This window comes from Erythrobacter sp. W302b (genome assembly GCF_046452395.1).
Taxonomy (GTDB): Bacteria; Pseudomonadota; Alphaproteobacteria; order Sphingomonadales; family Sphingomonadaceae; genus Erythrobacter.
The window spans coordinates 54,014-152,500 of the sequence record NZ_JBKFDH010000001.1 but is presented as its reverse complement, the minus strand read 5'-3'; the positions used below and the strand labels follow the sequence as shown (position 1 = coordinate 152,500).

100 protein-coding genes and 1 tRNA gene (2 of these 101 only partly in view) are annotated in these 98,487 nt (G+C 64.8%); 47 read left to right on the top strand and 54 right to left on the bottom strand.

All coding sequences use genetic code 11. The features are described from left to right. From ACLBKT_RS00800 to ACLBKT_RS00790, 3 genes are all read left to right on the top strand, one after another. Window positions 1-372: the 3' end of a retroviral-like aspartic protease family protein gene (locus ACLBKT_RS00800; RefSeq protein ID WP_410181095.1), read on the top strand. The gene continues 552 nt to the left of window position 1, outside the view; 372 of the gene's 924 nt are visible here — the last part of the coding sequence; its start codon lies beyond the left edge, outside the window; the stop codon is at window positions 370-372. A 48-nt stretch (window positions 373-420) separates the two neighbouring features. Further along, entirely contained in the window at window positions 421-2,289 is a 1,869-nt protein-coding gene (locus ACLBKT_RS00795) for an ABCB family ABC transporter ATP-binding protein/permease (RefSeq protein ID WP_410181094.1), read from the top strand. Between the two features lie 93 nt (window positions 2,290-2,382). Continuing rightward, window positions 2,383-4,335, top strand: coding sequence for a prolyl oligopeptidase family serine peptidase (locus tag ACLBKT_RS00790; RefSeq protein WP_410181093.1), 1,953 nt, complete (start codon window positions 2,383-2,385; stop codon window positions 4,333-4,335). On the opposite strand, the gene ACLBKT_RS00785 is transcribed toward ACLBKT_RS00790, so the two are convergent. The 4 genes from ACLBKT_RS00785 to ACLBKT_RS00770 all read right to left on the bottom strand — a co-directional run bounded on the left by ACLBKT_RS00785 (window position 4,336) and on the right by ACLBKT_RS00770 (window position 7,205). Next, on the bottom strand, window positions 4,336-4,704 hold the full coding sequence (locus ACLBKT_RS00785; RefSeq protein WP_410181092.1) for an ACT domain-containing protein: 369 nt from the start codon (window positions 4,702-4,704) through the stop codon (window positions 4,336-4,338). It abuts the gene before it with no gap. Continuing rightward, complete coding sequence (hslU, locus tag ACLBKT_RS00780; protein WP_410183623.1) at window positions 4,704-6,005, bottom strand: ATP-dependent protease ATPase subunit HslU; 1,302 nt, start codon at window positions 6,003-6,005, stop codon at window positions 4,704-4,706. Before hslU ends, ACLBKT_RS00785 begins: the two co-directional genes overlap by 1 nt. A gap of 90 nt (window positions 6,006-6,095) precedes the next feature. After that, window positions 6,096-6,653, bottom strand: coding sequence for an ATP-dependent protease subunit HslV (gene hslV, locus ACLBKT_RS00775; RefSeq protein WP_160759260.1), 558 nt, complete (start codon window positions 6,651-6,653; stop codon window positions 6,096-6,098). 54 nt (window positions 6,654-6,707) lie between these two features. Continuing rightward, window positions 6,708-7,205: an outer membrane protein assembly factor BamE gene (locus tag ACLBKT_RS00770; protein WP_410181091.1), complete on the bottom strand. Its 498-nt coding sequence runs from the start codon at window positions 7,203-7,205 to the stop codon at window positions 6,708-6,710. A 239-nt stretch (window positions 7,206-7,444) separates the two neighbouring features. On the opposite strand from ACLBKT_RS00770, the gene ACLBKT_RS00765 reads away from it, so the two are divergent. Together ACLBKT_RS00765 and ACLBKT_RS00760 are read left to right on the top strand one after the other, a co-directional pair. Further along, on the top strand, window positions 7,445-7,972 hold the full coding sequence (locus tag ACLBKT_RS00765) for a ubiquinol-cytochrome C chaperone family protein (protein WP_410181090.1): 528 nt from the start codon (window positions 7,445-7,447) through the stop codon (window positions 7,970-7,972). Continuing rightward, on the top strand, window positions 7,969-8,502 hold the full coding sequence (locus tag ACLBKT_RS00760) for a YceD family protein (RefSeq protein ID WP_410181089.1): 534 nt from the start codon (window positions 7,969-7,971) through the stop codon (window positions 8,500-8,502). The genes ACLBKT_RS00765 and ACLBKT_RS00760 overlap by 4 nt, the downstream gene beginning before the upstream one ends. An 80-nt stretch (window positions 8,503-8,582) precedes the next feature. Here ACLBKT_RS00760 and ssb read toward each other — a convergent pair whose 3' ends face one another. The 3 genes from ssb to ACLBKT_RS00745 all read right to left on the bottom strand — a co-directional run bounded on the left by ssb (window position 8,583) and on the right by ACLBKT_RS00745 (window position 10,526). Further along, complete coding sequence (gene ssb / locus ACLBKT_RS00755) at window positions 8,583-9,125, bottom strand: single-stranded DNA-binding protein (protein WP_410181088.1); 543 nt, start codon at window positions 9,123-9,125, stop codon at window positions 8,583-8,585. Window positions 9,126-9,289: 164 nt separating this feature from the next. After that, the gene (locus tag ACLBKT_RS00750) at window positions 9,290-9,961 is read right to left on the bottom strand and encodes a COQ9 family protein (protein WP_410181087.1); all 672 of its coding nucleotides are present in this window, start codon (window positions 9,959-9,961) and stop codon (window positions 9,290-9,292) included. A 1-nt stretch (window position 9,962) separates the two neighbouring features. Then, a complete protein-coding gene (locus ACLBKT_RS00745; protein WP_410181086.1) occupies window positions 9,963-10,526 on the bottom strand; it encodes an ankyrin repeat domain-containing protein in 564 nt (187 codons plus the stop codon). 186 nt (window positions 10,527-10,712) lie between these two features. Here ACLBKT_RS00745 and ACLBKT_RS00740 point away from each other — a divergent pair, with 186 nt between their 5' ends. From ACLBKT_RS00740 to ACLBKT_RS00715, 6 genes are read left to right on the top strand one after another with little or no spacing between them, the layout of a single operon-like run. Next, complete coding sequence (locus tag ACLBKT_RS00740) at window positions 10,713-11,318, top strand: SCO family protein (RefSeq protein WP_410181085.1); 606 nt, start codon at window positions 10,713-10,715, stop codon at window positions 11,316-11,318. After that, a complete protein-coding gene (locus ACLBKT_RS00735; RefSeq protein WP_410181084.1) occupies window positions 11,306-11,785 on the top strand; it encodes a YcgN family cysteine cluster protein in 480 nt (159 codons plus the stop codon). Before ACLBKT_RS00740 ends, ACLBKT_RS00735 begins: the two co-directional genes overlap by 13 nt. Further along, window positions 11,782-12,516 (top strand): M48 family metallopeptidase, encoded by a 735-nt coding sequence (locus ACLBKT_RS00730; protein ID WP_410181083.1) that lies wholly within the window; start codon window positions 11,782-11,784, stop codon window positions 12,514-12,516. The genes ACLBKT_RS00735 and ACLBKT_RS00730 overlap by 4 nt, the downstream gene beginning before the upstream one ends. Window positions 12,517-12,562: 46 nt before the next feature. Continuing rightward, the gene (locus tag ACLBKT_RS00725) at window positions 12,563-13,021 is read left to right on the top strand and encodes a hypothetical protein (RefSeq protein ID WP_410181082.1); all 459 of its coding nucleotides are present in this window, start codon (window positions 12,563-12,565) and stop codon (window positions 13,019-13,021) included. Between the two features lie 32 nt (window positions 13,022-13,053). Then, window positions 13,054-14,007 carry a bifunctional diaminohydroxyphosphoribosylaminopyrimidine deaminase/5-amino-6-(5-phosphoribosylamino)uracil reductase RibD gene (gene ribD, locus ACLBKT_RS00720; RefSeq protein WP_410181081.1) on the top strand — a complete coding sequence of 318 codons (954 nt, stop codon included), beginning with the start codon at window positions 13,054-13,056 and terminating at the stop codon, window positions 14,005-14,007. A gap of 10 nt (window positions 14,008-14,017) precedes the next feature. Next, window positions 14,018-14,641, top strand: a complete 624-nt coding sequence (locus ACLBKT_RS00715) for a riboflavin synthase (RefSeq protein ID WP_410181080.1) — start codon at window positions 14,018-14,020, stop codon at window positions 14,639-14,641. An 80-nt stretch (window positions 14,642-14,721) separates the two neighbouring features. Here ACLBKT_RS00715 and ACLBKT_RS00710 read toward each other — a convergent pair whose 3' ends face one another. Genes ACLBKT_RS00710 through ACLBKT_RS00700 form a run of 3 tightly spaced genes read right to left on the bottom strand, consistent with a single transcriptional unit; the run spans window position 14,722 to window position 17,326 of the window. Beyond that, window positions 14,722-15,276: a GNAT family N-acetyltransferase gene (locus tag ACLBKT_RS00710; RefSeq protein ID WP_410181079.1), complete on the bottom strand. Its 555-nt coding sequence runs from the start codon at window positions 15,274-15,276 to the stop codon at window positions 14,722-14,724. Between the two features lie 10 nt (window positions 15,277-15,286). Continuing rightward, window positions 15,287-16,462 (bottom strand): aromatic amino acid transaminase, encoded by a 1,176-nt coding sequence (locus ACLBKT_RS00705; protein ID WP_410183622.1) that lies wholly within the window; start codon window positions 16,460-16,462, stop codon window positions 15,287-15,289. A 39-nt stretch (window positions 16,463-16,501) separates the two neighbouring features. Then, complete coding sequence (locus tag ACLBKT_RS00700) at window positions 16,502-17,326, bottom strand: DUF1134 domain-containing protein (protein WP_410181078.1); 825 nt, start codon at window positions 17,324-17,326, stop codon at window positions 16,502-16,504. A 275-nt stretch (window positions 17,327-17,601) separates the two neighbouring features. Between ACLBKT_RS00700 and ACLBKT_RS00695 the strand changes: the two genes are divergently transcribed. Next, window positions 17,602-17,692, top strand: a tRNA-Ser gene (locus ACLBKT_RS00695). A gap of 182 nt (window positions 17,693-17,874) precedes the next feature. Next, window positions 17,875-19,458 carry a hypothetical protein gene (locus tag ACLBKT_RS00690; protein ID WP_410181077.1) on the top strand — a complete coding sequence of 528 codons (1,584 nt, stop codon included), beginning with the start codon at window positions 17,875-17,877 and terminating at the stop codon, window positions 19,456-19,458. Here ACLBKT_RS00690 and pseI read toward each other — a convergent pair. The 6 genes from pseI to ACLBKT_RS00660 are packed head-to-tail and all read right to left on the bottom strand — an operon-like array spanning window position 19,436 to window position 26,186. Further along, window positions 19,436-20,479, bottom strand: coding sequence for a pseudaminic acid synthase (pseI, locus tag ACLBKT_RS00685; RefSeq protein ID WP_410181076.1), 1,044 nt, complete (start codon window positions 20,477-20,479; stop codon window positions 19,436-19,438). The two genes, ACLBKT_RS00690 and pseI, sit on opposite strands and share 23 nt — an antisense overlap. Before the next feature lie 28 nt (window positions 20,480-20,507). Further along, a complete protein-coding gene (pseG, locus tag ACLBKT_RS00680; RefSeq protein WP_410181075.1) occupies window positions 20,508-22,034 on the bottom strand; it encodes a UDP-2,4-diacetamido-2,4,6-trideoxy-beta-L-altropyranose hydrolase in 1,527 nt (508 codons plus the stop codon). 4 nt (window positions 22,035-22,038) lie between these two features. Further along, window positions 22,039-22,731, bottom strand: a complete 693-nt coding sequence (gene pseF / locus ACLBKT_RS00675; protein WP_410181074.1) for a pseudaminic acid cytidylyltransferase — start codon at window positions 22,729-22,731, stop codon at window positions 22,039-22,041. After that, window positions 22,728-23,897, bottom strand: a complete 1,170-nt coding sequence (gene pseC, locus ACLBKT_RS00670; RefSeq protein WP_410181073.1) for a UDP-4-amino-4,6-dideoxy-N-acetyl-beta-L-altrosamine transaminase — start codon at window positions 23,895-23,897, stop codon at window positions 22,728-22,730. Before pseC ends, pseF begins: the two co-directional genes overlap by 4 nt. After that, entirely contained in the window at window positions 23,897-24,907 is a 1,011-nt protein-coding gene (pseB, locus tag ACLBKT_RS00665) for a UDP-N-acetylglucosamine 4,6-dehydratase (inverting) (RefSeq protein WP_410181072.1), read from the bottom strand. Before pseB ends, pseC begins: the two co-directional genes overlap by 1 nt. Beyond that, the gene (locus ACLBKT_RS00660) at window positions 24,897-26,186 is read right to left on the bottom strand and encodes a lipopolysaccharide biosynthesis protein (protein WP_410181071.1); all 1,290 of its coding nucleotides are present in this window, start codon (window positions 26,184-26,186) and stop codon (window positions 24,897-24,899) included. Before ACLBKT_RS00660 ends, pseB begins: the two co-directional genes overlap by 11 nt. A 158-nt stretch (window positions 26,187-26,344) precedes the next feature. Here ACLBKT_RS00660 and ACLBKT_RS00655 point away from each other — a divergent pair, with 158 nt between their 5' ends. Both ACLBKT_RS00655 and ACLBKT_RS00650 read left to right on the top strand, forming a co-directional pair. Beyond that, window positions 26,345-27,769, top strand: coding sequence for a hypothetical protein (locus ACLBKT_RS00655; RefSeq protein ID WP_410181070.1), 1,425 nt, complete (start codon window positions 26,345-26,347; stop codon window positions 27,767-27,769). A gap of 250 nt (window positions 27,770-28,019) precedes the next feature. After that, window positions 28,020-28,217, top strand: a complete 198-nt coding sequence (locus tag ACLBKT_RS00650) for a helix-turn-helix transcriptional regulator (RefSeq protein ID WP_410181069.1) — start codon at window positions 28,020-28,022, stop codon at window positions 28,215-28,217. Here the strand turns inward: ACLBKT_RS00650 and ACLBKT_RS00645 are convergent. Continuing rightward, complete coding sequence (locus ACLBKT_RS00645) at window positions 28,143-28,535, bottom strand: hypothetical protein (protein ID WP_410183708.1); 393 nt, start codon at window positions 28,533-28,535, stop codon at window positions 28,143-28,145. The two genes, ACLBKT_RS00650 and ACLBKT_RS00645, sit on opposite strands and share 75 nt — an antisense overlap. A gap of 189 nt (window positions 28,536-28,724) precedes the next feature. On the opposite strand from ACLBKT_RS00645, the gene ACLBKT_RS00640 reads away from it, so the two are divergent. Together ACLBKT_RS00640 and ACLBKT_RS00635 are read left to right on the top strand one after the other, a co-directional pair. Then, window positions 28,725-38,279, top strand: coding sequence for a tandem-95 repeat protein (locus ACLBKT_RS00640; protein ID WP_410181068.1), 9,555 nt, complete (start codon window positions 28,725-28,727; stop codon window positions 38,277-38,279). A gap of 24 nt (window positions 38,280-38,303) precedes the next feature. Next, complete coding sequence (locus ACLBKT_RS00635) at window positions 38,304-38,600, top strand: DUF6916 family protein (protein WP_410181067.1); 297 nt, start codon at window positions 38,304-38,306, stop codon at window positions 38,598-38,600. On the opposite strand, the gene ACLBKT_RS00630 is transcribed toward ACLBKT_RS00635, so the two are convergent. Continuing rightward, window positions 38,593-39,102 carry an N-acetyltransferase family protein gene (locus tag ACLBKT_RS00630; protein ID WP_410181066.1) on the bottom strand — a complete coding sequence of 170 codons (510 nt, stop codon included), beginning with the start codon at window positions 39,100-39,102 and terminating at the stop codon, window positions 38,593-38,595. The genes ACLBKT_RS00635 and ACLBKT_RS00630 overlap by 8 nt on opposite strands. 4 nt (window positions 39,103-39,106) lie before the next feature. After that, window positions 39,107-39,547 (bottom strand): hypothetical protein, encoded by a 441-nt coding sequence (locus ACLBKT_RS00625; RefSeq protein ID WP_410181065.1) that lies wholly within the window; start codon window positions 39,545-39,547, stop codon window positions 39,107-39,109. A gap of 199 nt (window positions 39,548-39,746) precedes the next feature. Between ACLBKT_RS00625 and ACLBKT_RS00620 the strand changes: the two genes are divergently transcribed. From ACLBKT_RS00620 to ACLBKT_RS00605, 4 genes are read left to right on the top strand one after another with little or no spacing between them, the layout of a single operon-like run. Then, window positions 39,747-40,244 carry a phage tail protein gene (locus ACLBKT_RS00620; RefSeq protein ID WP_410181064.1) on the top strand — a complete coding sequence of 166 codons (498 nt, stop codon included), beginning with the start codon at window positions 39,747-39,749 and terminating at the stop codon, window positions 40,242-40,244. A gap of 10 nt (window positions 40,245-40,254) precedes the next feature. Continuing rightward, window positions 40,255-40,758: a phage tail protein gene (locus ACLBKT_RS00615; RefSeq protein WP_410181063.1), complete on the top strand. Its 504-nt coding sequence runs from the start codon at window positions 40,255-40,257 to the stop codon at window positions 40,756-40,758. Window positions 40,759-40,773: 15 nt separating this feature from the next. Continuing rightward, entirely contained in the window at window positions 40,774-41,298 is a 525-nt protein-coding gene (locus tag ACLBKT_RS00610; protein WP_410181062.1) for a phage tail protein, read from the top strand. Further along, window positions 41,295-42,359, top strand: a complete 1,065-nt coding sequence (locus ACLBKT_RS00605; protein ID WP_410181061.1) for a TIGR03032 family protein — start codon at window positions 41,295-41,297, stop codon at window positions 42,357-42,359. Before ACLBKT_RS00610 ends, ACLBKT_RS00605 begins: the two co-directional genes overlap by 4 nt. A gap of 160 nt (window positions 42,360-42,519) precedes the next feature. Here the strand turns inward: ACLBKT_RS00605 and ACLBKT_RS00600 are convergent, their stop codons facing one another. The 5 genes from ACLBKT_RS00600 to ACLBKT_RS00580 form a co-directional block, all read right to left on the bottom strand. Beyond that, window positions 42,520-42,870 carry a cytochrome c gene (locus ACLBKT_RS00600; protein ID WP_410181060.1) on the bottom strand — a complete coding sequence of 117 codons (351 nt, stop codon included), beginning with the start codon at window positions 42,868-42,870 and terminating at the stop codon, window positions 42,520-42,522. Further along, window positions 42,867-44,090 carry a molybdopterin-dependent oxidoreductase gene (locus tag ACLBKT_RS00595; RefSeq protein ID WP_410181059.1) on the bottom strand — a complete coding sequence of 408 codons (1,224 nt, stop codon included), beginning with the start codon at window positions 44,088-44,090 and terminating at the stop codon, window positions 42,867-42,869. Before ACLBKT_RS00595 ends, ACLBKT_RS00600 begins: the two co-directional genes overlap by 4 nt. A gap of 70 nt (window positions 44,091-44,160) precedes the next feature. Continuing rightward, window positions 44,161-44,742, bottom strand: coding sequence for a Smr/MutS family protein (locus tag ACLBKT_RS00590; protein ID WP_410181058.1), 582 nt, complete (start codon window positions 44,740-44,742; stop codon window positions 44,161-44,163). Further along, window positions 44,739-45,947: a murein transglycosylase A gene (locus ACLBKT_RS00585; RefSeq protein WP_410181057.1), complete on the bottom strand. Its 1,209-nt coding sequence runs from the start codon at window positions 45,945-45,947 to the stop codon at window positions 44,739-44,741. The genes ACLBKT_RS00590 and ACLBKT_RS00585 overlap by 4 nt, the downstream gene beginning before the upstream one ends. A 36-nt stretch (window positions 45,948-45,983) precedes the next feature. Continuing rightward, complete coding sequence (locus ACLBKT_RS00580; RefSeq protein ID WP_410183621.1) at window positions 45,984-46,613, bottom strand: Tim44/TimA family putative adaptor protein; 630 nt, start codon at window positions 46,611-46,613, stop codon at window positions 45,984-45,986. A gap of 295 nt (window positions 46,614-46,908) precedes the next feature. Here ACLBKT_RS00580 and secB point away from each other — a divergent pair, with 295 nt between their 5' ends. The 4 genes from secB to ACLBKT_RS00560 all read left to right on the top strand — a co-directional run bounded on the left by secB (window position 46,909) and on the right by ACLBKT_RS00560 (window position 50,927). Continuing rightward, window positions 46,909-47,454: a protein-export chaperone SecB gene (gene secB / locus ACLBKT_RS00575; protein WP_410181056.1), complete on the top strand. Its 546-nt coding sequence runs from the start codon at window positions 46,909-46,911 to the stop codon at window positions 47,452-47,454. 29 nt (window positions 47,455-47,483) lie between these two features. Further along, on the top strand, window positions 47,484-49,103 hold the full coding sequence (murJ, locus tag ACLBKT_RS00570) for a murein biosynthesis integral membrane protein MurJ (protein WP_410181055.1): 1,620 nt from the start codon (window positions 47,484-47,486) through the stop codon (window positions 49,101-49,103). A 1-nt stretch (window position 49,104) separates the two neighbouring features. Beyond that, complete coding sequence (trpS, locus tag ACLBKT_RS00565; protein WP_410181054.1) at window positions 49,105-50,124, top strand: tryptophan--tRNA ligase; 1,020 nt, start codon at window positions 49,105-49,107, stop codon at window positions 50,122-50,124. 134 nt (window positions 50,125-50,258) lie between these two features. Next, on the top strand, window positions 50,259-50,927 hold the full coding sequence (locus ACLBKT_RS00560) for a DUF4136 domain-containing protein (RefSeq protein WP_410181053.1): 669 nt from the start codon (window positions 50,259-50,261) through the stop codon (window positions 50,925-50,927). 94 nt (window positions 50,928-51,021) lie between these two features. Here ACLBKT_RS00560 and ACLBKT_RS00555 read toward each other — a convergent pair whose 3' ends face one another. The 6 genes from ACLBKT_RS00555 to ACLBKT_RS00530 all read right to left on the bottom strand — a co-directional run bounded on the left by ACLBKT_RS00555 (window position 51,022) and on the right by ACLBKT_RS00530 (window position 57,527). Beyond that, complete coding sequence (locus ACLBKT_RS00555; RefSeq protein WP_410181052.1) at window positions 51,022-51,729, bottom strand: RBBP9/YdeN family alpha/beta hydrolase; 708 nt, start codon at window positions 51,727-51,729, stop codon at window positions 51,022-51,024. A gap of 128 nt (window positions 51,730-51,857) precedes the next feature. Then, window positions 51,858-52,316 carry a dUTP diphosphatase gene (dut, locus tag ACLBKT_RS00550; protein WP_410181051.1) on the bottom strand — a complete coding sequence of 153 codons (459 nt, stop codon included), beginning with the start codon at window positions 52,314-52,316 and terminating at the stop codon, window positions 51,858-51,860. Further along, on the bottom strand, window positions 52,313-54,007 hold the full coding sequence (locus ACLBKT_RS00545) for a bifunctional phosphopantothenoylcysteine decarboxylase/phosphopantothenate synthase (RefSeq protein ID WP_410181050.1): 1,695 nt from the start codon (window positions 54,005-54,007) through the stop codon (window positions 52,313-52,315). The genes dut and ACLBKT_RS00545 overlap by 4 nt, the downstream gene beginning before the upstream one ends. 73 nt (window positions 54,008-54,080) lie before the next feature. Further along, complete coding sequence (locus tag ACLBKT_RS00540; RefSeq protein WP_410181049.1) at window positions 54,081-55,214, bottom strand: hypothetical protein; 1,134 nt, start codon at window positions 55,212-55,214, stop codon at window positions 54,081-54,083. Beyond that, the gene (gene ubiB, locus ACLBKT_RS00535; protein WP_410181048.1) at window positions 55,211-56,767 is read right to left on the bottom strand and encodes a 2-polyprenylphenol 6-hydroxylase; all 1,557 of its coding nucleotides are present in this window, start codon (window positions 56,765-56,767) and stop codon (window positions 55,211-55,213) included. The genes ACLBKT_RS00540 and ubiB overlap by 4 nt, the downstream gene beginning before the upstream one ends. A gap of 4 nt (window positions 56,768-56,771) precedes the next feature. Next, window positions 56,772-57,527, bottom strand: coding sequence for a class I SAM-dependent methyltransferase (locus ACLBKT_RS00530; protein ID WP_410181047.1), 756 nt, complete (start codon window positions 57,525-57,527; stop codon window positions 56,772-56,774). A gap of 56 nt (window positions 57,528-57,583) precedes the next feature. On the opposite strand from ACLBKT_RS00530, the gene mutM reads away from it, so the two are divergent. The 5 genes from mutM to ACLBKT_RS00505 all read left to right on the top strand — a co-directional run bounded on the left by mutM (window position 57,584) and on the right by ACLBKT_RS00505 (window position 62,064). After that, a complete protein-coding gene (gene mutM / locus ACLBKT_RS00525; RefSeq protein ID WP_410181046.1) occupies window positions 57,584-58,399 on the top strand; it encodes a bifunctional DNA-formamidopyrimidine glycosylase/DNA-(apurinic or apyrimidinic site) lyase in 816 nt (271 codons plus the stop codon). Window positions 58,400-58,551: 152 nt separating this feature from the next. Then, on the top strand, window positions 58,552-58,812 hold the full coding sequence (gene rpsT, locus ACLBKT_RS00520; protein ID WP_410181045.1) for a 30S ribosomal protein S20: 261 nt from the start codon (window positions 58,552-58,554) through the stop codon (window positions 58,810-58,812). Between the two features lie 517 nt (window positions 58,813-59,329). Beyond that, a complete protein-coding gene (gene dnaA, locus ACLBKT_RS00515) occupies window positions 59,330-60,733 on the top strand; it encodes a chromosomal replication initiator protein DnaA (protein ID WP_410183620.1) in 1,404 nt (467 codons plus the stop codon). A 138-nt stretch (window positions 60,734-60,871) separates the two neighbouring features. Then, window positions 60,872-61,294: a DUF983 domain-containing protein gene (locus ACLBKT_RS00510; RefSeq protein WP_410181044.1), complete on the top strand. Its 423-nt coding sequence runs from the start codon at window positions 60,872-60,874 to the stop codon at window positions 61,292-61,294. After that, window positions 61,291-62,064: a HesA/MoeB/ThiF family protein gene (locus ACLBKT_RS00505; protein WP_410181043.1), complete on the top strand. Its 774-nt coding sequence runs from the start codon at window positions 61,291-61,293 to the stop codon at window positions 62,062-62,064. Before ACLBKT_RS00510 ends, ACLBKT_RS00505 begins: the two co-directional genes overlap by 4 nt. Here the strand turns inward: ACLBKT_RS00505 and ACLBKT_RS00500 are convergent. Next, entirely contained in the window at window positions 62,053-62,754 is a 702-nt protein-coding gene (locus ACLBKT_RS00500) for an NAD-dependent deacylase (protein WP_410181042.1), read from the bottom strand. The genes ACLBKT_RS00505 and ACLBKT_RS00500 overlap by 12 nt on opposite strands. A 121-nt stretch (window positions 62,755-62,875) precedes the next feature. Here ACLBKT_RS00500 and dapB point away from each other — a divergent pair, with 121 nt between their 5' ends. The 4 genes from dapB (at window position 62,876) to ACLBKT_RS00480 (ending at window position 65,988) form a co-directional block, all read left to right on the top strand. Then, window positions 62,876-63,604: a 4-hydroxy-tetrahydrodipicolinate reductase gene (gene dapB, locus ACLBKT_RS00495; protein WP_410183619.1), complete on the top strand. Its 729-nt coding sequence runs from the start codon at window positions 62,876-62,878 to the stop codon at window positions 63,602-63,604. A gap of 72 nt (window positions 63,605-63,676) precedes the next feature. After that, window positions 63,677-64,849 (top strand): M48 family metalloprotease, encoded by a 1,173-nt coding sequence (locus ACLBKT_RS00490; protein ID WP_410181041.1) that lies wholly within the window; start codon window positions 63,677-63,679, stop codon window positions 64,847-64,849. Beyond that, a complete protein-coding gene (gene nth / locus ACLBKT_RS00485; RefSeq protein WP_410181040.1) occupies window positions 64,846-65,520 on the top strand; it encodes an endonuclease III in 675 nt (224 codons plus the stop codon). The genes ACLBKT_RS00490 and nth overlap by 4 nt, the downstream gene beginning before the upstream one ends. Window positions 65,521-65,574: 54 nt before the next feature. After that, on the top strand, window positions 65,575-65,988 hold the full coding sequence (locus ACLBKT_RS00480; RefSeq protein WP_410181039.1) for a hypothetical protein: 414 nt from the start codon (window positions 65,575-65,577) through the stop codon (window positions 65,986-65,988). 16 nt (window positions 65,989-66,004) lie between these two features. Here the strand turns inward: ACLBKT_RS00480 and ACLBKT_RS00475 are convergent, their stop codons facing one another. Continuing rightward, entirely contained in the window at window positions 66,005-67,336 is a 1,332-nt protein-coding gene (locus ACLBKT_RS00475) for a dicarboxylate/amino acid:cation symporter (protein ID WP_410181038.1), read from the bottom strand. A gap of 34 nt (window positions 67,337-67,370) precedes the next feature. Beyond that, window positions 67,371-68,522 (bottom strand): succinyl-diaminopimelate desuccinylase, encoded by a 1,152-nt coding sequence (dapE, locus tag ACLBKT_RS00470; protein WP_410181037.1) that lies wholly within the window; start codon window positions 68,520-68,522, stop codon window positions 67,371-67,373. Window positions 68,523-68,551: 29 nt separating this feature from the next. Here dapE and ACLBKT_RS00465 point away from each other — a divergent pair, with 29 nt between their 5' ends. Both ACLBKT_RS00465 and ACLBKT_RS00460 read left to right on the top strand, forming a co-directional pair. Beyond that, complete coding sequence (locus tag ACLBKT_RS00465) at window positions 68,552-69,019, top strand: cupin domain-containing protein (RefSeq protein WP_410181036.1); 468 nt, start codon at window positions 68,552-68,554, stop codon at window positions 69,017-69,019. Further along, on the top strand, window positions 69,016-69,639 hold the full coding sequence (locus ACLBKT_RS00460) for a LysE family translocator (protein WP_410181035.1): 624 nt from the start codon (window positions 69,016-69,018) through the stop codon (window positions 69,637-69,639). The genes ACLBKT_RS00465 and ACLBKT_RS00460 overlap by 4 nt, the downstream gene beginning before the upstream one ends. Here the strand turns inward: ACLBKT_RS00460 and ACLBKT_RS00455 are convergent. Next, window positions 69,636-70,517 (bottom strand): S1/P1 nuclease, encoded by an 882-nt coding sequence (locus ACLBKT_RS00455; RefSeq protein ID WP_410181034.1) that lies wholly within the window; start codon window positions 70,515-70,517, stop codon window positions 69,636-69,638. The two genes, ACLBKT_RS00460 and ACLBKT_RS00455, sit on opposite strands and share 4 nt — an antisense overlap. Beyond that, window positions 70,514-71,176 carry a glutathione S-transferase family protein gene (locus tag ACLBKT_RS00450; RefSeq protein ID WP_410181033.1) on the bottom strand — a complete coding sequence of 221 codons (663 nt, stop codon included), beginning with the start codon at window positions 71,174-71,176 and terminating at the stop codon, window positions 70,514-70,516. The genes ACLBKT_RS00455 and ACLBKT_RS00450 overlap by 4 nt, the downstream gene beginning before the upstream one ends. Window positions 71,177-71,287: 111 nt before the next feature. Between ACLBKT_RS00450 and ACLBKT_RS00445 the strand changes: the two genes are divergently transcribed. After that, window positions 71,288-71,707: a VOC family protein gene (locus ACLBKT_RS00445; RefSeq protein WP_410181032.1), complete on the top strand. Its 420-nt coding sequence runs from the start codon at window positions 71,288-71,290 to the stop codon at window positions 71,705-71,707. A 426-nt stretch (window positions 71,708-72,133) separates the two neighbouring features. Here ACLBKT_RS00445 and ACLBKT_RS00440 read toward each other — a convergent pair whose 3' ends face one another. From ACLBKT_RS00440 to ACLBKT_RS00410, 7 genes are all read right to left on the bottom strand, one after another. Then, the gene (locus tag ACLBKT_RS00440) at window positions 72,134-72,586 is read right to left on the bottom strand and encodes a hypothetical protein (RefSeq protein ID WP_410181031.1); all 453 of its coding nucleotides are present in this window, start codon (window positions 72,584-72,586) and stop codon (window positions 72,134-72,136) included. Between the two features lie 120 nt (window positions 72,587-72,706). Next, the gene (gene yihA, locus ACLBKT_RS00435; RefSeq protein WP_410181030.1) at window positions 72,707-73,384 is read right to left on the bottom strand and encodes a ribosome biogenesis GTP-binding protein YihA/YsxC; all 678 of its coding nucleotides are present in this window, start codon (window positions 73,382-73,384) and stop codon (window positions 72,707-72,709) included. A 135-nt stretch (window positions 73,385-73,519) separates the two neighbouring features. Further along, window positions 73,520-75,271 carry a membrane protein insertase YidC gene (gene yidC / locus ACLBKT_RS00430; protein WP_410181029.1) on the bottom strand — a complete coding sequence of 584 codons (1,752 nt, stop codon included), beginning with the start codon at window positions 75,269-75,271 and terminating at the stop codon, window positions 73,520-73,522. An 82-nt stretch (window positions 75,272-75,353) separates the two neighbouring features. Then, complete coding sequence (gene yidD, locus ACLBKT_RS00425) at window positions 75,354-75,563, bottom strand: membrane protein insertion efficiency factor YidD (RefSeq protein WP_166546242.1); 210 nt, start codon at window positions 75,561-75,563, stop codon at window positions 75,354-75,356. Beyond that, window positions 75,560-75,946: a ribonuclease P protein component gene (rnpA, locus tag ACLBKT_RS00420; protein ID WP_410181028.1), complete on the bottom strand. Its 387-nt coding sequence runs from the start codon at window positions 75,944-75,946 to the stop codon at window positions 75,560-75,562. The genes yidD and rnpA overlap by 4 nt, the downstream gene beginning before the upstream one ends. 128 nt (window positions 75,947-76,074) lie before the next feature. Further along, the gene (rpmH, locus tag ACLBKT_RS00415) at window positions 76,075-76,209 is read right to left on the bottom strand and encodes a 50S ribosomal protein L34 (protein ID WP_138618596.1); all 135 of its coding nucleotides are present in this window, start codon (window positions 76,207-76,209) and stop codon (window positions 76,075-76,077) included. A gap of 97 nt (window positions 76,210-76,306) precedes the next feature. Continuing rightward, a complete protein-coding gene (locus ACLBKT_RS00410; protein WP_410181027.1) occupies window positions 76,307-77,320 on the bottom strand; it encodes an alpha/beta hydrolase in 1,014 nt (337 codons plus the stop codon). 185 nt (window positions 77,321-77,505) lie between these two features. Between ACLBKT_RS00410 and ACLBKT_RS00405 the strand changes: the two genes are divergently transcribed. Next, on the top strand, window positions 77,506-78,996 hold the full coding sequence (locus ACLBKT_RS00405) for a YifB family Mg chelatase-like AAA ATPase (RefSeq protein WP_410181026.1): 1,491 nt from the start codon (window positions 77,506-77,508) through the stop codon (window positions 78,994-78,996). A 48-nt stretch (window positions 78,997-79,044) separates the two neighbouring features. Next, on the top strand, window positions 79,045-79,884 hold the full coding sequence (locus ACLBKT_RS00400) for a hypothetical protein (RefSeq protein ID WP_410181025.1): 840 nt from the start codon (window positions 79,045-79,047) through the stop codon (window positions 79,882-79,884). 22 nt (window positions 79,885-79,906) lie between these two features. On the opposite strand, the gene recQ is transcribed toward ACLBKT_RS00400, so the two are convergent. Further along, the gene (gene recQ, locus ACLBKT_RS00395) at window positions 79,907-81,700 is read right to left on the bottom strand and encodes a DNA helicase RecQ (protein WP_410181024.1); all 1,794 of its coding nucleotides are present in this window, start codon (window positions 81,698-81,700) and stop codon (window positions 79,907-79,909) included. A 61-nt stretch (window positions 81,701-81,761) separates the two neighbouring features. Next, on the bottom strand, window positions 81,762-82,316 hold the full coding sequence (locus ACLBKT_RS00390; protein WP_410181023.1) for a winged helix-turn-helix transcriptional regulator: 555 nt from the start codon (window positions 82,314-82,316) through the stop codon (window positions 81,762-81,764). A 207-nt stretch (window positions 82,317-82,523) separates the two neighbouring features. On the opposite strand from ACLBKT_RS00390, the gene ACLBKT_RS00385 reads away from it, so the two are divergent. Next, window positions 82,524-82,868 (top strand): CC_3452 family protein, encoded by a 345-nt coding sequence (locus ACLBKT_RS00385; RefSeq protein WP_410181022.1) that lies wholly within the window; start codon window positions 82,524-82,526, stop codon window positions 82,866-82,868. A gap of 242 nt (window positions 82,869-83,110) precedes the next feature. On the opposite strand, the gene ACLBKT_RS00380 is transcribed toward ACLBKT_RS00385, so the two are convergent. The 3 genes from ACLBKT_RS00380 to galE all read right to left on the bottom strand — a co-directional run bounded on the left by ACLBKT_RS00380 (window position 83,111) and on the right by galE (window position 85,056). Continuing rightward, a complete protein-coding gene (locus tag ACLBKT_RS00380) occupies window positions 83,111-83,713 on the bottom strand; it encodes an HAD-IA family hydrolase (protein WP_410181021.1) in 603 nt (200 codons plus the stop codon). A gap of 102 nt (window positions 83,714-83,815) precedes the next feature. Then, window positions 83,816-83,941 carry a type B 50S ribosomal protein L36 gene (ykgO, locus tag ACLBKT_RS00375; protein WP_017666014.1) on the bottom strand — a complete coding sequence of 42 codons (126 nt, stop codon included), beginning with the start codon at window positions 83,939-83,941 and terminating at the stop codon, window positions 83,816-83,818. Between the two features lie 107 nt (window positions 83,942-84,048). Next, complete coding sequence (gene galE, locus ACLBKT_RS00370) at window positions 84,049-85,056, bottom strand: UDP-glucose 4-epimerase GalE (protein ID WP_410181020.1); 1,008 nt, start codon at window positions 85,054-85,056, stop codon at window positions 84,049-84,051. Between the two features lie 120 nt (window positions 85,057-85,176). Between galE and ACLBKT_RS00365 the strand changes: the two genes are divergently transcribed. Together ACLBKT_RS00365 and ACLBKT_RS00360 are read left to right on the top strand one after the other, a co-directional pair. Then, complete coding sequence (locus tag ACLBKT_RS00365; protein ID WP_410181019.1) at window positions 85,177-85,809, top strand: hypothetical protein; 633 nt, start codon at window positions 85,177-85,179, stop codon at window positions 85,807-85,809. Continuing rightward, window positions 85,809-86,948 (top strand): M14-type cytosolic carboxypeptidase, encoded by a 1,140-nt coding sequence (locus tag ACLBKT_RS00360; protein WP_410181018.1) that lies wholly within the window; start codon window positions 85,809-85,811, stop codon window positions 86,946-86,948. The genes ACLBKT_RS00365 and ACLBKT_RS00360 overlap by 1 nt, the downstream gene beginning before the upstream one ends. Here ACLBKT_RS00360 and ACLBKT_RS00355 read toward each other — a convergent pair. The 3 genes from ACLBKT_RS00355 to ACLBKT_RS00345 are packed head-to-tail and all read right to left on the bottom strand — an operon-like array spanning window position 86,945 to window position 88,649. After that, window positions 86,945-87,367: a cytidine deaminase gene (locus ACLBKT_RS00355; protein WP_410183618.1), complete on the bottom strand. Its 423-nt coding sequence runs from the start codon at window positions 87,365-87,367 to the stop codon at window positions 86,945-86,947. The genes ACLBKT_RS00360 and ACLBKT_RS00355 overlap by 4 nt on opposite strands. Beyond that, a complete protein-coding gene (locus ACLBKT_RS00350) occupies window positions 87,367-88,095 on the bottom strand; it encodes a glycoside hydrolase family 25 protein (RefSeq protein ID WP_410181017.1) in 729 nt (242 codons plus the stop codon). Before ACLBKT_RS00350 ends, ACLBKT_RS00355 begins: the two co-directional genes overlap by 1 nt. Before the next feature lie 20 nt (window positions 88,096-88,115). Continuing rightward, entirely contained in the window at window positions 88,116-88,649 is a 534-nt protein-coding gene (locus ACLBKT_RS00345) for a UPF0262 family protein (RefSeq protein ID WP_410181016.1), read from the bottom strand. Between the two features lie 148 nt (window positions 88,650-88,797). Between ACLBKT_RS00345 and ACLBKT_RS00340 the strand changes: the two genes are divergently transcribed. Continuing rightward, window positions 88,798-90,318, top strand: coding sequence for a replicative DNA helicase (locus tag ACLBKT_RS00340; RefSeq protein WP_410181015.1), 1,521 nt, complete (start codon window positions 88,798-88,800; stop codon window positions 90,316-90,318). 1 nt (window position 90,319) lies between these two features. Here the strand turns inward: ACLBKT_RS00340 and ACLBKT_RS00335 are convergent, their stop codons facing one another. The 3 genes from ACLBKT_RS00335 to ACLBKT_RS00325 all read right to left on the bottom strand — a co-directional run bounded on the left by ACLBKT_RS00335 (window position 90,320) and on the right by ACLBKT_RS00325 (window position 94,262). Further along, a complete protein-coding gene (locus ACLBKT_RS00335; RefSeq protein ID WP_410181014.1) occupies window positions 90,320-91,465 on the bottom strand; it encodes a diguanylate cyclase domain-containing protein in 1,146 nt (381 codons plus the stop codon). Between the two features lie 66 nt (window positions 91,466-91,531). After that, complete coding sequence (locus tag ACLBKT_RS00330) at window positions 91,532-92,887, bottom strand: sulfatase-like hydrolase/transferase (protein WP_410181013.1); 1,356 nt, start codon at window positions 92,885-92,887, stop codon at window positions 91,532-91,534. Between the two features lie 154 nt (window positions 92,888-93,041). Beyond that, window positions 93,042-94,262, bottom strand: a complete 1,221-nt coding sequence (locus tag ACLBKT_RS00325) for a phospholipase D-like domain-containing protein (RefSeq protein ID WP_410181012.1) — start codon at window positions 94,260-94,262, stop codon at window positions 93,042-93,044. Between the two features lie 228 nt (window positions 94,263-94,490). On the opposite strand from ACLBKT_RS00325, the gene ACLBKT_RS00320 reads away from it, so the two are divergent. From ACLBKT_RS00320 to ACLBKT_RS00305, 4 genes are all read left to right on the top strand, one after another. After that, window positions 94,491-95,267 carry a hypothetical protein gene (locus ACLBKT_RS00320; protein WP_410181011.1) on the top strand — a complete coding sequence of 259 codons (777 nt, stop codon included), beginning with the start codon at window positions 94,491-94,493 and terminating at the stop codon, window positions 95,265-95,267. 88 nt (window positions 95,268-95,355) lie between these two features. Further along, window positions 95,356-95,700: a DNA-directed RNA polymerase subunit omega gene (rpoZ, locus tag ACLBKT_RS00315; RefSeq protein WP_410181010.1), complete on the top strand. Its 345-nt coding sequence runs from the start codon at window positions 95,356-95,358 to the stop codon at window positions 95,698-95,700. Window positions 95,701-95,898: 198 nt separating this feature from the next. Further along, the gene (locus ACLBKT_RS00310) at window positions 95,899-96,630 is read left to right on the top strand and encodes a ParA family protein (protein WP_410181009.1); all 732 of its coding nucleotides are present in this window, start codon (window positions 95,899-95,901) and stop codon (window positions 96,628-96,630) included. Between the two features lie 65 nt (window positions 96,631-96,695). Next, window positions 96,696-97,754, top strand: a complete 1,059-nt coding sequence (locus ACLBKT_RS00305; RefSeq protein WP_410181008.1) for a DUF3667 domain-containing protein — start codon at window positions 96,696-96,698, stop codon at window positions 97,752-97,754. Between the two features lie 126 nt (window positions 97,755-97,880). Here ACLBKT_RS00305 and ftsH read toward each other — a convergent pair whose 3' ends face one another. Then, a protein-coding gene (gene ftsH, locus ACLBKT_RS00300; RefSeq protein ID WP_410181007.1) for an ATP-dependent zinc metalloprotease FtsH crosses the window boundary here: on the bottom strand, window positions 97,881-98,487 show its 3' end. It continues 1,349 nt past the right edge of the window; only the last 607 of its 1,956 coding nucleotides appear in the window; its start codon lies beyond the right edge, outside the window; it ends in the stop codon at window positions 97,881-97,883.

Sequence of the window (98,487 nt, the reverse complement as noted above, 5' to 3'; positions counted from 1 at the left end):
GATACCGGCGCGCAGGCGAGCCTTGGCAATATGGCCCTGCGCGACAAGATCCGGGCCAAGCGCGCGCAGGAGGTCGTCACGACCGACGTCAATGGAGTTGATATCGTCGGCGAGCTGGCGATTGTCCGCTCGCTCAGCATCGAAGGCCTGGCGCTGACGGACGTGCCGCTGACCTTCGCCGACACCCCGGCCTTTGATGCGCTGGGGCTGCGCGATCAGCCGGTGCTTTCGATCGGGATGCAGCATTTGGCGCTGTTCGACCGGGTCGCGATCGACTTTGGCCGGCAGCGCATTCTGTTCGATGTCCCTGCCGATGTGGCCCGGGCGATGCGGCAAGCCAAGCAATCGGCGAACTATCGCCCGCGCTACTGAATGATGCTCTCCTTGCGGTAAGCCGAAGCCGCGCCCACATCAGGGCCCATGCCGCCCGAAACCTCCGCCCCCGCCGATCCTGCCGACGCCAATAAGAAGACTCGCGCGCGCGACGTGGAGAGCTGGGCAACGCTCAAGCGCTTCCTTCCTTACCTTTGGCCCAAGGACAATCCCCGCCTCAGAATGCGGATTGCTGTTTCGATGGTGCTGGTGCTGGCGGCCAAGGGCGTCACGCTCGCCCTGCCCTTTGCCTATAAGGGTGCCGTCGATGCCATGTCGGGCACAGGCGCGGCGCGTGACGGCGCCACAGTCGCCCTCGCGCTGGTGGCCGCCTATGCGCTGGGACGGTTCACCTCGGTAGCCTTCGACAATCTCCGCAATATCGCCTTCGAGCGAGTCGGCCAGATTGCGACGCTGCATCTGGCCGAGGACGTATTCCACCGGCTCCACCGACTGTCCCTACGCTTCCACCTGGCGCGGCGCACGGGCGAGGTCACCAAGATCATCGAGCGCGGAACCAAGAGCATCGACCAGATGCTCTATTTCCTGCTGTTCAACATCGCCCCCACCATCGTCGAGCTGATCGCGGTCGGGATCATTTTCTATATCAATTTCGGCATCGAGCTGGTTCTGGCCACCGCCATCACCGTGGTCGCCTATGTCTGGGTGACGCGCGCGATCACGGAATGGCGCACCAAGCTACGGCGCGAGATGAACGAGCTGGACGGCAAGGCCCTCTACCGCGCGGTCGATTCGCTGCTGAACTACGAGACGGTGAAGTACTTCGGCGCCGAAAAGCGCGAGGAGGCGCGCTACAGTCAGGCCGCGCGCGCTTATGCCGAAGCGGCAGTGAAGTCCGAAAACTCGGTTGGGCTGCTCAATATGGCGCAATCGATCATCACCAATGCGTTGGTTGGCGCGGCGATGGCCTACACCGTGTGGGGCTGGAGCACCGGGGCGATGACCGTCGGCGATCTGGTGCTGGTCAATTCGCTGCTGATCCAGCTTTTCCGCCCTCTGGATGTACTGGGCTGGGTCTATCGCACGATCCGGCAGGGGCTCATCGACATGGCCGAGATGTTCCGCCTGATCGACACCGATATCGAGGTCAAGGACAAGCCGGGTGCGCCCGCGCTGATCATTCGCACGCCCACTGTCGCCTTCGACAATGTCACCTTTGGCTATGAGCCCGGGCGCACGATCCTCAACGGCCTGAGCTTCGAAGTGCCAGCCGGCAGCACCACCGCCATCGTAGGGCCTTCCGGCGCGGGCAAGAGCACGATCGGGCGTCTGCTGTTCCGCTTCTATGACCCGCTCTCCGGCCGGATCATGGTGGGCGGCGAGGATATCGCCACCGTCACGCAGGAAAGCGTGCGCGCGGCCATCGGAATCGTCCCGCAGGATTCGGTGCTGTTCAACGAGAACCTCGCCTATAACATCGCCTATGGCGCGGAAGGCGCGGATCAGGCGATGGTGGAACAGGCCGCTCGCGATGCGGCGCTCTCCCCGCTGATCGATCGCCTGCCCGACCGGTTCGAGACGATGGTGGGCGAACGCGGATTGAAGCTTTCGGGCGGGGAAAAGCAGCGCGTCGCCATTGCCCGCACGCTGGTGAAGAACCCGCCGATCCTGCTGCTCGATGAAGCGACAAGCGCGCTCGACACCCGGACCGAACAGGAAATCCTCGGCACGCTGCGGCGGATCGCGCAGGGCCGCACGACGATCGCGATCGCGCACCGGCTGTCGACCATTGCGGACGCGGACAACATTCTGGTGCTGGACCACGGACGGCTGGTGGAGAGCGGGGATCATGCCGGACTGCTCAAGCGCGGCGGGCTTTATGCGGAAATGTGGTCGCGTCAGGCAGCGGAACGGCGCGACGACGATGTCGACGTCGATGCCGTGGCAGCCGAATGACCGGGCAGGATTGCTAGCACGCCAGCACGCCGTTACCTCTGCTCCACTGCCCCCTGCCGCGAGCAGGGTGCTCTTGGGGAGAGACCTACGAACATGCGTCACGCTCGATTGATTGCCTTGCTGCTCGGCAGCGCCGCCCTCACCCCTGCCGCCGCGCAGGATACCGCTGCACCGCCCGCCGAAGTGCCGACCGTTCCGGTGCCCGCTGCGCTCACCGCTGAGGATATGCCGCCAATCCCGCTCGAACTGGCGGCCCGCGTCCGGCCCTATCTCGAGTCGCGCGGCGCGGGCTTTGCCGGGTGGGACCCCAACACCCGCGCGGTGCTGATCACCACGCGCTTTGCCAATGTCAGCCAGCTTCACCGGATCGCGATGCCGATGGGCGCGCGCACCCAGATCAGCTTCGAAGCTGAGCCGGTGTCGGGCTCCTACGCCCCGACCAAGGGTGACGTCATTCTCGTCACCAAGGATCGCGGCGGGGACGAATACTACCAGCTCCACACGCTCAAGGATGGTCGTCTCACACTGCTGACCGACGGCAAGAGCCGCAACCAGCCCAATGCCTGGAGCAAGGATGGCGAGTTGATCGGCTTCAGCTCGACCCGGCGCAATGGGGTGGATTCCGACCTCTATGTGATGAACCCGCGCGATCCCGCCTCGGCCCGGCTGGTGCATGAAAGCAAGGGCGGCGGCTGGGCGATCATCGCCTTTTCGCCCGACAAGACCTTCGCCTATGTTGCCGATTACAACTCGGTCCAGGACGTCGATATCTACCGGCTTGATCTCGCCAGCGGCGCGATGACACCGGTTGGCGATCCGAAGGCAGAGATCGCCTACAGCGGCATGGAGATCGCGCCCGACGGCACGCTGTGGGCGACCAGCGATGTCGGCTCCGACTTCCAGCAGCTGGGCCGCCTCGATCCGGCGTCGGGCAAGTTCACACCGGTCTCCAAGGAGAAATGGGACGTCGACAGCTTCGATGTCTCCGATGACGGCAAGACCATCGTCTATGAAGTCAACGAAGCCGGATCGGACCGGATGCGCATCCTTGACGTGGCAAGCGGCAAAGTGACCAAGGTCGACGTCCTGCCCGCAGGCCAGATCGGCGGCCTTGAAATCGCGCCATGGGGCGAGATCGGCTTTTCCTTCTCCAGCGCCAAGAGCGCGGCGGATGTGTGGTCACTCGACCCCAAAACGATGCAGCTGACCCGCTGGACCACGAGCGAGACGGGCGGGCTTGATCCTTCCCTCAATGTCGAACCCCGCATCGTGACCACCAAGAGCTTTGACGGACTTGAGGTTTCCGGCCTGCTCTATCTCCCCGACCCGACCAAGTTCCCGGGCAAGCGTCCCTTGATTGTCGATGTCCATGGCGGCCCGGAAGGGCAGAGCAAGGCCGGCTTTGTCGGGGCCGTCAACTACATCCTCAACGAGCTTGGCATCGGGGTTTTCTTGCCCAATGTGCGCGGCTCGACCGGGTTCGGGAAGACCTTCGTCAGCCTCGACAATGGCCCGTTCAAGCGTGAGGATTCGGTGAAGGACATGGCCGCGCTGATCGACGCCGTCCGCGCCGATCCGGCCGTCGACCCGGACAAGGTCGGCGTCAGCGGGGGGTCGTACGGCGGGTACATGTGCTATGCCGCCGCCGTGCAGCTAAAGGACAAGCTCGCTGCGACCCAGTGCACCGTGGCGATCAGCAACTTCGTCAGCTTTCTGGAGAACACCAACCCCTACCGACAGGACCTGCGCCGGGTGGAGTATGGTGACGAGCGCGACCCGGTGCAGCGCGCCAAACTCACCGAAATCAGCCCGCTCACCCGGGTGAACGAGATCACCAAGCCGATGTTCGTCATCACAGGCGCCAATGACCCGCGCGTGCCCAAGTCCGAGGCCGATCAGATGGTCGCCGCGATCCGCGCCAATGGCGGTGAGGTGTGGCATCTGGTGGCGGCAGACGAAGGCCACGGTTTCCGCAAGAAGGCCAATTCGGACTACGCCTTCCTGGCCGAACTGGTGTTCTGGAAGAAGCACCTGCTGGGCGAGTGATCAGCCCGGTTGTGAGAGGCGCTGGAGAAGAGCCAGCGCCTCCTCACGCCGCTGCCACGGAACGAACAGGTGATCATGGTGGTAGCCTGCGACGATATTGCAGGCGATCCCCGCCCCGGCGAGCACGCCGGAGACTGCTGCGGTCAGGCCCACGCCTTCGAGCGCGGAATGCACCATCAGCGTGATGCGCGCGAACGCACCGTCTGTATCAGCGATGATCGCCGTCAGCCCCTCGTCCTCGCGGATCAGGGCAAAGGCTTCGGCAGGGGGATCGCCCGCAAGCACCGCAAAATCCCATCGCCGCGCGTCCAGCACCGGGGCCATACCCGCCAGCATCCCCGCAAGGTCGCTGACCGGCCCTGCGCGCATCACAGGATATACTTGCTGAGGTCGGTGTTGCCCGCCAGCCCTGCGAGCCGCGACGTCACATAGGCCGCATCGATCGTGATCGTCTGGCCGGTGAGGTCTTCCGCCTCAAAGCTGATTTCCTCCAGCAGCCGCTCCATCACCGTCTGCAACCGCCGCGCACCGATATTCTCGACCGTCGCGTTCACTTGCGCCGCGATGCGGGCGATCTCGGCGATAGCGTCATCCGCAAAGTCGAGCGTCACCTGCTCGGTCCCGAGCAGCGCCTTGTATTGCGCGACCAGATTGGCGCGAGTCTCGGAGAGGATTCGCACGAAATCCGCCTCGGTCAGCGCGCGCAGCTCCACCCGGATCGGCAGGCGGCCCTGCAACTCGGGCAGCATGTCGCTGGGCTTGGCCACGTGAAACGCGCCGCTGGCGATGAACAGCACGTGGTCGGTCTTCATCGGGCCATACTTGGTGGCAACCGTGGTGCCTTCGATCAAGGGGAGCAGATCGCGCTGCACGCCCTCACGCGACACCGATCCGCCGCGCACATCGGAAACCGCGATCTTGTCGATCTCGTCGAGGAAGACGATCCCGTTGGTTTCGGCATTCAGCAGCGCCGCACGAGCGACATCGTCCTGATCGAGCCGCTTGTCCGCTTCTTCGTCCACCAGCCGATCCCATGCATCAGGCACGCGCAGCTTCTGGCGGCGGGTGGGTTTGCGGCCCAGTGCCTTGCCCATCATGTCGCTGAGGTCGATCATCCCCATCTGGCCGCCCATATTGCCCATGTCGAACGGGGCGGCGGGCGCATCGCGCACTTCGATCTCGACCTCGACATCGTTCATCGCGTTCTGGACGATCCGCTGGCGGAAGCTGGCGCGGGTCGCTTCGGAGGCATTGTCGCCCACCAGCGCGGTCAGCAGCCGCTCCATCGCGGCTTCCGACGCAGCTTCGCGCACCTTCTCGCGCCGGCGTTCCTTTTCCAGTCGGATCGCTTCCTCCACGAGATCGCGCGCGATCTGTTCGACATCGCGGCCGACATAGCCGACCTCGGTGAACTTGGTCGCCTCGACCTTGATGAACGGTGCTTCGGCCAGCTTTGCCAAGCGGCGACTGATCTCGGTCTTGCCGCAGCCCGTGGGGCCGATCATCAGGATGTTCTTCGGCGTCACCTCGTCGCGCAGATCCGCGCCGAGCCGCTGCCGCCGCCAGCGATTGCGCAGCGCCACGGCAACCGCACGCTTGGCCTCGGACTGGCCGATAATGTGTTCGTCGAGTGCGGCGACGATGGCTTTGGGGGTGAGGTTTTCGATCATAATCTTGTTCGTCATTCCGGCGAAGGCCGGAACCCAGATTCCGGCGTTGCGATGCTGGGCCCCGGCCTGCGCCGGGGTGACGGATTGCTGCTAGACCGTCTCGACCGTCAAATTACCATTGGTGAAGACGCAGATGTCAGCCGCAACGGCCATGGCCTTGCGCGCGATGGTTTCGGCATCGGCCTCGTAGTCAGCGATGGCCCGCGCGGCGGCGAGGGCGAAATTGCCACCCGATCCGATCGCGGCGATATCGCCCACCGGCTCCAGCACATCGCCGTTGCCGGTCAGTACCAGCAGCGTGTCGTGATCGGCCACGATCATCAGCGCCTCAAGATTGCGCAGATACTTGTCGGTGCGCCAATCTTTGGCGAGCTCGACACTCGCGCGCATCAGCTGGCCCGAATACTGTTCGAGCTTCTTTTCCAGCCGCTCAAACAAGGTGAAGGCATCCGCCGTCGCGCCGGCGAAGCCCGCGATCACGGAGCCGTCTCCGATCCGGCGAACCTTGCGGGCATTGGGCTTCATCACGGTGTTGCCCATCGACACCTGGCCGTCGCCCGCGATGACGGTCTTGCCGTCACGCCGCACGCCGATGATGGTGGTTCCGTGCCATTGGACGAGGCCATGGCTGGCATTATCGCTTGTCATGTCGGGGAATATGGCGCGCCTTCCGGCAGGATCAAGCGCGCAAGTGTCAAGCGATTACGGGCCGCCCGGCCCGCCGCCACCCGGCAGACCGCCACCGCCGACCTGGCCAATGTTGCCGAACAGGTCTTCAAGGAAGCCGCGCTCCCGACCGAGGGTGGGGGTCTTGTTGCCGTTGGGATCGAGGAACACGACCTGATCCACGCCGCTGCGCTTGACGGCGGTCACCTTGCCCGCTGCGTCAAAGGTGACAGCCAGAACCGAATGCTCACGGATGCGCGGGCGGTTGAACGGACGTTGGCCGGTGATGCTGGAAACGTAATACCAGGTCGGCGTGCCATACTGGCTGGTAAAGGTCGGCCGCCCGAGCGTGCCTTCAACCGATTGCTGGTTGTCGATCTGCGGCTGGATCGCGCCCGTCAGAACCGGATCGACGATGTAGCCGCGCGATTCCCGGATGGCCGTGCACGCGGGCAGCGTCGCTACGACGCCCGCCAGCAGCAACACGCTGCGCAGCCTGCGCCAGCTCAATTCCCCTGCGCTCGCCTTATTCATCTGCGCCAAACCGTCTCAATCCCGTCCTGCACTCACGCACAATCGCGCACTTGTCCCTTGGGCGAGGTGCTTTAAGGGGCTAGGCGCAAGCTTGCAACGCACCATATGGCAAAGCGGTGGCGTGCGGGCGTTGAACGGCAGTTGAACGCATCCGTGCTTCGTGCGTTGCCGTAGGGAGCGAAGGGGCCGCGCGGCCCCACGCCTGCATTGGAACACCCGCGCGAAAGGCCAAGCATCCCATGTCTTTCCTCTCCCGCCTGCTCGGCACCGCTCCTGACCCGCGCGAAAGCGTGCGGCCGCTGTGGCACCGCGTGATCGAGCTGGCGCGCGATTCCGCCTATTATACCGAGTGCGGCGTGGCCGATACGATCGCGGGCCGGTTCGACATGATCACCGCTGTGCTGAGTGCGGTGATGGTGCGGGTCGAGGCCTCGGATCTCAGGGCGGAAAGCGCGTTGCTGGCCGAATTGTTCGTGGAGGACATGGACGGGCAGTTGCGCGAGTTCGGGGTGAATGACGTTGTCGTGGGCAAGCGCATCGGCAAGCTGATGAGCGTGCTGGGCGGCCGGCTCGGGGCCTATCGCAGCGCGCTCAACGCTGGCGATCTGGACAAGCTGACCGCTGCGATCCAGCGCAATGTGACCTTCGCCGAAGGCGCCGACGAGGCCGCCAGCGCCCGCGCGGTGGCCGAGCGGGTGTTGAAGCTGTTCGAACGGCTCGGGCGGTTCTCGGATGCCGAAATGCTGAAAGCGAGCGCGATCTGGTGAGCGCGCCTTTCCCTCCTTCGGAACTCAGCCGGATGATCAAGGTCCGTCCCTTGCCGGGTGGGCCAGTGGTGATCGAAGCGACCCCGGAAGAACGCGCCGCGCTGGCGGTGCGCTTCGGGCTCGGCGCGGTGGACAGCCTGCGGGCCGAGATGCGGCTGGAGCCGAAGCCGCGGGCGATCCGGGTGACCGGGCGTTTGCGCGCAGCGATCATGCAGCCCTGCGCGATTTCGACCGAGCCTTTCCCTGTCACGATTGATGAGCCCATCGACCTCAGATTTGTCGAGGACAACGCTCGCCCCGCGGCCGAGGGTGATGAAATTGAGCTCGAAGCGGATGATTGCGACGAGATCGAATATGCTGGCGATATGTTCGATCTGGGCGAAGCGGTCGCGCAGACGCTGGGCCTCGCCATCGATCCCTACGCCGAAGGGCCGAACGCCGATGCGGCGCGGGCTGCGGCGGGGATTGTGAAGGAAGGCGAACAGGATGGGCCACTGGCGGCGATGCTGGCGGGGCTCAAGAGGGACTGAGCGCGGGATCGCGACCGCGCCCGCATGACTGATATCAACGCAGCACACGAATACCCCGCCATCCGAGCGGCAATCTCCGATCAGAACGGGATGTCGTCGTCCAGATCGTCGTAGCCACCGCCGCCGCCCGAGGGGCCGCCGCCGAAGCCGCCGCCCGATCCGCCGCTGCTGCCGCCGCCCTGATCCCAGCCGCCACCGCCGCCAGCACTGCCGCCGCCATAGCTTCCGCCGCCTGAGCGACCACCGCCGCCCATCCCGCCGCCGCCACCCTGCGGACCATCAAGCATGGTCAGCGTGCCGCCGAGGCCCTGGATCACGATTTCGGTGCTGTAGCGGTCCTGACCGTTCTGGTCCTGCCACTTGCGGGTCTGGAGCTTGCCTTCGACGAAGACCTTGCTGCCCTTCTTGAGGTAGCGCTCCACCACGCCGACGAGGCCTTCGGAAAAGATCGCGACGGTGTGCCACTCGGTCTTTTCCTTGCGTTCGCCGGTCTGGCGGTCCTTCCACTGTTCGGAGGTCGCGATGCGCAGGTTGGCGACCTTGCCGCCGTTGTTGAAGGTGCGGATTTCGGGATCGGCGCCCAGATTCCCGATCAGCATGACCTTGTTGAGCGAACCCGCCATCGAAATACCCTTCCCGTCAATGTCTTGATCCTGCGGGCGCAAGATGCGCCGCGAATCCGAGTCAGGCAATAGGCAAAGCCAGTCGCGAGTGCGACCGTCGCTTACGGGTAATCACCAGTTCGGAGCGTATTTGTCCGCCTACCGCGTCCGCTGCCTGAGGCGGGTCATCGCGCCGGGTAACGCAGACGCCCCAGAAACCGCGTCAGGCTCGGCAGTTCGCGGTCCTTGCCGACGAACTGCGCCTTCACCTTCTCGAATCTCATCACCCCGTCGATCCGCCGCTCGAGGAAGGCATGGGTATCAGCCTTGCCGTCGCTGTCGTCGTTCACGAACACGGCGAGCGTCGCCGAGTAGATCCCCGCGAGGATCGCGCGCTTGGTGTAGTGATTGTAATCGGTCGCGGTATCCCCCGCGAGCCGCCACATGATATCGGCCGAGCGCCAGCCCAGCCGCAGCGCGCGGCGCGCATTCTGCGGCTGCGCCATCACGGCGAGCGCGCGGCGCACGGCTTCATCAATATGCGCGACCGCTTCCAGCCGGAAGGCAACCAGCGTGCGGATGCGTTCGCGGATCTTGAGGGTGGCGAGGCGCTCCTGCGGCCATTCCGCCTCCATCGCCTGATCGACGCTGGTGATCCACGCTTCGATCATGTCCATCGGCTTGCTGCCCGGAAAGGCCAGCTTCACCACATCGACATCGCACCCGGCCATCTCGGCCGCGGCGACCAACGCGGTTTCGTTCCACCCGTCAAAGATCGCAGAGGCCGCGATATCGGGTGCCAGCGCCACGCGCAGTTCGTCGAGCGTGAGGTCGGCAAAATCCACTGTCTGGGTCATGTCAGAAGGAAGGCCCGTAGTTCTTTTTGGTTCCCGCCTCGGCGCGCTTTGCATCGGCATTGGCGAATTCCTGCTTGAGAAGCGAGTTGCCGCTCATCAGCTCCATATAGTCCCGCGCCGAACGGCCCGAATTGTCGTTGTGATCGGGGTCCGCACCCTTTTCCAGCAGCAGCCGCACCATCGCGACATTGCGCGCATGAACCGCCGAGATCAGCGGTGTCTCGCCCGTCTGGTCGGAGACATTGACGCTCGCCCCGCCCTTGATCAGCGCCTCGACCCCGTCGGTGAAGCTGAGCGAGGTCGCCAGCTGCAACGGTGTGATGCCCTTCTTGTTGCGGATGTTCGGATCAGCGCCGCGTTGCAGCAGGAAGCGGACCCACAGGACGTCGCTGCGGGCCACCACGATATGCAGCCCGGTATCGCCGCTGGTGATGTCACGGGCGTTGACGATCTGGGTGCCCGGCTTGCTGAGCATGTCGGTCGCCTCGTCACCCTTGCGATCCTTGACCGCTTCGAGGAACTTGTACCCTTCCGACTGGAACTGCGCCGCGGCCGGCACCGTCACAGCGGCGGCAAGCGACAGCAGGATAGCACTGGCAATCCCCCGGCGAGGCCCTAATTTGCGCAAAACATCGAAGGCCACGGTTTGATCCTTTCGCATTACCTGTCACACATCATGTGTGTGCCCGGGCGCGGGGCAGGCCCGTTGGCCTGTCATCGGCGCCCTTCGCAAGCAACCAGTTAGCAGAGCATGAACCAGATCAACAAGCCTTCCCCCATCCTTGCCATGCTGATTGCAGGCGTGCTGTCGCTTGCCGGTTGCGGCGCCGCCGCCCCCGTCGAGCAGCCGCCGCTGGCCGGCGCTGCCATCGGCGGCGACTTTGCGCTCTCCAACAGCGCTGGGCAGACGGTGCGCTGGACCGATTTCGCGGGCAAATACCGCGTGGTGTATTTCGGCTATGCTTACTGCCCCGATGTCTGCCCCACCGATATGCAACGCATCGCCCAGGGGCTGAAGGTGCTGAAGGGGCAGGACCCGGCCAAGGCCGCGATGATCACACCGCTGTTCATCACCATCGATCCCGAGCGTGACACGCAAAAGGTGGTCGGGGAATTCACCGCCGCTTTCTCGCCTGACATCATCGGCCTGACCGGCACGCCCGAACAGATCGCCGCCGCGGCCAAGGCGTTCAAGGTTTACTATGCCAAAGGTGAGCCCGTGGAAGGTGGCGGCTATCTCGTCGATCACACCAATATCACCTATCTGTTCGGCCCCGATGGCGAGCCACTGGCCACCTTGCCGACCGACAAGGACGCCGATGCCATTGCGGCGGAACTGGACCGATGGGTGAAGTGAGAGACCGCTTCTGGGAGCTGCCGCTGGGCGAGCTGTCCCGGTCCGAATGGGAAGCGCTGTGCGATGGCTGCGGACGCTGCTGCCTGCACAAGATCGAGGACGAGGACACCGGCGAAATCCTCGATACCAATATCGCCTGCCGGTTGCTCGACGCCAAGACCGCGCAATGCAGCGATTATCGCAACCGCAAGGCCTTCGTACCCGATTGCCTGCGGCTGACGCTGCGGATCGTGGAACAGGTGAGCTGGCTGCCATCAACCTGTGCCTATCGCCTGCGCGCCGATGGCCGCCCGCTGCCGGGCTGGCACTATCTCCTGTCTGGGGACCGTGACGCGGTGCGCCGCGCCGGGGTTTCGGTGGTTGGCCGGGTGGTGAGCGAGGTGGATGCCGGGCCGCTCGAACATCATATCACCGAGTGGCCTGCCCCGCGCCATTGGCCTGCCCGCGACGAGGAGGCGAGCCTGTGATCGACTGGCTCCGCGGTGCCTCAACCGAACGGACGCTCGATCCCGCGATCGACCTTGGCGGCCAGCGTCTGCCGATCGTGCTGAAGCGGCTGCACAATGCGCGGCGGCTGACCCTGCGGCTGGCGCCCGATGGCAGCGAGGTCCGCATCAGCCTGCCCGCCTGGGCGCAGGCGCGCGAGGCGATTGCCTTTGCCCATTCGCGCAAAGGCTGGCTGGCGGACCAACTCGCCAAACTGCCCGCCCGCACTGCGCCTGCGCCGGGGGGCGAGGTGCGCTATCGCGGGGCTTCGCTCAAAGTGGTGTGGGATGCCCGCGCACCGCGTCGTCCGGCAGTTGAGGAAGGCGCGCTGCGGATCGGCGGGCCCGAATCCGGGCTGGAACTGCGCATCCGCCGCTGGCTGGAGGCGGAAGCCCTGCGCCTCACCGAAGCGGATATGCACGATTACTGCGCCGCCGCCGGGCTTGATCCGGTGCCGATGGGGCTCACCCGCGCCCAGCGCCGCTGGGGCTCATGCTCGGACAAGAGCCGGATCCGCATCAATTGGCGGCTGGTGCAGGCCCCCGATTTCGTGCGCCGCTCGGTGGTCGCGCATGAAGTCGCGCATCTGGTGCACTTCGACCACAGCCCGGCCTTCCACGCACTGCTGGCCCGCATCTTCGAAGGGGAGATCGCCAGTGCCGATCGCTGGCTGAAGGAACATGGGCGCGGGCTCTACGCCAGCTTTGGCTGACGCGAAGCATTTGGCGTTCGCGCCCGCTGCCCCTATATTGCGCCTCATGTTCTCCAAGTCCTTCTCCAAGTCGCGCTTCAATCCCGCCTCCGGCTTCGCGGATTTCTGGAACGAGATCCGGCGCCCGCAGCCCTATCGCCTGCCGATTCTGGCGCTGTCGATCCTGCCGGTTGCAGGGATGTTCTATTGGGGCATGAACAGCACGGTCTATGGTGAGCCGGAGCGGCCCGAGGTGACCTATATCACCACGCTCGATCCGGCCCGCACCGATGCCGAGATCGTGGCCGAGAACCTCGCCAATCAGGAAGTGAGAGATCTGCGCGCCGCCGAAGAAGCGCGGATCGCCGAGGCGAAGCGCAACATGTACAAGGCGCTCGGCGCTGCTGCGGGCATGGATGTCGAGGCCATCGAGCGCAAGGCGGAGGCCGAACGGGCTGCCGAAGCTGCTGCTGCTGCCTCCCCTGCGCCGGCACCCGCCCCCGCCCGCGAAAGCGCCGCACAATAGCTGCGAGCCTGCTCCCGAGCGATCACGACTGGATGGCCGCCACTGCGCGGCTGGCGGCGCGTGCGCGCCCGCTCGCGCGTCCCAATCCCGGTGTGGCCGCGCTGGTGGCGCATCATGGCCGCGTGATCGCGCGGGGATGGACTCAGGCGGGCGGACGCCCTCATGCCGAGGCGATGGCATTGGCGGGCCTTGCCCCTGCTGCACTGGCCGAGGCGACTCTCTACGTCACGCTTGAGCCATGCGCGCATCAATCGGCGCGGGGACCGTCTTGCGCCGACCTGATCCTCGCAGCGCGGCCTGCGCGCGTGGTGATCGGTCAGCGCGACCCCGACCCGCGCACCGCTGGTGCGGGCATGGCGCGGTTGCAGACGGCAGGGATCGACACCCGGCTGCTGGACGACCCGGCCTCCGCCGCCAGCCTCGCCGGGTTCCTCACCCGCCAGCGCGCAGGCCGTCCGTGGGTGACGCTGAAGCTGGCGATGTCGCTTGATGGCTGCATCGCGCTTGGCGACGGGTCGAGCCAGTGGATCACCGGTGAGACCGCCCGCGCCCATGTGCACGCTCAGCGCGCGTGCCATGATGCGATCCTGATCGGTGGGGGAACGTGGCGAGCGGACAACCCCCGGCTTGATGTGCGCCTGCCGGGCCTTGAGGCGCGTTCACCCCAACGGGTGGTGTTGACCCGCGGGACCGCGCCTGACGGCGTGACCGCGATTGCCTCCCCCGAAGCCATCGCCGAGCTTGAGGGCGTGCTCCATCTCTATGTCGAAGGCGGGGCCGAGACTGCAGCTGCCTTCCTCGCCTCCGATCTCGTCGATGAATTGCACCTCTACACGGCACCGATCCTGATCGGCGATGGCCGCCGCAGTATTGGCGCGCTGGGGCTGGCAAACCTTGCCGACGCGCATGGCCGCTGGCACCTGCAACAGCACCGCCAGCTTGGCACCGACCAATTCACCGCCTATCTGCGGTCACGAAACCTATAAGGACAGCAGTATGTTCACCGGCATCGTCACCGCTATCGGCACCATCGCAGCCGCCGAACAGCGCGGCGATCTGCGCCTCAAGATCACCGCCCCGCTCGATCCCGCCCGGATCGATATCGGCGCGTCGATCGCCTGTTCGGGCGTGTGCCTCACCGTGGTGGAACGCGGCGGCACGGCGGGCGATGCGTGGTTCGATGTCGACCTGTCGGGCGAGACCGTCAGCCGCACCGTGCCCGGCATGTGGGACGCGGGAGCGCGCCTCAACCTAGAACCCTCGCTCCGACTGGGCGACGAGCTCGGCGGCCATATCGTCACCGGCCATGTCGATTCGGTTGGCGAGGTGGTCAAGGTCTCGCAAGACGGCGGCAGCTGGCGGATCGCGATCCGCGCGCGGGCGGATATGTCGCCCTTCATTGCCGAGAAGGGCTCGATCACGGTCAACGGCGTATCACTGACGGTCAACGACGTGCGCGACCGGCCCGATGGCACCTGCGATTTCCTGCTCAACATCATACCCCATACCGCAGCCGTCACGACACTCGGCACACTAGCCGAGGGCGACCGGGTCAATCTCGAGATCGACGTCTTGGCTCGCTACCTCAAGCGGATGCAGAGCCTCGCCGCAGCGCGGTAAGGCCCCAAGCGGCGGGCAAGCCCCTTCGCAGCTCCGGGCTTGTGCTGGGGCGACGCGTGCAACGAAGTCCTGGAACACCCTTACGCGACGCGTGCCAGCGGTCCCTGCGCAAAGTCCTCGCGCGTGATGACATAAGTCAGGTGAGGGATCACCTCGCCGCCTGCCATGACCCGCTCCTCGCGGCGGTCGGTCAGACGGGCGCCGATCTTTTCCAAGGCGCGCCGCGAGCGGGTGTTGGTCTCGCCAACGAGGAAGCGACATTCCGCCACGCTCCCCAGCGCATGGGCCAGCATCAGACGCTTCATCTCATGATTGTGCACCCCGCCCCAATGCGAACGCGCCAGAAAGGTCCAGCCGATCTCGACCGAACCGCCGTCGGCTTCCTCCAGCCCCTGATAGCGCGAGGAGCCGATCACCGCGCCGCTCTGCGCATCCAGCGCGATCAGCGCGCCCTGATTGGCCAAGGCATCATCGAAGAACGCCCGGAACACCGGTTCCTGCCAGCGGTCATGCGCCGGGTGCTGCTCCCAGATCAGCGGATCGGCAGCGACCGCGAACAGCGCGTCCCAATCCTCGCCGCGCAAAGGCCGCAGCCGGACATGCTCGCCCGCGAGCACCGGCTGACGGTCAAGCACGCCGCCGCCCTCAGACCGCCACCGCCGCGAGGGCAGCGATGAACTTGGGCAGGTTGCCCGGCGTCAGACCGGCGATGTTGATCCGGCCCGATGCGGCCATGTAGATGCCGTGCTCTTCGCGAAGCTGCGCGACTTCATCCTTGGTGACGGGAAGCATCGAAAACAGGCCGTTCTGGTGCGCCAGCGGGGTCAAGTCGATCCGCCCCGCCATGCCCGCCTTGGCCAGCGCATCGCGCACACCGCGCATCCGCGCGCGCATGTCGTCAAGCTCGGCCAGCCATTGTGCGGTCATGTCGGGATCGCGCAGGATGATCCGCACCGCCGCACCACCGTGATCGGGCGGCATCGACCAACCCGCACGGGCCAGCGCATTGGCGTTGGAGAACGCGGTGTCGAGCGCGCCCTGATCCTGAGCCATCACGTAGAACGCGCCCACGCGGTCACGATACTGCCCGAAGTTCTTGTCGCAGCTGTAGGCGATGAAGGCTTCCGGCACGGCAGCGAGCACGGCCCGCATCCCGGCGGCGTCTTCCTCCATCCCGTGGCCGAGGCCTTGATAGGCGGAGTCGATGATCGGGAAGGTGCCGCTGCTCGCCAACGCTTCGGCGATCATGGCCCATTGTTCGGCGGTGTAATCAATCCCGGTCGGGTTGTGGCAGCACGCGTGCAGCAGCACCGCCTCGTCCGAACCCGCGCCATTGATCGCGGCGAGCACCGCATCGAGGTTGGCCGTGCCATCCGGGTTGGCATGGTCGAAGGGCGCCAGTTCCATGCCAAGATCGGCGAGGATCTGCGCGTGGTTGGGCCAGCTTGGCACACCCATGTGCACCCGCTTCACGCCCGCCTTCAACGCCAGCGCGAGGGCCAGGCGCACTGCACCGGTGCCGCCCGGGGTCTGCATCCCGCTGATGCGTCCGCCCATCGTCGGGTCAGCGCCAAAGATATAGGGCATCAGCGCATTGACGAAGCCCATGTCACCTTCGGGGCCGAGGTAGGACTTGCTGTCCTGCGTATCGACCAGCACCTGCTCTGCCGCCTTGATCGCGGCAAACACCGGGGTCGCGCCGGTTTCCGTGCGGTATACGCCGACGCCGAGGTCAATCTTGTCCTCACGCGGGTCGGCAGCGTGGAGGCGGATCAGGGCGAGAAGGGCGTCGGGCGCCTGCGGGCTGAGTCGGTCAAGCATCATGCTGCGCGCAATGGCGCGCAACTCGCCTCATCGCAATCAGAAAGGCGACCACTTCTGTTCCTTGGAGAACTTCATGTAGCCCGCATTGACCCCGAGCCGCAGGCCCGCACCCACGCGAATGGGGATCAGCACGACATCGCCGCGCCGCAGATAGCTCGCATTAAGGCCGCCGACGAAATAGGCCTGCCCTTCCCCCGCCGGGAAGCGCTTGTAGAGGTCTTCGGTGTCATAGAGGTTGTAGACCAGCACGAAGGTATTGGCGGCATTGGCGCCGACATCAAAACCGATCGAAGGCCCGGTCCAATAGACCTGCCGCGTCCCTTCTACCTTGTGGTGCAGCGTGCCCGAGCCATAACGCGCGCCGACGATGAACGCCCCGCCCGCCTCGCGCCCGACGATATAGCCATTGGGCTCGCCCTGCTTTTGCAGCAGATCCTCGATTAGCTTGGCCAGGCCTTCCGCGCCCTTGCCGAACACGCCTTCCGCTGCGCCGATCAGATCATCTTCGCCATAGGTCTCGCCGCTTGCCTGCGCAGCGGTGGTGACGGGGGCCACGCCCTGATCCGGCACGGGGGCTGTCGCATCGGCAGGCGCCGGGGCATAGGTGCCGAACTCGCTGTCGAAAGCCGGATCGGCCGGAGCCGGGTCAACCCGTGTCGGCTGCGTATCCGGCGCGGCCAGATCGCCATCGATCCCGCCCGGGCTTGTACCATTTTGTGTGGTGTAAGCGGCGTCCGGATCAAAGGTCTCAAGATCCTGCGCGGCTGCCGGTGCCGTCAACGCCAGGGCAGCCATCGCGCCCAGCGCAAAGCCCGCGATCCGGCGACCAAGGTCTGGGAAACGGGCGGTCATCATCCTCATCATGCAGCCTTTCGCAGCGACGTGTCAGCCCCGGATTATTGCGCTTCGAGCAGAATCGCTTGCCACATCTGACGCAACCGCTCGTCGCCGGAGCGAATCGGATTTGCGACGAGCCGTTAACCACTGCGCGGCAAAGCCTGAACGCGCCCCGAACCAGCCCATCGCCCCGCCGCCAGCAGTCCGCGCAAGGGGGCGGGAGGCTTTTTTGTCCAAGCCACCTTGCCGCTGCCCGCCAGGCTGACTATAGGCCCGCCTTCACAGCCTTGCTGCTGTCCGGAGACGTGGGTGAGTGGCTGAAACCAGTTCCCTGCTAAGGAACCGTACTCTATCCGGGTACCGAGGGTTCGAATCCCTCCGTCTCCGCCACCTGCCGTGCTTAAACGGCTGCTTTCAATGAAAAATCTCCCCGCCGGGGTTGCGCTCCCATTTCTCGATGTCCTGTCAGCCCCGTGGACGGTCGGATGCACAGCCACGCTGCGACAGGCCGATGACGGACTTTGCGGCGCGAAGAGCGCTTACTGCGCGTAGCCGAGGGGACGAGGCCGGTTGTGACCCTCATGATAAGCGGAGAAAATGAAGCCGGCAGCGCGCGACAAGTCGGCTTCTGGTCTGTGGGTCTGCTCGGCCTTCTGGCCCTGCTTGCTGTTGTGGTGCCAGGCAGTCTGGCGCTGTGCTACAGCAGATTTTATCCAATCCATCACGATCTAGCCGGTATAGTCCTCTCCAGCCGTCTGGCGGCAGTTCTGGGCGATGCTTTTGATACCTACAGTCTCTATTTTCCTCCGGCCGAGCGAGCCTGGTACGGCCTTGCGGTCGGATTTAGCGAGCTTGTCGGCATCCGCCTTGATCTCGCCGCTATCCTGATAACGGCAGGGGCCGTACTGTTTTCGGCTGGCCTCGCATTCCACATCCGTCGCCAGACGGTTGGCGCATCAGGGCTGTTCCTGGTTGTCTCCTGTATCTTGCTCGCGCTCCTGCCGATCTTGTTCAAAAATATATTCGGCCTGCGCGAGCACATGGTGATTTTAGGGCTGTGGCCCTATGTGGTGCTGCGGGCCAGCGACCCTGAAGGGCACCGCGTTGGCTGGCGAACCCGCGCGGTGGTGGGCCTGTGGCTGGGTGCCGCCCTGTTGCTCAAATATTTTTACAGCCTTGTCGTGTTGCTCGTCGAACTGGCCGATGCCGGGATGCAGCGCCGTCCCGCGGCGCTGGTGCGGATCGAGAATGTGATCGCGGGGGGCATCGTCGCGCTCTACTTGTTTTTCTGGCTGGTTATCGATCCGGCCCAGCGCGCGGCCATCAGTGTGATGCTGAGCGGGATCGAGGGCAATCTCAACGAGCCTTTCATCAACCTTGTGCTGGCAGCACAGCAGCTGGTGCCGGCCCTGGTGTTCCTGATGCTCGCCCGCATCAAGCGCCTGCCTGCGCGCTCGAGCGCGCTCGGCCTGGCCATGGTTGCCGGAGCCATTGTCGCTGCGTGGATCCAGGGGCGCTGGTACAGCCATCACCTGTTTCCGATCACGATGGCTTATCTCGCGTGGGCCTGGCTTCTTGGGCGCGACCTCGGCGCGATCTGGCTGATCGCCCTTGCCCTGCTCGCTGCGCTGCCGATCCGCGGTCAGTTCCACAGCACCGCGCGCTATCAGGATGAAGTCCGCGAGGCCGATCTGGCAATGGAGCGCGCCGGCCTGTCATTGGCGGGCAAGCGGGTGGGCCTGCTCAACATGCATCCATCGCCGTTTAACCAATACTTCGCTGCGGTGGGGGCGCTGCGCTGGAATGTGACGATGAACAATGCCTATGTCGCGGCCGAACTCAAGCCGTTCGATCGGCCGGGCGTCGGCACAAGCGCACCGATCGAAGTGAAGCTCAATGTACCGGGCCGCCGACAGCTGCATGACGACATGCTTCGCTTTTGGGAAGACAGGCCGCCCGACGCGCTGATCTTGGATGAGAGCACCAGTTGGCCGCTGGAGCACATAAAAGTCCGCTGGACCGACGTCTTCGCCCAAGACTCACGCTTTAAATCGTTTCTGGCAGACTACCGCCCGGTTTTCACCCATAGCGGCAAGGCGCTGCGCTTCACCTATTACGAGCGGATCGAACCTGTCAGGCAATCAAGTCCCAACTGACCGGCGTGCCCTTTTTGATCGCGCGGTTGACCCGCTTGCCCAACAGCACATCGTAATGGCGCGGTTCCAGCCCGAAACCCGGGCGCACGGAGCGCAGGTTTGCTTCCGTGAAGACCTCGCCCTCGGCCATGTCCTGCGCCACATAGAGTGATCGGCGGAACTGCTGCGATCCTTCCTCTGCCTGCGTGCCGCCATAGGTAATCTGGCCCAGCGCCTGCCACGCCCGCTCGGTCTCCTCGCGCAGCGCAAGGAATTCTGCAGGTTCGAGGCTGAACGCGCTGTCGACTCCTCCATCTGCACGGGCCAAGGTGAAGTGTTTCTCTATCAACACCGCGCCAAGAGCGACCGCGCCCACCGCGACGCCGATCCCCATGGTGTGATCCGAAAGCCCGACCTCTACCCCGAACGTGTCGCGCATGTTGGGGATGGTGCGGATGTTTGTGTCTGCGGGGGTCGCGGGATAGGTGCTGGTGCATTTGAGGATGCAGATCTGGTCGTTCCCAACCTCTTGCGCTGCGCGGATCGCTTCACCGATCTCGACCACAGTGGCCATGCCGGTCGAGATGATGATCGGCTTGCCGGTTGCAGCGACCTTGCGGATAAGCGGCAGGTCGATGCTTTCGAAGCTGGCGATCTTGTAGGCGGGAACGTCCAGTTCCTCGAGGAAATCCACCGCAGTGAAATCGAACGGGGAGGAGAAGCAGTCGAGGCCATGTTGTCTCGCGCGCGCGATGATCGGGCCATGCCAGTCCCACGGCGTATGCGCCTCGGCATAGAGGTCGTGCAGGCGCCGCCCGTTCCATAGCGACTTTACGTCTTCGATGACGAAGCCCGGCCCGTCATGGTCGAGCGTGATCGTGTCGGCAGTGTAAGTCTGCAGCTTGATCGCATCCGCGCCGCTAGCCGCCGCTGCATCGACGATCTCCAGCGCGCGATCGAGCGAGTGGTTGTGGTTCCCGCTCATTTCGGCGATCAGATAGGGGCGCGCCGATAGGCCGATGGGGCGTCCGTTGATCTGCATGAGACTAACTCCGTTGAAGGGCCGGACATTAGCGGCGCGTCCGGTGACGGGGCAAGCGGTGCTTTTCCCATGTGCCCGGTCCGGTCGAAACGTAACCGCAGCTTTCGAACAGGGCTTGCGAGGCGCGGTTGTCTTCGAGCACGGTGGCGTCGACAATCGCCGGATCAGCCGCAGCTTCGCCGGCGAGGAGCAGGTGCGTGCCAAGGCCGAGGCCGTGAAGCGCCGGGTCGAGATAGAGCGAGACTTCCGCGCGACCGCCTACCGAAAAGTCGAACCGGATCACGCCCACTGCGCGCCCGCCAGCTTCGCCGACAAACAGCTTGCGGGCAGGGTCTTCGAGTACGGCGCCAAGCCATGCGATGTGATCGCCCCACACCAGCGGGTCAGACCCGCGAGAGACTGCGCGGATCGCCGGATCGCCACGCCAGTCGAACATGATGCGTGCATCGTCGAGCCTCGCGCGGCGGACCGTCAACCCCTGCGCAAGCAAGGCAAGAGCCACCCGCCTCGCCCCTAGTCCATCGACCAGTTCGCGTGATTTCGCGGCCAGTCCGGCGCGGCGCGGCGCGTCTGCGATGAGCCGCGCAAGTTGCTCGGCCAGCGCACCGGGTGCCGGATCGGGTGCAAACGCTGCGACCCCCGCTTCTTCGAGCAGTGGCGCGACCGACCTTTGGTTTAGCGCGACCACCATCAGCAGCGCGGGCACACCAATAAAACACCGTTCCCAGCTCGCGCCTCCGCCCGCGCCGACTTGCAGATCGTGCCGCGCGAAAAAGGCGGCAAGGTCGGGCAAATCGAGCAGGAGCGCGGTGTCGGCGCGCCGCGCAATCCGGTCGCGCAGAACCCCGAGGTGCGAATGGGCCGAGGTAGCTACCACCTCGACCGCGCCGGAAAAGCCAATCGCATCCAGTGCATCAAGCACCGCCAAGGTGTGCCCTCCGGCATCGACGCCGCCCAAGAATATGCCGATGGAACGGACCTCCGCGGAAAACGCGTAGCGCTCCGCTCCGGCATAGGCTGGCCCCAGCAAAGCATAGCGTGGTCCGCCTAGAACCCGTGCGTGCGGCGACAGGACGTCAGCGTATTTGACACGGTGGTCGTGCGCGAAGGTGTGATCGATCAGAAGATCGCAGGCAAGTTTGCGGTCGGCCAGATCATCGATATGGGCTAGCTTGCAATCCAGCGAAGCGCGCACTCCGGCATGCCACTTAGCATCGAAGGCATAGCTGTCGAGCACCACCCAATCGGGCGCGTAATCCGCCAGCGCCGCCACCGTCTCGGCAACGTCGCGGGCCCAACCAACCTGCGCCCATTCGGAATGGGGGATTTCGGGGTCTGGCGCAAAATCACTGGCGGGCGGGCCAGGCAACACGGCCAGTTCGAACCCTTCGCCCGCGATCATCCCCGCGCTGTCCACTCCGAGCGCGCGGGTGACGAAGCGGACCTCGCCCCCGGCGCTGCGCAGAGCCTGTGCCAGCGCGAGCGAGCGACGAACATGGCCGGTGCCGATCTGCACGGAGGCATCGACCCGGATAGCTACGCGGATCTGCCCCATCCGATCAGCCCTCAGCGTTCATGGCCCGGTGGAGCAATTCAGCGCGGGTCCAGTCCTCGGGCGTGTCGATATCGACCACCCGCCATTCGGGCAGGACGATCACGCGACCATTGGCGTGCACATTCGCGCCCGACAGCCAGGTCTCCGCACGACCCCAGTAAAACTGGCCGGCATCGAAGTATGCGAGTTCCAGATCCTGCGTCCGAGTGTTGACATATTCGCGATTGAAGGGGGCGACCACGCCGTCTTCGTCGCGCCTCAGTGCGCGCTGGATCGGGGAAGGGAAAGCCGTCACCGGAAAGCTGTAGCCCTCTCCGCCATGCGCATCGAGCAAAGCGAGCGCCTCGGCTAGGTCCGCGCTGCGGATGAAGGGAACGCTGGGATAGATGCAACACACATGTTCGAAGCGGAAACCGCGAGCGCGGCAGGCCTGGATCGCGTGCTGGATCACCGGCACTGTCGGTGTGATGTCGTCGGCGAGTTCGGGCGGGCGACGAAACGGGACGTCGGCGCCGCAGTCCTGGGCGATGGCGGCGATTTCGTCATTGTCGGTGGAGACAACGACCCGGGATATGGCCTCGCAGGCGAGCGCCGCCTCGATCGCGTAGGCGATCATGGGCTTCCCCGCAAATGATCGGATGTTCTTGCCCGGAATGCGTTTGCTGCCGCCGCGCGCCGGGATGACGGCAAGATTCATTCCGCCAGTGCTCCGGCCAGCCCGGCGATGACCTCGGCCTGCTGCGCATCGGTCAGCCCGGCGAACATTGGCAGGCTTATTGCTTCGCCATAATAGGCCTCCGCCGCGGGGCACAGGCCTGGAGCAAAACCTAGCGCGCGGTAATAGGGCTGAAGATAGACTGGGATGTAGTGCAGGTTGACCCCGATCCCCGCCGCACGCAGCGCGGCAAAGACCTCGCGGTGGGTGCGGGATGTGCGCCTGGGATCAATGCGCACCACGTAAAGGTGCCAAGAGGACTGGGCATCGGGGTGCTGCCAAGGGGTGGTCACCGGCAGCGTTGAGAGTGCTGCATCATAGGCCGAAGCGATCTGCCGGCGTCGGGCGATGAAGCCATGAAGGGCAGAAAGCTGGCTAAGGCCGAGCGCCGCCGCCACATCGGTCAGACGATAATTGAAGCCGAGCCGCTGCTGCTCGTAATACCACGGCGCGGCGTCAGCCTCCGTCAACAGTTCCGGATCGCGGGTTATCCCGTGGCTGCGGTCCAACCGCATCAGTTCGGCGAGGGTGTCATCATTGGTCAGCGCCATCCCGCCCTCGCCGGTGGTAATGATCTTGACGGGGTGGAAGCTGAACACGGCGATGTCGCTGAAACGGCAATTGCCGACCGGCTGGTCGCGATAACTGCCGCCAATGGCGTGGGAGGCGTCCTCGATGATGCGCACGCCATAACGACTGGCCGCAGCGTGAATTGCGGCCATGTCGCAGGACTGGCCAGCGAGGTGCACGGGGATGATCACCTTGGGCAGGGTCGCGCTGGCGGCGGCGTCCTCCAGCTTCTCGGCAAGGCGCTCTGGGCACATGTTGTAGCTGCGCGGATCGACATCGACGAAGTCGACGTCTGCCCCGCAATAAAGCGCGGCGTTGGCGCTGGCGACGAAGGTCAGCGGGCTGGTCCAGACCCGGTCGCCCGGTCCCACTCCCAGCGCCTTGCACGCAATATGGAGCGCGCTGGTGGCGCTATTGACCGCAACCGCGTGGCGTGCGCCGCAACACGCCGCAACCGCGTCCTCAAAAGCCGGGACGACCGGACCTTGGGTCAGAAAATCAGACTGCAGCACATCGACGACGGCGGCAATGTCTGCCGCGCTGATCGTCTGCCGACCGTAGGGGATGGTGCTACCCATTACGCCTGATGGCCGGGATCGACATGCTGGCGGATCAGCGTTCGCAGCTGTTCGACAGAAAGAAAATCAGGGTTAGTGCCGCTGTTATAGGCAAACCCCGGCTCGACCGGCTGGCCGCCACGGCGGGTGAGATATTCCTCGCTCAGCTGGTCGGCGGTGGTCGGCAGGATCGCGTAATAGGGCCCGAGGTCAATCGTGTTGAGGCTGTCGCTAGTGGTGATCATTTCCTCGTGGATCTTTTCGCCGGGGCGGATACCGACCACTCGCTGTTCGCATTCCGGTCCGATCGCGGTCGCCAGATCGGTGATCAGATAGCTCGGGATCTTGGGCACAAATATCTCGCCCCCCAGCGCGTTTTCCAGCGCCCACAGCACCATCTGCACGCCTTCCTCCAAGGAGATGTTGAAGCGCGTCATGGTGGGGTCGGTGATTGGGAAGAAGCCCTTGGCGCGGTGCGAGAGGAAGAATGGCACCACCGATCCGCGGCTGCCGATCACGTTGCCGTAGCGCACCACTGACAGGCGCAGATCGCGCGATCCTCGGATATTGTTGGCTGCGGTGAAAAGCTTGTCCGAACACAGCTTGGTCGCGCCATAAAGATTGACGGGCGCCGCCGCCTTGTCCGTCGACAGCGCGACCACGTTGGAGACACGGCTGTCGAGGCAGGCCTCGATCACGTTCTGCGCACCCAGCACGTTGGTCTTGATGCATTCGAACGGGTTGTATTCGGCCGCTGGCACCTGCTTGAGCGCTGCGGCGTGGACCACGATGTCCACCCCCTCCATTGCCCGGCGCAGGCGCGCAGCATCGCGGATGTCCCCGATGAAGTAGCGTAGGCAGCGATGGACTTGGGGCGAGAATTCCTGGCTCATTTCATATTGCTTGAGCTCGTCACGCGAATAAATCACGAGCCGCCGGACTCCCGGATACTGCGCCAATATCGTGCGCACGAAGGCCCGTCCGAACGAACCGGTTCCTCCGGTGACGAGAATGTTCTTGTTATCCAGCAACGGCTCTTGCTCCCTTTCGCAGCGGCATCCAGCGTCCCAAAATCAGGATTCCGCTCATAATGAACGCGGCACCAAAGGAAACCGCAGTCGCCAGAATGATGCCGCTGATCCCCATTTGCTTGGCCCACAGGATGCTGAGCCACAGGTTGAGCCCGATCGTAAACGCGCTCAGCACCGACATGAGTTCAATCCGCCCGTCGAAATGGAGGAACTTCAGGTTGTGGACGAAGTGGCCCTGGAGCATGATCGCCAACATGGTGTAGGGCAGCAGCCCGATGGCACTGTGGAACGCCGCACCAAGCAGAACCGGGGCGACCAGCACAGCAACGACATAGAACGCAGCCGCCGCAACCGCAGACAGCACAAAATAGGCCAGCGACACCGAGGCGACCTCCCGCAAGCCATCCTGTTCGGCCGTCTTCAGCTTGCGGAACAGCCATGGCGTCCACGCCATGACGAAGCTGTAATTGACCATCCAGAACGCCGAGGCGAACAACGCGGCCACGCCATACATCGCGCTCGCCTCGACCCCGAGGTAATGGGCCGCCGCCACCTTGTCGGTGGTCGCCACGGCCATGATCACCGCACCGGCTGGCCAGTAGACCACGCCGAACGAGGCGATGTTGCGATAGAACGAACGCTCCGGGATGCGCAGCAGTTTAGGCAGCGTGAACCCAAGCGAGCGCAGCGCGAAGAAAATCGCGATCGCCATGCTTAGCATCCGCCCGATCACCACCCCGCGCCAATCCCAGCCAGCCAGCAGGAAGGCGACAATGAACACCATGCTCAGCACAGCTTGCATCGCCTGTGTGGCGAGGAAGGCCTTCCGGCTATTGTGGAACTGCTGGAGCGCGAGGACAGTGTAGAACACTTCGTAAAGCAGTGCAGCAATCACAATGCTGACCAACCAGCCTTGCGGAAACTTGACGGCCTCGGCCACCATCTCGCCCAGCAGCAACGTGACCGCTGAGACGATGATGGCCAAGAGCACCATAACGAACAGCGCGGTGTGAGTGAACTGCTCGAGCTTGTTCTGATCGAAGTCGTAGAACCGCATCCTGATCGCATCTTGCGTGGTCAGCCCGACCACTGGCCGCATGAAAGTGGCATAGGTGACGAACAGCACCCAGACGCCGTAACCGCTTGGGTCCAGCATCCGGGTCAGGATCGGGGCAAGCAGGAAGGGGACTAACGCTTCGATGCTGTTTGCGAACGCATAGAATAAAGACTGAAGTGCCAGAAACTTCTTCGCCTTTGATGTGAATGCGTTGCGTTTCATCGAGTGCTCTCGTGGCTGTGCAGGCGATACACCCGCCGGACCAGTGCTTCATATCTTGTAAACGGAATTTGTTAACGATTGCCTGAGATAAAGCCACCAAGTGAACGGTGGATGGTCCCGCCGTCAGCGCAAATCTGGGTCGGGCAAGGAAACACGGCGTGGCGTTTGAAGCTGTCGAAGCAAGAGTTGCGCCGGGCGTAGCTCCGGTAGGTGCGAGCGACGCAGCGGCCGATCGCGTGCGCCCCCAGCGTTACGATTTGGCTGGCGCGATCCGGGTAGTGCGGCAGATGGAGACCAGCGCGGCCCGCAGCGCCGTATTTGCCGAAATCACCCAGAAAAACGCGGCTTATCGCTTGGTTGACCGGCTCTACAGCCGGGCTGATGCGCGCCTCATTCAGCCACTTCTGCTGTTTGTTTACATGCTTAAATGCGTCCTGTCGGTGGGGCCTTCCTACTCCGAGGGCGCAGAGGCGGTGTCTATCTCGCAGTTCCCCAACGAACACCGCACCATTGATCGGGTGGCGGCGCTGGTTCCCGATGTCCGACTGATGCGCCTGACGTTGTCGCACCGCCAACTATTGGCCCGTGGCCAATGGCGTGAGGCGGCGATAATGCTGGGTGGCGCAGGCCGAATTTTCCGGTTTTTGCGGTTGCTGGCGCATACTCACAGTTTCATGCCCGCCGCCCGAATTGCAAGCGCGCTTGCCTTTTATATCCGTTTCACCCGGTTATTTGCCGGCAACCCAAACCTTGGCGCAGCCATTGTCGCCAGCAATTACAGCCCTGAAGCTGTCGGCATGGCCGCTGCGGCGCATCGCCACGGTCGGCGGGTCATCTACGCCAATCATGCGCCGGTTCCGGCCAACGGGGCGGTGGTGCCGCCGGTGCTCGCCGATTGCGCGTTGTTCTATGGCAGCGCGATCCGCCAAACCTACGAACGTCGCAGCCGCTGCTTGGCCGAGGTTGCGCTGATCGGCCAACCCGGAACGGCACGCCCTATGCAGTGGCGCGACCGAGTGGAAACCATCGGTGTCTTCCTGACGGCCGGTACCCGCGTTGACGTGTTGCAAAGCCTGGTCGCCACCATACGCCTAAGCTTTGCCGACGCGCGGATCATTATCCGCCAGCATCCAGTCACTCTGCTCCAGACCAATATCGCGGCCATCGGGATCAAGGACCCCTTGACCGAACTGACGATCGGCTCACCGCTAGATGCCGACATCGCTGCCTGCGACATTGTCATTTGCGGCAACAGCGGCGTCGCGCTCAACGTGGTCAGCGGCGGGCGACCGGTGGCCTATTTAGCGAGCCTTGATGACGCGGGATTCGATACCAACGGCTTTGTACAGAGCCGCTTGGTCTACGCTATGCCGTGGTGGACAGACGACCTCTATGATCGCCTCAAGGCGTTCTACCAAGTCCCTGGCTGGGCAGCGATCATGCAATCTTATGACGCCGCCTATGGCATCGACAAGTGCGAACTCCTAAGCGCGGCAGCCGAGGTTCTCGCGCGCCACCTGCGATTGGGACCAAGCGCGGACGTAAGCGAGGTTCCGGCTCCAGACCTTCGACAGGTCGCTTGAGATACGACTGCGAAATGAGGCCGCCAAAGTCAAGCGGCACCCGCTCGAAATCCATGCAGATGGCTGCCCGAATCGCATGCGATTGTCGCGATCGGACTTTGGCCCGCGTGCGTCGTGGGAAGGCTTGCCTCACCTAAGGCTCGCTATTCCCCCTCTTGCTATGCCGGAGTCGAAGAACGAGATTTTGAGCGTGCCTGATAGACAGCAGTTGCGGTGACCTCGGTCACACGGCCCCGATCAACACCATCTGATGGAGGCCAGTCTCGTGACAAACGCAACCGACAGGATCATCTGCCTTCGGACCGTGCTCGGCCGCGCAGGACTGCCGCGCTCGACAGTCTATCGCAAGTTAGCCGATGGCACATTCCCGTGCCTAGTGAGGATCAGCGTTCACGCAGCAGGATGGCACCACGCCGCTATCAATCGCTGGGGTCGCTTGGCGACCTGACAGCGCGGACAAGCGATCCTGCCGGCCTGATCTGGCTTGCAGACTGGCCTTTAGTCGGACGGCGGCAGGCTTTTTTCGCATCAACCTCCCGCTGCAACAGATGCATTCCGGCGAGCTGCCGAACTCGATCTTGGCATGGATCGCGCTTCGCCAGAGTTTGACCCGCACTTCGACCTTTGCGAGCATCAGCAACGCATCACGGACCCATGAGCGAACGCGAAAGCTGCTTTCGTCGCCGCCGGAGCCGAGGGCTTTCACGCGCCCGATGGCAAAGCCGCGCTCGCGGCATTCATGGCCGGAACGCAGATAGCCAGGCACTCCTGGCGCATGAGCGTCCCCATCGCCATCGTGCGAACACACCTCAACACTTAACGTACTTCGTTGACCAAGAAAGTTTTAGATTTTGCCGAAAACTTAGATAGTAATACACCTATCCGATCCTTTGTCGGCGAGTGGTGCTGAGTCCTTGGCAGAGGCAACGGCCGCGATAGAATTCTTGGGGGAAATATGATCACATCGAACGGCGGCGGCGCTCTTGGCACGGTTGCCATTGCCGAGGGCCAAACTGTGGTTACGCAGGTTGTGGCGAGTGGTGCGGCGGGGGTCACCATCACCTATGCTATCACTGGCGGCGCGGATGCGGGCCGCTTCGCGATCAACCCGGTGACCGGTCAGCTGAGCTTTGTGGCGGCACCGGACTTTGAGCAGCCTGCCGACAGCGATGGTGATAATCTCTACGAAGTGATCGTCAGCGCCAGCGATGGCAGCTTGACCGATACGCAGACCCTGAACGTGAGCGTTGGCGACCGCAGCGTGGCGGCGAGGCTGATTGCGCCTGATGGCTTTGCCGGTGGGATCGGCGGGACCACCGCGGTGTTCCTGACCTCGGGTTTTCAGGACATCACGATCATCGATGCGCCCGGCACGATCACGCTAAGCGGTGCGCCGGGCGGAGATGACATCATCCGCTTTGCTGGCGATGCGAGCGCCTACGCCATCACCCGGGTGGGCTCGCGCGTCGAGATTGCCGACGGCGACACGCGGGTCAGCATTCCGGTGAGCCCGACCGGCATCAATGTGGTGTTCGCCGATGGGCCGCGCACGCTGGCGATCGTGGGTGGCAATGTGCAGATCGGCAGCCAGGTCGCAAGCAACGCGGCCGCAGCGATCACCGCGCCGGCTGAACCGGGGCCGCTGCCTGACCTTGCGGATCCCGCTGCGCGCGGGCGGCTGATCGTCGCCGAAGGATCGCCGGTCATCGTCGACGGCAATGTCGATGTGTTCGGCACCAGCTTCGATGCCGAGACCTTCACCATCACCGGCGGAGACGTCGCGATCCGCGGTGGCTTTACCGGCGGTGATGACACCATCGGGTTCGATCAAGTCGCCAGCACCTACACGGTGGTCCGGGTCGGCAGCATTGTGATCATCGAAGGCGGCGATACCCGGGTCAGCATCCCGGTCAGCCCGGGCGGGGTGATCCTGCTGTTCGGCACGGACCAACGCCTGCTCCGCCTCGATACCGCGACCGGGCAGATCGTGCTGGATGATCTGGTCATCACCAACACACCCCAGCAGCTCGGCGCGCCGGATACCAACCCGGTGATCGATCTGGCGGAGCTCGATGGCAGCCTGGGCTTTGTCATTCCCGGCCTTGCGCCTGGCGACCTCGCTGGCCGCTCGGTGTCCTCGGGCGGCGATGTCAACGGTGACGGGTTCGATGACCTGATCATCGGTGCCTACGGCGCTGACCCGGACGGCAAGAGCTTTGCCGGCACCAGCTATGTCGTGTTCGGCAAGGCCGGCGGCTTTGGAACCAGCTTTGACCTCGCCAGCCTCGATGGCAGCAATGGCTTTGCGATTAACGGAATCGATGCGTTCGACAATAGCGGCTTTTCCGTATCGTCAGCCGGCGATCTCAATGGCGATGGCCTGGCGGATCTGATCATCGGTGCACCCGGCGGCGATCCCAGTGGCGCGGCCTCTGGCGAGAGCTATGTGGTGTTCGGCAGGGCTGGCGGATTTGCTGCAAACCTTGATCTGGCCAGTCTCAACGGCGCCACCGGTTTCCGGATCGACGGGGTCGGCAGCGGCGACGAGAGCGGCTTTGCCGTCTCTGCGGCGGGCGATGTCAATGGCGACGGGTTTGAAGATCTCCTGATCGGTGCCTACCGTGCGGATGCCGATGGCAAGCTGGTCGCGGGCGAGAGCTATGTCGTCTTCGGCAAGGCGAGCGGCTTTGGGGCCAGCCTTGATCTTGCCAACCTCAATGGCGCCAACGGATTCCGGATCGACGGGATCGCAGTGGGCGATCAGAGCGGGTTTTCGGTAGCGGCGGCAGGCGATGTCAACGGCGATGGCATTGATGACCTCGTCATCGGTGCGCCAGAGGCGAGCAGCGGCGCAGGCGCTGCCTATGTGCTGCTGGGCAAGACCAGTGGCTTTGGCTCAAGCCTCGACCTTGCCAGCCTCGATGGCACGAACGGCTTTGCCCTCACCGGGATTGCCACGGGCGACAATGCCGGTTTTGCGGTCTCTTCGGTCGGCGATCTCAATGGCGACGGCTTCGATGATCTCGTCGTCGGCGCGATCTTTGCCGATGGCACCGCTGGCGCAAGCTATGTGGTGTTTGGTTCGGGCGCCGGCTTTGCGCCAAGCCTCGATCTGGCGAGCCTCGACGGTACCACGGGTTTCCGGATTGGCGGCATTGATGCAGGCGACCAGGCGGGCTTTGCGGTGTCCTCCGCCGGGGACCTTAACGGCGACGGGTTTGACGATCTGGTCATCGGCGCGCGTTACGGCGACCCTGCCGTCACCAATGCGGGCGAGGCCTATGTGGTGCTCGGCAAGGCGGGCGGGTTCGGCGCCAACCTCGACCTGACCGGGCTCGATGGCAGCAACGGGTTCCGGATCGATGGCATCGCCCTGCGCGATCAGTCGGGCTTTGACGTCGCCTCAGCCGGCGATCTCGACGGCGACGGGTTCGATGATCTGGTCATCGGAGCGCCGTTCGCGGATGTCGGCAGCGCCGCGGATGCCGGGCAGAGCTATGTGATTCTGGGCGGCAATACCGGAACCGAGGTCACGGCTTCGGTCCGCCTGGCTGGCACGGCCGGCACCGATCTTTTTACCGGCAAGGCCGGGAACGACAGTTTCACCAAGATCGGCGCAGGCGATGTGGTGCGCGGCGGAGCAGGCGATGACCGGATCGGTGTCAAGGCGACCAGCTTTGCCGATATCCGCGGCGGCCATGGCTTCGATACGCTTAGCCTCGACGGCGCTGGCCTCACGCTTGACCTCACGACCAGGCCTGGCCCCAGGCTGGACTCGATAGAAGCGATTGATCTGACCGGCACCGGCAACAACCGTCTGATCGTCGACGCGCAAGGCATTGCCCGGCTCAGCGATGCCCGCAGCGATGGCAAGACAACCCTCATCGTCATGGGCAATGCCGGGGACCAGATCGACGCGATCGACTTCGTGCGCACAGGCACTGAGGTCATTGCTGGCGTCACCTACAACGTGTTTGAACAGGGCAATTCCCGGCTGCTGGCCGAGCTCGGCGTTGCGGTAACGGTCAACAATCCGCCGGTGATCGTGTCGGGTGCGACGGCAACGGTCCTCGAGAACCAGACCGCCGCTTACATCGCCGCAGCCACAGACGCTGAAGGCGATACCGTCACGTTCAGTCTTTCCGGCACGGACGCCGCGCTGTTCAACCTCGACAGCGCCACGGGTGTGGTGACCTTCAAAACCGCGCCCAATTTCGAAGCACCCGCCGACGGCAATGGCGACAACCAGTACCAGATCATCATCACCGCCACCGACGGCGAAGATAGCTCCACCCAAGCAGTGACCATCAGCGTTGCCAATGAGAACGAAGCGCCGACGGCGGTGGTTCTGGACAACCAGCTCACCGCGCGGGACGAGAACAGCCCGTCAGTGGCGGCCGTGAAGGTTGCCGACATCGCGATCACCGATGATGCGTTGGGTACGAACACGGTCACGCTGACCGGCGCGGATGCCGCCTTCTTCGAAGTGGTCGGCAGCGAGCTGCGATTGAAAGCGGGCACGGCCTTGGATTTCGAGACCAAGTCCACCTACGAGGTGACGGTCAATGTCGCCGATCTGACCATTCCGGGATCGGTTCCCGTCTCTGCGAACTACGCGCTCACCATCACCGATGTGAACGACGCGCCCACCGCAGTGGTTCTCAACAACCGGCTCAACGCGCGGGACGAAAACAGCCCCTCGGGGGTAGCCGTGAAGGTTGCGGACATCGCGATCACCGACGATGCGTTGGGCACGAACACTGTCACGCTGAGCGGTGCGGATGCCGCATTCTTCGAAGTCGTGGGCAGCGAGCTGCGCCTGAGAGCGGGCACGGCGCTCAACTTCGAGGCCAAGTCGGCCTACAACGTGACAGTCAATGTCGCCGATAACAGCCTCGCCGCGCCCGCCGTCTCGGCCAATTACACGCTCTTGGTGAACGATGTAAACGAGGCGCCGACCGCAGTTGCCGATACCTTCAGCATGAACGAGAACACCGCGCTGAACGGTAACATTTTGACCAATGACGTCGATCCGGATGGCGATGCTCTCACGCCGCTCATCACGCGCGGCCCGAATAATGGCACAGTCCTCCTGAATTCGGCGACCGGCGCCTTCGTCTACACGCCCAACAGCAATTTCTTCGGCTCGGACAGCTTCGACTACACCATCAGCGACGGCAGCCTCACCAGCTCCACCACGGTTTCGATAACGGTCATCGACGTCAATGATCCGCCGGTCGGCAGCGCCGATACCTATACTACGGCCGAAGATACCGCGCTGAATGTGATCGCCGCCAACGGCGTCTTGTTCAACGACACTGACAATGACAACGATCCGCTCACGGCCGTGCTGGTGACGGGGCCAGCCAATGGCAGCCTCACGCTCAACGCCAACGGCAGCTTCGACTACACGCCGTTCTTGAATTTCAACGGCACCGATAGCTTCACCTATCGACCCAATGACGGCACGGCCTCGGGCGATCCGGTGACGGTGACGATCAACGTGACCCCAGTGAACGATGCGCCAGTCGGGGTCGGCGACGCCTTCTCGACGAACGAGGACGAGCCTCTCACCATCCCCATCGCGAGCCTGCTCGCCAACGATACGGATGCTGAAAACGAGGCGCTGTCCCTCGCTTTCGCAATTCTTCCTGTGAACGGTTCGATTTCACTCGTCGGCGCGGATTTGATCTTCACGCCGAACGCGAATTTCTTTGGCACTGCCAGCTTCCAATACGCCCCTCGCGATGCTTCGAGCGCGACAGGACAGGTCACTACGGTCACGATCACCGTGAACCCGGTCAACGATGCCCCGTTAGTCGCAACACCGATCACCGATCAGGCGTTCAACGAAGACACGGCGGTCAACTTTACGGTTCCGGCCGGTACTTTCACCGACATTGACAATGCCAGCCTGACCTACAGCGCGGCGCTGGAAAGCGGCGGAGATCTGCCTTCGTGGCTGAGTTTCGACCCGGTTACGCGCACCTTCTCCGGCACGCCGCCGACCAACTTCAACGGCGTGTTCGATATCCGGGTCACTGCGAGCGATGGCGCGCTCTCCGCCAGCGACGTCTTCAGACTGACGATCACGCCGGTCAACGATCCGCCAGTCGCGGTTGCAGACTCCTTCACGACGAACGAGGACGAGCCTCTTACCATCACCTTCGCGAGCCTGCTCGCCAACGACACGGATGCTGAAAACGAGGCGCTGGTTATCGCTTTGGCACAGAATTCCATGAACGGTGTGCTCTCGATTGTCGGCGGGGACTTCGTCTTTACGCCGAACGCGAATTTCTTCGGCACTGCCAGCTTCCAGTACGCCCCTCGCGATGCTTCGAGCCTCGGCGCGTTCACCACGGTCACGATCACTGTGAACCCCATCAACGATGCCCCGGTGGTCGCGACACCGATCACCGATCAGGCATTTGACGAGGACACGGCGGTGAACTTCACGGTTCCTGCCGGTGCTTTCACCGATATCGACAGTGCCACCCTTACCTACAGCGCGGCGCTGGAGAGCGGCGCGGCGCTGCCTTCGTGGCTGAGCTTCGATCCGGCCACGCGCGCCTTTACCGGCACACCGCCGACCAACTTCAACGGCGTGTTCGACATCCGGGTCACTGCAAGCGATGGCGCGCTCTCCGCCAACGACGTGTTCAAATTGACGATCACGCCGGTCAATGATGCCCCTGATGCGGTCAATGATGCCGTTACGACCGATGAGGACACATCAGTCTTCGTCACGGCTGGGCTTACCACCGGGCTTCTGGCCAACGATACCGACGTCGACGGGCCGAGCATTTCGATCAGCCAAGTGAACGGCAGCGCCTTCGTTGCAAATTCGTTGGTCACTTTGGCCTCGGGCGCCACGGTCGTCGTGCAGGCCAATGGGTCCTATCTCTATAGTCCCAATGGCCAGTTTGAGGCGCTTCGTCCCGGACAGACCGGCACCGACAGCTTCACCTACACCATCTCGGATGGCAGCCTGACGGACACCGCCACGGTTACCATCACGATCGAAGGGCGCAACGAGGTGCCCATCGCGGGGACTGACACCCTCTCGATGACGGGCAACACGCCGATCACGATCACCGCGGCGAGCCTGCTCACCAATGACAGCGACCCTGACGGAACCCCCACCACCGCCATCACCCTCACGGCGGTAGGCGGTGCCACGAATGGCACCGTCACTCTTGATGCCGGCTCGATCACCTTCACCCCCACCACCGGCTACACCGGCCCGGCGAGTTTCACCTACACCATCCGAGATGCCGACGGCGCGACGGCGACGGGGACGGTCAACGTCACCGTCGACGGCCTCGTGTGGTATGTCGACAACAGTTACGCGGGGGCCAATGGCACCTCGGACGGATCTTACCTTCGCCCCTTCACCCAGTTGACCGCGCTCAATGGTGGCACCGGTGACGGCACCACGGATGACGACGTCGACGGCAGCGGCCAGACCATCTTCCTTGCCAACACCGGTACCGCCTACACCGGCGGCATCACGCTGGAAGAAGGGCAGAAGCTGTTCGGTGACGGGCACGAGTTTACCGTCAACGGGATCCAGATTGGAGGGGGCGTCACCACCAATTCGACGATCAATCACAGCACCTCTGGGATCACGCTCAGCGCCAACAACGAGATCCGCGGTCTCACGATCAACGGCACCGCAAACAGCGCCGTCGGCATTCAGGACGGAGACAACACGGTCGGCAATCTGACAATCGCCGGTGTTTCGGTCGGCGGGTCGGGCAAAGCGATCGACATTGATCAGGGCGGCAATCTTGCCGTCAGCCTCGATAGCCTCAGCTCAACCAGCTCGAGTTCCGAAGGCGTCCACCTGCAAGGCGTTACCGGCAGCTTCGTGGCAACCACCGGGACAATCCAGTCGGCGACCAATCAGGGCTTCCTGATCGGCGCAGCTGGCGGCGGGACGGCCAGTTCGGGCGGCAATGCAACGATCACTTACGGCGGCAGCTTTAGCAACAACGGCTCTGGCACCACGGCAGGGATCGAAATTCAGGACCGCACTGGTGGTGTCGTGACCCTCTCGGGCAATATCAGCGACAATGGCGGCCCGGGTATCGTCGCCGATGGCAACGCGGGCACGTTGAATTTCGGCGGCCAGATCACGATCAGCAGCGGTGCGTCCACCGCCATATCGCTGACCAACAACAGCGCCACGATGGCGTTCACACCGACCGGCGACGGTCTCGACATCACGACGACCACCGGCAACGGCTTTATCGTCGATGGCGGCGGCGGCACCGTTACACTCTCGGGCACCGGCAACACCGTGTCCACCAATTCGGGCCGCGCGGTCGAGATCGATGGCGTGACCATTGGCACCGGGGGCGTCAACTTCCAGTCGGTCACGATCAACAATGGCACCGCCACCACCGGCATATTCCTGCGCAACGCGGGCAGCGGCGGGTTCAATATCACCGGCACAGGCACCACCGCCGGATCGGGCGGCACGATCAGCTCGATTGATGGTGGCACCAACGCAACGGTCGAAGACGGCATCGGGATCTACATCGACAACACCAACAACATCTCGCTTGCGAACATCAATTTCACCGGCAATTTCGGTGACTTCGGCATTCGCGGCAACACCGTGAACAACTTCACGCTACGGGATTCGACCTTCAACGCCGCCGACACCGATGATGGTGGCTTTGGCGACAGCTCAGGCGATGACGAGGGGGCGATCCGCTTCACTGGCCTCACCGGCACCGTGGTGTTGGAAGGCAACAGCCTCTCCGACGGGCACGAGGATGTGCTGCGGATCGACAACAGCACCGGCACGCTCAACCTCACTATCCGCGATAGCGCCACCAATCAGGCGGTGATCGGCCGCAACGGCACGGAAAGCGGGAATGACGGCATCATCATCAATGGCTCGGGCAACTCCAACATCACTGTGCTGATTGACGGGGTGCAGTTCACCGGCAGCCGCGGCGACCTGATCCAGACCGAAGCGAACGGCAGCGCGACACAGAACGTCACGATCCGCAACAACACCTTCGCCAACCAGCACCCTGATGTGGTGTCGGGCGGCGGCGGTGTGTCGATCGGCCTCTCGGGCGGGACCGGCGCGGGCCCCGGCGTGACCTACAACATCGAGGGCAACACCTTCACGGGCGCCGAGGGCACGGTGATCCTGACGCAGGCATTGGGGCCGATCGGCACGATGTCTGGCACGATCCTCAACAACACCATCGGCACTGCCAATGGTATCCACGACAACGCTCAGGCTGCGGCCGGTTCCAACAACAACGGCTCTGGTATCGCCGTGCGCGTCGAAAAGTCCACGAGCCCGGGCAATCTCACCCACGCCGTACGCATCGAAGGCAACACAATCCGCGATGTTGACGGTGACGGCATCATCCTGCGCGTAAACAGTGCCCCGGACGCCAGCGGCACGGCGCGCCTCGAAGCGACGATCCGCAACAACACGATCGCCGAGCTGGGCGATGCGGCCTTCGGCGGGATCTATGCGCAGATCGGCGGCGGCGGCGACAGTGATGATGGATTGCTGGGTCTCGATATCGCGAACAATTCGGTCAACATGACCGGGGCGTCGACCGCTTTCGCAGCGATCGTTCTCGACGACGCTGCGCTCGACTCCCAATTTTACCTGCCCGGGTTCCCTGGTGGAGTCAGCGATCCAGCCATCGAAGCATTCCTGATCGGTGACAAGGGCAACACGCTCATCGTGAGCGATCCGGTCCTCGCGTTTGGGTCCGCGCCGTTTGGAACCTTCCTCACCGGCAATGCCTTGGTCCTGCCAGTGCCATTGATGGTTGAGCCGGGCACCGCAGCCGCAGGCAGCGGTGTCACAGCGACGCTCTCGGCGGTGGAGGCGCTTCGTGAGGCCGCCGTCCAGCTGTGGTCCGATGCGGGCGCAAGCGAGGCGCAGATTGCGGCGATGCGCGCGGTCAAGCTGAGCGTGGCGGACCTCTACGGCGGGTTCCTCGGCCAGACCACGGCGGACGGGATCGTCATCGATAGCGATGCGGCCGGTTACGGGTGGTTCATCGATGCAACCCCGCTGGCCAACGAGGAGTTCGGCCTGAGCGGCGGTGGTCTGACCGCGCTGGCCGGAAGCGCAGCGGCGCAGGGCATCGACCTGCTTACCGCTATCGCGCACGAGCTTGGTCACGTCATTGGCTTGGATGATCTCTACACCAATGCCGAAGGCGTGATGGATGGCTTCCTCGCCCTGGGCGAGCGCAACCTTCCCGAAGCGATCCCTTCATCTGTGGGCGGCAGCGGCGGTAGCGATGGCGCGATGCCCGCGGGCAACACCGGCTCTTATGTCCGACAGCTTCTGAATGGGGGCTCTGATATCGATACGCTGCTCCACGGGATCGGCGCGGGGAACGATACGGCATTCTCGGTGGCCGAGAGGATCGCAAACGCCACCTGGGGTGACCTTGGCATGCTGCACCCGATCAATCAGAATCCGATCCAGCTGGTCGTCGATGTCCCTGTGTTCTGATTGTTACCGCGCCGGACAGACCTCATGACGATGGAAACACCCGCAGCTTTAACGCTCGCCGACTTTGCCGACTTTGAGGGCGCCCGCTTTTCCATGCAGCTGGAAGGCGGGAGCCTCGAATTGGTGCTTGAACAGGTCGAACCGCTCAGGCTGTCGGCGCGGCCTGGCAGCTCGTTCCGCCTGGCGTTTCGCGGCCCGCGCGAGCCGCTTTATCCGCAAGGCACCTATCTGCTGGAAAACACAGCGTTGGCGGTGGAGATTTTCCTCGTCCCCATCGCGCAGGACGATGCGGGCACGGTTTACGAGGCGATCTTCAACTGAGGGCGGAGTGCGGCGGACGGCGCATGAAGTCGTAGACGCCGTGATCCTCGACCGGCTTGAAGCCCAGCCGCTGATAAAGCGAGCGGGCCGGGTTGTTCTTTTCGACGAAGATCGACAGCCCGCGACCGTCCTGCGCGGCGTGAGCAGCCATGTCGCGCAGCAATGCTTCACCAAACCCGGTGCCACGGCTGCGGGGAACCAGCGAGATATCGATGATGTGGATGTCCGCTTCGGACTCGCGCCAGTAGAGCCGCCCGATCGCCTCCCCTTCGCGTTCGACGATGCACCAAGCCGCTTGGGCATAGTGCGCCCGGTAATGCGCGTGCTGCGCGGTGTGCTGCTGCCGCAGAAAGGCCTGCTGCATTTCCGGCGGCCAGCCGACAGCGGCTACCTCTTCCGCACGGGTCGAGGCATAGAGCGCCTCGAGGAATGGCAGATCGTCGTCCGTCATCGGCCGCAACGTAATCCCAAGGAGCGCCGCGGCCTCCAGCGCGAAATCCATGGGGTTAGCCGAGGACAGCCGAGATCCGCTTGCCGGCGCCGCCCTTGTCGATATTGAGCAGGAGCGGAAACTCGCCGCCTTCACTGTGGGCGAGGGCATAGATCCGCTCTTCAGCAAGCGGATCGCCGCGCCGGACCTCGAATGTTGTCACAAAAGCGGCGGGGCGCAGATCGGAGGTGCGGCCTTCCTTGTTGGGAAACATCTGGACATCGACCAGCTCGACCACCTGACCCGAATCCAGTGTGAAGAAGCTGCCCTTCTGCACTGACCAGTCTTCAAACAGCGCGCGGCCAAGCGCCACGTTCCGGCGCCCTCGCACCGTGGGGCTGAGCTTGTTGCGGATATCCGCCACGCTCAAGAAGGAAAAAATCGAGGTCGTCGCGCCGCCGGTGGCAATCGCCGCACCGCCAAGACCGACAACAATCGTTCTACGCGAAACCGACATGTTCGATGGCTCCCCCCAATGTCCGCAAGCCGTGCAGAGAAAGCGCACATCTCGCGCATTCTCGCAAGGCCTTCCTGCGATTTTTGTCCGCGCGGCCTCAAAATTGCGGTGTGTTCGCATCATGCCAACCTAGCGCGCGCGATTTTGCTGGATGCCCGCAATCTTGTCGCCTATTCTTCCGAGAAAGGGGGGGTATTGCATGGCTGAACCGTTTCTTGCCGAAGTCAGGCTCGCAAGTTTCGTTTTCCCGCCGAAAGGGTGGGCCTTGTGCAATGGCCAGTTGCTTCCGATCAATCAGAATCAGGGTCTGTTCTCTCTGCTTGGAACCACATTCGGTGGTGACGGGCGCGTGAACTTTGCCCTGCCCGATATGCGCGGGCGGGTGCCGATCCACGTGGGTAACGGGTTTACTCTGGGTGAGAGAGGGGGTGAGGAAGTGCACACCCTGACGGTGAGCGAACTGCCGCAACACAATCATACGGTGTCGATGACGACCACCGATGGGAGCGTGGTGGTCCCGGCCAACAACCAGCTCGGCTCGTTCAACAACGCTTACGGCGCCCCAGCCAACCTCGTTGCGCTGGCACCGGCCACGGTTACCAATGTCGGCGGCAGCCAACCGCACGAGAACAGGTCACCCTTTCTCGTCGTAAGCTACATCATCGCCCTTCAGGGCATTTTTCCTTCGGCAAGCTGAGGAAGCATCGATGGCCCAGCCCTATGTCGGCGAAATCAGGATCTTTGCAGGCAACTTCTCTCCGGCGGGATGGGCGTTGTGCGAGGGCCAGTTGCTGCCGATCTCCGAGTATGAAACACTCTTCCAGCTGATCGGCACAACCTACGGCGGTGACGGTCAGTCCACCTTTGCGGTGCCAGACCTGCGAGGGCGCCTCCCGATCCATCAGGGCAACAGCTACGTCCTCGGTCAGACCGGCGGCGTGGAAACGGTGACGCTCACGACACAACAGATTCCGTCGCATTCGCATCCCATGCTCGCTTCCACCCTGACCGGAACGCAAAACGGGGCTACGGGCAACGTCCTGGCCTCGGGCTCGAGCATTTCCATCTATCGTAACGGCGTACCAACTGCCGCGCTCGCGCCGCAGACCATTGGGCCCGTCGGCGGAAGCCAGCCGCACGACAACATGCAGCCCTATGTTTGCGTCAATTACATCATCTCGCTCTTCGGGATCTTCCCGTCCCCCACCTGATAAGGACCGCTTGTCATGGCTGATCCATTTGTCGCCGAAATTCGGATCGTACCCTTCAATTTCGCTCCGAAGGGATGGGCTTGGTGCGACGGTCAACTCTTGCCGCTGTCGCAGAACACCGCGTTGTTTTCACTGCTTGGAACAACCTATGGCGGTAACGGCAAATCGAACTTTGCCCTGCCGGACCTGCAAGGATCGGCAGTGATGGGGCCTGGCCAGGGTCCGGGGCTCAGCCTGCGCGACCTCGGCGAACAGGGCGGTTCGCGGACAGTGTCACTGCTCCAGAGTGAGATACCTTCGCACGCACACACAATGCAGGCGATGAGTTTTCCGGCAAACGCCTCGCTTGCCAACACCGGCTCCGCGATCGCGCGCAGCGTTGGAGGCTCGGCCCACGCGCCAACGGGCGGCCCCCCGGCCGTGATGGCACCAGAGACGCTTGCGCCCGCAGGCGGCGATTCGCCTCACAACAACATGATGCCTTATCTGACGATGTACTTTATCATCGCGCTCCAAGGCATCTTTCCTCCAAGGACGTGACGCCGCAATTCTCAGTCAATCTGTCGCGCGGGTTTGAGGCATGGCTGGCCACGCAGAACGCCAGTCTCGCGGTGACCACCTATCAGGTCGGCAAGCTGCTGTTCTTCGGGCTGGATAGCAGCGGCACATTCTGGAGCTACAACCGCAATATTGGCCGCTGCATGGGGCTCGGCGTAAAGCCCGACCCGCAGACCGGACGGGCCCGGGATCTGTGGGTCTCAAGCAATGTCCAGCTCTACCGCATGAGCGATGTGCTCGATCCCGGGGGGTTTGGTCCCAAGCAAGCCGATGCGCTGTTTGCGCCGCGCCTCAGCTACTTTACCGGCGATCTCGACATCCATGATCTGGCGGTAGACCACGAGGGCGCGCCAATTTTCGTCAACACGCTGTTCAACTACCTCGCGCGGCCCGATCCCGACAACAGCTTTCAACCGATCTGGAAACCGCCATTCATTTCGCGACTGGTGCCTGAGGACCGGTGCCACCTCAACGGCCTCGCCATGCGCGATGGCAAGCCTGCCTATGTCACGATGGTCAGCCCGTCAGATACCTTCGATGGCTGGCGCGATGGTCGCCGCGATCAGGGCCTTGTCATGGACATAGCCAGCAACGAGATCATCTGCTCGGGCCTCTCGATGCCCCACTCGCCGCGCTGGCACGCCGGCACGCTCTATCTGCACAACAGCGGCACCGGCGAGTTCGGCCATGTCGACTTTGCGACCGGCGCCTTTGTGCCGATTGCCTTTTGTCCGGGCTACCTGCGCGGGCTGGCGTTCCTGGGCAATGTCGCGGTGGTGGGCCTGTCGCTGCCGCGCGACAACAAGACTTTCAGTGGTCTGGCGCTCGATGATGCGCTCGAACAGCGCAAGATGAACCCGCGCGCCGGGCTCTACTTCATCGACCTTGCGACCGGCGCCGTCATGCACACGATCGGTTTCGAAGGCATCGTGACAGAGCTCTATGATGTGGCGATCCTGCCGGGTGTCCGCCAGCCAGCAGCCCTCGGACCCACCTCGCCGGAGGTGCTGCGCACGATCAAGGTCGATGCGGGCAACTTCTGACGATGGAAGACCGGCATTGCGCGCCAAAACGGCATGCAAGGCAGCGGCGCACAAGTGTCGGGGCCAAGATCGGACTCTCCGCCGAGACGGCTAAGGCCCAACTGCGACCTAGCCAACAGGCTGCGGCCAGCTTTATGCGGACATGGCCCGCGCGGATCCCTCAGGGTGCCGGCGCGGTCTCTTGGTGCTCGGCCCCGGCAGCCTGGACGGCGACCATGTAAGCGGCGATCTGCGGGATCGCATCGGGATCGACCGGTGCCTTGTAGACCTCGATCATCTTCTTGGCGATCGATTGCCACTTTTCGGCGCTGACCTTGGGCTGTTGTAGCAGGGTCGAAGGCGAATGGCAGGCGGTGCAGTTTTCAAGCACCGCCTCGCGTCCGGGGCCTTCCGGCAGGTCCAGCGGATCGTCAGGCAGCGTGATCGCCACATCGGTGAACGTCACTTCGGGCTCGCTCTCGCAACCTGCCAGCGCCAGCGCGGCGGCGCAGATGGTCAGACGCCTCCTCATTGCGCCCTCAGAGTGATGCGTTCGATCACGTTGCGGGCATAGCCCGAGGGGTTCCAGACGAGGGTCTCGGGCTGCACCACACCATTGGCATTGGCAGCCCGCACGCCAATCCCGGCAAGGTCTTGCGTGACCGCAGGCAGGGTCACCGACCAGCGGCGGAAGGCATAGGGGCCTTCATCCGGGCCGAGCACGCATGGCAGTTCCAACCCCGGGCCGACCAGATCGACCCGCGCCAGCGCGGCATCTCCGCCCATCGCAATGCCTTCCAGCGTCAGCGGCTTGCCTCGCGCCACCACGGCACCATCGGCATGGCTGGTAATGAAGGCGCGCGGCGGCATGGTGGTGATGGACACCGTCGGGAAGTCCTTGTCATCGGGCGTAACCGGCTGGGCGGGCATCCGGTAGGACTTGGCGACATAATAGCTGTCATCCTCCCCGGTCAGCACTTCGATTGTGCTAAGCATTTTGACCCAGTAGGTCGAGAACCAGCCGGGCACCACGATCCGCAAGGGATAGCCGTGGAGCAGCGGCAGCGGCTCCCCATTCATGCCCCAGGCGACCAGCACATCATCGCGCATGGCGATATCCAGCGGGATCGACTTGATGAATTGCGGCGCGCCATCGGTCAGCGGCACATCGAGCCCGGCAAAACGCACGCGGGTCGCTCCGGCGCCCGCGCCTGCTTTGGCGAGCACGTCCTTGAGCCTGACGCCGGTCCACTTCGCGCAGCCCATCGCGCCGTTGCCCCACTGGGTGCCGGTGACGCGCGGCTCCGACAACCCGCGGCCGTTGCCTGCGCATTGGTTGATCGCGACGACCTCGACATGCTCGCCCGCGCTGGCGATCTCGTCGAGGGTGAGCGACACCGGGGCCTTGACCGCTCCGCCCACGGCCACCCGGTGCGCGGCGGCGTTGATGGACGTGGGCATGTCCCAGTTCCAACGCACGAACATGCGATCATTGGGCGTGATCGTCCCTTCGCTGAAAGCCGCCATCGGCGTTTCGAGCAAGGGGGGGCGAATGCGCTGGACGATCATCTCGCCCTTACCGGGGAAGGCCGGCGTGAGCGGCCGCAGGCTCGGCCCGCCGGGCAGGCCGAGATCGATCATCTGGCCTAACTCCTGCGCCAGCAGCGGTGCCGCCAGCGTTGCCCCGCCCGCGCCTGCAATCAGCGCACGGCGGGTCAGGCGCGGACCTGTATCATCTTCCGGTTTGGTCACACCCGTTCCCTCACGCGCGATCCTGTCGTGGCCGGGTTAAGGCCAAATCCCGCCAGCGTCCAGCGGGCGCTCAGCGGCGCTTGAGGATCAGGTAGAGCGCCCCCTCGCCGCCGTGACGGATGTGCGCGCGGCGCACGGCAGTGATGGTGTCAGCATGGCGGCTCGCGGCGAGCCAGTCGAGCAGCTTGGCGCGGATCGCCCCGCGCTTGGCCATGCGGTCCGCCGGATCGACCGGCCGTTCGCGTCCCGCCACCACCAGCACCACCCGCGCGCCCATCAGCCGCGCCTGATCGAGCCCGCCCATGATCCGGTCATAGGCCGTATCGAGCGTGTAGCCGTGGAGGTCGAGCGTCAGTTCAGGCTCGAGCCGCCCCGCCTTCACCCGCCGATCCCAATGCGAATCGAGGCCTGCCGCGTCCTCTCCCGCAGACCGGGGCGGCGGCGCAGACAAGGGCTGGCGGAGAGGCTGGCGTGGCTTGGGATGCGGCTTGACCGGCTTGTTTGATGGCGCAATCTTGGCCGGGACGGGTGCTGCCGCCTTGGGAAGTGCAGGAGGATCGGGCCGCTTCTTGCCCGGCAGTGGCTTCACGCTCGAAGCCAGATGCGCCCATGCTGCCTGCTCGCCCGTGGTCAGCCCCCGCGGCGCTCTCATCGTGCGCCGAGCCGCGCCGCCGCCGCGCGCGGCAGCAGCACATAGGCACGCCCGCGCCCGCTCATCCCGCCAGCAATGCGGCGCGCTTCCTCGCCCGCACCCCAGAACGTATCGAAGCGGTTCGCACCCTTGATCGCCCCGCCGGTGTCCTGCGCGATCCACAAGCCGTTCGCCTCGGCCCGGTCGAGCCCGAGCCATACCGGCGCGCCGAGCGGGACATAGGCCGGGTCGGCCGCAACCGATGACTCACGCCGCACCGGCACACCCAAAGCGCCCAGCGGACCATCACCCTTCAGCTCGGTGAAGAAGATCCAGCTCTTGTTGAGCCGCATCAGATCACGCCCCTCGCGCGGGTTCTGGCGGATATAGGCCATGATCCCCTGCATCGAGCCGGAGTACTTGCCCGGCCCTTCACCCAGCAACCCGCGCTCCCGCATCACGCCGCCGATGCCGACATATTCGCGCCCGTTCTGCCCGGCATAGCCGATGCGGATGACCTCGCCCTCTGGCGTGCGCAGGCGGCCGGAGCCCTGAATCTGGAGAAAGAAGAACTCGACCGGATCGGCCGCCCAGGCGATGATCGGCGCCTTGCCCATCAGGGCCCCGTCCTCAATCGCTGCGCGGTCGTGGTAGAGCACGAAGCGGCCCTGCTCGTCATAGCGTCCCAAGGGCGGGCGACCGGTGCGTTCGGAGGCGGGCACATCGTCGGGCCAGCCGCGCACCAGATCGGACGGCATGGCATAGACGGGGACCTCAAAGCCCGCGCGACGCGTGCGGCTGCCGGCAATCTCGGACTCGAAATAGCCGGTGGCAAAGGCCTTCCCGTCGCCGATCTGCACGGCGGTGAATTGCTCGGCGAAAAAGCTGCGCGCCCGCTCAGGCGCGATCCCGCGGGCCGCATCGCAGACCCCGCGCCAGTCCTCGCGCCGGGTCAGACCGCTGGCATCCTCGCGGGTAAGCAGGCGCGGGCAGGATTCGATGAAGCTCGTCAAGGCGCCGCGCGCATCGGCATCATTGACCGACAGCGCCGCCAGAGTCGGTCCGAGCGCCACGCCCGCCAGAACTGCATTGGCAGCCGCAGAGGCGACGGGGGCGGCGGGGGTGACGGGCGCGCTGACCACAGGCGGCGGCACGCTCCCTTGCGGGATTACCCGCCCACAACCCGCCAGCGCCAACAGCATCGCAAGGCCAAGCAGCAGCCGCATTACAGATTCCTCGGGACGGGGCATCAAGCCCCCGGGTCAGCCTTCGTCGGTTTCGTCGAGCAGCCAGTTGGGATCGCGCGCGGTGATGTTGCGCGAGAAGGTCCACACGTCGCGGCTTTCGACCGCATCATCCAGCGACCCGGCGACGACAGTGCCTTCCTTGTCGCGGGTGACAGCGGCGATATCGGCAACAAAGAGCAGCGCAATCCGAGCCATCCTGCCGTCGAGCGAGGCCGAATGGATGCGGACCTCCTCAAGCCGGATCAGCGTGTTGTCCATCGTTTCGCCCGCTGCCTCGCGCGCATCGATCGCGGCGACGAAGCCTGCATAGACATCATCGTCGCACAATTCGCGCAGAGTCTCACGGTCGCCCTTCCAGAAAGCTTCGAGCGTCATGCGATAGGCACCGCGTGCGCCTTCGAGGAACTGGGCGAGGTTGAACTTGCTGTCAGCCGCGGCGATTTCGCGCAGCCCGCGCTCAACCGCGGGCATCACGCCTTCAAGCTCGACCGGGCGCGGCGGGGCCACGGCCGCCGGCATCGCAGCGGGGCGGATCCCGACGGGCTTGTCGTCCGAGTCGAAGCGCTGCACCGCGGGCTCTTCTTCCTGCTCCGCCCGGCGTCCGAGCACCGAGTAGAGGCGCAGGCCGAGGAACGCGGCGACCATGGCGAGGAGAACGATTTCGAGCACAGCAACACTTCCGATCTTCGTACAGGGCAATCACTCAACTACGGCGCAGCTTGCCCCAAGGACGCCTACACTGCCTTAAATGGGTATCGATTACAATTCGCCAACGCCCAATCGGTTGCTGTCCGGGTTGAATCTTTCACCCTATCCGCCGCGCGCACCTGCGGTTGCGGGCGGCCCGCGCCCCTGCTAGGCGCACGCCGGAGCGGCCTTCGCAAGCAATGCGTGCGTCAGGCGCACATCCTGTTACCCATTTTGAAAGACCAGTGACACCATGTCCGACGAAGAAGGCGTCCTCACCAATCTCGACACCATGAACGGCGACGGGCCGCAGCCCAACGGGGAAGACACGCTGCCCGCGGTCGGGATCATCACGCAATATGTGAAGGACCTCTCGGTCGAAAATCCCAGCGCGCCGGACGTGTTCCAGTGGGCCGAGCCGCCGCAGATCGACGTGCAGTTCAATATCGGGGCCGAGCCGATCGGCACCGATGTGCATGAAGTGACGCTGAAGCTGACGCTGACCGCCGCCTCGCAGCGCGGGACGATGTATATCGTCGATCTCGCCTATTCCGGCCTCGTCGGCATGCGCAATGTGCCCGAGGAGCAGGCCCACGCCTTCCTCTATGCCGAAGCGCCGCGCCTGCTGTTCCCCTTCGCCCGCCGCGTCGTGGCCGATGCCGTGCGCGATGCCGGGTTCCCGCCGCTGATGGTCGATCCGGTCGACTTCAACGGGCTCTATGCGCAGCAGCTCGCCGCGCGCCGGGCTGAAGAGGCTGCCGGGGGCAAGCCGATTTCCCCGGTGACGGGCAACGCCTGACATCCTGACCAAAGTGGTCGCGGCCAGCCATGAGCCTGCTTAGAAACGTCGGCACCATTGGCGGGCTGACGGCGGTAAGCCGGGTGTTCGGCTTTGCCCGCGACATCCTTCTCGCTCGCGTGCTGGGCGCGGGGATGGCGGCTGACGCGTTCCAGTTGGCCTTCACCCTGCCCAACACCTTCCGCCGGCTGTTCGCGGAAGGCGCATTCAGCGTCGCTTTTGTCCCGCTCTACAGCCGCGCGCTGCATGGCCGCGATGGCGAGCCGGGCAGTGAGGAGGCCGCGACCAAGTTCGCCGATGATGTGCTGAGTGTGTTCGTATGGGTGCTGCTCGCCTTCAGCGGCATCTGCATGGTGTTCATGCCCGCGATCGTCTGGGCGCTGGCGAGCGAATATGGCGACGTTCCGGGCAAGTTCGAGCTTTCGGTATTCCTCAGCCGGGTCACCTTCCCCTATCTGTTTTTCATCAGTCTGGTCGCCATGCTATCGGGCTTGCTCAACGCCCGGTCACGCTTTGGACCCGGAGCGGTGGCACCGGTTCTGCTCAACATCTTTCTGATCACCGGCATCTTGCTCGGCGACTATTGGCGCGGAACGAGCGGCGATGATGTGGTGGTGGTCCACGTGCTGGCCGCATCGGTCTCCTTATCCGGCTTTGCGCAGCTGCTTTATCTGGCGTGGGAGACCCGCCGCGCGGGCGTGACGCTGAAAGTGCAGCTACCGCGCTTCACGCCCGAGGTGAAGCGGCTCGGCCTGCTGATCCTGCCGGCGACATTCGGCGCGGGGATTTACCAGATCAGCCAGTTGGTCGACACGTTCTTTGCCACATCCCTGCCGCAGGGCTCGTTGACCTTGCTGAAGCTGGCCGACCGCTTGAACCAGATGCCGCTTGGGATCGTCGGGATCGCGCTGGGCACGGCGATTCTGCCGATGCTGAGCCGCCACATCCATACCGGCGACAAGGCGGAGGCGCAGCGCTTGCAAGGCAATGCGTTTGAAATCGCGACCTTGCTGACCCTGCCCGCCGCAGCGGCGCTGGCGGTGTGCGCACCGGCGTTCTGCACCGCATTCTTCGTGGGCGGCAAGTTCACCACCACCGATGGCGCATTGATGGCGCAGATCGTGGTCGCGCTGGTTGCGGGCCTTCCCGCGTATGTCATCGTCAAGGTGCTGAACCCCGGCTTTTTCGCCCGTGAGGATACCCGCACCCCGGTGTGGACGGCGCTCGTTTCGCTGATCTTCAACGTCGCGCTCAACTTGTATGTGGTGAGCCGCTTCGGGATTGTCGGGCTGGCGGCGGCAACCGCCGCCTCGGCCAGTCTCAATTGCGTGCTGCTCTACATCATCCTCCACCGCCGCGGGTGGTTCCACTTCACCCCCAAGCTGGTCAGCCGGGTCGCGCGGCAATTGCTGGCGACGGGCGCGATGACCGGGGTGCTGTGGTACCTTATGCCGTTGATGGCGGACCGCTATGGCGCAAGCCTGATCGAGCGCATCTGGTCGCTTGGTGTGCTTGTTGCCGCAGGCGGTGCGGTGTTCTTTGCCGCTGCGTTTGTGTTCGGCGCGCTCGACAAGGACCTCCTCGCCCAGCTACGGCGCAGGAAGCCGGCCCGAACAAAGGCCGATGACAAGATACTAGAGGTTGAGTGACATGCGCGTCGTTTCCGGCATCCAACCCACGGGCAAGCCCCATCTCGGCAATTATCTGGGGGCGATCCGCAACTACGTCGCCTTGCAGGATGATGCCCATGCGGCGGGCGGCGAATGCCTGATCTTCATCGCCGATCTTCACGCGCTGTCGATGGCGCATGATCCGGCCGAGCTGCGGTCCTCGACCCTGGAACTGGTGGCGACGCTGGTGGCCTGCGGGCTCGATCCCGACAAGGCGATCCTGTTCAACCAGGCGCAAGTCCCGCTGCATCCCGAGCTGCAATGGCTGCTCAACGGTACCGCACGCATGGGCTGGCTCAATCGCATGACGCAGTGGAAGGACAAGGCGGGCAAGAACCGCGAGGGCCAGTCGGTCGCGCTGTTCACCTACCCGGTTCTGCAAGCCGCCGACGTGCTGCTCTATCAGGCGACCCATGTGCCCGTGGGCGAGGATCAGAAGCAGCATCTGGAACTGGCCCGCGACATCGCACAGAAGTTCAACAACGACTTCGGCACCGAAGACGCGCCGATCTTCACCCTGCCCGATCCGATCATCCCGAAGGAAGCGGCGCGGATCATGTCGTTGCGCGACGGTTCGGCGAAGATGTCGAAGTCCGATCCCAGCGACATGAGCCGCATCAACCTGTCCGATGACGCCGACACGATGGCGCAGAAGGTGAAGAAGGCCAAGACCGATCCCGAACCGCTGCCGTCCGAGGAAGCCGGGCTGGCTGACCGGCCCGAGGCGCGCAATCTGGTCGGCATCTACGCCGCGCTCGCCGGGCAATCGGCGGCCGAGGTGCTCACGCAGTTTGGCGGGCAGGGTTTCGGCGCGTTCAAACCCGCGCTGGCTGACCTGCTGGTTGCCAAGCTCGGCCCGATCCGTGACCGCTTCGTGGCGCTCAAGGACGACAGCGAAGCGCTCGATGCGATCCTCGCGCGCGGCGCTGCCAAGGCGCGCGAACGCGGCAAGCCGACACTCGACGCCGCTTACCGAGCGCTGGGGCTGGTGCGACACTGATTTTACAGCCGATTTGCGATGAGCCGAGGCGCAGTCACGGCGAATGTTCAATCGTCGTTCATGCCCATGCAATATGGTATCCCACGCTAACACCATTGCTCTCATTGCAATGGAAACCAGACAAGGGTTGTGTCATGTTGTCTCCTATGTCTTCGATCAAATCTCTGACCCGCTTTGCGCTTCCGCTTGCCCTCGCGGTAGGGCTGTCGGCCTGCACCACCCCGTTCAAGGCGGATGTGTCGCGCTTTGCCGCGCCCTTGCCTGCGCCGCAGGGCCAATCCTTCGCGGTCGTGCCGGAAGATCCCAAGCTGGCGGGGGGGCTTGAATTTGCCACCTATGCCAACGCGGTCGCTGCCGAGATGCAGGAATTGGGTTACACCCGCGCGGCCACGCCTGAAAGCGCGGATCTGCTGGTACGCTTCGACTACCGTGTTGATGGTGGTCGTGAACGGGTCCGCACCGATTTCAACGGTGTCGGCGCAGCGGGCTTTGGCCCGTGGGGCCGGTGGGGCGGCTGGGGCGGCGGCGGCTGGGGCTTCGGCTTCAACGATCCGTTCTTCGGCGGCCCGGACGTGCGCAGCTACACCATCTATACCAGCGGCATTGATCTGAAGATCGACCGCGCCGCCGATGGCCAACGCTTGTTCGAGGGCAAGGCCGAAGCGGTCTCGCGCTCGAACCGCCTGCCGCGCCTCGTTCCCAATCTGGTGGACGCGATGTTCACCGGTTTCCCCGGCAATTCGGGTGAAACCCTGCGGATCACCATCCGCGATGACGAAAAGACCGTGCGCCCCACCGATTGATGGTGTAAGGCTACACGCAAGAGACCCTTGGACGGGAAAAGAGAAGGCGGCGCAGGGGATCGCGCCGCCTTTTTTTGTGTCTGGTTTTGGCGCTTTACAACTCAGTGGTCTGCGGCTGCCCGATCCCGGTGTGAACCCAGGGCAGGCGGGTAAAGCGCGGGCTGACCCGCCGCTCCCGGCCTGCGCCGATCACCGCGCTGCCTTGCGTCCGGTTGCGATGCTCCCGGATCAGCTGGGCGAGCAGAAGCTGGCCGAATTCCCAATCGCCGATCCGGCTCTCGGCATTGATGTGTCCGATCGAACCCGCATAGGCAAAGCACGCGCCCCAATCGGCAGCCAGCCCGCGCGCCACGCGCAGCTGGCAGTAATGGTCATTCTCGCTGGCGGCGAGGAAGGCGGGAAACGGCAGTGCGCGGCGCGGCGCGGGGGAGAAACGGGCGAGCCGCGAGTCTACACCCTCGCGCTCCACATCGGGCGGTGCGACCAGCAGCGCGCCGACCACGGGATTGCCCTGCGACGGCTGCTCATACTCCGCCCACCACGCCACCGCGAGGCAGCCGAGGCTGTGCGCCACCAGGATCACCGGCCGCTGCGCCCGGTGCACCGCGAGATTGATCTTGTTGACCCAGGTGTTGCGATGCGGATCATCCCACATGCCGAGGTCCACCCGCTCGCAATCGGGAATGGTCGCTTCCCACCGGGTCTGCCAGTGATGTTCATTGCTGTTGTTGAGGCCCGGGATGATGAGGATCAGCGGATCATCGCGCAGCCGGTCAGCGTCGAGTTCAAGTTGATGGGCCATTTTCTGCTCCTGTGAAGGGGGGCGTAAACGGCCGTCCATTGGTATGGTCCGACATGGACCAAAATAACTCAACCATTTTGATTGACAAGTAGCTGGCGGCGAACCTCCAGTTTTTTGCGGCGAAGCGCTCAGAGCGCCGCGTGCCCTCCGGTCGAGCCGAAGCCGCCCTCGCCACGTTCGGTCGCGTCGAGGTCCGCAACCTCGTTCCACGCCGCCTGCACCACCGGCGCGAGCACCAGTTGCGCCACCCGGTCGCCGCGGGCGATAGCGAAAGGATCGGGTCCAAGGTTGATCAGGATCACCTTCAGCTCGCCGCGATAATCGCTGTCGATCGTGCCGGGGGTGTTGGGGACGGTGATCCCATGCTTGAGCGCCAGCCCAGAACGGGGGCGCACCTGAATTTCGTAGCCAGCGGGGATCGCCAGCGCGAGGCCGGTCGCCACCGCATGGCGCGCGCCCGGAGCGATGGTGACATCCTCGGCGCTGACCACGTCCATGCCAGCCGCGCCGCTTGTGGCATAGGCGGGCAGCGGCAGGCCTGCGCCGTGTGGCAGGCGCTTCACTTCAACCGTGATGGGTGAGGTCATTCGGCCGCTTCCACCCGGAACACCGCCGCAATGCGTTCGGCCAGCGCCATCGCCACGGCGCTCTTGGGCATCTCGTCGAGCACCTCGATCCCGTCTCCGCTGACGATCGTGACGCGGTTACGGTCCCCGCCCATCACATCGCCACTCACGTCATTGGCGACGATCCAGTCAGCGCCCTTGCGCTTGCGCTTGACCTTCGCGTTTTCGAGCACGTTGTCGGTCTCTGCCGCAAAGCCGATCACCAGCGCCGGACGCCGGGTGCCACCTGCGACATTGGAGAGGATGTCAGGGTTTTCGGTCAGCATCAGCGCAGGAGGCGCATCGCCGCGCTTCTTGATCTTCTCGCTGCGATATTCCTTGGGCCGCCAGTCCGCGACCGCAGCGACCATCACCGCAACGTCAGCAGGGAGCGAGCGCCTGACCGCTTCGGCCATATCGCGGGCGCTTTCGACATCGATGCGGCGTACACCGGCAGGCGTCTTGAGCGCCACCGGCCCGGTCACCAAGGTCACCCGCGCGCCCAGCGCAGCCGCAGCGGCGGCGATGGCAAAGCCCTGCTTCCCGCTCGAACGGTTGGCGATATAACGCACCGGATCGATCGCTTCCCACGTCGGCCCGGCGGTGACCAGCACATGCCGTCCGACGAGCGGTCGATGCGAACCGGCAACCCCGAAATCGCCCCCTTCGGTCACCTCGCCAAGATCGGCTTCGATCTCCTCGGGCACTTCGGGTGCCAGAAATTCGGATTCGGGCGGAGCCTTGCGCTCATCGACTTCGTGATTGATCGCCCCGAAATCGACGGGCGGTGCGGAAACGGCCTTGCCCTTGCGCGCGAGCAGCGGCCCGCCAAAATCCGGCGCGAATTCGGGCGCGGGGTCTTCTTCTTCGGGCAGCAGGAATTCTTCCGAGTCGAAAGCGGGCAGGTCTTCGTATTCGGCTTCGATCTCGTCATGGCTGCGCTTCGCCGTGGAGCGCGGGATGATGCGCGAGAAAAACCCGCCGAGCCCGCCTGCGGGCATGGCGGCGCTGCCATCGTCCTCTTCCTCAGGCTCAAGCGCTTCGACTTCGAATGTCGGCGGCGCAAGGCGGCGCGCCGGCGGTTCGAGCAATTGCGGTTCGGGCACGTCCATGCCGAAATGCGCAGCAATCGCGTGCCAGATCGCCTCAGGCTCGGGCAGGCGGCCATAGCCGAACTCCCCGCAGGCCATCGGACCTTCATCGGGGTTCAGCACCGTGACGCCTGCCGCCTTGAGCAAGGCGATGTTGCGCTGGGTCGCCTCATGCTCCCACATCCGCACGTTCATGGCAGGCACAGCCATCACCGGCTTGTCCGTGGCGAGGATCAGAGTGGTCGCGAGATCATCCGCGATGCCGGTCGCCATCTTGGCGAGCAGGTCGGCAGTCGCCGGACAGACCACCACCAGATCCGCCTCGCGCGAAAGCTGGATATGGCCCATCTCGGCCTCGTTCCTGAGGTCGAACAGGTTGGTATAGACCTGATTCTCGGACAATGCGGCCAGCGACATGGGGGTGACGAATTGCTGCCCGCCCTTGGTGACGACGCAGGTGACATCGCCGCCGCCCTTGCGGATCAGGCGCACCAGTTCGCAGGCCTTGTAGGCCGCGATTCCGCCACCCACGACCAGCAGGATGCGAGGGTGTTTGCCCGCTTTCGCCTCCTGTGTGCTCATCTTGCCTCTCGCCTCTCGCGCCTCGCTGTAGGGTGCCAGCCATAATGCACGCAACACCCTTCGCAAAGCTTGGTTAACTTTGCCTTGATGCCCGCCCCGCCGCGCTTTGGAAAAGTGCAAATAACCCGCGCGGGGCAAAAGCGAGACCGATGCCATAGGCCGGTAACGCCAATTGTACCCAGTAGAAATTCTCCGGCCGCGCAAACAGCGCCATGATGGTGAACAGCCCGGCAAACCACAGCACCGCAAACAGCCCGATCCGCCCGCCCAATGCGGCCCAGCCGACCAACGGGAGGAGCGCCAGCGGTGCCGCGAGGCTGACGGGCAAGAACCGCAATCCGGTGAGCTGCGCCAGCGCGGTGAGGGGCAGGCGATAGCCCGCCATCCCGGTCCACCCCTGCGAGGCGAGGTCACCCGGCAATCGTCCGGCTTCGACCGCCGCGAAGTGCAACGCCATCCCGCCTGCGAACACCGCCAGCAGCGCCGCCACCGCGCTCGCCTCGCGCCAGCGTTGCTCCACCAGCGCGAAGACGAGCCACAGCAGCACGAAGGGCGCTGCCAGTTCGCGCACGGCGAGCGCCAGAGCGGCCGCAACGAGCGCAGGCCACCAGTGGTTCCGGCGATAGAGCAGCAGCGCCAGTGTCAGACACAGGCCCGCGGTAAAATCATGGTCGAGTCCCGCGACCGGGTGCAGCGCGGCGGCTCCACCCAGCGCCAGCAGCGCGCTCGCCCCCAGTCGTTCGGGCCATGCGGCGAGCGGCGGTTCCCGGCGATTGAGCGCCCACAGGCACGCCAGAACCAAGGCCAGCTGCACGTAGCGCACGTCGTCCACCCCGATCAGCGCTTGCAGCCGCGCGAGCGTTGGCAGGCGCACCGCGACAAAGGGGCGGGTCGGGTAATGGCTGGCGCGCTGCTCCGCCAAAGCGGCAGTGTAATAGCCCTCGCCCGCGGTCACGCGCGCAGCGATGCGGGCGTAGAGCGCCATGTCGCCCTTGGCCCGGTCTTGCGGGTGTGGGTGTGCGGCAGGCGCGGCGGCAGCGGGCGGGCGCTCAGGCGAATAGGCGGGGGCGGTGACCAACGCGCTCCATCCCAGCGCGGCCGCCAAGAGTGCCAGAACCAGCCCGGCCGCCCAGCGCGGCAAATGCGCGAACGGCTGGCCCAGCGCCTCCCATCGCTCGATGAGCGATGGCCGCGCCCAAGCCCTCATCCGATCCAGCCGAGCGCCATTGCCCCCCACAGCGCGCCTGCACCGGCAAGGCCCGAGAGGACGTAGCCCAGCCAGCCGCGGCCCTCACGCCTGTCGGTAATGAGCGGGATATGCGGCAGCGGCGGCGCTTCGGGCGCGCCGCCCTTGGGCGGGTATTTCTCTTCCAGCCGCCGGATCAGGCCGGGCAGGCGCAGCAAAGTCTCGGTATCGGTCTTGAGCCGATCCGCGAGCGCGGCTTCCGGGCCGAGCTCATCGCGGATCCAGCTGCGCACATAGGGCGCAGCGGTGTCCCACATGTTGATGTCGGGGTTGAGCTGGGTCGCGATCCCCTCGACCATCACCATGGTCTTTTGCAGCAGCAGCAGGTGGGGCTGGGTCTGCATGTCGAAATCGCGGGTGATCGCGAACAGCCCGTCGAGCATCTGCCCGACGCTGAGTTCCTTCACCGGCTTGCCGCGCATCGGCTCGCCCACGGCGCGCAGCGCGGTGGCGAATTCGCCGACCGAGTGGTAACTCGGCACATATTGCGCCTCGAAATGGATTTCGGCGACACGCTGGTAATTGCCGGTGGTCAGCCCGTAGAGGATCTCCGCCAGCCATTGCCGCGCGCGCCGGTCGATCCGGCCCATGATCCCGAAATCGATCGCGACGATGGTGCCGTCGTCCTCCACGAACAGGTTGCCCTGGTGCATGTCGGCATGGAAGAAGCCCGCGCTGATCGCTTGGGTCAGGAAGCTGATCACCAGCCGTTCCGACAGCGCGGCGAAATCATGCCCGCGCGTCCGCAGTTCATCGACGCGGCTGATCTTAATTCCGTCGATCCATTCGATGGTCATCACCCGGCCATTGGTGCGATCCCAGTCGATACCGGGGATACGGTAGCCCGAGACGCCCGCCATCTGTTCGGCGAGTTCGGAGGCCGAGGCCGCCTCGCGCCGCAGGTCGAGTTCGGAATTGGTCCAGCGCTTGAAATTGGCGATGGTCAGGCGCGGGCGCAGGCGCGAGAACTCACCGCCCATCGCTTCGACATGGGCGGCGGCCCATTCGTAGGTCGTGATATCGCGGGCGAATTTCTCGCGGATGCCCGGGCGCAGCACCTTGACCGCGACCTTGCGGCCCTCGGTGGTGACCGCCTTGTGGACCTGCGCAATCGACGCCGCGCCGACGGGCTCCGGGTCGATCTCGGAGAACAGCTTCTCGATCGGCTGCCCGAAACTCGATTCAATTGCCGCCTTGATCTGCGCAAACGGCACTGGCGGCAGGCTGTCCTGCAAGCTGAGGAGATTATTCGCCGCTTCCTCGCCCACCAGATCGGGGCGGGTGGCGAGCGATTGCCCGAGCTTGATCGCCGCCGGGCCGATGGCGCGGAAAGCCCCGGCATAATCGCGCGGGCCGTTCTTGCCCGTCAGCGTCGCCAGCCGCGCCAGCCGCACCAGCTGGCGCAGGGCGACCGGGGCATTGGGATCATTCTCGATCCCCACCAGCGCGCGGCGGCGCGCCAGCGTCACACCCCAGCGGGCGAGGCGGATCAGGTGGACGGCAGAGGTGGTCACGTCCCTAGATCTTCCACCCCGAATGGATCGCCACCAGCCCGCCCATGATCGGTTCGACCTTGGTGTTCGCAAAGCCCGCCGCGCGGATCATCTGCTCGAAGGCGGGCATCGGCGGGAACTTGCGGATCGATTCGGCGAGGTAGCGATAGGAATCCGCGTCCCCCGCGATCGCCTGCCCCATGCGCGGCAGCAGGTGTTCGGAGTAGAGGTCATAGGCCTCCTTCAGCCCCGACCACTCGACGGTCGAGAATTCGAGGCAGAAGAACCGCCCGCCCGGGCGCAGCACACGCAGCGCCTCGGCGAGGGCGCGGTCGATGTGGGTCACGTTCCGAATGCCGAAGGCGATGGTGTAGGCATCGAAGGTGTTCGACGCGAAGCTCACGCTTTCGGCGTTCTGGCAGGTGAAGACGAGGCTGCCGTCGTCTTCGTCAAACCCGCGCTCCAGCGCCCGTTCGGCCCCCACGTCGAGCATGTCCTGATTGATGTCGGCGACAGTGATATGCGCGCCCCTCGCGGCCATGCGGAAGGCGATGTCGCCGGTGCCGCCCGCCATGTCGAGGATCTGTTCGCCCGGCTGCGGCTTCACCCGCTTCACGAAGCGATCCTTCCACAAGCGGTGCATCCCGCCCGACATCGCATCATTCATGATGTCGTACTTGCGCGCGACGCTCGAGAAGACCTCGCCGACCTTGCGGGTCTTTTCTTCCGGAGTGACCTGCGTGTAGCCGAAGGAGACGGTGTCGTCAGTGCTCTGTGTCATGCCCGGCTCCCTAGAGACAATTGCCGCCCGCGCAAAGGGTGTTAGAGGGAGGCCAAATGCCTGAGCTCCCTGAAGTCGAAACAACCGTCCGCGGCCTTGCAAAGTTCCTCGAAGGCGAGCGGATCACGCGCGTCGTCCTGAACCGCGCCGATCTGCGGCGCCCCTTCCCCGCCGATCTGGTCCAGGTAATGACGGGCGCCACGGTCAGCACGCTGTCGCGCCGTGCCAAATACGGGCTGATGCATTTGGATCGCGGAGCGACGATGATCTTCCATCTCGGGATGAGCGGGCGCTGGCGGATCGACCCGGAAACGCCCGAGACGCATGATCACCTGCTGCTGGAGACCGCCCACCACCGATTTGCCCTGTGCGATCCGCGCCGATTCGGCTCGGTCGATCTGGTCGCCACCGGCGCGCTCAATCTCTGGCCACAATTCGCTGCGCTCGGGCCGGAGCCGTTGGGACCGGGGTTGAGTGTCGGCCATCTGAAGGCCGCGCTCAAGGGCAAGACCCAGTCGATCAAGCTGTGCCTGCTCGATCAGCGGATCGTGGCAGGGCTTGGCAATATCTATGTGTGCGAGGCGCTGTGGCGGGCGGGAATCCGGCCGACCAAGCCCGCGGGCAAGGTCACGGGGCCACAGCTTGCGCGGCTGGTGCCCGCCATCGTCGCGGTGCTCGAGGCCTCGATCCGTGACGGTGGTTCAACCTTGCGCGACTATGCCGCGCCGAGCGGGGAGCTCGGCTATTTCGCCAGCTCCTTTGACGTTTACGGGCGCGACGGCCAGCCATGCCGCCGCGATGATGGCGGGGTGATCGAACGGATCGCCCAAGGCGGACGCAGCACCTGGTTCTGCCCGGTCTGCCAGAAGTAGGCGAGAATCATTGACCTCGAGAGCCATTCTGACTAAGGGCGCTGCTTTCCGGCGGTTGGGCCACGCGTCCGCTCGCCCGTTTTCGAGCAAACCGTCACCCATTTCTCGGCTGCCGCAAGCGGCCTGAACCAAACGCGAGACAGACACGAATTATGGCAAACACGCCGCAAGCCAAGAAGCGCATCCGTCGCAACACCGCCCGCGCCGCAATCAACGGTGCGCGCATCAGCCGCATCCGCAGCTTCATCAAGAAGGTCGAGTCGGCCTGTGAAGCGGGCGACAAGGAAGCCGCTGCGATTGCTCTCAAGGCGGCTCAGCCGGAAATGGCCCGCGGCGTTGCCCGTGGCGTGCTGCACAAGAACACCGTGGCCCGCAAGCTCTCGCGCCTGACGCGCCGAGTCGCCACTCTCTGATTCGATTCGTCGCGCTTTCGTCTTTCATACTGCGGTATGAAAGACGGGATGCCGGGGTCTTCCAAACCGATCGGGCCGCGCTCAATGAGCGCGGCCCGTTTCGTTTGCGACAAACGCAACCGTCTCGATGACGGAAATGTCAGGATTCGCCACGATTCGCGGCCGGGAACTGGTAAATTTTCTGGAAAAACAGATACTTCAACGCAAGTCTGCGGCTCAGCGGTGAGTCAACAGGATTATTTCACTTTTTTTAAAAGTCCTCGCTTGCGCAAAAGGCCGCAGGGTTCTTTAAACCAATTCCACCCGGCGCGGGACAGCCCGGGTGCTTTTACAACTTGGCCGACAGGGGGGAACTCCGGAATCCGCGATTCCGGGGCTGGGAAGGTTAAGCCTGTCGCATCAGAATGAAATGGTCTGCGAGCCGCACGGCTCGGCAGGCTAAGATTGAATTGGGGAAGAGCTTGTGCACAGGACTGACAAGGCGCGGACGGGTGGCCGCCCGGCCGATGAACATCTGATGGAAGACTCCGAAGCTGTAAATCTCGCCGCCGATTGGTCCGATATCAGTCAGGGCTTGCGCAAGGATCTGGGCCATCAGCTGCACAGCCAGTGGATCAAGCCGATCCAGCTGGGCGCCCTCAACCGCGAGACGGGCGCGCTCGATCTTTACCTTCCGACCGAATTTTCCGCCAACTGGGTGCGGGACCGCTTCCATGACCGGCTTCAGCTCGCATGGAGCATTGCGCGCAGTGAAGTGCGCAAGGTCAATATTGTCGTCCACCCCGGCCGCCGCCAGCTGCCCGACCTGCGCCTCGACGATGGCCGCCGCCCCGCCAATGACGGCGCGAGCGCGATCGCCTTGGCCGCCGGCGCAATGGGTGATGCGAATTTCACCTCTTCGGTCGGGCTTGATCCGTCGCTGACCTTCGCCGCCTTCGTGACGGGGGAGGCCAACATCCTCGCCTGCAACGCGGCGCAGCGCATGGCCGCCGTGGAGCAGCCGCAATTCTCGCCGCTCTACCTCAAGGCGGCGACCGGTCAGGGCAAAACCCACCTGCTCCACGCGATTGGCCACGCCTATCTGCAAACCCATCCGCGCGCGCGCATCTTCTATTGCTCGGCCGAGCGCTTCATGGTCGAATTCGTCCAGGCCCTGAAGTCGAGCCAGACGATCGAGTTCAAGGCGCGGCTGCGCAGCTTCGATCTGCTGCTGGTGGACGACATCCAGTTCATCATCGGCAAGGCAAGCGCGCAGGAAGAGCTGCTCTACACCATCGACGCGCTGCTGGCCGAGGGCAAGCGGCTGGTCTTCGCCGCCGACCGCGCCCCCCAGGCGCTGGACGGGGTCGAGCCGCGCCTGCTCTCGCGCCTGTCGATGGGTCTGGTGGCCGATATCCAGCCCGCCGATATCGAACTGCGCAAGAAGATCCTCGTCTCCAAGCTGACCCGCTTCGCTCCGCTGAATGTGCCCGAAGATGTGGTCGATTTCCTCGCCCGCACCATCACCCGCAACATTCGCGAACTGGTCGGCGGCCTCAACAAGCTGATCGCCTATGCCCAGCTGACCGGGCAGGACGTGTCCTTGCAGCTGGCGGAAGAACAGCTGACCGACATCCTTAGCGCCAACCGTCGCCGGATCACCATCGACGAAATCCAGCGCACTGTGTGTCAGTTCTACCGCATCGACCGCGCGGAAATGAGCAGCAAGCGCCGCGCCCGCGCCGTGGTGCGCCCGCGGCAGGTGGCGATGTATCTCTCGAAGGTGCTGACCCCGCGTTCCTACCCCGAAATCGGGCGCAAGTTCGGCGGGCGCGACCACTCGACGGTGATCCACGCAGTGCGCCTGATCGAAGACCTGCGCCAGCGCGACGCCGACATGGACGGCGATGTGCGGAGCCTCCTGCGGCAGCTGGAGAGCTGAGGCCTTCGTGCCTCCCCGTTCCGCAGGAATGGGGAGGGACTTGCACCCTCCGCGATCCCACACATCATCCCCGCACTTTCGACAGCCCTGTCCACAGACCGGTCGACAGGCGGTGCACAGGTTGTAAACAGCCTGTCCATGCCGTCTCAGCGCCTTTCTTCCGACCTGATCGACCTGCCCAAGGGCTGGGTGTCCGCCCTGGTGCGAGGGCTGCGCGGCAGGTGCCCGCGCTGCGGCGAAGCGGCGCTGTTCCGCAAATGGCTCAAGCCGGTCGACCGCTGTCCGCACTGCCGGCAGGACTGGTCGATCCAGCAGGCCGACGATTTTCCCGCCTATATCGGGATCTTCGTGGTCGGCCACCTGCTCGCCCCGGTGGTGATCGCGATGATCGGGACCTTCGGGATGAGCCCCTGGCTGACCTTGGCGATCATTCTGCCTGTGGCCATCGTCATGCTGCTCGTCACGCTTCAGCCGACCAAGGGCGGCGTGATCGGCTTTCTGTGGTGGCACGGCATTGGCGCATTCAAGGCCGAGCGTCGCGCAGTGGATGACAAGTCATGAGCATGTCATCCGCGAGGCTTGACCGTTTCGCCCGGCATATCGTGCTGCCTGAAGTCGGCGGTGCGGGACAAGTGCGGCTCGCAGCGGCGCGGGTGGCGGTGATCGGGCTTGGCGGGATCGGAAGCCCCGCGCTGCAATATCTCGCCGCGAGCGGGATCGGGCACCTTGCGCTGGTCGATAATGATGTGGTCGATGTCTCGAACCTCCAGCGCCAGACGATCTTCACCACCCGCGATGTCGGTTACGGCAAAGCCGTCTCGGCCCGGCGCTGGCTCGCCAATTTCGACGATTCGCTGAGCGTCGATGTGTCCGACGCGCGGATCACGGCTGACAACGCCGCGAGCCTCATCGCAGGCGCCGACGTGGTGCTCGACGGCACCGACAATTTCGCCACGCGCCTCGCCGTGTCGGACGCCTGCGTCGCCGCGGGCATTCCGCAGCTCTCGGCCGCGGTGGGCCGGTTTCAGGGCCAGGTGGCGGCCTTTGCGGGGCACCTGCCCGACCAGCCGTGCTACCGTTGCTTCGTCGGCGACGCCTTCGATGCCGAGGATTGCGACACCTGCGCGGATGACGGGATGCTCGGCGCGATGGCAGGCTGGGTGGGCACCTTTGCGGCGCTGCAAGCGGTCAAGGTGCTGCTGGCAGGCGTGAGCGGCTTGGGTGATCCGGGCTGGGGCAAGCTGCATATCCTCGACGGGCTTGAGCCGGGGATGCGGACGATCCGAATCGCGAAAGACCCGACCTGCAAAGGCTGCGGATCAGCTGCCTAGCACCTCGTCGACCCATTCCGGCACCACCACGCTCGCCGGACCAAGCCGGGTTTCGTGGAACATCCGCGAGCCCTCGCTCGGCTCGAGATTGAGTTCGAGGGTGCGCGACCCTGCTGCCCGCGCTTCCTGCACGAAGCCCGCTGCCGGATAGACCGCGCCCGATGTGCCGATGCTGACGAACAGGTCGCAGGTTTCGAGCGCCTGATAGATCCGGCCCATCTGATAGGGCATCTCGCCGAACCACACGACATCGGGGCGGAGCGTCGGCGCACGGCAGACGGGGCAAGGCGGACGCTCAATCATCGTGCCATGCCACGGCGAGCGCGTTTCGCAGGACTGGCACAGCGCGCTCTTCAATTCCCCGTGCATGTGCAGCACCTGACCCGAACCGCCGCGTTCATGCAGGTCATCGACATTCTGGGTGATCAGCAGCAACTCGCCCGCAAATTCCCGTTCCAGCCGCGCGAGCGCCCTGTGCGCCGGGTTCGGCTCAACCGCCGCCAAGGCCGCGCGGCGCATGTCGTAGAAATTGAGCACGAGATCGGGGTTGCGGGCGAAGCCCTCGGGCGTGGCGACATCCTCCACTCGGTGCTGTTCCCACAGACCCCCGGCCGAGCGGAAGGTGTCGATCCCGCTCTCAGCCGAAATCCCTGCGCCGGTGAGGATGACGATGCTGCGCGGTGCCGCCATGTCTTTTCCTTGTCGTCACCCTGAACTTGTTTCAGGGTCCATCGCGCCGCAAGCGCGGACTGAGCCTAGACGCGGGATGGATGCTGAAACAAGTTCAGCATGACGAATCAGGGACGAGATGATGCTGCAATTCGGGGTGATCGGGCACAAAGGCCGGATGGGGCAAGCGCTCGAAGCGGCGATTGCCGATGCAGGGCACGTGCTGTGCGTGGGGGTCGATGCAGGCGGCTCGATTGGGCCCTATGCCAGCCAGTGCGACGTGCTGGTCGATTTCTCCGCGCCCGATGCGCTGGCGGCGAATCTCGGCGCGGCCAAGGTCGCGGGCAAGCCGATCGTGGTCGGCACCACAGGGCTGGAAGAGCCGCATTTCGTCATGCTGGCCGAGACCGCCCGCGCCGTGCCGGTGCTGCAATCGGGCAACTTCTCGCTGGGCGTCACCCTGATGGCCCATCTGGTGCGCGAGGCGGCGGCGCGGCTGGGGCCGGAGTGGGATATCGAGGTGCTGGAGATGCACCACCGCATGAAGGTCGACGCGCCAAGCGGCACCGCCAAGCTGCTGGGCGAGGCGGCGGCCAAGGGGCGCGGGATCATCCTCAGCGACAACATGGAGAGCGGTCGCCACGGGATGACCGGCAAGCGGGCCGAAGGCGCGATCGGGTTCGCCACCTTGCGCGGCGGCACCGTGGCGGGCGAGCATTCGGTGATCTTCGCGGGCAGCGAGGAACGCCTGACCCTCTCCCACTCAGCCGAAAACCGCATGATCTTCGCGCGCGGGGCGGTGCGCGCGGGCGCGTGGCTCACCGGGCAGAGCGCCGGACGCTACACCATGAATGATGTGCTCGGGCTCTGACCCTTCACGTTGATGGCGCGCGGCGTTTTGCCGGAATAAGACACACAGATCCACAGGGGAGCGATCATCGTCATGTCCACCACCCTCACCCCCGCTGAGCAGGCCGCACGGCTGGTCGACAGCCTTGGGCCCGATGCGCTCGCGCAGGCACAGGCCTACACCACCGGCAACCACTGGCTGCTGCTGCTGAACGTCGGCGTCTCGTTGCTGGTGGCCGTCATCATGGTGCGCCTCAGGCTGCTCGACCGGATCGCCGCGCGCATGGAGGGGCGGCACCCGGCGCTTGCGACCTTCGCGGTCAGCGCCGCGTTCCTGTTGATCTCCACGATCATCGCCCTGCCTTGGACCATCTACACCGATTGGTATCGTGAGCGGTCCTATGGCCTGTCCAGCCAGCCGCTCGGCGATTTCCTTGGTCAGATGGCAATCGGGGAACTGATCGGGATGGTGCTGGGCGGACTCTTTCTTGTTGGCGTCTATGCCCTGATCCGCCGCACTGGCCAGCGCTGGTGGCTGTGGAGCGGCGGGCTGGCGGGCGTGGTGACGCTGCTTGCGCTGCTCGCCGGGCCACCGTTGATCGAGCCACTGTTCAACGAATACAAGCCGGTTCCCGCGGGCGAAGTGCGCACCGCGCTGGAGGAAATTGCGGATGATGTCGGCATCCCGCATGACCGCATCTTCATGTATGATGGTTCGCGCCAGTCCGATCGTTTTACCGCCAATGTCTCCGGCATCGGCCCCTCGGCCCGGATCGCGATTTCCGACGTTGCGCTCAAGCAGGCCTCGATTGCCGAGGTACGCGCCGTCACCGGGCACGAGGCGGGGCATTACAAGCTTGGCCATGTGTGGCGTTCGGTGGCGTTGCTGCCGGTGCTGGCTATGCTGTTCTTCTTCCTGCTCAATCGCCTGTTCGCCCCCGCCGCCCGATTGCTGGGGAGTGACGCCCGGCTCGACGAGCCGCGCGGTCTGCCCGTGTTTGCGGTGGTCGGTTCCGTGCTGGGGCTGCTCGTCACCCCGCTCACCAACACGCTCACCCGCATCGGCGAGACCGAGTCCGACCAATATTCGCTGATGACCGTGAACGAGCCGGACGCGCTCGCCACGGCCTTGGTGAAGACCGCCGAATACCGCTATCCGCGCCCCTCGGCTTGGCAAGAGTTCCTGTTCTACACCCACCCCTCGGTCGAAAAGCGCGCGCTGATGGCGATGGAGTGGAAAGCAGCACATCCCAAGGCCGATGAATGACCAAGGACCAGATCTTCGAATTCTTCCGCCGCCTGGCCGAGGATAACCCCTCACCCCAAACCGAGCTGGAATATGGCAATGCCTATCAGCTGCTCGTGGCCGTAGCATTGAGCGCGCAGGCCACCGATGTCGGCGTGAACAAGGCGACCCGTGCACTGTTCGCCAAGGTTGAAACGCCGCAGCAGATGCTCGATTTGGGCGAGGAAGGGCTGAAGGAGCACATCAAGACCATCGGCCTGTTCAATTCCAAGGCCAAGAACGTGATCGCGCTCAGCCAGATCCTCGTCGACGAACATGGCGGCGAAGTGCCGGATACGCGCGAAGCGCTGGTGAAGCTCCCCGGCGTGGGGCGAAAAACGGCCAATGTGGTGCTCAATTGCTGGTTCGGGCAGGAGACCTTCGCGGTCGACACCCACATCTTCCGCCTCGGCAATCGCACCGGCATGGCCAAGGGCAAGACCCCGGATCATGTCGAGGCGAAGCTCGAAAAACGCGTGCCCCAACCCTTCCGCCGCGATTCCCACCACTGGATGATCCTGCACGGCCGCTATGTCTGCAAGGCGCGGCAGCCAGAATGCTGGCGCTGCACGGTCGCCGATCTGTGCAGCTTCAAGAAGAAGGTGATGGAGCCGCCGAAGGGCCGTGTGGTGCTTGAACCCAGCGGGGATTAAGCCGCCGTTCAAGCATTGGGGCGACAATGCCGTTGCCCCTTGGAGAAACCTGCCATGCTGTCACGCTGTCTCGCGCTTGCTCCGCTCCCCCTGATCCTCGCCGCCTGCGCGCCGACGGATCCTGCTGCCCGCGCCGATGCCGATGCGGCGCGCACACCTGCCGTGAAGGTGCTGGGTGCCGGGCAGAACTGCATCGACCGCTCGCAGGTGCGCGCCACCGTGGTGCGCACGGATCAGGTGATCGATTTCGAGATGAACGGCGGCAAGGTCTATCGCAGCACTTTGAAGAACCGTTGCCCCGGCCTCGGCTGGGATCGCGCCATCACTTACGAGACCTCGATCAACCAGCTGTGCACCCAGCAGATCGTCTACAGCCTCACCAACATCGGCGGCATCCCTCAGCGCGGCGCAGGATGCTCTCTGGGCGAGTTCGTGCCGGTCGAGTACGTGAAGACAAGCAAGGACTGACGGCGCGGGCGCAGCGTCAGCGCTTGCCCTCTTCAAAATTGCTCTCGTCCAGCTCCAGCCCCGCGCGCCCATCGGCGGCGGTGTGGGCGGGCGCGTGGGGGTGGTCGACATGTTCCGGCTCCTCCACCTCCAGCATCCCTTCCCACTTGGTGATGACCGCCGTCGCCACGGCATTGCCGACCACGTTGGTGGCGGTGCGGCCCATGTCGAGGAACTGGTCAATCGCGAGGATGATCGCAACGCCTTCGACCGGCAGGCCGAACATCGCCAGCGTTCCGGTGATCACCACCAGCGACGCGCGCGGGACAGCCGCGATGCCCTTGGATGATATCATCAGCGTCAGCAGGATCATGATCTGCGTGCCGATGCTGAGATCGATGCCGTAAGCCTGCGCAATGAACAGCGTCGCGAAGCTCATGTACATCATCGAGCCATCGAGATTGAACGAATAGCCCAGCGGCAGCATGAAGCCCGAAATCCGGCGGGGTACGCCGAAGCGGTCGAGCTGTTCGAACAGCTTGGGCAGAGCGGCCTCCGACGACGCGGTCGAGAAGGCGATCAACAGCGGCTGGCGGATATAGCGGATGAGCGCCCAGATCCGGCGACCGAGGAATACGGCCCCCGCGCCGAGCAAGATCACCCACAACAGCACCAGCGAGAAATAGAACTCGACCAGCAGGGTCAGATAGGTGCCGAGGATCGCCAGCCCGCTCGCCGCGACCACGTTGGCGAGCGCGCCGAAAACCGCGATCGGCGCATAGCGCATCACATAGCCGGTAACCTGAAGCATCATCTCGGCGAGGGCGTCCGCGCCCGTAACGAGCGCTTTCCCGCGCTCACCGATGGCCGACAGAGCTACCCCGGCGAAGATCGAGAAGACCAGGATTTGCAGAATGTTGTTGGTCGCCAGCGCTTCGACCGCGTTCTTGGGGAAGATCGACAGGATGAACTCGGTCGCCTTCAGCTCCTTGACATCGCCCACCGAGGCGGCGGCTTCGGCAACATCGGGGATCGGTGCGCCGATGCCGGGCTGGAACAGATTGACCAGCACCAGGCCCAGTCCGATCGAAATAAGGCTGGCAGTAATGAACCACGTCAGCGCACGAACTCCGATGCGGCCCAGCGCGGCGCTATCGCCCATATGTGCGATCCCGACGACGATGGTCGAAAGCACCAGCGGGGCGACCAGCATCTTGATGAGGTTCAGGAAGATGTCGCTCAGCAGCTTGAACCACGGCGCGATCGATTCCTTGATCACCGCCGCATCCACCATCTGGTTGAGCATCTGGCCGACAATCACGCCCAGCACCATGCCGACGAGGATGTAGAGGGTTAGCTTGCGGTCCATGATCTCAGGTTCTCTCCCCTGCGCCGAGGGGGCGCTAGATGTCTGTCTCGGCGAGCGCCAATGCGGCCTTCGCGATCCGGGTATAGATGCGCGCCAGCACCGCCAGATCGGGGATCGCCACCGCCTCGTCACGTTTGTGCATCGTCGCGTTGCACAGGCCAAATTCGATCACCGGGCAAAGACTGCGCAGGAACCGCGCATCCGATGTGCCGCCGGTGGTGCTGAGTTCCGGGGCGATGCCGGTTTCGGCCTCGACCGCCGTGCTCACCAGCTTCGAGAAAGTTCCCGGCTCGGTCAGGAATGGCTCACCCGAGATGATGGGACGCGCGCGTCCGCCGTGCTTTTCGGCAATCGCCATGACCCGCTCGGACAGGCTTTTGCCCGTGTGCAGATCATTGAAGCGGATCGAGACCCGCGCCGCACCCGCCGCGGGAATCACATTATGCGCGCGGTTGCCGACATTGATATCGGTGATTTCGAGGTTGCTGGGCTGGAACCATTTGGTCCCGGTATCCAGCGTCAGCGAATCCAGCTCGGCCAGGATTGCGACCAGCTTGGGCAGCGGATTATCGGCCAGATGCGGATAGGCGACGTGGCCCTGCGTGCCATCGACATCGATGAAGATATTGACCGAACCGCGCCGCCCGATCTTCACCATATCGCCCAGACGGTTGACGCTGGTGGGTTCGCCCAAAAGGCACAGGTCGGGCTGAATACCCTCGGCCTGCATGTAATCGATCAGCGCGCGGGTACCGTGGAGCGCGGGGCCTTCTTCGTCACCGGTGATGATGAAGCTGATTGTGCCTGCCTCAGCCGGAACCTCGGCGACTGCGGCGACCATCGCGGCGATCGCGCTCTTCATGTCGACCGCGCCGCGCCCGTGGAGCAAGTCGCCGCGCTCAACCGGAACGAAGGGATCGGACGCCCAGCCCTCTCCCGGCGGCACGACATCGAGATGTCCGGCAAAAGCGATGTGGCGCGAACCTTCGGGTCCGGCCCGCAGTGCAAACAGGTTTTCGACCGGCGCCTCATCGCTCCCCTCCGGCCCATCGCCCCGCACAAAGCGGTGGACGACGAACCCCAAGGGCGTAAGCATCGCTTCCAGTTGTTCAAACACTGCGCCAGTCGCAGGCGTCACGGAGGGCGCGGCGATCAGGCGCTTGGCAAGGTCGGCTACGTCAAGCATCCTGACAGGCCTAGCAGGAGTTGCCGCGAATGCCCAAGCTCGATTGTGCCGCCATTCCCCAGACCAACGCGACCGGCTATCCGTCGCCCTTCAATGCCGCAGTCGAAGGGCGCTGGTATCGCCGCCTCGGCCCGCCAGCGGGACTGACCTTGATGGGGGCGAGCCATGTGACGCTGCTGCCGGGCGCCTTCTCGTCGCAGCGGCATTGGCACCGCGGGCAGGACGAACTGGTGGTGATGCTGACCGGCGAGGCAGTGCTGATCGACGACACCGGCGAGACCCCGGTGGGCCCGGGCGATATCCTCGCCTTCCCGGCGGGCGAAGCCAATGGGCACCACCTGCACAACCGCTCGGACAGCCCGTGTGTCTTTGTCGCCATCAGCGCCGGAGGGCGCGAAGACGACAGCGGCGTGTATTCCGATATCGACATGGTGTTCGACGCCGCAGGCTACGCCCGCAAGGACGGCACCCGTTACGAGACCCAGCGTCTGCCGTGATTGATCTTGCCGGGTTTGCCCTTGCGGTGTTGCTGATCGAGCTGACCCCCGGCCCCAACATGGGCTGGCTGGTCACGCTGACGCTGGCCGAAGGGCGACGCGCCGGGCTTGGCGCGATCACCGGCATTGCGCTGGGACTCAGCGCCAATGCCGCGCTCAGCGTGCTCGCGGCGAGTATCATCCTGGCTCAGGGCCCGGCGCTCTCGCGGGGCGTCTCGCTGCTGGCGGCGGTGATGATGGCGTGGCTGGCGTGGGAGGCATGGGACGGTTCGAGGGGCGATGCAGGAGAGAGCTCGCCCACCGTCACCCCGCGCCATGCCGATCAGCGTCACGCGCTGGCAGGCTTTGCGATCAACCTGCTCAACCCCAAGTCGGCGCTGTTCTTCATCAGCGTCATGCCGCAATTCATCCCCGGCGGGCAGCCGAGCTTCGCGCAAGGCCTGACGATGGCAGCGATCAGCGTGAGCATCGCCACAGCCATCCACCTCGCACTGGTGCTCGGTGCCGAACGGGCGCGGAGCGTGCTCATGGCCAAGGCCCGCGCGCAAATCGTTCGGCGGATACTGGCGATCGCCATGCTGGCCATAGCCGCGTGGTTCGTGGCCAAGGCCTTTGCCTAGCGGCGTCGGTCGCCCTCAACCACCAAAGGCCCTGGCGCAAAGGCGCTGGTCAGCAGATCGGCGATCCGCACGCCTGCCTGCTGCACCCGCCGTCGGGCGATCGGCACCCCGCGCGCGATGTCGTCCTGGCTCAGCGCCGTCTTCTCCGGCAGGGGCGCTGCGCAGACATCCTCGCTGTCGAACGCCGTGGGATAGACGAAGCGCCGCGCAATCTCCCAGCTTTCGCGCCCCCAGTCATCCGGCGCACCGCCGCCCAACTCCGCCCGCTCGGCAGGCGCGTAGCGCCGCACCACCGGATCGGCCGGATCACTGATCGCCCGCTCGGCCAGCGGGCCGTCCCAGATCCAATGCAGGTTGAGGCCCGGGACGATCCCGTAATCGGCCTCCCGGTCATTGCCGCCGCGATCCTCATGATCGCCCGAATGGAGCGGCATGTGCACATCGCCCGCAAAGTGAACCATGAAGGCGAGCGCTTCCAGACGCACGGCGGCGGGCAGGCTCTCATCGGCGAGGATGCGATGCGCACGGGTGATCTGAGCGGTGACACAATTGCCGCCCGCGCAGTTCGCGCGGGGGTTGAAGGCCTCGCAGATCGGCGCGGTGCGGTAATGCCACGCGGCGGTGTAGCCCCAACGCCAACCCTCCCCGCGCACGCAATCGGCCCAGACAGCGGCGTCTGCCAAGGTCGTGAGCGGGCATTCGGGCGTGCCGAGGTCCTTCTCGCGGGCCAGCAGCGCGCGGATCTTGGCGCGCACTTCGGGCGTGACATTGGCCTCGGCGATCCGCGCGGTCTGCTGATGGGCGTAGAAGCCCCAGGCGCTGGCGGGCGCCGGGATCAGCGCCAGCACCGCCATCAGCGCCGCGACGATAAGCCTCATACCGCCGTTTCCCACTGCTCGATCACCCATTCCTCCTGCTCGGCCGCCGTGATCCATTCGCGCATCCAGTCATGCTCCCAGATCGCCTGCATGTAAGCCTGCGCGAAACCGGGAACGCCGATCCCATAGGTGACGAAGCGGGTGACGACAGGCGCGTAGAAGATGTCCGCCGCGCCGAAGGTGCCGAACAGGTAAGGCCCTGCGCTGCCATGCCGCGCGCGCGCTTCAGCCCACAGCCCGAGGATGCGGACGATATCATGCTTGGTGCCGTCCGACAGGCCGGGAAGCTCGACCCGGCGGCGGATGTTCATCGGCAGTTCCTTGCGCAGCGCCTGATAGCCCGAGTGCATCTCCGCCACCATCGCCCGCGCCATGCCGCGCGCGGCCTCATCCTTGGGCCAGAACCGCTCGCGCCCGACCTTGTCGGCGCAGTATTCGAGGATCGCGAGGCTATCCCACACCACCGCATCATCATCCCACAACACCGGCACCTTGCCGCTGGACGGCTGCACCTCGCCCATGTCCTGCTTGATCCGATCCCACTCTTCGCCGAGCAGCGGCACGGTAAGCTCGTCGAAATGCAGACCCGATTGCTTGACCGCGAGCCAGCCGCGCAGGCTCCAGCTCGAGTAGTTCTTGTTACCGATGATGAGTTTCATGTCCGCTGCGCTCCACCTTGCCGGGACTGATTATTCGGCCGCCCTAGATATTCAGGCTGGCGCTGTCGAGGCTGAACGGATTAGGACGGAGCGCAATATGGAGACTTCGCGATGAGCCTTGCCCCGTTCCACCTCGCCTTCCCGGTCGACGATCTCGCCGCAGCGCGGGCCTTCTATGGCGACGTGATGGGCTGCGCTGAGGGTCGGTCGAGCGAGGAATGGATCGATTTCGATTTCCACGGCCACCAGATCGTCGCCCACCTGGCGCCGGGACAGGCCGGCGACCGCGCGAGCAACCACGTCGATGGCCACGGCGTGCCGGTGCCGCATTTCGGGCTGGTGATGGGCATGGACGAATGGGAGGCTCTGGCCGAGCGGCTGCGCGCCGGCGGGGCGGATTTCGTGATCGAACCCACCATCCGCTTCAAGGGCCAGCCCGGCGAGCAAGCGACGATGTTCCTGCGCGATCCATCTGGCAATGCGCTGGAGTTCAAGGCGTTCAAGGATATGGGCAAGCTGTTCGCCAAGTAAGCGGACCGGACGTCCGCTTGCGCGAAACTTCGGCCAGAAGCTGCGGTTCAGCTAGATCGCGGCTCAGGAACCGGAACAGGCTGAGAGGAACAGGGGGTAAACCCTGACAGCCATGTTCGGGCCCCCGCCCATGCCTTTGCGAAGAGCCAGGTTGCGACCCTGAAAGAACCCGGCGACGCCATATCGGCCATTTCTTCCCTCGTCGCCCCGTGCTTGACACGGGGTTGGGCTTTTCTTCTGCTTCCGTGGCCGCTCAAGATAGCCGAGCCCCGTGTCAAGCACGGGGCGACGGGTCTTTGAATGGCAGCTTCCCCCCCTTCCCGATCACCCGCAGCTATCGCGCGCAATGCTACAAGCAGCCGGGCAGCTAAAGCCTTGGCCCAGCCGAAAGCTGAGCTCCGGCAATCGCATCTAGGTGCGCTGGTATTACGCTCCTTTTTGCGAAGCAATACAGGCGCGGATGTTGGGCAGTTCGCGCTCCAGCGCCTCCCGTGTGGCGAGCATTCTGGTGGAACTCACAATCAGCGTATCGACGTCGGCCTCGCTCATGTCCGGGGCCTTGAGGCGGCCCGCGCGGTCGGTCCAATAGGCGGGCATGGCTGCTGTGATGCCTGCAACGGCTTCCGGCACCTCACTTGCGGGGAGCACATCTTTGGCAGCGGCGGCGGCGGTCATCAGCCCGCGGCACTTCCATGCCTCCTCCACCTGTGCGCGGGTGGCAGCAATGGTTTCGCCACTTCCTGCGCCAAAGCTGATATCCGTGCTGGCAGCCGCCGGGGCGATCTGGGTCGCAGCGCCATCGGTTGCCGCCCCGTCCCCTCCGCCGCAGGCTGAAAGTCCGGCGAGCAGGATCGTCATCGTCAAAAGCCGCATTGTCATCTCCTCTGACCCGGAAAACAGGAAATGATCGCGAAAGCGGACAGGGGGTGCCGGAAAAACCAGCAACGCGCACTGTCGCGCGCGCGGCAAATATCCATAGAGCCGCCAAAAGCGGACGTCTTAGCCCATCCACCCTTCGCCCAGCGCGTCGGACACCACGGCCGCTCTCAGCGCGGCGATGCCCATGCCTTTTTCGCTGCTGGTGAGGTGGAGTTCAGGATAGGCGGCGACATGCTTGCGGATCTCGGCGGCGGTCGCTTCGGCGACCTTGTCCAACTCGCTTGCCTTGATCTTGTCGGTCTTGGTGAGGACAACGCGGTAGCCCACGGCGGCCTCATCGAGCATCTTCATCATCGCACGGTCGACCTCCTTGATGCCGTGGCGGCTATCGACCAGCACCAGCGTGCGGACGAGCACCGCGCGGCCGCGCAGGTAGGAGTTGACCAGCGCTTTCCACTTGTCGACCACCTTCACCGGCGCCTTGGCAAAGCCATAGCCGGGCATGTCGACCAGCCGGAACAGCGGCAGCGCGCCTTCTTCCTCCGGGCGGCCGACATCGAAGAAGTTCAATTCCTGGGTCCGCCCGGGCGTCACCGAAGCGCGGGCGATCGCCTTGCGCCCGGTCAGCGCGTTCAACAGCGAGGATTTGCCCACGTTCGACCGGCCGCAGAACGCAATCTCCGGCACTTCAGGATCCGGCAGGAATTGCAGCTGCGGCGCAGAGCGCAGGAAGTCCACCGGGCCTGAAAAGAGCTTGGAGGCCGCTTCCTCGCGGGCTTGCTGTTCAATTTCGTCCATAACCTACACCGTTCGGGCTGAGCCTGTCGAAGCCCTGCACTTTCTTTGCAAGCCACGAAGGGAAAAGAAAAGTACGGCCCCTCGGAAGCGAAGCTGTTGCGCGGCAACGCCAGCTCAGGGCGAACGGATCAAGCGCTACGTCTTCTTCTCCGCCGCCGCATTCGCCGCCTTCAGCTGCGGGTGCTTGGAGTAGAGATAGCTCTGCTGTGCCAGTGTCAGCACGTTCGAAGTGACCCAGTAAAGCAGCAGGCCTGCGGCAAAGGGGGCCATCACGAACATCAGGATCCACGGCATGATCGCGAACATCTGCTGCTGCACGGGGTCCATCGCCGCCGGATTGAGCTTGAAGGTGAGGTACATGGTGATGCCCAGCAGCACCGCCAGCGGCCCGATCGCCAGGAAGCCCATCGGGACTTCATACGGCAGCAGCCCGAACAGGTTGAGGATATGCGCCGGATCGGGCGCGGACAGGTCCTTGATCCAAAGGAAGAACGGCTCGTGCCGCATCTCGATCGAGAGGACCAGCACCTTGTAGAGCGCAAAGAAGATCGGGATCTGGATGAGCAGCGGCAGACACCCGGCCAGCGGGTTCACCTTTTCATCCTTGTAGAGCTTCATGATCTCCTGCTGCTGACGCTGCTTGTCGTCCTTGAAGCGCTCCTGAATCTCTTTCATCCGGGGCTGCACAGCCTTCATCTGCGCCATGCTGGCAAACTGCTTCTGCGCCACCGGGAACATCAGCCCGCGGATGATGACCGTGAGCAGGATGATCGCCACGCCGAAATTGCCGACCAACCCATTGAGCGTGCGCAGCAGCCAGAGGATCGGCTTTTCAACGATCTCGAACCAGCCCCAGCTGATCGCCTTGCCGAAATAGGTGATGCCGCCGTCTTCGTATGTGTCGAGGATCTGGCTGTCCTTTGCCCCGGCGTAGAGCCGGGTGGCCTGCGTCACGCTGCCACCTGCGGGCACCGTGGTCGCGCCGTAGAGCAGATCGGTGCGGAACAGCTTATTGCCGAGGGAGCGGAAGCCGGCATCGTCGACCGTCACATTCCCCTTGCCATCGCCCGGGACGAGCGCGGCGAGCCAATACTGATCGGTAAAGCCGAGCCAGCTCGCCTTGCCTTCGGGTGCTTCTCCGCCGAGTTCAGCCAGCTCGTCATAGGAATGGGGGTCCCAAAGCGTGCCGCCGAACACGCCGACCGGGCCGGAATGGGCCACGAACTGGTCGAGGGTGGCATTGGTGCTGGTGCGCTTGATCAGCGCGAAGGGCTGGACGACGGCCACTGCGGCCCCGGCGTTGGTTACGCTCTGGGTGGCGGCGATCATGTAATTGGCATCGACTGCGAACCGGATTGCGTAGGTCACGCCGTTCGCATCGGTGCGGGTGAGCGTGACCGGGGTGGTCGGGGTCAGCTTGGTGCCGTCCGCCTGCCACAGCAGGTTCGACGGCTGACGCGCGCCGCCGCTCACGAAGCCGAATTCGGCGAAATATTGCCCCGGCGTGCCTTCGGGCGCGAACAGGCGGACGGGGCCGGAATCCTTCTTCACCGTCTCGCGGTAATCCTTGAGCACGATGTCATCGATCCGCGCACCGACGAGGTTGATCGAGCCGGCGAGACGCGGCGTGTCGATCGCGACGCGGTTGGGGCTGGCGAGCGCGGATGCGAGATTGACCTTGCGTGCCGCGGCTGCCTCACCGCCAAGGCTGCCTGCGCCTGCCACGGTGCTCGTCTGAGTGGCGGTGGCAGCAGTGGGCGCTGGCTTGACCGGATCGGCCTGAGTCGAAAGCGCGGCCTCGGGATAGAAGTAGCGCATCCCCACGTCCCACCCGAGAATGAGCAGGCCCGAAAGCACGACAGCGAGCAGAAGATTGCGATTGTCCAAGTGTAAGCCCCGAGAGAGTGCGACGACAGGTGTATTATGGGGGTAAGGCGGTCCCGTTTCCAGACCCCACGGAATTTGCCCCTCAGGGAACGGGATCGTGTCCGTGTCCGCCCCAGGGGTGGCAGCGCATTAGCCGCTTAAATGCCATCCATCCACCCTTGAGCGCACCATACTTGCCAATCGCTTCGATGGCGTATTGGCTGCACGAGGGCGCGTAACGGCAGGTGGGCGGCAAAATGCGTGACGGGCCAAGCTGCCAGCCGCGCGCGATGAGGATGAGGACCTGCTTCATGTGCGCGCCCCGCCCCGGTTGCCCTTGCGCGGACGCCGCCCGCCCGAAGGATCGCCGCGCCCTTCCCGCGCGCGTTCCAGCGCCTTGGCGAGTTCATCGGCCATCAGGTGAAAGTCCCGCTCCACCCCGCCCGCCCGGCCGATCAGCACGTGATCGTGATCGGGGAGACCCTGCGTCGGCAGCGCAGCCCGCAGCAGCTCGCGAAACCGGCGCTTCATGCGGTTGCGCACCACGGCGTTGCCGATTTTCTTGGTGACGGTGATCCCGAAGCGGATGCCTTGCCCGTCATTCGGGCGGGTTAGCAGCACAAACCCGGCCCGCGCGTTGCGGAGGCCGCTGTTCGCCGCAAGGAAATCGGCGCGCTTGGTGATGACGGCGATCATGTTCGGTCTGGTAACGAAAACGGGCTCCCGGAGGGAGCCCCGCAAGCGCGACCGCGCGCCCGCAGCGACGGGGCCCTCAGGCCCCGTGAGCGAGAATGCCGCAGCCCGGAGGGGCTGCGAAAAACAAGTTACGCGCAGAGCTTCTTGCGGCCGCGGCTGCGGCGGGCGCGAAGCACCTTGCGGCCACCCGGAGTCGCCTTGCGTGCGAAGAAACCGTGGCGACGGGCGCGCACGAGATTGCTGGGTTGGAACGTCCGCTTCATATCATCCTCGAAAAAGCTACCGGCAGGTCAGTCCCGGGGTTTCCCCCACGCGCCCACCGTGGCCGCAGGCGTGCGACCTCGAAACAGACCGGCGCCGTTATGGGAAAGCCGGAGCGGAGTCAAGCAAACCCGTGCCCGGATGGGCACCCCAATCCGCATAGGCAAGCCGGGGTGCCGCAGGGGCAGGCTCTGCCCGCAATGTCACCGGTGCGCCGAACACCTCCAGCAGAGCCCCGCCCGAACGCGCCAGCGCGAGACGAAGCGCAGTTTCCAGCGGGGCATCGAGCACGCGGGTAGCGGGGCTGCGGTCAGCGGGAGCGATCCAACGCGCCATCTCTTCGCCCTGCAACCACAGCGCGCCCGCGTGCGACACCGAATTGGTCATGGCGTAGAAGGCGCGGGCTTGGTCCGGCGTCATGCCCATTTCGGCATAGTAATCGAGATAGAGCCGGTTTTCCGGCGCATCGGGGGCAAAGTCGGCAGGTTCACGCCCGCGCTCGTCGCGCCAGGAATGGACCGCGAACAGCGCGCCCGGGTCCATGGTGCGGCGAGTGCCTGCGAGGAACAGCTCGACCGCGCCCGACCGCGCCGAGCCACCTGCCGGAACGTGAGTCGCGAGACCCGCAGCCCGGATCGCCCGGCCAAGGCGCAGGTTCGCCAGATCATGGTTGGTGCCGGGTGCATCGGCGAATTCGATCACTTGCAGCCCCGGATAGGCCGCCAGCATCGCGGCGAAAGCCTCCGGGCTGGCCGCATCGGTCGTCGCGACGAGCGCAGCGCGCGTGCCATCGATCACGCGGAACGGGCCGAAGCGCGCGATCCCGACGCTGGCGGCGGCGACGCGCGGGGCGCTGGCGATAAACCGCGTGGGTTCGTGATAGACGGTCTCGGTAATGGTAAGTCCGCCAGCGTGCAGTCTGGAGGTGGTGGCCTCGACCAGCGCGGCCGGGGCGGGACTCTCATCCACGCGCACCCATTGCTGCGTGTCCGGGTCCCATTCCTCGACCCAGGTGACCCGCTCCACCACGCGCGCGCCCGATTGCGCCCACGCCGCACCGCCGGGGAGCAGCAGCGCGAAGGCAGCAAGCAACAGGGCTAGGGCACGGTTCATGCCATGCTTGTCACCCCGCCCCGCCTGCCAATTCGCCAAGATTTATGCTTTAGAAATGCCTTCGTATTCGTGCGGAGAGGCGCGGTCCGATCGCGTCAGGAAACGCAGGGCCCGCCCGCGAACCGCTCGACAAGCGACTGCAAAACCTGCACAATCCGGCAACAGGGGCGAGTAGGGGCAAGCACATGGTCGCGCTGGTGAGGACGGTTGCCTACCTCGGGCTGGAGGCGCGCGAAGTGGAGGTGCAGTGCCACGTCGGCCCCGGTCTGCCGCGCTTCAACGTCGTGGGTCTGGCGGACAAGGCGGTCAGCGAAAGCCGTGAACGGGTGCAGGCGGCCTTGTCGGCGATGGGGCTGGCCATGCCGCCCAAACGGATCACGGTGAACCTTTCGCCTGCCGACCTGCCCAAGGACGGATCACATTACGACCTGCCGATAGCGCTCGCCCTGCTCGCGGCGATGGGCGTGACCGATGCCGAGCAGCTGGGTGACTGGATCGCGGTGGGCGAACTCGCGCTGGATGGCCGCGTGGTCGCCAGCCCCGGCGTGTTGATCGCCGCGCTCCATGCGAGCGAAGTCGGCAGCGGCCTGATCTGCCCCGCCGAGCAAGGGCCAGAGGCACGCTGGGCCAGCGGTGTGCCCGTGCTGGCTCCGCGCGACCTGACGAGCCTGTTGGGGCATCTCAAAGGGTCGCTCGTCCTGCCAGAGCCCCCACGCGGCGCGGTGGCCGAGGCGGTCGGCGGCAATGACCTACGGCAAGTGAAGGGGCAGGAAACCGCCAAGCGCGCCTTGGAGATCGCGGCGGCAGGCGGACACAACCTGCTGATGGTCGGACCGCCGGGATCGGGCAAGAGCCTGCTGGCGAGCTGCCTCCCCGGCATCCTCCCCGACCTGACGCCAGCCGAAGCGCTCGAGGTGTCGATGGTGCAATCGGTCGCGGGTACGCTGGAGGCTGGCCGCATCAGCCGCGCCCGTCCGTTCCGGGCCCCGCATCATTCGGCCAGCATGGCGGCGCTGACCGGCGGCGGGCTGAAGGTCCGGCCCGGCGAGGTCAGCTTGGCGCATCTGGGCGTGCTGTTTCTCGACGAACTGCCCGAATTCCAGCGCCCGGTGCTCGATTCGCTGCGTCAGCCCTTGGAGACCGGCCAGGTCGATGTCGCCCGCGCCAATGCCCATGTGACCTTCCCGGCGCGCGTGCAGCTGGTCGCCGCGATGAACCCGTGCCGCTGCGGATATGCGGGCGATCCGGCGCGAAACTGCAACAAGTACCCGCGCTGCATCGGCGATTATCAGGCGCGGTTGTCCGGCCCATTGCTCGACCGGATCGATCTTCACGTCCATGTCGGCGCGGTCAGCGCCCTCGATATGGCGCTCCCCCCGCCCGCCGAGGGCAGCGCCGAGGTCGCCCGCCGGGTGGCGGCCGCCCGCTCGCGGCAGGTGGCGCGCGGGGTGCGCTCGAACGCCGAACTGGAGGGCGAGCGGCTCGATCACCACGCCACGCCTGATGAAGCGGGGCGCAAGCTGCTGTTTCAAGCCGCCGAGAGGCTGGGCCTGTCGGCGCGCGGTTACACCCGGATGCTGCGCGTCGCCCGCACCATCGCCGATCTGGCCGGAGCCGAAACGGTTGGCCGCGTCCACATTGCCGAGGCGCTATCCTATCGGCTGATGACGGGTTAAGGAGCGCTCCCGAGGCCGGCTCCCCCTCCCGGCCGACGCAAAGGCGCATTGGCGATTTCGGACGAACATTTGGCATTGGCGGCGGACCAGCCGCGCGGATTGCCCGCGCTGTGGCAAGCGGTGCGCGATACGTCGCGGCGGCGCAAGCTGGCGAGCCTTGCGATTGCGTTCGCGCTCGAAGCGCTGATCCTGTTGCTGCTCCTGACCCTTGGCCAGCAGTTCGCCGGGGAGGACGAATTGCGCGAGGTCGTGACCATGACGGCGATCGAATTCGCCGCCCCGCCCGAGCCGGAAGCCCCCGCCGAACCCGAAAGCGAAAGCGCCGCCGCGCCCGACACCCCGTCGCCGCAAGTGACCGAGCAGGAACTCGCCCCCGAGCCGCTGCGCCCCTCGCCGCTGGCCATCAACCCAAGCCCCGCGCCCGAGCCTGCCCCCGCACAGAGGCAACCGCAGCAACAGCCCCAGCCGCAGGCCAGCCCCAAGCCCACAATCGGCGCACGGATCAATCCGAACCGGTCCTATGGCCCGGCCGATACTGGCAATCCGCGCACCGCTGGTGACAGCCAGCGCGTCGGCACCGCGCCCAATGGGGAGCCGCTCTATGCCGCGCGCTGGTATCGCGAACCGACCGATCAGGAGCTTGCCGGATACCTCTCGACCGCGAACGGTCCCGGCTATGCCTTGATCGCCTGCAAGACCGTGGCGGGTTATTATGTCGAGGATTGCGTGCTGGAGAGCGAAGGGCCGCAAGGCTCGATGATGGGCCGCGCGGTGCTGGCTGCCGCCTGGCAGTTCCGGGTGCGCCCGGCGCGGGTCAATGGCCGCGAGCAGTTCGGATCATGGGTGCGGATCCGAATCGATTACACCATCCGCAAGGCGCCGCGCTGACAGGTACTTCGCGGCTGGCGCCCTATCCGCGCAGATGCTCCCGCACCACGGCGATGAAATCGGGGCCCCAGGTCTCAAGCTTCTTGGCGCCTACGCCCGCAATCCCGCCCAATTCGGCGAGCGTTTCGGGGCACTGGTTCGCCATGTCGCGCAGCACCGAATCGTGAAAGATGACATAGGCCGGGATGCCGTGTTCGCTGGCAAGTTGCTTGCGCTTGTTCCGCAGCGCTTCGAACAGCGGATTTCCGATCGGGTTGGACACGTCCCCGCCGCTGCGCGAGCGGCGACCGCGGCGGGCCCGGACGGGGGGCTCGGCGATGCTGACACCGGCCTCGCCCTTCAGCACCGCGCGCGCTTCGGGGCCGAGCATCAGCCCGCCATGCTCGGTCGCCGCCAACATGCCCCTCGCCACCAATGTGCGCGTCAGCGGGCGCAGCAGCGCGGCCTCACCCGAACCGACGATGCCGAAGACCGACAGCTTGTCATGCCCGCGCGTGGTGATCCGCTCATCGCTCTGGCCGGTCAGCACCTTTTCGAGGTGGCCGATGCCGAAGCTCTGCCCAGTGCGATAGACGGCGGAAAGCAGCTTGCGCGCCAGCTCGCTCGCGTCGATCACCTGTGGCGGATTGTCGCAATTGTCGCAGTTGCCGCAGCGGGTGGGTGGGTGCTCGCCGAAATGCCTCAGCAGGATCGCGCGGCGGCAATCGGGCGCCTCAACCAGCTGTGCGAGGGTGTTGAGCCGCGCCTGTTCGCCCGCCAGCCGTTCGGGCTCGACATCGCCGAGCCATTGGCGCGCGCGGGCAAAGTCGGAGACGCCCCAGAAGAGATGCGCCTCGGCCGGGTCGCCGTCGCGCCCGGCGCGGCCGGTTTCCTGATAATAGGCCTCGATCGATTTGGGCAGGCCAGCGTGAATGACGAAGCGCACGTCGGGCTTGTCGATCCCCATGCCGAAGGCGATCGTGGCGACCATCACCATGCTTTCGGACGCGACGAACTGCGCCTGCACCGCCGCGCGGCGTTCCGGCTCAAGCCCGGCGTGATAGAACGCCACCTCGCGCCCGGTGCGGGCGATCTGGGCCGCGATGTCCTCGGTCGCCTTGCGGCTGGGCGCATAGACGATTCCGGCCCCTTCCATTCGCGCGAGCAGATCGGTGATCTGACGCGGCCCATTGTCACGCGGGGTGATGGCGTAACGGATATTAGGCCGGTCGAACCCGGCAACAATCAGGCCTTCATCCGGGATGCCGAGCTGGCGCAGAACATCCGCCCGTGTCGCCTGATCGGCTGTGGCGGTCAGCGCGAGCCTCGGCACAGCCGGGAAGCGGTCGAGCACCGGGCGCAGCATCCGGTAATCGGGGCGGAAATCATGCCCCCATTCGGACACGCAATGCGCTTCATCAATGGCGAACAGCGCGATCTCGGCGCGCTCCAGCAACGCCTGAAATCCGGGGGTCGAAGCCCGTTCCGGGGCGACATAGAGCAGGTCGAGCGTGCCGTTGCGGAAAGCTTCTGCGGTGGCGGCATTGTCGCTGTCGGCCGAGGTCATCGAGGCGGCGCGGATCCCCGCTGCGCTGGCGGAGCGGATCTGATCGTGCATTAGCGCGATCAAGGGGGAGATAACGATCGCCGTGCCGGCACGCGCCAGAGCCGGCACCTGATAGCACAGGCTCTTGCCCGCACCGGTCGGCATCAGCGCGAGGGTATGCGCGCCCGCCATAACCCGGCTGATGACCGCCTCCTGCTGCCCGCGAAAGGCGGTAAAGCCGAAGGTGCGGCGCAGGATATCGTGACAATCGGGAGGGGCGACCACACTCATGGCCGCGCCCTAGCCGATCACACACGCCGAAGGCACCCGAATCGGGCGCTCTATCAACCGATTATCGCGCGGCGGCAGTCTTGGCTTCGGACAGATCGACCACGTCGCCCTTGCCCAGCGCTGTGCCCGGGGTTGCGATCGTGCCATCGGCGCGGCGACCGAGGTTGGCCGGACGCGTCAGCCACAGGTCCTGATGGCCGAGAATGCGCCCGTCATGCGCGAGGATCGACACCGGACCGATCGGCAAACGGTCCCGCTCGTCGACCAGCACAGGGTCCTCGACCACGGTCTCGGTGCCGTATTTCTGCCCCCACTGGCGCAAGGCCAGCATCGCCGGGAGGAGATCGAAGCCCTTTTCGGTCAGGCGATATTCGATCTTGCGGCGATCATCGGCGCAAGGTTCGCGCTTGAGAATGCCGTGTTCGACCAGCTTGGCGAGGCGGTTGGAGAGGATGTTGCGGGCAATGCCCAGCTCGCTCAGGAATTCCTCGAAGTGCTTGAGACCGTTGAAACTCGCGCGCAAGATCATGAAGGACCAGCGTTCGCCCATCACCTCGAGCGCTTGCGGCAACCCGCATTCGATCAGCTCGCGCAGCGGTTCTCTCAAATCACCCATAGGTTGCCTTTCCTTCCCCTTCCGAGGGGATGTGTAACCGATTTTGCAGGCCACACAAAAAAATTTCAGTTTTCAGTTGCAACTCACAACCTAGTTGGTTAGGTAGCGAATAGCAACTGGTTTCGAATCGAAATGTTGCATTGCAAAATTGAGTGATAGAGACCACAGGGGCACCCCCCCTTAAGGCAACAGGCAAAGGATACCCCGATGATCAACACCCTCTCCCTTTCGCGCAGCAGCAAGCTCGCCGTCCTCGCCTCGGCGCTGGTTTACACCGGCCTCAGCTTCGGTGTCGCTTCCGGCGCTGCCCCGCTCCAGGCGGCTGGCACCACCTATTACCACGCCACGCTCTCTGCTCCGGCGACCGAGACCAAGGCTGTCGCCGACGGCGTGGCTTGGGCCTGCAAGGATGCGACCTGCGTCGCTGGCAAGACCACTGCCCGCCCCCTGCGCGTGTGCCGCGGCCTGAACCGCAAGTTCGGCGAAATCGCGACCTTCAAGGTCGATGGTCAGGACATGGCCGCTGAAGAACTGGCGAAGTGCAACGGCTGATTTCAGCCTGACACAACTCCCTCTCTGCACGGCCCTCCTCTCCCTCCGTGACAGAGCTCCACGACCCCCGGCACGCTTTCCCCAGAGCGTGGCCGGGGGTTTGTGTTGTAGTACGGAGTTCTGAAACCCGTTCGCCCTGAGCTTGTCGAAGGGCCGACCTTCATTTTGGCACGCCGCTCAAGGCCTCCAGACAACGCAGTCCTTCGCCAAGCTCAGGACGAACGGATGAGAGGGCTGGTCAATTACAACAATCCTGCCCCGCGCAATTGCGCCTCAAGGCTTGCCGCATCGGCGAACAGGTGCGCATCCCAGCCGCGCGCCTTGGCGGCGGCGATATTGGCGGGGTTGTCGTCGGTGAAGAACAGGTCCGCGCCCGCGCGTCCGCTGCGCTGTTCGACGATTTCGTAGATCCGCGGTTCGGGCTTGGCGACCTTCTCGACGCCTGAAACGATAATGTCCTCGAAGTGATCGAAGATCGGCTGGGTCGGGCGGAACAGCTGCCAGAACTCATCGCCGAAATTGGTCAGGCAGAAGAGCGGCACACCCGCCCCCGCCAACCGCTCGACGATGGCGTGCGCGCCCGGCACCGGCCCCGGAATGGTCTCGTTGAAGCGGGTCGCGTAGGCGTTGATGTGCGATTCGTAAGCGGGAAACTGCGCGATCCGTTCCGGCACCATGTCCGCCAGCGCGCGGCCACGGTCATGCTCGAAATGCCATTCCTCGGTCACCACATGGGCGAGGAACCAGTCGAGCTCGTCCCGGTCGTCGATCAGCTTTTCAAACAGCGCCGCCAGCTGCCATTCGAACAGCACCCGCCCGACATCGAAGACCACCGCCTTGCGCATCACAACCCCGAATCTCTGAGCCCCAAATGACTACGGCCCGCGCTCCGATCAGGAGGCGGGCCGCCAATTGTCTTCACCGCCCATGCCGGGCAGCCGCGCCGTTCAGCCCTGGCGGGCCTTGAAGCGACGGTCGGTCTTGTTGATCACATAGGTGCGGCCGCGGCGACGGATCACGCGGTTGTCGCGGTGACGGCCCTTCAGCGACTTCAGGCTATTGACGATCTTCATGGCGCTCATTTCCAAAAGAGAAGCGCGCCGGACGGGGCCGACGCGCGTTAAATCGAAGCGTGCCGTTAGCGACACTGGTCTGCGGCGTCAATGCGAACCTGCCCCTGTCAGCGCCGCAAATCGCGCAATTTGCGCTCCCACGCGAGGGCATGGGCGATGATCGTGTCGAGTTCGGCATGGGCAGGCTGCCATCCAAGCGTCTGCTTCAGCCGTGCGGGATTGGAAATGAGCGAATCGGGATCGCCCGCGCGCCGGCCCTCAATGCGGCGGTCGAGCTTCTGATTCGTCACCCGGTCGACCGCGTCGAGCACCTCGTTCACCGAGAACCCCCGCCCATAGCCGCAATTCATCGTCAGCGAGCGGGCAGGATCAGCAATCAGCGCCTCCAGCGTCAGCACATGCGCGGCCGCCAGATCGCTGACATGGATATAGTCGCGCACCCCGGTGCCATCGGGGGTGGCGTAATCGGTGCCGAACACGCTCACCGATTCGCGCATGCCCAAGGCTGCTTCAATGGCCACCTTGATGAGATGGGTCGCACCGGCGGTCGATTGCCCGCTCCTCGCTTCGGGATCGGCACCTGCGACGTTGAAATAGCGCAGCACGCCGAAATTGAGGGGATGGGCCGCCGCAACATCGGCGAGCATCTGCTCGGTCATCAGCTTCGACCAGCCATAGGGGTTGATCGGCCGCTGCGGCGTCTCTTCGGACACTGCGGCGACATCGGGGATGCCATAGGTCGCCGCGGTGGAGGAGAAGATGAAGTGCGGCACCCCGGCCTTGACCGCCGCTTCGATCAGCGCGCGGCTTTTGGCGGTGTTGTTGAGATAATATTTCAGCGGATCGGCGACGCTTTCGGGCACCACGATCGACCCGGCAAAATGCATGATCGCGCCCGTGCCCTGCTCGGCAAAGATCCGCGCCAGCAAGTCCGCATCGGCGATATCGCCTTCATACAGCGGCACACCGTCGGGCAGGGCAAAGCGGAAGCCCGTGGTCAGATTGTCGATCACCGCCACGGGCCAGCCTGCATCCTGCAAGGCCAGCACCGCGTGACTGCCGATATAGCCCGCGCCGCCGGTCACGAGCACGGAAGGTTTGCCGGGAGAGGTCATGGACGAAGGCCTTATCATGCAATCCACTTCAAAATTCTCAACCTGGATCACACACACACGGGTCTGTGCACCGGGCCTGCCGCGCCCTATAGTCTGCGGGCCACAAAAGGAACCTGCGTCATGCTGCCTGCCCGCCTGCTTGCTCCCTTCGCCGCCGCAGCCGCGCTGGCGCTGTCGGCTTGCGCGACAACGCCTTACACGGGCCCGGTCGAAGTCACGCGCTTTGTCGCCCCCAGCCCGGCGGGGCTCGGACAAGGCACGATCGCGATCACCTTCCCCGACGCGGTGACGAACGAAAACGCGCGCAGTGCCTTTGCCACCGCCGTCAGCGCCGAGCTGGCGCGGTTGGGCTATACCGTGGTCGCGGAAGGCATGCCCGCCGGGCAGGTCGCCGCGATCCGCACCACCCGTACGCCGATTGCCGCCGCGCCCGTGCGTGACCGCGGCCCGGTCAGCGTCGGCGTGGGCGGGCAGACCGGCAGCTTCGGCTCGGGCCTCGGCATGGGGGTCGGCATCAATCTCGGAGGTGGGCGTGAGGGCGCCAATGCCGTGACCGAATTGTCGGTGCGGATCGGCCAGACCGACGGCACCACCCTGTGGGAAGGCCGCGCGCAGCTGGCCACCGGGGTCAAGTCGCCCTACTCGCAGGTCGATACCAGCGCCCGCACGCTCGCTGCCGGGTTGTTCAAGGACTTTCCCGGTGGCAATGGCGAGACGGTGACGATCGACGCCAAGAAGCTTCAAGGACGATAATGACTGCTCTTTTCATCGATGCCGGGTTCGATAGCGGCAATATTGAGGTGCTCGGGATCGACGGCGCGACCGCGCGGCTAGCGATCCGGCGCGATAACGAATCCGAATTCTTCCAGTGGTTTCACTTCCGGGTAAGCGCGAAGGCGGGCGAGGAAGTGGTGCTGAAGCTTACCGGCCTCAATGCCAGCGCCTATCCCGGTGGCTGGCCGGATTATGACGCCTGCGTCAGCGAAGACCGCGCCTATTGGGCGCGGGCGGCAAGCACCTTCGACAAGGACGAGGATGGTGGCACCTTGACGGTGCGTTACCTGCCCGCCACCGATGTGTTTTGGTGCGCCTATTTCGCACCCTACTCGATGGAGCGGCACCACGATCTGATCGCCGAGGCGGCAGCGTGCGAGGGGGTCGATTACGTCCGGCTCGGCACCACGCTGGATGGACAACCCATCGACTGTCTCGAACTGGGCGAGGGCGACACGCAGGTGTGGCTCTATGCGCGTCAGCATCCGGGCGAGACACAGGCCGAATGGTGGATGGAAGGCGCGATCGCTTGCCTGACCGATCCCGCCGATCCGGTTGCGCGGGCGCTGCGCAAGGCCTGCCGCATCCACATCGTGCCCAATTGCAACCCGGATGGTTCACGGCGGGGACATCTGCGAACCAATGCGGTTGGCACGAACCTCAACCGCGAATGGGCCGAACCGACTCCGGAACGCGCGCCGGAGGTGCTGGCGATCCGCAACCGCATGGACCAGACCGGCGTCCACTTCGCGATGGACGTGCACGCGGACGAGGCGATCCCGGCCGTCTTCATCGCCGGGTTCGACGGCATCCCCTCGTGGACGCAGGCACAGGGCGATGGCTATGATCGCTATCAGCGTATCCTTGACCGCCGCACGCCCGATTTCCAGACCAAGCTCGGCTACCCCAAGGCCTCGCCCGGCCGCGCCAACCTGTCGATGAGCACCAATCAGGTGGCCGAACGCTTCGGCGCGGTCGCGATGACGCTGGAGATGCCCTACAAGGACCTGGCCGACTTCCCCGAGCCCGAGCAAGGCTGGTCGCCGGAACGCTGCAAGCTGCTGGGCCGCGAATGCATGGCCGCACTGGTGGAGTGGCTGGAGGGGAAAGACGCCTAGCCGAGGTGCGATGGCCCGAAGGCGTGCGGCAGCAGCGCTGACAGCGTCACGCGCCGCACATCGTCCTTGCTGACGCACAGCACCAGCGGATCGGTCGCGCCCAAGGCGGCGACTTCGTTCAACACCTGACGGCAGCGCCCGCAGGGTGTGATCGGCTCGGCATCCGCCTTAAGCCCCACCACCGCGACAGCCACCAGACCGCCGCGCCGCCCCTCGCCCATCGCCTTGGCGACCGCGACCGTCTCGGCACACAGGGCAAGGCCATAGCTCGCGTTTTCGACATTGCAGCCGGTGACGACCGCGCCGTCATCAAACAGCAGCGCCGCGCCGACGGGGTAATCCGAATAGGGCGCATAGGCCTGCTCCGCCGCAGCGAAAGCGGCGATGATCAGGGCCTCCTCCTGCGCGTCGTCGAGCATCACTTTTGCACCACCACCCATTCAACCGGCTCTGCCGCAGCCTCTGTCACCAGCGCGCTGTTGGCGCTCCATAGCAGCCACGGACGACCTGCATAGTCGGGTCGCGCCCGGTCTCGCGCCAGCCACAGATCCCGCGCCAGCGTGGTCGCGGTGTTGTGACGGTCCTGAAAGGCGGGGGACAGCTTGAGGATCACCGGCCGCCCGGCATGGGTCTCGATCTGGTTGATCAGCGTCATCAGCTCGCTTTCGACCGCCGCATCGCTGACCTTGGGGGTGCAACTATCGGCCAGCCGCGCAAGCCCGATGGCGGGCGGCAACAGATCGGCATCGCGCGGCACCATCTGCGCGAACATCCCGCTCTGCGCATCCGCACCCAGACAGGGATCGAAATCGAGCACCACGCCAACCTGCAAGCCCGCCTCGCGCGCGCGGGCGAAGCGGTCGGCAAAGCCGCCGGATGCGCCGGCGGCGAGCGGCAGATAGACGAACTGCGCGCCCACCGCCTTCAACGTCGCAAATCGCACCTCACCGCCGCCCGCTGGCACCAGCGCGCCCTGTTCGGGATAAAGCGTCTCGTCCGGCCGCCAGGCGCGCATGTCCCACCACAGCCATCCCGCAAAGGCGAGGCCGAACAATACCGCCAGCGCTGCCATCCGCAGCAGCCAGCGCCGCCGGAGCCCGCCGCGGCTGCGCGTGCGCTTTGCGCCCTTTGCGCTGGATGCCGCCATGCCCCCGGTGCTCCCCCGCCCTAGCCCTTGATGTGCAGCACGCAGATCAGCGTGAACAGCCGCCGCGCCGTGGCGAAATCGGTTTCGACCTTGCCCTCCAGCCGTTCGAGCAGCAATTCGGCCGCATTATTGTGGATGCCGCGCCGCGCCATGTCGATCGTCTCGATCTCGGCCGGAGTCGCCTTGCGGATCGCCTGATAATAGCTGTCACAGATCGCGAAATACTCGCGGATCGGGCGACGGAACCGGGCCATGCCGATCAGCAGGGTTTCCAGCAGTTGGCCCGCCGTATCGCTGATATCCATCCCGAGCCGTCCGTCGGTGACCGACAGGTGCAGGTGATACGGACCACTGCTCCCGCGTTCGGCGGAGCGAACCGGCTTGAAGGTGTTTTCCTCGATCAGGTCGTAGATCGCCACCCGGCGTTCCTGCTCGACATCGGCATTGCGCCACAGGATCGTCGCTTCATCGAGCGTCACCTGCGCAATGCGCTGCGCCCCCGCAGCGCCGGGCGCGGGAGACAGGGGCAGGGAATCGGACGGCGGTGCAGCCATAGCCCCTGCCTTCGCAGATGGAAGGGGCGCACTTCAAGCACTTCGATAGGCTTGAGGACACACTCTCCCCACTATCCACAGCGTGCGAAATAAATATTGGCGCGGTGCACCCTTGCGCGAAGGGGTCGCTGCGGCGCATCAGGCACCGATGGCCGAACCCGAAAAAGTCACCCCGATCAAGCCGCAAGCCACCGACGGCGACGCGGTCGCGCGCAAGTTGCCCTATAATCTCGAGGCTGAAGCGGCGTTTCTCGGCGCAGTGCTGATCGACAACCGGGTGCTGGAAGAATTGCAGGTGCCGATTCGCGCCGATCACTTCTTCGAAGGCCTGCACCAGCGGATCTACACCCGCGTGCTGGCGCTGCTGGAACGCAACGCCACCGCCTCGCCGGTCACGCTGCGCCCCTATTTCGAGGCGGACGAGGCGCTCAAGGAACTGGGCGGCACCAGCTATTTGGCGCAGCTGACCGCCAGCGGCGCAGGCCTGCTCGCCCCGCGCGAACTCGCGCAGCAGATCTATGACCTCGCCCTGCTGCGCGAATTGGTGAGCGTCGGGCGCGGTCTGGTCGAAGGCGCGCTCGATACTTCGCAGGATACCTCACCGCTCGACCGGATCGCGCAGGCCGAAGCGGCGCTGTTCGACGTGGCCGAAGGGGCGGCGACGGGGCGCGAGGCCTCGACCTTCCGTGAAGCGGCGATGCACGCGATCAAGCTCGCCGAAGCGGCGATGAATTCGGGTGGCGGCCTGTCGGGCAAGACCACCGGGCTTGCGACGATCGACCAGAAGACGTCGGGCCTGCACAATTCCGACCTTATCATCCTCGCCGGGCGTCCCGGCATGGGCAAGACCTCGCTGGCCACCAACATCGCTTTCAACTGCGCGGAAAAGCATCTCGAATGGCAGCGCGACGGAGGCGAATTCAATTACGGCGCGCCGGTCGCCTTCTTCAGTCTGGAAATGAGCGCCGACCAGCTGGCAACGCGTATCTTGGCCGAACAAGCCGAGATTTCCTCGGAAGCCCTGCGCAGCGGTAAACTGAGCCGCGAGGATTTCCAGAAGCTGTCCTATGCCAGCCAGCGCCTCGCCGAACTGCCCCTCTACATTGACGATACCCCCGCGCTGACGATTTCGGCCCTGCGCACCCGCGCGCGGCGGATGAAGCGGCGGCACGATATCGGCCTGATCATCGTCGACTACCTGCAACTGCTGCAAGGCTCGGGTCGCGCCAACGACAACCGGGTGAACGAAATCTCGGAAATCAGCCGGGGCCTGAAAACGCTCGCGAAGGAACTGCAGGTTCCGGTGATCGCCTTGTCGCAGCTGTCCCGCGCGGTCGAACAGCGCGAAGACAAGCGCCCGATGCTATCCGACCTGCGCGAATCCGGCTCGATCGAGCAGGACGCCGACATGGTGTGGTTCATCTTCCGCGGCGATTATTACCACCTGCTGGTCAAGCCCGACACGCCCGATGCAAGCTCCACCCCCGATGTGCAGGAGAAATACCGCGCGTGGGAAGAGAAGTTCGAAGGACTCGTCGGCCGCGCCACCTTGATCGTGGCGAAGCAGCGCCATGGCTCAACCGGCAATGTCCCGCTCCACTTCCAGAGCGACATCACCAAGTTCACCTCGCCGAATTACAAGGATTATTCGGACTGGGGGCACGAGTAGGTCAGGCGGTCAACGCAACCACTTCTATCGGCACCGGCGTCGGGCGGGACTGACCTTTGGCGAGGTAAAGTGCACGGTCGGCATGTTCGAACAGCGCGTCGGCGCTCGCACCGTCAGCGGGCCAGCGCGCCACACCGACACTGGCGCCAACTTGAACAGGTACGCCGTCGATCTCATGCGGGCGGGCCAGCGCGATCAGGATCCGCGCTGCGATCGGGGCCTCGTTGAGCGGCGAATGGGGCGGGATCAGCACAGCAAATTCGTCACCGCCCTGCCGGACCACCAATCCATCGTCACCAATGGTCTCGCGCAGCCGCTCGGCCACGCTGCGCAGCAGTTTGTCACCAAAGGCATGGCCGTGGCGGTCATTGACCGGCTTGAACCCATCAAGATCGAGCAGTGCCAGCCGGAACTCGCCCACGGCATCGCCCTTCCCCAGCAGCGCGGCTATCCGCCCTTCCAACGCGCGGCGGTTCGCGAGGCCCGTCAGCGGATCCGTGTGCGCCAGGTCGCGGGTTTGCTGCTGCAATTGGAGCAGATCGACCAGCATCACATGGCCTTGCAGGATGAAGCGGACCAGAATCGCAGTCGCAAGGATCAGGCTGGTGGCCGCCGCCATCTCTGCCGGGCGGCCCGACGTCAGCATCAGCATGGAAATCGGCACGACCCCGATCACGAGATTGACGATGGCGGCCAAGCGGATTGCCGAGAGGCAATAGGCCGTCGCCAGCGCGCCCATCGCGATGATCATGGCAAAGCTGGCATGGCTTTCCGGCGGCGAAGCGAGCCAGTTGATCACGGCCCAGCTGCTGCACATCACCCCCACCATGCCCGAAACGCTGGAGGTCTTCCTCACCATCAGCCGGGCGCGGCGCAGGCTGAGCTGGCGGCTGCGGGTTACGCGGTTCTCGATCAGGCCGAGCACGCACAGCACTGCGAGCAGCGCGGGCATTCCGTATTTGATTGCCCAGTGCAGATCGGCCGCGCCCGCCCAAGCCGCCGTCGGCGTGGTGGCGAGCAGCATGAGATACATCATCGGAGACTGGCTCTCGACACGGCGCGCGCGCAGGATCGTGAAATCATCTCGGATCGTATCCGGGACCGGCGGCACGAACCGGCGGCGCAAAATGTTGGTGAGCCCCCTCATCTTTCTGGGATTAGTCAGGAGCGGTGAAATACGCGTTAAGCACCGGCAAAATCCGCTCCGATCCCATCATTCGCCGCGCCATTTGAGCAGCAGCCAAGGCACACGGTCGGGCGCGAATTGGGTGCGGCTCTTGCGGTCGAAATAGGGCGGCATATGATCGCCCACGAGCAGGATGTCGGTCGGCGGGAAATCGGCCGCAGTGATCTCCTTGACCATCGCCGCATCGATCGCATCCCAGATCGCGATCTGGCGGCAGATCATCGGATAGTCGCGGGCCAGCTTGGGCGAAACCCGCTCGCAATTTTCGGTATCGAGATTGTTGCGCTCGGGCACCGGCAGGTGGGTGTTGACCGTCAGCCAGTAAACGAATTGGGGCTTGCGGGCCGCCTTCAGGTGGGCGGCCAGCTGGCGCGGAACGTCACGGTCGCACACGCCGGGGAACACGCCGCCGCAGGCTTCGGCGCCGCCTCGGGCGAGTTCGCTGCGGAACAACTGCTTGTCGAAGCCGATGTTGGGATACCACTTGTCGCGGTCGAAGAACTGGCCGTCAAAGCTGTGGTAGGCTGTGGTCTGGGCCCCGCCGCGCGCCAACCTTGCCGGCAGGCAGGTATCGTCTCGCTGCGTTACCAGGGCATCGTAATCGCCCCAACGCCCACACAATTCGCGGATCTCTCCTGAAGTGGTTGAACCGTAATAGGTGGTGGTACCGGAGCGCACCTCGAACCGCGATTGGACCGCAGGGGCACGGTAGCGCGAGAAGATCAGCCGGCTCATCTCGGGATTATCCACCGGAACGCCAAGCGCTTCGACCATGACGATCAGCAAGTGCCGCTCCAGTTTGCCCGAAGCCGGAGCGATCTGCGAATGGGTCACAGCCGAGGAAAAAGCCGAATCCTCCGCGTAAAGCCGGCTGTAATGGCCGCGCGCGCCGATCCCCATCCAGAAATCGAACAGCGCGACCGTCGCGACTGCCGCTGCTGCGACAAGGATCGCGCGCGGGTCGGAAATGCGCGCCGGCCGGCGCAGGAGCAGGCATGCGGCGATGACAAGACCGATTAGAAAGGCGCCAACCAGCACGTATTCGAGCGAATTGAACGCATTCAATTCGCTCATGAACACGGCCGACCGGCTCAGCGAGAAAATCGACAGGTTGAACAATGATCCGACGTACAGGATCACAGCATATGCCAAGGCGGCAATGAAGGTCAGGCAACGGACCAGCCATGAGTGATTGCGCACCAGCAGCCCCGCAGCGCCGAACACCAAGATCGACATAACGCGCGGAGGGCCGCCGATGAAGTACATGAGGCTGAAGCCGAGATTGGCCAGCACCACCCAGACCAGCAGCCAGTTCACCAGTGCGGGCTGCGTCGCAGGCGTCATGGGAGCCAGGCGGAAACGGGTCAGAATGGCTTGCTGCACGGCTGCTCGGCTCCTCGGGTCGGAGCGCCTCGCCGTGCCGCGTGCAGGGGCTATCGAACCTGATGCAGGGAGCGGAAGCGACCGTCTCGTCGGCCACAGCCTCTAACCAAACAAGGTTAGCAGGCGGTTAAATTACGGACTGCTGCCGATGAGGCTACCCTGCGCCCACCTTGCTGATGCGGTAATCGGCAAGGCTCATCCAGTAAGCGAACCGCCAGCGCATCCGGTTGATGAAGGTGCTTTCCCGTTCATACCGTTCGCGCGTCATCGGCACGCTGGAGGCCTCCATGTGGTCGATCAGCTCGCGCAGCTTGGCGGCCAGCCCGGCATCCTCGATCCGCACCATCAGCTCGACATTGATGCGGAACGACCGCTTGTCGAGATTGGCGCTGCCGACATAGCTCGCATCATCCACCACCATCAGCTTCATGTGCAGCTTGCACGGCTGAAACTCGGCGATCCTCGCCCCGGCGCGCAGCAGCTTGCCATAGAGCAGCCGCGCCATGTCGACCGCGGCCGCGATGTCGGACTTGCCTGCCATGATCATCCGCACCTCGCCGCGCCGTGCGACCTGAGCCATCTGGCGGCGATAGCTGCGGGGCGGGGAGAAATAAGCCGAGACCGTGTCGAGCCGTTTGGCCTTGACCAGATCCTGCCGCAGACACCACGCCCAATGACCGCGCCGCACCAGCGGCCCGCCGACCAGCAGTCGCACGGTCCCCTCCGTCCCCTCGGCGGCGCCGTCCCATTCCTTGACGATATCGCGCAGGCGGCGGAGCTGGCTGGTGCGTCCCTTGGCCTCGTTCGCGACCCATTTCTGCAACAGGTCGAACCAGCGCAGGAACTGGTCCACCACCGCGCCTTCGATCAGCACCGACAGATCGCACCAGCCATTGTCGGCGGGGATCGCGAAGTAATGGTCGGAGACGTTGGCCCCGCCCGTCATCACCCGCGCGCTGTCGGCGATCACGAACTTCTGGTGGTTGCGCACCAGATAGCGCTTGCCCCACTTGGGCGAGAAGATCGCGAAGGTGCCGCCAGCCTCCTCCAGCGGGGCGAAGAACTCGGCGCCCGCGTCATTGCCGAAATCATCCACGATCAGGTCAACCGCGACCCCGCGCCGCGCTGCGGCGACCAGCGCGTCGCGCACCATCGTGCCGGAGATGTCACTGTCGAACAGGTAATAGAACAGCTTGAGGCTGTCCTGCGCGCCATCGATCAAAGCCACCAGCGCCTTCAGCCGATCCTGCCCGTGGGGGTAGAAGGTGAATTCGTGCCCGGCGGCGGCGATCTTGAAGGAATCCAGATCGCAATAATCGGGCGCCTGCTGGCTGGAAGGGGCGGAATCGGCGGCGGGAGCGGGAGCGGTGGCCATGCCGCCTTGTAGCGCGCGGCGAACACAAAGCCACTGCCCGCTGCGACAAAGCGCATCAGCGCGAGGCTTTCGCCGGAATCGCCGCCCGCTGTCGATGGTCGCGTCAGCGAACGTCCCGCGTGCCATGTTCAGACATGGCTCATGATTGCCTCACGATATCATCAGACTATGCGGGCCGCTTTGCTTCTTGGCTGGTTACTGACTGCGGCGCTCGCGGCACCAGCGATCATGGCACAGGAAGCCGCGCCTCCGGCTGAACTGGCACCGCCGGACGAAAGCGAAATCGTGGTCGAGCGCGAGCGGATCATTGATGTTCGCGCGGCAAGCGCGCTTGTGCGTGCGGTTTCGGGACGCGCGCAGTCACGCGAGCCGCTCGCCCGTTTCAACGTGCCGCTGTGCCTCTCGCTCGCGATCGACGATCCCGAACGCGGCGTGCTGATCGGACGGCGGATCATTGCCAATGCCCGCGCCGCCGGGCTGACCATCGCCAAGCGCGGCTGCCGCCCCAACGCGCTGGTGATCATCCGGGCGGACGCGCGCCAGTGGATCATCGATTATCGCCGCAGCGGTCGCCAGTTCATCGGGCGGATGAAGCGCCATCAGGTCGACCGGGTGCTGCGGTCCCGCGATCCGGCCTATGCCTTCCAGGATGTCGAGGTGATCGTCGCCAGCCCGCGCGGGCGGGTGGACCGCAACACGCGCAAGAACATCCGCAGTGCGGCGGTGATGATGGATCTGGCGGCGAGCGCGCAGTTTTCGCCGGTGCAGGTCGCCGATTATATCACCCTGCGGCTGCTCGCCCCGACGCGCGAGATCGACGAGGTGGCCGGCCGCGCGCCGCGCTCGATCCTGACGCTGTTCCGCGCCAACGCGAAACCCCAGTCAGAAATGTCACGCTTCGACCGCACCTATCTGACAACGCTCTACCGCCTGCGCTTCAATGCGACCGCCATGGAAGTGGCCATGACCACCGCGCGCCTGTTGGCGGAGGATTGGACGCGCTGAGGGATACCCCCCTTTTCCTTGACTTCGCGGCCCTGCGTGCCTAGCTGCGCGCTTCATTTCCCGTCCCGATTCTGACAAAAGGCTGCCCATGGCACGCGTTACCGTTGAAGATTGTGTCGACAAGGTGCCCAACCGGTTCGACCTCGTCCTGCTTGCCGCACAGCGTGCGCGCGAGATTTCGGGCGGTAGCGAGCTGACCATCGATCGTGACCGCGACAAGAACCCGGTCGTCGCTCTCCGCGAAATCGCCGAGGAAACCATTGGCCCGCGAATGCTGCATGAAGCGCTCGTCACCAGCCTTCAGAAGATCCTGCCCGATGACGAGGATGAGGCCGATGAAATCGGTTCGCTCAGCCAGTCGGCGGAAGCGCTGCGGATCACCGCCTCGGCACCGGCACGCACCTCCTCGCTTGGTGGTGATTACGACGGGTAAGCGTTTCGCTTGAAGATATTGGCCCAATTCGAGGGGCGGTCCAGGCCGGGGTTCACCGGCCGGGACCGCCCCTTGGTCGTTTTGGCCTCCGCTTGACCACTTCTTGACCCTGCTTCGCCTGCGCTTGCCTTCGGGCCTCGCCGCGTTATCCCATAGCGCTGTAACGAAGCGGTCATATCGGGGGCGGCGGCAAGGCGCATGGCATCGATTGCGGTCTACAGCGTCAAGGGCGGCGTCGGGAAGACGACCCTGGCGGTCAATCTCGCCTGGTGTTCGGCCAGCATCTCGCGCCGCAAGACGCTGCTGTGGGATCTGGACGCCGCCAATGGTTCGGGCTTTCTGCTCAACGTCGACCCCAAGAAGAAGCGCAGCGCAGACAGCATGTTTGCCGAAGGCGGCGATCCGGCCAAGCTGATCCAGCCCACTGCCTTTCCCAATCTCGACCTCCTCCCCGCGGACGAAAGCATTCGCGCGGTTGATCGCACGCTTGACCGGATCGGCAAGAAGAAACGGCTGGCCAAGCTGACGGCGGTGCTGAGCAAGGACTATGACCGGATCATCTTCGATTGTCCGCCTGTTCTCAACGAGCTGAGCGCCCAGATCATCCGTGCTGCCGATCTTATCATCGTTCCCCTGCCGCCCTCGCCCCTGTCGGCGCGGGCGTTTGAAGTCGTGGTCGAGGAAGTGCGCGGGGCCGGGAAAGGGCATCCACCGATCCTGCCGCTGCTCGCCATGCTCGATCTGCGCCGAAGCCTGCACAAGGAGGCGCGCGACGCCAATCCGAACTGGCCCGCCATCCCGCTCGCCAGCGCGGTTGAGCAATGTGCGGTCGAGCGTAAGCCGGTCGGCGCCTTCGCCCCGCGCTCTCCGGCGGCGCGCGCGATTGCCCAACTCTGGACCGCCATCGAACGCAAGCTGGCCGACAAATAGTCGCTTTCGCAGGTGCGGAAAAACAGCCTATACTAGGCGCGTTTGCAGACACAGGGGCGCGCGGCATGAGCGGATTGGGCGAGGGAATCGGCGCGGCGATCGAAGGCAGCCTGCTGGCCCGCGCGGTCGAGCCTCGCGCCGGCGAGCTCGGCAGCCATTCGCCGGCAGGTTTGGTTACCTGTGCGAATTGCGGCACCTCCTTTCACGGCCATTTCTGCCCCGAATGCGGTCAGAAGGCCCACATCCATCGCAGCCTTGCCGCTATCGGGCATGACATCATGCACGGCGTGCTGCACCTCGATGGCAAGCTGTGGGAGACCCTGCCGCTCCTGACCTTCAAGCCCGGGGAGCTCACCCGCCGCTACATCGCGGGCGAGCGCGCCAAATTCGTCAGCCCGATGGCCATGTTCCTGTTCACGGTCTTCGCGATGTTTGCCGTGTTTCAGATGGTCGGGATCGGCGCGCCGACCGATATTGCGAACGACCTGTTCGGATCGGACGGCGACAATCCGGTTCAGACCGAGGTGCGCAGCCAGATGGAAGCGCTGGAAAAGGAGCGCGCCTCGCTACCCGCCAAAAGCCCCCGCCGCGCGGAAATCGACAATGAGCTGAAGGGGCTCAATCTCGTCTTCGCCAAGGCGGGAAGCCCGAGCGACAAGGCGGATAAGGTCGTCAGCGTCAACACGGGCATACCGTGGTTTGACAAGGTTCTGCTTGAAAAGTGGAAGAAGAACCCCGGCCTCATGCTCTACAAGCTCCAGGCCAACGGGTACAAATTCAGCTGGTTGCTGATCCCGCTATCGGTGCCGTTCTTGTGGATCATGTTCGCATGGCGGCGGCAGTTCAAAGCCTATGACCACGCGGTGTTCGTCACCTATTCGCTGAGCTTCATGTCGCTGCTGTTCATCGTCATGTCGATCCTCAGCACCATTCCCAACGGCGGTGGCTGGGCGGCGCTGCTGTTCCTGATTGCCGTGCCGCTGCATCTCTACAAGCAGCTGCGACAAGCCTATGGCCTCAGCCGGTTTTCGGCGCTGTGGCGGCTAAGCGTGCTGCTGCTGTTCTCGATGCAGATCGTGTTGACCCTGTTCGTGATCATTCTGGGCCTGCTGGGCGCGTTCTGAGGCGTCAGAGGCAGGGGACACGGCTGCGGACCGTCGCGCCAAAGGCGTCGGCGGCATGACGCTGGCATCCACGGAAAAGGGCGCCGGAATTGCTCCCGGCGCCCTTTTGTGTGTGTGGTGAAGGGATCAGGCGCCCTGCGGTGCCTCATCACCCTTTCCGAAGCGCTTGCCCGCCCGGGGGATCGCCGAGCCGCGCACCTGCGCCGGAACGCTGAGGCCGCGCGGCGTATCGGGACGGTCGATCTTGCCGTTTTCGAGCAGCGACTTGATCTCATCGCCCGTCAGCGTCTCGTATTCGAGCAACGCCTGAGCCAGCAGGTGGAGCTGATCTTCGTTGGTCTTGAGGATATCGGTCGCGCGGGCATGAGCACCTTCGACCAGACCCTTGATCTCGCTATCGATCAATTCGTTGGTCTGGCCCGAACGGAATGTCCGCTGCGATGCGCCATAACCCAGATAGCCTTCGGACTGCTCCTCATACTGGAGCGGGCCGAGCTTGTCCGACATGCCCCACTGGGTCACCATGCTGCGCGCCAGTTTGGTCGCATACTGGATATCCGACGAAGCGCCCGAACTGACCTTGTCATGGCCGAAGATGATCTCTTCCGCCACGCGGCCACCCATCGAGACCGAGAGGTTCGCGTGCATCTTGTCCCGGTGGTAGGAGTAGCTGTCGCGTTCCGGCAGACGCATCACCATGCCCAGCGCGCGGCCGCGCGGGATGATGGTGGCC

Bases quoted from the DNA above. Each gene is read 5' to 3' on its own strand.
- dnaA (WP_410183620.1), top strand. From the start codon at position 59,330: ATGGAAGACTCCGAAGCTGTAAATCTCGCCGCCGATTGGTCCGATATC.
- ACLBKT_RS00610 (WP_410181062.1), top strand. From the start codon at position 40,774: ATGGCTGATCCATTTGTCGCCGAAATTCGGATCGTACCCTTCAATTTC.
- ACLBKT_RS00790 (WP_410181093.1), top strand. From the start codon at position 2,383: ATGCGTCACGCTCGATTGATTGCCTTGCTGCTCGGCAGCGCCGCCCTC.
- ribD (WP_410181081.1), top strand. From the start codon at position 13,054: ATGGCCGCCACTGCGCGGCTGGCGGCGCGTGCGCGCCCGCTCGCGCGT.
- ACLBKT_RS00585 (WP_410181057.1), bottom strand. From the start codon at position 45,947: ATGCGGCTGCTGCTTGGCCTTGCGATGCTGTTGGCGCTGGCGGGTTGT.
- ACLBKT_RS00545 (WP_410181050.1), bottom strand. From the start codon at position 54,007: ATGAGCACACAGGAGGCGAAAGCGGGCAAACACCCTCGCATCCTGCTG.
- ACLBKT_RS00380 (WP_410181021.1), bottom strand. From the start codon at position 83,713: ATGCGCAAGGCGGTGGTCTTCGATGTCGGGCGGGTGCTGTTCGAATGG.
- ACLBKT_RS00630 (WP_410181066.1), bottom strand. From the start codon at position 39,102: ATGGATTTCGCGCTGGAGGCCGCGGCGCTCCTTGGGATTACGTTGCGG.
- ACLBKT_RS00490 (WP_410181041.1), top strand. From the start codon at position 63,677: ATGTCCACCACCCTCACCCCCGCTGAGCAGGCCGCACGGCTGGTCGAC.
- ACLBKT_RS00765 (WP_410181090.1), top strand. From the start codon at position 7,445: ATGTCTTTCCTCTCCCGCCTGCTCGGCACCGCTCCTGACCCGCGCGAA.
- ACLBKT_RS00450 (WP_410181033.1), bottom strand. From the start codon at position 71,176: ATGAAACTCATCATCGGTAACAAGAACTACTCGAGCTGGAGCCTGCGC.
- ACLBKT_RS00530 (WP_410181047.1), bottom strand. From the start codon at position 57,527: ATGACACAGAGCACTGACGACACCGTCTCCTTCGGCTACACGCAGGTC.
- ACLBKT_RS00365 (WP_410181019.1), top strand. From the start codon at position 85,177: ATGCTGCCTGCCCGCCTGCTTGCTCCCTTCGCCGCCGCAGCCGCGCTG.
- mutM (WP_410181046.1), top strand. From the start codon at position 57,584: ATGCCTGAGCTCCCTGAAGTCGAAACAACCGTCCGCGGCCTTGCAAAG.
- ACLBKT_RS00405 (WP_410181026.1), top strand. From the start codon at position 77,506: ATGGTCGCGCTGGTGAGGACGGTTGCCTACCTCGGGCTGGAGGCGCGC.
- ACLBKT_RS00660 (WP_410181071.1), bottom strand. From the start codon at position 26,186: ATGAAACGCAACGCATTCACATCAAAGGCGAAGAAGTTTCTGGCACTT.
- ACLBKT_RS00740 (WP_410181085.1), top strand. From the start codon at position 10,713: ATGAACCAGATCAACAAGCCTTCCCCCATCCTTGCCATGCTGATTGCA.
- ACLBKT_RS00445 (WP_410181032.1), top strand. From the start codon at position 71,288: ATGAGCCTTGCCCCGTTCCACCTCGCCTTCCCGGTCGACGATCTCGCC.
- ACLBKT_RS00325 (WP_410181012.1), bottom strand. From the start codon at position 94,262: ATGGCCACCGCTCCCGCTCCCGCCGCCGATTCCGCCCCTTCCAGCCAG.
- ACLBKT_RS00560 (WP_410181053.1), top strand. From the start codon at position 50,259: ATGTTGTCTCCTATGTCTTCGATCAAATCTCTGACCCGCTTTGCGCTT.
- ACLBKT_RS00500 (WP_410181042.1), bottom strand. From the start codon at position 62,754: ATGGCGGCACCGCGCAGCATCGTCATCCTCACCGGCGCAGGGATTTCG.
- ACLBKT_RS00335 (WP_410181014.1), bottom strand. From the start codon at position 91,465: ATGAGGGGGCTCACCAACATTTTGCGCCGCCGGTTCGTGCCGCCGGTC.
- pseI (WP_410181076.1), bottom strand. From the start codon at position 20,479: ATGCAGATCAACGGACGCCCCATCGGCCTATCGGCGCGCCCCTATCTG.
- recQ (WP_410181024.1), bottom strand. From the start codon at position 81,700: ATGAGTGTGGTCGCCCCTCCCGATTGTCACGATATCCTGCGCCGCACC.
- ACLBKT_RS00620 (WP_410181064.1), top strand. From the start codon at position 39,747: ATGGCTGAACCGTTTCTTGCCGAAGTCAGGCTCGCAAGTTTCGTTTTC.
- rpsT (WP_410181045.1), top strand. From the start codon at position 58,552: ATGGCAAACACGCCGCAAGCCAAGAAGCGCATCCGTCGCAACACCGCC.
- ACLBKT_RS00580 (WP_410183621.1), bottom strand. From the start codon at position 46,613: ATGGTCGCCGCGTTCCTCGGCCTGCGCCTCTACTCGGTGCTCGGACGC.
- ssb (WP_410181088.1), bottom strand. From the start codon at position 9,125: ATGGCGGGTTCGCTCAACAAGGTCATGCTGATCGGGAATCTGGGCGCC.
- yihA (WP_410181030.1), bottom strand. From the start codon at position 73,384: ATGGACGAAATTGAACAGCAAGCCCGCGAGGAAGCGGCCTCCAAGCTC.
- ACLBKT_RS00705 (WP_410183622.1), bottom strand. From the start codon at position 16,462: ATGCTTGACCGACTCAGCCCGCAGGCGCCCGACGCCCTTCTCGCCCTG.
- ACLBKT_RS00770 (WP_410181091.1), bottom strand. From the start codon at position 7,205: ATGAATAAGGCGAGCGCAGGGGAATTGAGCTGGCGCAGGCTGCGCAGC.
- ACLBKT_RS00640 (WP_410181068.1), top strand. From the start codon at position 28,725: ATGATCACATCGAACGGCGGCGGCGCTCTTGGCACGGTTGCCATTGCC.
- ACLBKT_RS00310 (WP_410181009.1), top strand. From the start codon at position 95,899: ATGGCATCGATTGCGGTCTACAGCGTCAAGGGCGGCGTCGGGAAGACG.
- ACLBKT_RS00505 (WP_410181043.1), top strand. From the start codon at position 61,291: ATGAGCATGTCATCCGCGAGGCTTGACCGTTTCGCCCGGCATATCGTG.
- ACLBKT_RS00455 (WP_410181034.1), bottom strand. From the start codon at position 70,517: ATGAGGCTTATCGTCGCGGCGCTGATGGCGGTGCTGGCGCTGATCCCG.
- ACLBKT_RS00635 (WP_410181067.1), top strand. From the start codon at position 38,304: ATGACGATGGAAACACCCGCAGCTTTAACGCTCGCCGACTTTGCCGAC.
- ACLBKT_RS00615 (WP_410181063.1), top strand. From the start codon at position 40,255: ATGGCCCAGCCCTATGTCGGCGAAATCAGGATCTTTGCAGGCAACTTC.
- ACLBKT_RS00510 (WP_410181044.1), top strand. From the start codon at position 60,872: ATGCCGTCTCAGCGCCTTTCTTCCGACCTGATCGACCTGCCCAAGGGC.
- ACLBKT_RS00480 (WP_410181039.1), top strand. From the start codon at position 65,575: ATGCTGTCACGCTGTCTCGCGCTTGCTCCGCTCCCCCTGATCCTCGCC.
- ACLBKT_RS00355 (WP_410183618.1), bottom strand. From the start codon at position 87,367: ATGCTCGACGACGCGCAGGAGGAGGCCCTGATCATCGCCGCTTTCGCT.
- dapB (WP_410183619.1), top strand. From the start codon at position 62,876: ATGCTGCAATTCGGGGTGATCGGGCACAAAGGCCGGATGGGGCAAGCG.
- ACLBKT_RS00600 (WP_410181060.1), bottom strand. From the start codon at position 42,870: ATGAGGAGGCGTCTGACCATCTGCGCCGCCGCGCTGGCGCTGGCAGGT.
- ACLBKT_RS00385 (WP_410181022.1), top strand. From the start codon at position 82,524: ATGATCAACACCCTCTCCCTTTCGCGCAGCAGCAAGCTCGCCGTCCTC.
- pseF (WP_410181074.1), bottom strand. From the start codon at position 22,731: ATGAATCTTGCCGTCATCCCGGCGCGCGGCGGCAGCAAACGCATTCCG.
- ACLBKT_RS00340 (WP_410181015.1), top strand. From the start codon at position 88,798: ATGGCCGAACCCGAAAAAGTCACCCCGATCAAGCCGCAAGCCACCGAC.
- ACLBKT_RS00345 (WP_410181016.1), bottom strand. From the start codon at position 88,649: ATGGCTGCACCGCCGTCCGATTCCCTGCCCCTGTCTCCCGCGCCCGGC.
- rnpA (WP_410181028.1), bottom strand. From the start codon at position 75,946: ATGATCGCCGTCATCACCAAGCGCGCCGATTTCCTTGCGGCGAACAGC.
- ACLBKT_RS00750 (WP_410181087.1), bottom strand. From the start codon at position 9,961: ATGACCCAGACAGTGGATTTTGCCGACCTCACGCTCGACGAACTGCGC.
- ACLBKT_RS00360 (WP_410181018.1), top strand. From the start codon at position 85,809: ATGACTGCTCTTTTCATCGATGCCGGGTTCGATAGCGGCAATATTGAG.
- ACLBKT_RS00350 (WP_410181017.1), bottom strand. From the start codon at position 88,095: ATGGCGGCATCCAGCGCAAAGGGCGCAAAGCGCACGCGCAGCCGCGGC.
- murJ (WP_410181055.1), top strand. From the start codon at position 47,484: ATGAGCCTGCTTAGAAACGTCGGCACCATTGGCGGGCTGACGGCGGTA.
- ACLBKT_RS00475 (WP_410181038.1), bottom strand. From the start codon at position 67,336: ATGGACCGCAAGCTAACCCTCTACATCCTCGTCGGCATGGTGCTGGGC.
- ACLBKT_RS00305 (WP_410181008.1), top strand. From the start codon at position 96,696: ATGAGCGGATTGGGCGAGGGAATCGGCGCGGCGATCGAAGGCAGCCTG.
- dut (WP_410181051.1), bottom strand. From the start codon at position 52,316: ATGACCTCACCCATCACGGTTGAAGTGAAGCGCCTGCCACACGGCGCA.
- hslV (WP_160759260.1), bottom strand. From the start codon at position 6,653: ATGACAAGCGATAATGCCAGCCATGGCCTCGTCCAATGGCACGGAACC.
- ACLBKT_RS00650 (WP_410181069.1), top strand. From the start codon at position 28,020: ATGGAGGCCAGTCTCGTGACAAACGCAACCGACAGGATCATCTGCCTT.
- ACLBKT_RS00735 (WP_410181084.1), top strand. From the start codon at position 11,306: ATGGGTGAAGTGAGAGACCGCTTCTGGGAGCTGCCGCTGGGCGAGCTG.
- ACLBKT_RS00590 (WP_410181058.1), bottom strand. From the start codon at position 44,742: ATGAGAGCGCCGCGGGGGCTGACCACGGGCGAGCAGGCAGCATGGGCG.
- ACLBKT_RS00700 (WP_410181078.1), bottom strand. From the start codon at position 17,326: ATGAGGATGATGACCGCCCGTTTCCCAGACCTTGGTCGCCGGATCGCG.
- dapE (WP_410181037.1), bottom strand. From the start codon at position 68,522: ATGCTTGACGTAGCCGACCTTGCCAAGCGCCTGATCGCCGCGCCCTCC.
- hslU (WP_410183623.1), bottom strand. From the start codon at position 6,005: ATGATCGAAAACCTCACCCCCAAAGCCATCGTCGCCGCACTCGACGAA.
- galE (WP_410181020.1), bottom strand. From the start codon at position 85,056: ATGACCTCTCCCGGCAAACCTTCCGTGCTCGTGACCGGCGGCGCGGGC.
- ACLBKT_RS00465 (WP_410181036.1), top strand. From the start codon at position 68,552: ATGCCCAAGCTCGATTGTGCCGCCATTCCCCAGACCAACGCGACCGGC.
- ACLBKT_RS00785 (WP_410181092.1), bottom strand. From the start codon at position 4,704: ATGCGCGCAGGGCCGGTCAGCGACCTTGCGGGGATGCTGGCGGGTATG.
- trpS (WP_410181054.1), top strand. From the start codon at position 49,105: ATGCGCGTCGTTTCCGGCATCCAACCCACGGGCAAGCCCCATCTCGGC.
- yidD (WP_166546242.1), bottom strand. From the start codon at position 75,563: ATGAAGCAGGTCCTCATCCTCATCGCGCGCGGCTGGCAGCTTGGCCCG.
- ACLBKT_RS00625 (WP_410181065.1), bottom strand. From the start codon at position 39,547: ATGTCGGTTTCGCGTAGAACGATTGTTGTCGGTCTTGGCGGTGCGGCG.
- secB (WP_410181056.1), top strand. From the start codon at position 46,909: ATGTCCGACGAAGAAGGCGTCCTCACCAATCTCGACACCATGAACGGC.
- ACLBKT_RS00410 (WP_410181027.1), bottom strand. From the start codon at position 77,320: ATGAACCGTGCCCTAGCCCTGTTGCTTGCTGCCTTCGCGCTGCTGCTC.
- ykgO (WP_017666014.1), bottom strand. From the start codon at position 83,941: ATGAAGATCGTCAATAGCCTGAAGTCGCTGAAGGGCCGTCACCGCGAC.
- rpoZ (WP_410181010.1), top strand. From the start codon at position 95,356: ATGGCACGCGTTACCGTTGAAGATTGTGTCGACAAGGTGCCCAACCGG.
- ACLBKT_RS00390 (WP_410181023.1), bottom strand. From the start codon at position 82,316: ATGGGTGATTTGAGAGAACCGCTGCGCGAGCTGATCGAATGCGGGTTG.
- nth (WP_410181040.1), top strand. From the start codon at position 64,846: ATGACCAAGGACCAGATCTTCGAATTCTTCCGCCGCCTGGCCGAGGAT.
- ACLBKT_RS00440 (WP_410181031.1), bottom strand. From the start codon at position 72,586: ATGACAATGCGGCTTTTGACGATGACGATCCTGCTCGCCGGACTTTCA.
- ACLBKT_RS00540 (WP_410181049.1), bottom strand. From the start codon at position 55,214: ATGAGGGCTTGGGCGCGGCCATCGCTCATCGAGCGATGGGAGGCGCTG.
- pseG (WP_410181075.1), bottom strand. From the start codon at position 22,034: ATGGGGCAGATCCGCGTAGCTATCCGGGTCGATGCCTCCGTGCAGATC.
- ACLBKT_RS00725 (WP_410181082.1), top strand. From the start codon at position 12,563: ATGTTCTCCAAGTCCTTCTCCAAGTCGCGCTTCAATCCCGCCTCCGGC.
- ACLBKT_RS00555 (WP_410181052.1), bottom strand. From the start codon at position 51,729: ATGGCCCATCAACTTGAACTCGACGCTGACCGGCTGCGCGATGATCCG.
- ACLBKT_RS00715 (WP_410181080.1), top strand. From the start codon at position 14,018: ATGTTCACCGGCATCGTCACCGCTATCGGCACCATCGCAGCCGCCGAA.
- pseC (WP_410181073.1), bottom strand. From the start codon at position 23,897: ATGGGTAGCACCATCCCCTACGGTCGGCAGACGATCAGCGCGGCAGAC.
- ACLBKT_RS00795 (WP_410181094.1), top strand. From the start codon at position 421: ATGCCGCCCGAAACCTCCGCCCCCGCCGATCCTGCCGACGCCAATAAG.
- ACLBKT_RS00320 (WP_410181011.1), top strand. From the start codon at position 94,491: ATGGCACAGGAAGCCGCGCCTCCGGCTGAACTGGCACCGCCGGACGAA.
- rpmH (WP_138618596.1), bottom strand. From the start codon at position 76,209: ATGAAGCGGACGTTCCAACCCAGCAATCTCGTGCGCGCCCGTCGCCAC.